General features: G+C 63.2%; 107 protein-coding genes, 3 tRNA genes, 1 other RNA gene and 1 pseudogene (2 of these 112 running past the window's edge). 76 read left to right on the top strand and 36 right to left on the bottom strand.

The annotated features are described in order from the left end of the window. The 3 genes from G9U53_RS01940 to G9U53_RS01950 all read right to left on the bottom strand — a co-directional run. Nucleotides 1-1,167 carry the 5' portion of a multicopper oxidase domain-containing protein gene (locus G9U53_RS01940; RefSeq protein WP_165638264.1) on the bottom strand. The gene continues 372 nt to the left of window position 1, outside the view, so only the first 1,167 of its 1,539 coding nucleotides appear in the window; the start codon lies at nt 1,165-1,167; its stop codon lies beyond the left edge, outside the window. Between the two features lie 137 nt (nt 1,168-1,304). Beyond that, on the bottom strand, nt 1,305-2,087 hold the full coding sequence (gene hisN, locus G9U53_RS01945; protein WP_003942301.1) for a histidinol-phosphatase: 783 nt from the start codon (nt 2,085-2,087) through the stop codon (nt 1,305-1,307). Between the two features lie 19 nt (nt 2,088-2,106). Continuing rightward, nucleotides 2,107-2,601: a carbonic anhydrase gene (locus tag G9U53_RS01950; protein ID WP_165638265.1), complete on the bottom strand. Its 495-nt coding sequence runs from the start codon at nt 2,599-2,601 to the stop codon at nt 2,107-2,109. Between the two features lie 109 nt (nt 2,602-2,710). On the opposite strand from G9U53_RS01950, the gene prfB reads away from it, so the two are divergent. From prfB to G9U53_RS01985, 7 genes are all read left to right on the top strand, one after another. Then, nucleotides 2,711-3,817: a peptide chain release factor 2 gene (gene prfB, locus G9U53_RS01955; RefSeq protein WP_003942364.1), complete on the top strand. Its 1,107-nt coding sequence runs from the start codon at nt 2,711-2,713 to the stop codon at nt 3,815-3,817. Between the two features lie 22 nt (nt 3,818-3,839). After that, nucleotides 3,840-4,724, top strand: a complete 885-nt coding sequence (locus G9U53_RS01960; protein WP_003942304.1) for a mechanosensitive ion channel family protein — start codon at nt 3,840-3,842, stop codon at nt 4,722-4,724. Continuing rightward, nucleotides 4,721-5,206: a hypothetical protein gene (locus G9U53_RS01965; RefSeq protein ID WP_165638266.1), complete on the top strand. Its 486-nt coding sequence runs from the start codon at nt 4,721-4,723 to the stop codon at nt 5,204-5,206. The genes G9U53_RS01960 and G9U53_RS01965 overlap by 4 nt, the downstream gene beginning before the upstream one ends. A 62-nt stretch (nt 5,207-5,268) precedes the next feature. Further along, nucleotides 5,269-5,958 carry a cell division ATP-binding protein FtsE gene (ftsE, locus tag G9U53_RS01970; RefSeq protein ID WP_003942294.1) on the top strand — a complete coding sequence of 230 codons (690 nt, stop codon included), beginning with the start codon at nt 5,269-5,271 and terminating at the stop codon, nt 5,956-5,958. Between the two features lie 81 nt (nt 5,959-6,039). Then, nucleotides 6,040-6,945 carry a permease-like cell division protein FtsX gene (gene ftsX, locus G9U53_RS01975; protein WP_003942367.1) on the top strand — a complete coding sequence of 302 codons (906 nt, stop codon included), beginning with the start codon at nt 6,040-6,042 and terminating at the stop codon, nt 6,943-6,945. A 76-nt stretch (nt 6,946-7,021) separates the two neighbouring features. Next, a complete protein-coding gene (smpB, locus tag G9U53_RS01980; RefSeq protein WP_003942330.1) occupies nt 7,022-7,495 on the top strand; it encodes an SsrA-binding protein SmpB in 474 nt (157 codons plus the stop codon). Between the two features lie 8 nt (nt 7,496-7,503). Continuing rightward, nucleotides 7,504-8,361 carry a DMT family transporter gene (locus G9U53_RS01985; protein ID WP_165638370.1) on the top strand — a complete coding sequence of 286 codons (858 nt, stop codon included), beginning with the start codon at nt 7,504-7,506 and terminating at the stop codon, nt 8,359-8,361. A gap of 36 nt (nt 8,362-8,397) precedes the next feature. On the opposite strand, the gene G9U53_RS01990 is transcribed toward G9U53_RS01985, so the two are convergent. Further along, on the bottom strand, nt 8,398-8,982 hold the full coding sequence (locus G9U53_RS01990; protein WP_165638267.1) for an XRE family transcriptional regulator: 585 nt from the start codon (nt 8,980-8,982) through the stop codon (nt 8,398-8,400). A 65-nt stretch (nt 8,983-9,047) separates the two neighbouring features. On the opposite strand from G9U53_RS01990, the gene G9U53_RS01995 reads away from it, so the two are divergent. The 3 genes from G9U53_RS01995 to ssrA all read left to right on the top strand — a co-directional run bounded on the left by G9U53_RS01995 (nt 9,048) and on the right by ssrA (nt 12,027). Beyond that, nucleotides 9,048-9,995: an NAD(P)/FAD-dependent oxidoreductase gene (locus G9U53_RS01995; RefSeq protein ID WP_165638268.1), complete on the top strand. Its 948-nt coding sequence runs from the start codon at nt 9,048-9,050 to the stop codon at nt 9,993-9,995. A gap of 20 nt (nt 9,996-10,015) precedes the next feature. Next, nucleotides 10,016-11,590, top strand: a complete 1,575-nt coding sequence (locus G9U53_RS02000) for an SDR family oxidoreductase (protein ID WP_075832893.1) — start codon at nt 10,016-10,018, stop codon at nt 11,588-11,590. Between the two features lie 66 nt (nt 11,591-11,656). Beyond that, nucleotides 11,657-12,027: a transfer-messenger RNA gene (ssrA, locus tag G9U53_RS02005) on the top strand. Between the two features lie 104 nt (nt 12,028-12,131). Here the strand turns inward: ssrA and G9U53_RS02010 are convergent. The 3 genes from G9U53_RS02010 to G9U53_RS02020 all read right to left on the bottom strand — a co-directional run bounded on the left by G9U53_RS02010 (nt 12,132) and on the right by G9U53_RS02020 (nt 15,447). Continuing rightward, the gene (locus G9U53_RS02010) at nt 12,132-13,112 is read right to left on the bottom strand and encodes an alkaline phosphatase family protein (RefSeq protein ID WP_064688964.1); all 981 of its coding nucleotides are present in this window, start codon (nt 13,110-13,112) and stop codon (nt 12,132-12,134) included. 101 nt (nt 13,113-13,213) lie between these two features. Next, nucleotides 13,214-14,515, bottom strand: coding sequence for an HNH endonuclease signature motif containing protein (locus tag G9U53_RS02015; protein ID WP_165638269.1), 1,302 nt, complete (start codon nt 14,513-14,515; stop codon nt 13,214-13,216). A 110-nt stretch (nt 14,516-14,625) separates the two neighbouring features. Continuing rightward, nucleotides 14,626-15,447, bottom strand: coding sequence for a GNAT family N-acetyltransferase (locus G9U53_RS02020; protein WP_198174633.1), 822 nt, complete (start codon nt 15,445-15,447; stop codon nt 14,626-14,628). Nucleotides 15,448-15,500: 53 nt separating this feature from the next. Between G9U53_RS02020 and G9U53_RS02025 the strand changes: the two genes are divergently transcribed. The 14 genes from G9U53_RS02025 (at nt 15,501) to G9U53_RS02090 (ending at nt 28,175) form a co-directional block, all read left to right on the top strand. Beyond that, nucleotides 15,501-16,133: an alpha/beta fold hydrolase gene (locus tag G9U53_RS02025; protein ID WP_063316608.1), complete on the top strand. Its 633-nt coding sequence runs from the start codon at nt 15,501-15,503 to the stop codon at nt 16,131-16,133. Next, nucleotides 16,130-17,410 carry an FAD-dependent oxidoreductase gene (locus G9U53_RS02030; protein WP_165638270.1) on the top strand — a complete coding sequence of 427 codons (1,281 nt, stop codon included), beginning with the start codon at nt 16,130-16,132 and terminating at the stop codon, nt 17,408-17,410. The genes G9U53_RS02025 and G9U53_RS02030 overlap by 4 nt, the downstream gene beginning before the upstream one ends. Then, nucleotides 17,401-18,144: a DUF1365 domain-containing protein gene (locus tag G9U53_RS02035; RefSeq protein ID WP_165638271.1), complete on the top strand. Its 744-nt coding sequence runs from the start codon at nt 17,401-17,403 to the stop codon at nt 18,142-18,144. Before G9U53_RS02030 ends, G9U53_RS02035 begins: the two co-directional genes overlap by 10 nt. Then, entirely contained in the window at nt 18,141-19,430 is a 1,290-nt protein-coding gene (locus G9U53_RS02040) for a cyclopropane-fatty-acyl-phospholipid synthase family protein (RefSeq protein WP_007731299.1), read from the top strand. The genes G9U53_RS02035 and G9U53_RS02040 overlap by 4 nt, the downstream gene beginning before the upstream one ends. Then, nucleotides 19,427-20,743 carry a class I SAM-dependent methyltransferase gene (locus G9U53_RS02045; protein ID WP_165638272.1) on the top strand — a complete coding sequence of 439 codons (1,317 nt, stop codon included), beginning with the start codon at nt 19,427-19,429 and terminating at the stop codon, nt 20,741-20,743. Before G9U53_RS02040 ends, G9U53_RS02045 begins: the two co-directional genes overlap by 4 nt. Beyond that, a complete protein-coding gene (locus G9U53_RS02050) occupies nt 20,740-21,543 on the top strand; it encodes a DUF1295 domain-containing protein (protein WP_037130102.1) in 804 nt (267 codons plus the stop codon). The genes G9U53_RS02045 and G9U53_RS02050 overlap by 4 nt, the downstream gene beginning before the upstream one ends. A gap of 23 nt (nt 21,544-21,566) precedes the next feature. Then, a complete protein-coding gene (locus G9U53_RS02055) occupies nt 21,567-21,944 on the top strand; it encodes a CrcB family protein (RefSeq protein ID WP_007731302.1) in 378 nt (125 codons plus the stop codon). Then, nucleotides 21,941-22,285 (top strand): fluoride efflux transporter CrcB, encoded by a 345-nt coding sequence (crcB, locus tag G9U53_RS02060; RefSeq protein WP_165638273.1) that lies wholly within the window; start codon nt 21,941-21,943, stop codon nt 22,283-22,285. Before G9U53_RS02055 ends, crcB begins: the two co-directional genes overlap by 4 nt. 97 nt (nt 22,286-22,382) lie before the next feature. Beyond that, nucleotides 22,383-24,020 (top strand): phosphoglucomutase (alpha-D-glucose-1,6-bisphosphate-dependent), encoded by a 1,638-nt coding sequence (pgm, locus tag G9U53_RS02065; protein ID WP_165638274.1) that lies wholly within the window; start codon nt 22,383-22,385, stop codon nt 24,018-24,020. 42 nt (nt 24,021-24,062) lie between these two features. Further along, entirely contained in the window at nt 24,063-25,316 is a 1,254-nt protein-coding gene (locus G9U53_RS02070; RefSeq protein WP_165638275.1) for an MFS transporter, read from the top strand. Between the two features lie 25 nt (nt 25,317-25,341). After that, nucleotides 25,342-25,830, top strand: coding sequence for a MauE/DoxX family redox-associated membrane protein (locus G9U53_RS02075; protein WP_003942318.1), 489 nt, complete (start codon nt 25,342-25,344; stop codon nt 25,828-25,830). 42 nt (nt 25,831-25,872) lie between these two features. Further along, nucleotides 25,873-26,616 carry a DsbA family protein gene (locus G9U53_RS02080; protein ID WP_007731305.1) on the top strand — a complete coding sequence of 248 codons (744 nt, stop codon included), beginning with the start codon at nt 25,873-25,875 and terminating at the stop codon, nt 26,614-26,616. Nucleotides 26,617-26,761: 145 nt separating this feature from the next. Further along, nucleotides 26,762-26,834 (top strand) — tRNA-Ala (locus G9U53_RS02085). A gap of 225 nt (nt 26,835-27,059) precedes the next feature. Then, a complete protein-coding gene (locus G9U53_RS02090) occupies nt 27,060-28,175 on the top strand; it encodes an FAD-dependent oxidoreductase (RefSeq protein ID WP_165638276.1) in 1,116 nt (371 codons plus the stop codon). 10 nt (nt 28,176-28,185) lie between these two features. Here the strand turns inward: G9U53_RS02090 and G9U53_RS02095 are convergent, their stop codons facing one another. Further along, nucleotides 28,186-30,720, bottom strand: a complete 2,535-nt coding sequence (locus G9U53_RS02095) for an alpha/beta fold hydrolase (protein WP_165638277.1) — start codon at nt 30,718-30,720, stop codon at nt 28,186-28,188. Nucleotides 30,721-30,898: 178 nt separating this feature from the next. Between G9U53_RS02095 and G9U53_RS02100 the strand changes: the two genes are divergently transcribed. From G9U53_RS02100 to bluB, 3 genes are all read left to right on the top strand, one after another. Further along, complete coding sequence (locus tag G9U53_RS02100) at nt 30,899-31,501, top strand: lipocalin family protein (protein WP_165638278.1); 603 nt, start codon at nt 30,899-30,901, stop codon at nt 31,499-31,501. A gap of 81 nt (nt 31,502-31,582) precedes the next feature. Next, complete coding sequence (locus G9U53_RS02105) at nt 31,583-32,635, top strand: GTP-binding protein (protein WP_070162203.1); 1,053 nt, start codon at nt 31,583-31,585, stop codon at nt 32,633-32,635. Next, nucleotides 32,632-33,261 (top strand): 5,6-dimethylbenzimidazole synthase, encoded by a 630-nt coding sequence (bluB, locus tag G9U53_RS02110; protein WP_007731309.1) that lies wholly within the window; start codon nt 32,632-32,634, stop codon nt 33,259-33,261. Before G9U53_RS02105 ends, bluB begins: the two co-directional genes overlap by 4 nt. A 40-nt stretch (nt 33,262-33,301) precedes the next feature. On the opposite strand, the gene G9U53_RS02115 is transcribed toward bluB, so the two are convergent. The 4 genes from G9U53_RS02115 to glp form a co-directional block, all read right to left on the bottom strand. After that, on the bottom strand, nt 33,302-34,741 hold the full coding sequence (locus tag G9U53_RS02115) for a DEAD/DEAH box helicase (protein ID WP_165638279.1): 1,440 nt from the start codon (nt 34,739-34,741) through the stop codon (nt 33,302-33,304). Between the two features lie 228 nt (nt 34,742-34,969). Next, nucleotides 34,970-35,383 carry a molybdenum cofactor biosynthesis protein MoaE gene (locus G9U53_RS02120; RefSeq protein WP_007731311.1) on the bottom strand — a complete coding sequence of 138 codons (414 nt, stop codon included), beginning with the start codon at nt 35,381-35,383 and terminating at the stop codon, nt 34,970-34,972. Further along, nucleotides 35,376-36,362, bottom strand: a complete 987-nt coding sequence (gene moaCB / locus G9U53_RS02125) for a bifunctional molybdenum cofactor biosynthesis protein MoaC/MoaB (protein ID WP_165638280.1) — start codon at nt 36,360-36,362, stop codon at nt 35,376-35,378. Before moaCB ends, G9U53_RS02120 begins: the two co-directional genes overlap by 8 nt. A gap of 28 nt (nt 36,363-36,390) precedes the next feature. Next, a complete protein-coding gene (glp, locus tag G9U53_RS02130; protein ID WP_003944714.1) occupies nt 36,391-37,593 on the bottom strand; it encodes a gephyrin-like molybdotransferase Glp in 1,203 nt (400 codons plus the stop codon). 111 nt (nt 37,594-37,704) lie between these two features. Between glp and moaA the strand changes: the two genes are divergently transcribed. The 3 genes from moaA to G9U53_RS02145 all read left to right on the top strand — a co-directional run bounded on the left by moaA (nt 37,705) and on the right by G9U53_RS02145 (nt 40,083). Further along, nucleotides 37,705-38,763: a GTP 3',8-cyclase MoaA gene (gene moaA / locus G9U53_RS02135; protein WP_047271625.1), complete on the top strand. Its 1,059-nt coding sequence runs from the start codon at nt 37,705-37,707 to the stop codon at nt 38,761-38,763. Then, entirely contained in the window at nt 38,756-39,013 is a 258-nt protein-coding gene (locus G9U53_RS02140; RefSeq protein ID WP_003944706.1) for a MoaD/ThiS family protein, read from the top strand. The genes moaA and G9U53_RS02140 overlap by 8 nt, the downstream gene beginning before the upstream one ends. 314 nt (nt 39,014-39,327) lie before the next feature. After that, nucleotides 39,328-40,083: a hypothetical protein gene (locus G9U53_RS02145; RefSeq protein ID WP_165638281.1), complete on the top strand. Its 756-nt coding sequence runs from the start codon at nt 39,328-39,330 to the stop codon at nt 40,081-40,083. A gap of 25 nt (nt 40,084-40,108) precedes the next feature. Here G9U53_RS02145 and nadE read toward each other — a convergent pair whose 3' ends face one another. Beyond that, nucleotides 40,109-40,933, bottom strand: coding sequence for an ammonia-dependent NAD(+) synthetase (gene nadE / locus G9U53_RS02150; protein ID WP_003944695.1), 825 nt, complete (start codon nt 40,931-40,933; stop codon nt 40,109-40,111). Between the two features lie 68 nt (nt 40,934-41,001). Between nadE and G9U53_RS02155 the strand changes: the two genes are divergently transcribed. Continuing rightward, nucleotides 41,002-41,556, top strand: coding sequence for a nucleosidase (locus tag G9U53_RS02155; protein WP_065352914.1), 555 nt, complete (start codon nt 41,002-41,004; stop codon nt 41,554-41,556). 19 nt (nt 41,557-41,575) lie between these two features. Here the strand turns inward: G9U53_RS02155 and G9U53_RS02160 are convergent, their stop codons facing one another. Then, the gene (locus G9U53_RS02160) at nt 41,576-42,355 is read right to left on the bottom strand and encodes an META domain-containing protein (protein WP_064444376.1); all 780 of its coding nucleotides are present in this window, start codon (nt 42,353-42,355) and stop codon (nt 41,576-41,578) included. A 35-nt stretch (nt 42,356-42,390) separates the two neighbouring features. Then, on the bottom strand, nt 42,391-42,990 hold the full coding sequence (locus tag G9U53_RS02165; RefSeq protein WP_003944690.1) for a TetR/AcrR family transcriptional regulator: 600 nt from the start codon (nt 42,988-42,990) through the stop codon (nt 42,391-42,393). Nucleotides 42,991-43,096: 106 nt separating this feature from the next. On the opposite strand from G9U53_RS02165, the gene G9U53_RS02170 reads away from it, so the two are divergent. After that, nucleotides 43,097-43,663: an NAD(P)H-dependent oxidoreductase gene (locus G9U53_RS02170; protein ID WP_030534957.1), complete on the top strand. Its 567-nt coding sequence runs from the start codon at nt 43,097-43,099 to the stop codon at nt 43,661-43,663. Between the two features lie 55 nt (nt 43,664-43,718). Here G9U53_RS02170 and G9U53_RS02175 read toward each other — a convergent pair whose 3' ends face one another. After that, nucleotides 43,719-44,546: a siderophore-interacting protein gene (locus G9U53_RS02175; protein ID WP_054781819.1), complete on the bottom strand. Its 828-nt coding sequence runs from the start codon at nt 44,544-44,546 to the stop codon at nt 43,719-43,721. Nucleotides 44,547-44,837: 291 nt separating this feature from the next. Here G9U53_RS02175 and nrdH point away from each other — a divergent pair, with 291 nt between their 5' ends. From nrdH to nrdF, 4 genes are all read left to right on the top strand, one after another. Next, complete coding sequence (nrdH, locus tag G9U53_RS02180) at nt 44,838-45,068, top strand: glutaredoxin-like protein NrdH (RefSeq protein ID WP_003944717.1); 231 nt, start codon at nt 44,838-44,840, stop codon at nt 45,066-45,068. 82 nt (nt 45,069-45,150) lie between these two features. Next, entirely contained in the window at nt 45,151-45,630 is a 480-nt protein-coding gene (nrdI, locus tag G9U53_RS02185; protein ID WP_003944767.1) for a class Ib ribonucleoside-diphosphate reductase assembly flavoprotein NrdI, read from the top strand. A gap of 59 nt (nt 45,631-45,689) precedes the next feature. Continuing rightward, nucleotides 45,690-47,771, top strand: a complete 2,082-nt coding sequence (gene nrdE, locus G9U53_RS02190) for a class 1b ribonucleoside-diphosphate reductase subunit alpha (protein WP_007736057.1) — start codon at nt 45,690-45,692, stop codon at nt 47,769-47,771. A 76-nt stretch (nt 47,772-47,847) separates the two neighbouring features. Further along, nucleotides 47,848-48,813, top strand: coding sequence for a class 1b ribonucleoside-diphosphate reductase subunit beta (gene nrdF, locus G9U53_RS02195; RefSeq protein ID WP_003944744.1), 966 nt, complete (start codon nt 47,848-47,850; stop codon nt 48,811-48,813). A 73-nt stretch (nt 48,814-48,886) separates the two neighbouring features. Here nrdF and G9U53_RS02200 read toward each other — a convergent pair whose 3' ends face one another. From G9U53_RS02200 to G9U53_RS02210, 3 genes are all read right to left on the bottom strand, one after another. Continuing rightward, nucleotides 48,887-49,360, bottom strand: coding sequence for an NUDIX domain-containing protein (locus G9U53_RS02200; RefSeq protein WP_081557698.1), 474 nt, complete (start codon nt 49,358-49,360; stop codon nt 48,887-48,889). A 66-nt stretch (nt 49,361-49,426) separates the two neighbouring features. Further along, nucleotides 49,427-50,431: an iron-siderophore ABC transporter substrate-binding protein gene (locus G9U53_RS02205; protein WP_231783550.1), complete on the bottom strand. Its 1,005-nt coding sequence runs from the start codon at nt 50,429-50,431 to the stop codon at nt 49,427-49,429. A gap of 157 nt (nt 50,432-50,588) precedes the next feature. Next, entirely contained in the window at nt 50,589-51,584 is a 996-nt protein-coding gene (locus tag G9U53_RS02210) for an iron-siderophore ABC transporter substrate-binding protein (protein WP_081557699.1), read from the bottom strand. Between the two features lie 349 nt (nt 51,585-51,933). On the opposite strand from G9U53_RS02210, the gene ctaD reads away from it, so the two are divergent. The 4 genes from ctaD to G9U53_RS33415 all read left to right on the top strand — a co-directional run bounded on the left by ctaD (nt 51,934) and on the right by G9U53_RS33415 (nt 56,675). After that, nucleotides 51,934-53,724 (top strand): cytochrome c oxidase subunit I, encoded by a 1,791-nt coding sequence (ctaD, locus tag G9U53_RS02215; RefSeq protein ID WP_020907234.1) that lies wholly within the window; start codon nt 51,934-51,936, stop codon nt 53,722-53,724. A gap of 116 nt (nt 53,725-53,840) precedes the next feature. Further along, nucleotides 53,841-55,061, top strand: a complete 1,221-nt coding sequence (serB, locus tag G9U53_RS02220) for a phosphoserine phosphatase SerB (protein WP_003944761.1) — start codon at nt 53,841-53,843, stop codon at nt 55,059-55,061. Then, entirely contained in the window at nt 55,058-55,843 is a 786-nt protein-coding gene (locus tag G9U53_RS02225; RefSeq protein ID WP_063836273.1) for a peptidyl-tRNA hydrolase, read from the top strand. The genes serB and G9U53_RS02225 overlap by 4 nt, the downstream gene beginning before the upstream one ends. Before the next feature lie 37 nt (nt 55,844-55,880). Beyond that, the gene (locus tag G9U53_RS33415; protein WP_242692410.1) at nt 55,881-56,675 is read left to right on the top strand and encodes a membrane protein; all 795 of its coding nucleotides are present in this window, start codon (nt 55,881-55,883) and stop codon (nt 56,673-56,675) included. On the opposite strand, the pseudogene glgX reads toward G9U53_RS33415, so the two are convergent. Next, nucleotides 56,588-58,630: pseudogene (gene glgX, locus G9U53_RS02235) on the bottom strand (glycogen debranching protein GlgX); the annotation flags it as partial. The gene G9U53_RS33415 and the pseudogene glgX sit on opposite strands and share 88 nt — an antisense overlap. Before the next feature lie 51 nt (nt 58,631-58,681). Between glgX and G9U53_RS02240 the strand changes: the two are divergent. Genes G9U53_RS02240 through G9U53_RS02260 form a run of 5 tightly spaced genes read left to right on the top strand, consistent with a single transcriptional unit; the run spans nt 58,682 to nt 63,397 of the window. Then, nucleotides 58,682-59,503, top strand: a complete 822-nt coding sequence (locus G9U53_RS02240) for an ABC transporter ATP-binding protein (protein WP_165638282.1) — start codon at nt 58,682-58,684, stop codon at nt 59,501-59,503. A gap of 56 nt (nt 59,504-59,559) precedes the next feature. Next, nucleotides 59,560-60,378: an NUDIX domain-containing protein gene (locus tag G9U53_RS02245; protein WP_029255094.1), complete on the top strand. Its 819-nt coding sequence runs from the start codon at nt 59,560-59,562 to the stop codon at nt 60,376-60,378. Between the two features lie 10 nt (nt 60,379-60,388). Then, nucleotides 60,389-61,168, top strand: a complete 780-nt coding sequence (locus G9U53_RS02250; protein ID WP_003944701.1) for an enoyl-CoA hydratase-related protein — start codon at nt 60,389-60,391, stop codon at nt 61,166-61,168. Nucleotides 61,169-61,221: 53 nt separating this feature from the next. Further along, nucleotides 61,222-62,238: a class I SAM-dependent methyltransferase gene (locus G9U53_RS02255; protein WP_003944733.1), complete on the top strand. Its 1,017-nt coding sequence runs from the start codon at nt 61,222-61,224 to the stop codon at nt 62,236-62,238. 1 nt (nt 62,239) lies between these two features. Continuing rightward, nucleotides 62,240-63,397 carry a class I SAM-dependent methyltransferase gene (locus tag G9U53_RS02260; RefSeq protein ID WP_165638283.1) on the top strand — a complete coding sequence of 386 codons (1,158 nt, stop codon included), beginning with the start codon at nt 62,240-62,242 and terminating at the stop codon, nt 63,395-63,397. A 1-nt stretch (nt 63,398) separates the two neighbouring features. Here the strand turns inward: G9U53_RS02260 and G9U53_RS02265 are convergent, their stop codons facing one another. Then, the gene (locus tag G9U53_RS02265; protein ID WP_165638284.1) at nt 63,399-64,706 is read right to left on the bottom strand and encodes a PQQ-binding-like beta-propeller repeat protein; all 1,308 of its coding nucleotides are present in this window, start codon (nt 64,704-64,706) and stop codon (nt 63,399-63,401) included. Between the two features lie 137 nt (nt 64,707-64,843). Between G9U53_RS02265 and G9U53_RS02270 the strand changes: the two genes are divergently transcribed. Beyond that, nucleotides 64,844-65,608, top strand: coding sequence for an acyltransferase (locus G9U53_RS02270; RefSeq protein WP_003944741.1), 765 nt, complete (start codon nt 64,844-64,846; stop codon nt 65,606-65,608). A 97-nt stretch (nt 65,609-65,705) separates the two neighbouring features. Continuing rightward, complete coding sequence (locus tag G9U53_RS02275; RefSeq protein WP_003944749.1) at nt 65,706-66,341, top strand: maleylpyruvate isomerase family mycothiol-dependent enzyme; 636 nt, start codon at nt 65,706-65,708, stop codon at nt 66,339-66,341. Between the two features lie 10 nt (nt 66,342-66,351). On the opposite strand, the gene G9U53_RS02280 is transcribed toward G9U53_RS02275, so the two are convergent. The 3 genes from G9U53_RS02280 to G9U53_RS02290 are packed head-to-tail and all read right to left on the bottom strand — an operon-like array spanning nt 66,352 to nt 69,928. Continuing rightward, nucleotides 66,352-67,596 (bottom strand): glycosyltransferase family 4 protein, encoded by a 1,245-nt coding sequence (locus G9U53_RS02280; RefSeq protein ID WP_003944732.1) that lies wholly within the window; start codon nt 67,594-67,596, stop codon nt 66,352-66,354. Continuing rightward, on the bottom strand, nt 67,593-69,119 hold the full coding sequence (locus G9U53_RS02285; protein WP_037125876.1) for a glycoside hydrolase family 57 protein: 1,527 nt from the start codon (nt 69,117-69,119) through the stop codon (nt 67,593-67,595). The genes G9U53_RS02280 and G9U53_RS02285 overlap by 4 nt, the downstream gene beginning before the upstream one ends. Before the next feature lie 29 nt (nt 69,120-69,148). Continuing rightward, entirely contained in the window at nt 69,149-69,928 is a 780-nt protein-coding gene (locus G9U53_RS02290) for a class I SAM-dependent methyltransferase (RefSeq protein ID WP_051720803.1), read from the bottom strand. 271 nt (nt 69,929-70,199) lie between these two features. On the opposite strand from G9U53_RS02290, the gene G9U53_RS02295 reads away from it, so the two are divergent. The 9 genes from G9U53_RS02295 to G9U53_RS02335 all read left to right on the top strand — a co-directional run bounded on the left by G9U53_RS02295 (nt 70,200) and on the right by G9U53_RS02335 (nt 79,987). Beyond that, nucleotides 70,200-71,000, top strand: a complete 801-nt coding sequence (locus G9U53_RS02295) for an electron transfer flavoprotein subunit beta/FixA family protein (protein ID WP_003944754.1) — start codon at nt 70,200-70,202, stop codon at nt 70,998-71,000. A gap of 48 nt (nt 71,001-71,048) precedes the next feature. After that, complete coding sequence (locus tag G9U53_RS02300; protein ID WP_003944698.1) at nt 71,049-72,005, top strand: electron transfer flavoprotein subunit alpha/FixB family protein; 957 nt, start codon at nt 71,049-71,051, stop codon at nt 72,003-72,005. Between the two features lie 134 nt (nt 72,006-72,139). After that, the gene (locus G9U53_RS02305) at nt 72,140-72,976 is read left to right on the top strand and encodes a GNAT family N-acyltransferase (RefSeq protein ID WP_064075199.1); all 837 of its coding nucleotides are present in this window, start codon (nt 72,140-72,142) and stop codon (nt 72,974-72,976) included. After that, entirely contained in the window at nt 72,976-73,875 is a 900-nt protein-coding gene (locus tag G9U53_RS02310) for a lysophospholipid acyltransferase family protein (RefSeq protein WP_007729400.1), read from the top strand. The genes G9U53_RS02305 and G9U53_RS02310 overlap by 1 nt, the downstream gene beginning before the upstream one ends. 52 nt (nt 73,876-73,927) lie before the next feature. Next, complete coding sequence (locus G9U53_RS02315; protein ID WP_019747909.1) at nt 73,928-75,157, top strand: cysteine desulfurase family protein; 1,230 nt, start codon at nt 73,928-73,930, stop codon at nt 75,155-75,157. Further along, the gene (gene mnmA, locus G9U53_RS02320; RefSeq protein ID WP_042447455.1) at nt 75,157-76,269 is read left to right on the top strand and encodes a tRNA 2-thiouridine(34) synthase MnmA; all 1,113 of its coding nucleotides are present in this window, start codon (nt 75,157-75,159) and stop codon (nt 76,267-76,269) included. The genes G9U53_RS02315 and mnmA overlap by 1 nt, the downstream gene beginning before the upstream one ends. Then, nucleotides 76,266-77,288, top strand: coding sequence for a methionine synthase (locus G9U53_RS02325; protein ID WP_165638285.1), 1,023 nt, complete (start codon nt 76,266-76,268; stop codon nt 77,286-77,288). Before mnmA ends, G9U53_RS02325 begins: the two co-directional genes overlap by 4 nt. Nucleotides 77,289-77,348: 60 nt before the next feature. After that, nucleotides 77,349-79,451: an NAD-dependent DNA ligase LigA gene (gene ligA, locus G9U53_RS02330; RefSeq protein ID WP_165638286.1), complete on the top strand. Its 2,103-nt coding sequence runs from the start codon at nt 77,349-77,351 to the stop codon at nt 79,449-79,451. A gap of 47 nt (nt 79,452-79,498) precedes the next feature. Then, nucleotides 79,499-79,987: a GNAT family N-acetyltransferase gene (locus tag G9U53_RS02335; RefSeq protein WP_003944764.1), complete on the top strand. Its 489-nt coding sequence runs from the start codon at nt 79,499-79,501 to the stop codon at nt 79,985-79,987. A gap of 13 nt (nt 79,988-80,000) precedes the next feature. On the opposite strand, the gene G9U53_RS02340 is transcribed toward G9U53_RS02335, so the two are convergent. Next, nucleotides 80,001-80,651: an amino acid-binding protein gene (locus G9U53_RS02340; protein WP_003944719.1), complete on the bottom strand. Its 651-nt coding sequence runs from the start codon at nt 80,649-80,651 to the stop codon at nt 80,001-80,003. 280 nt (nt 80,652-80,931) lie between these two features. On the opposite strand from G9U53_RS02340, the gene gatC reads away from it, so the two are divergent. Both gatC and gatA read left to right on the top strand, forming a co-directional pair. Continuing rightward, nucleotides 80,932-81,231 (top strand): Asp-tRNA(Asn)/Glu-tRNA(Gln) amidotransferase subunit GatC, encoded by a 300-nt coding sequence (gene gatC, locus G9U53_RS02345; protein ID WP_003944747.1) that lies wholly within the window; start codon nt 80,932-80,934, stop codon nt 81,229-81,231. Then, on the top strand, nt 81,228-82,706 hold the full coding sequence (gene gatA, locus G9U53_RS02350) for an Asp-tRNA(Asn)/Glu-tRNA(Gln) amidotransferase subunit GatA (RefSeq protein WP_007729384.1): 1,479 nt from the start codon (nt 81,228-81,230) through the stop codon (nt 82,704-82,706). Before gatC ends, gatA begins: the two co-directional genes overlap by 4 nt. A gap of 57 nt (nt 82,707-82,763) precedes the next feature. On the opposite strand, the gene G9U53_RS02355 is transcribed toward gatA, so the two are convergent. After that, the gene (locus G9U53_RS02355; protein WP_165638287.1) at nt 82,764-84,152 is read right to left on the bottom strand and encodes an alpha/beta-hydrolase family protein; all 1,389 of its coding nucleotides are present in this window, start codon (nt 84,150-84,152) and stop codon (nt 82,764-82,766) included. Next, nucleotides 84,149-84,823 (bottom strand): membrane protein, encoded by a 675-nt coding sequence (locus tag G9U53_RS02360; RefSeq protein WP_039973090.1) that lies wholly within the window; start codon nt 84,821-84,823, stop codon nt 84,149-84,151. Before G9U53_RS02360 ends, G9U53_RS02355 begins: the two co-directional genes overlap by 4 nt. Before the next feature lie 164 nt (nt 84,824-84,987). Here G9U53_RS02360 and G9U53_RS02365 point away from each other — a divergent pair, with 164 nt between their 5' ends. The 4 genes from G9U53_RS02365 (at nt 84,988) to gatB (ending at nt 89,618) form a co-directional block, all read left to right on the top strand. After that, a complete protein-coding gene (locus G9U53_RS02365) occupies nt 84,988-86,262 on the top strand; it encodes a histidine kinase (RefSeq protein ID WP_054187771.1) in 1,275 nt (424 codons plus the stop codon). 9 nt (nt 86,263-86,271) lie between these two features. Continuing rightward, nucleotides 86,272-86,934 carry a response regulator transcription factor gene (locus G9U53_RS02370; RefSeq protein ID WP_054187770.1) on the top strand — a complete coding sequence of 221 codons (663 nt, stop codon included), beginning with the start codon at nt 86,272-86,274 and terminating at the stop codon, nt 86,932-86,934. A 115-nt stretch (nt 86,935-87,049) separates the two neighbouring features. After that, a complete protein-coding gene (locus G9U53_RS02375; RefSeq protein ID WP_019747919.1) occupies nt 87,050-88,081 on the top strand; it encodes an ATP-dependent 6-phosphofructokinase in 1,032 nt (343 codons plus the stop codon). Between the two features lie 25 nt (nt 88,082-88,106). Next, the gene (gatB, locus tag G9U53_RS02380) at nt 88,107-89,618 is read left to right on the top strand and encodes an Asp-tRNA(Asn)/Glu-tRNA(Gln) amidotransferase subunit GatB (RefSeq protein ID WP_007729370.1); all 1,512 of its coding nucleotides are present in this window, start codon (nt 88,107-88,109) and stop codon (nt 89,616-89,618) included. 88 nt (nt 89,619-89,706) lie between these two features. Here gatB and G9U53_RS02385 read toward each other — a convergent pair whose 3' ends face one another. Together G9U53_RS02385 and G9U53_RS02390 are read right to left on the bottom strand one after the other, a co-directional pair. After that, nucleotides 89,707-90,753: an NAD(P)-dependent alcohol dehydrogenase gene (locus tag G9U53_RS02385; RefSeq protein ID WP_042447438.1), complete on the bottom strand. Its 1,047-nt coding sequence runs from the start codon at nt 90,751-90,753 to the stop codon at nt 89,707-89,709. 127 nt (nt 90,754-90,880) lie between these two features. Then, nucleotides 90,881-92,011, bottom strand: coding sequence for a PQQ-dependent sugar dehydrogenase (locus tag G9U53_RS02390; protein WP_003944688.1), 1,131 nt, complete (start codon nt 92,009-92,011; stop codon nt 90,881-90,883). Nucleotides 92,012-92,101: 90 nt separating this feature from the next. Here G9U53_RS02390 and G9U53_RS02395 point away from each other — a divergent pair, with 90 nt between their 5' ends. Next, nucleotides 92,102-92,929, top strand: coding sequence for a DoxX family protein (locus G9U53_RS02395; RefSeq protein ID WP_003944742.1), 828 nt, complete (start codon nt 92,102-92,104; stop codon nt 92,927-92,929). Between the two features lie 68 nt (nt 92,930-92,997). Here the strand turns inward: G9U53_RS02395 and G9U53_RS02400 are convergent, their stop codons facing one another. The 3 genes from G9U53_RS02400 to G9U53_RS02410 form a co-directional block, all read right to left on the bottom strand. Then, the gene (locus G9U53_RS02400) at nt 92,998-94,533 is read right to left on the bottom strand and encodes an amino acid permease (RefSeq protein ID WP_003944693.1); all 1,536 of its coding nucleotides are present in this window, start codon (nt 94,531-94,533) and stop codon (nt 92,998-93,000) included. Between the two features lie 768 nt (nt 94,534-95,301). Then, nucleotides 95,302-97,143 carry a dihydroxy-acid dehydratase gene (gene ilvD, locus G9U53_RS02405; RefSeq protein ID WP_165638288.1) on the bottom strand — a complete coding sequence of 614 codons (1,842 nt, stop codon included), beginning with the start codon at nt 97,141-97,143 and terminating at the stop codon, nt 95,302-95,304. 72 nt (nt 97,144-97,215) lie between these two features. Further along, nucleotides 97,216-97,737, bottom strand: a complete 522-nt coding sequence (locus tag G9U53_RS02410; RefSeq protein ID WP_039973093.1) for a PH domain-containing protein — start codon at nt 97,735-97,737, stop codon at nt 97,216-97,218. A 266-nt stretch (nt 97,738-98,003) separates the two neighbouring features. On the opposite strand from G9U53_RS02410, the gene G9U53_RS02415 reads away from it, so the two are divergent. From G9U53_RS02415 to G9U53_RS02460, 10 genes are all read left to right on the top strand, one after another. Further along, complete coding sequence (locus G9U53_RS02415) at nt 98,004-99,944, top strand: acetolactate synthase large subunit (RefSeq protein ID WP_030535411.1); 1,941 nt, start codon at nt 98,004-98,006, stop codon at nt 99,942-99,944. Next, on the top strand, nt 99,941-100,444 hold the full coding sequence (gene ilvN, locus G9U53_RS02420) for an acetolactate synthase small subunit (protein ID WP_003944718.1): 504 nt from the start codon (nt 99,941-99,943) through the stop codon (nt 100,442-100,444). Before G9U53_RS02415 ends, ilvN begins: the two co-directional genes overlap by 4 nt. 53 nt (nt 100,445-100,497) lie before the next feature. After that, complete coding sequence (gene ilvC / locus G9U53_RS02425) at nt 100,498-101,499, top strand: ketol-acid reductoisomerase (RefSeq protein ID WP_030535412.1); 1,002 nt, start codon at nt 100,498-100,500, stop codon at nt 101,497-101,499. 250 nt (nt 101,500-101,749) lie between these two features. After that, nucleotides 101,750-103,342 (top strand): phosphoglycerate dehydrogenase, encoded by a 1,593-nt coding sequence (gene serA, locus G9U53_RS02430; RefSeq protein WP_165638289.1) that lies wholly within the window; start codon nt 101,750-101,752, stop codon nt 103,340-103,342. A gap of 74 nt (nt 103,343-103,416) precedes the next feature. Continuing rightward, nucleotides 103,417-104,430: a 3-isopropylmalate dehydrogenase gene (locus G9U53_RS02435; protein WP_003944691.1), complete on the top strand. Its 1,014-nt coding sequence runs from the start codon at nt 103,417-103,419 to the stop codon at nt 104,428-104,430. A gap of 84 nt (nt 104,431-104,514) precedes the next feature. Continuing rightward, a complete protein-coding gene (locus G9U53_RS02440) occupies nt 104,515-105,288 on the top strand; it encodes a fumarylacetoacetate hydrolase family protein (protein ID WP_003944722.1) in 774 nt (257 codons plus the stop codon). Between the two features lie 391 nt (nt 105,289-105,679). Beyond that, the gene (locus tag G9U53_RS02445; protein WP_030535413.1) at nt 105,680-106,840 is read left to right on the top strand and encodes an alkane 1-monooxygenase; all 1,161 of its coding nucleotides are present in this window, start codon (nt 105,680-105,682) and stop codon (nt 106,838-106,840) included. A gap of 73 nt (nt 106,841-106,913) precedes the next feature. Continuing rightward, entirely contained in the window at nt 106,914-108,389 is a 1,476-nt protein-coding gene (gltX, locus tag G9U53_RS02450) for a glutamate--tRNA ligase (RefSeq protein WP_165638290.1), read from the top strand. A 156-nt stretch (nt 108,390-108,545) separates the two neighbouring features. Further along, nucleotides 108,546-108,617: transfer RNA gene (locus tag G9U53_RS02455), tRNA-Gln, on the top strand. 96 nt (nt 108,618-108,713) lie between these two features. Beyond that, nucleotides 108,714-108,786, top strand: a tRNA-Glu gene (locus tag G9U53_RS02460). Nucleotides 108,787-108,925: 139 nt separating this feature from the next. Here G9U53_RS02460 and G9U53_RS02465 read toward each other — a convergent pair. From G9U53_RS02465 to G9U53_RS02475, 3 genes are all read right to left on the bottom strand, one after another. Next, nucleotides 108,926-109,123, bottom strand: a complete 198-nt coding sequence (locus tag G9U53_RS02465; protein WP_007729345.1) for a DUF5302 domain-containing protein — start codon at nt 109,121-109,123, stop codon at nt 108,926-108,928. 83 nt (nt 109,124-109,206) lie between these two features. Next, nucleotides 109,207-109,710 carry a PPOX class F420-dependent oxidoreductase gene (locus G9U53_RS02470; protein ID WP_003944740.1) on the bottom strand — a complete coding sequence of 168 codons (504 nt, stop codon included), beginning with the start codon at nt 109,708-109,710 and terminating at the stop codon, nt 109,207-109,209. Nucleotides 109,711-109,765: 55 nt separating this feature from the next. After that, nucleotides 109,766-110,467 carry an IclR family transcriptional regulator gene (locus tag G9U53_RS02475; RefSeq protein ID WP_007729342.1) on the bottom strand — a complete coding sequence of 234 codons (702 nt, stop codon included), beginning with the start codon at nt 110,465-110,467 and terminating at the stop codon, nt 109,766-109,768. Nucleotides 110,468-110,625: 158 nt separating this feature from the next. Here G9U53_RS02475 and leuC point away from each other — a divergent pair, with 158 nt between their 5' ends. From leuC to G9U53_RS02490, 3 genes are all read left to right on the top strand, one after another. Then, on the top strand, nt 110,626-112,047 hold the full coding sequence (leuC, locus tag G9U53_RS02480; protein WP_003944727.1) for a 3-isopropylmalate dehydratase large subunit: 1,422 nt from the start codon (nt 110,626-110,628) through the stop codon (nt 112,045-112,047). A gap of 28 nt (nt 112,048-112,075) precedes the next feature. Further along, nucleotides 112,076-112,684: a 3-isopropylmalate dehydratase small subunit gene (gene leuD, locus G9U53_RS02485; RefSeq protein WP_003944724.1), complete on the top strand. Its 609-nt coding sequence runs from the start codon at nt 112,076-112,078 to the stop codon at nt 112,682-112,684. Between the two features lie 157 nt (nt 112,685-112,841). Further along, nucleotides 112,842-113,528, top strand: coding sequence for an HU family DNA-binding protein (locus tag G9U53_RS02490; protein WP_047271271.1), 687 nt, complete (start codon nt 112,842-112,844; stop codon nt 113,526-113,528). Between the two features lie 167 nt (nt 113,529-113,695). Here G9U53_RS02490 and G9U53_RS02495 read toward each other — a convergent pair whose 3' ends face one another. Next, nucleotides 113,696-114,549: the 3' portion of an NUDIX hydrolase gene (locus G9U53_RS02495; RefSeq protein WP_007729338.1), read on the bottom strand. It continues 73 nt past the right edge of the window; the window shows 854 of its 927 coding nt (coding positions 74-927); the start codon falls outside the window, past its right edge; it ends in the stop codon at nt 113,696-113,698.

Consider the following 114,549-nt stretch of genomic DNA (forward strand, 5'->3'; position numbering starts at 1 on the left):
GAAGTCGATGCGGTTCATGTCCATTCGTTGCCCGTTGATCATGTACCACTGCAGATCGAAGGTTCGGGAAACGCTTGCCTTCGACGGATCCAGACGCGGCAGTACGGCCAACTGCGCCGGGAGAGTCGACCGTGACGCGCGGCTGGCAACGCCCCGCAGTTCGATGATGTCGAAGCGGTCGTTCATGCCGAAGTTCTCGGCGTCGGAGGAACTCACGCCACCGCCGTCCTCGATCGGGAACGACACCAGTGTGGTCGTCGCACCGGGGTCGACGCGAACCACGATCTCGGCTCGTTCGCCGGGGCTGAGCTGAATCCGCTTGATCGCAATAGGTGATTCGAGCAGTCCGCCGTCGGTGGCAATCAGATCGAACGTGCGGTCGTCGGGGAACCCCAGGTTGTAGAGACGGCCGGAAGAGCCGTTCAGAATGCGTAACCGGACGACCCCGGTGGTGACGTCGAGGTAGGCGTCGGAGATGCCGTTGGTGACGATCGTGTCGCCGAGCAGGCCTATGTCGGTCGGATCCGATTCGTCGAAGCTGCCGTCGGCGAGGAATCGACGATCCTGGATGATCAGCGGAACATCGTCGACACCATAGGTTTTGGGGATGTCCAACGCCCGCGTGTCGGCGTCGTCGACCAGGAACAGTCCGGCGAGACCGCGCTGCACGTGCCGTTCGGTGGATCCGTGCGGGTGTGGGTGATACCAGAGCGTCGACGCCGACTGGCCGATCGTCCACGCCGGTTCCCAGCGTCCGCCGGCTTCGATGGTCTGGTGCGGGCCGCCGTCGTATCGGGCGGGCAGACGCATGCCATGCCAATGGACGGTCGTGGGCTCTGCCAGTGTGTTGTCGATCGTGAATGCGACAGATTCTCCGCGTTCGGCGCGGACGGTGGGTCCCAGAATGGATCCGTTGAAACCCCAAGTGTCGGTGAGTTTTCCCGCGACGATCTCGGTGGTTCCGGCACCGGCACGAAGTGTGAAGTGGCGAACACCGGCGTCGTCGACGGTGGATTCGGCAAGCGGCGGAATCGGTAGCGGACGCGAAGTTCCGGCCACCGCCAGCGTGGCGCTCTTCGCTGCCGGGTCGGCGCCGCAGCCCACCGCGAGCCCGAGGGGCGCTGCGGCCAGACCGAACAGAATCGTGCGCCTGGAAATCCGGTTCATCGTTCTCCTGGAAGTAGTGCGTGATCAACTACTTCCAGTCAACGGGCCGAGATGTCGTGCCGAATCCTGCCGACGGGCCTGTCGGAACTCCTCCCTCGGACCCTTGCGGCGGGTGGGATGTTCTGGTAGTCGGGTGGTTACCGCAGGCGGGCCAGAACGTCTTCGTGCAGCAGTCCGTTGGTGGCGACCGCGCTGCCGCCGTGCGGACCTGCGCCGCCGTCCAGATCGGTGAACGCGCCGCCGGCCTCACGGACCAATACGTCGAGCGCTGCCAGATCCCACAGGGAAACCTCGGGTTCGGCAGCAATGTCGACGGCGCCTTCGGCCACGAGGCAGTAGGAGAAGAAGTCCCCGTAACCGCGCACGCGCCAGACGTGGTCGGTGAGTTCGACGAACTGATCGCGAATTCCGCGGTCCTTCCACCCCGAGAGGCTCGAGAAGCTCAGGCTCGCTGACTCGCTGCGATCGACGGCGGATACCTGGATCGCTCGCGCATCACTGTCTCCGAAGGAAGTATGTGCACCCAAACCTGTTGCAGCCCACCATCGCCGATTCAGTGCAGGTGCGCTCACGACGCCGACGACCGGGACGCCGTCCTCGAGCAAGCTGATCAGCGTGGCCCACACCGGTACGTTGCGGACGAAGTTCTTGGTCCCGTCGATGGGGTCGACCACCCACTGTCTGCCCTCGAAGACTGCGTCGCCGCCGAATTCCTCGCCGAGTACGGAATCCGCAGGACGATGCTCACCGAGCGTCGCGCGCACTGCTCGCTCGACAGCCAGATCGGCGTCGGAGACGGGGGTGAGGTCCGGCTTGTCGTCCACTCGAAGGTCGAGGGCGCCGAAGCGGGCGCGAGTGATCGCGTCAGCCTCGTCGGCGATACGGAGGGCGAGTGCGAGGTCGGATGCGCGATCGGTCACGGGTACACAACCTACCGGCTCAATCGGGGAGGACCTCGTTCAGCTTTCCGGTTGCGACGTCGAAGACGAATCCGCGTAGGGAGGTCGTCGCGGTGACGAACGGACTGTTCTCGATGCGCTTCAACGACTGACGGACGTCCTCGTCGATGTCGGGAAACGATTCGGCAGCCCAATCTGGTTTGATGCCGATCTCGTCCTGGATGGATCGCTTGAAGTCGTCGTCGGTGAACGTCAGCATTCCGCAGTCGGTGTGGTGGATGAGGATGATCTCGGTAGTTCCCAGCAGACGCTGGCTGATGGCCAGGGATCGGATCTCGTCGTCGGTGACGACTCCACCCGCATTGCGGATGACGTGCGATTCGCCTTCCTTGATTCCCAGCACCCGATAGACGTCGATGCGGGCGTCCATGCAGGCGAGTACGGCGACGTGTTTGCTGGGTGGGAGGGGGAGCGGTCCGGTGAACTGCTCGGCGTAGGCGGCGTTGTTCTGCAGGTATTCGTCGGTGACAGTCATCGTTCCAGTAGGTTCCCTCGGAGCGAGGTTGGCAAGGCTTCCAGTCCCGGTGATCCCAATACGTGACGGGCGGCAGGGCCGAGGTCGGCACCCGGTAGCCTTGAGAACCGTGCATCCCGACGTAATTGCAGACCTGAACGCCCTCGACACCACCCTTCGCACCTGCGAATCGGTTGTGGACGTCGAGGAGCTGCGCCGACGCATCGACGAGCTCGAGCACCAGGCAGCCGACCCGGGTCTGTGGAACGACCAGGAACACGCCCAGCAGGTCACGAGCCAGCTCTCCCACGCGCAGGCCGAGCTGCGCCGGATCGTGGCACTACGCGAGCGACTCGACGAGATGCCGATCCTCTACGAACTGGCAGAAGACGAAGGCCCCGACGCGGTGGCCGACGCCGACGCCGAGCGCGCGAGCCTGCGAGACGACATCGCGGCGATGGAAGTCAAGACCATGCTCTCGGGCGAGTACGACGAGCGCGACGCGCTCATCAACATCCGCTCCGGTGCCGGCGGTATCGACGCTGCAGACTGGGCCGAGATGCTCATGCGTATGTACATCCGCTGGGCGGAGAAGCACGACTACGGCGTCGAGGTCTACGACACGTCGTACGCCGAAGAAGCCGGACTCAAGAGCGCGACGTTCGCGATCAAGGGCCCGTATACGTACGGCACGCTGTCTGTCGAGATGGGCACCCACCGGCTCGTTCGCATCAGTCCCTTCGACAACCAGGGGCGTCGTCAGACGTCGTTCGCCGAGGTCGAGGTACTGCCGGTCGTCGAGACGACCGACCACATCGAGATCAACGAGAACGACATCCGCGTCGACGTCTACCGCTCGTCCGGTCCCGGCGGCCAGTCGGTCAACACGACGGACTCCGCCGTTCGACTCACGCACATCCCGACGGGAATCGTCGTCACCTGTCAGAACGAGAAGTCGCAGCTCCAGAACAAGGTGTCGGCGATGCGCGTCCTGCAGGCAAAGCTGCTCGCGGTCAAGCGTCAGGAAGAGCGCGCCGAGATGGATGCGCTCAAGGGCGACAGCGGCAGCTCGTGGGGCAACCAGATGCGCTCCTATGTTCTGCATCCGTACCAGATGGTCAAGGACCTGCGTACCGAGTACGAGGTCAACAACCCGTCGGCAGTGCTCGACGGCGACATCGACGGGTTCCTCGAGGCCGGCATCCGCTGGCGCATGAGCGAGAACCAGTCCGCATAGCGTTCGGATACCGAAAGGCACGATGACTTTACTTCGACCTGGGCAGAACCTGCTCGATTGGCTTCAAACCACCGGTTTGTCCGTCCTCATGACCGTGCTCGGGGCGATGATTCTCGCCCGGTTGGTCAGTTGGGGAGGCAACAAGGTCACCGACCAGATCGACTCCAACTATCAGTTGGGCGATGCGCTGGTTCGTTCCGAGGCGACCAAGCATCGTCACTCGGTCGCGCAGGTCATCACCTGGGTGGTCATCACGTTCATCTACGTGATCGCGACGCTGAAGGTTCTCGACCAACTGAACCTGCCGATCGGAAGTCTCGTCGCGCCGGCGACCGTTCTCGGTGCGGCGCTCGGTTTCGGTGCACAGCGCGTCGTGCAGGACATTCTTGCCGGTTTCTTCATCATCACCGAACGTCAGTACGGCTTCGGTGACACCGTCCGGCTTGCGATCACCGGCTCCTCCGACGACGCCGAAGGTGTCATCGAGGACGTGACCCTGCGCGTGACGCGGATGCGGAACTCCGACGGCGAGGTCATCACCGTTCCCAACGGCCAGATCGTGAAAGCGACCAACCTGTCCAAGGATTGGGCACGCGCCGTCATCGACGTTCCGGTTCCGGCGACCGCCGATCTCACCCGGGTCAACGAGGTGCTTCGCCAGGTCGGAGTCGACGCGATGGCCGACCGCGGACTCAAGAAACTGCTGCTCGACGAGCCCACGGTCATGGGCGTCGAAAGCCTGGAGGTCGATCAGGTCAACGTGCGGATGGTCGCGCGCACACTCCCTGGCAAACAGTTCCAGGTCGGACGCGCTCTTCGCGTCCGCGTCGCCGCAGCACTGCGACGTCAGGGGATCACGGTGTCACCGGATCTACACACCGTACGGACCGAGGAGGCGAGCGAATGACCGATCAGGAACCGCGCCGCGGACTCGACCGACTGTTTCACCTGGACTGGCTCCCGTCCCGGATTTTCGGCGGCCGGATGCGAACCTCTACCTTCATTCTCATCGTGGCGTGGATATTGACGTATCTGTTGCATACGTATCTCAATCCTGAGGACCCGACCGCAGTGACACCACCGCCCAGCGTGGACACGTCGCAGACCGAGCCTTACGTCGCGCCCTCGGTCAAACCGTCGACGACGACCCCCGTGCCGTCCTCGACCGAGCCGACGACTACGTCCGTGACCCAGTCTCCGGAATCGAGCACGGGCAGCTCAGGTTCTCCGACGCCGACTTCGGGTCCCGCGCCTGCGCCGGGCAACGCCGAACAGTCCGCGACCACGGTGCCGACCACTCCGGTGACGACGACCGTTCCCCAACCTGGCGCGGCGATGCAGGCACCGACGTCTGTGCCGCAGTCACCCGCGACCACCGGTACCGGATAAGGACGAGGGTGCTCGCGCGTGGCGCCAAGGTCACCGTTAGATAACGGCTAGACTGGCTAGTTGTGATCAGCATGAAGAATGTGTCGAAGTCCTACAAGGCCTCCACCAGGCCGGCGCTCGACAAGGTCAGTGTGGAGGTGGAGAAGGGGGAGTTCGTCTTCCTCATCGGCCCCTCCGGCTCCGGCAAGTCGACGTTCATGCGGTTACTGCTCAAGATGGAGTCGCCCACGTCCGGCGACATCGAGGTCGCGGATTTCCACGTCAACAAGTTGGCGGCCCGCCGCGTGCCGAAGCTTCGCCAGAGCATGGGCTGCGTTTTCCAGGACTTCCGCTTGCTTCAGCAGAAGACGGTCTCCGAGAACGTGGCCTTTGCGTTGGAAGTCATCGGCAAGCCCCGCAACGTCATCGCGCGCACTGTGCCCGAGGTTCTCGACATGGTCGGTCTGGCCGGCAAAGCCGATCGACTGCCCACCGAACTTTCCGGCGGTGAGCAGCAGCGCGTCGCCATCGCCCGCGCATTCGTGAACCGCCCTCTCGTGCTGCTCGCCGACGAGCCCACCGGCAACCTGGACCCCGAAACGAGCCAGGACATCATGCTGCTGCTCGAGCGGATCAACCGCACCGGCACCACCGTCGTGATGGCGACCCACGATCACCACATCGTCGACTCCATGCGTCGACGCGTCATCGAACTCGATCTCGGCAAGGTGACCAGAGACGAAGCGCGGGGTGTGTACGGCGTCGGCAGGTAGCGCCGACTACGACCACACGTCCCGTACGCCCACCGGTTGTCGTGAAACAACCGGCCTCTCGAGAAGGAATCGGATTCCCCGATGCGCGCCAGCTTTATTTTCAGCGAAGTCCTGACCGGCCTACGCCGCAACATCACGATGACCATCGCCATGATCTTGACGACGGCGATCTCCCTCGGACTCTTCGGCGGCGGTCTGCTGGTCGTGCAGATGGCAGGCAAGACCCAGCAGATCTTCCTCGAACGCGTCGAGGTGCAGATCTTCCTGACCGACGACATCTCTTCGGCCGATCCCGGTTGCGAGCAGGAGATCTGCAGTTCGTTGCGCAAGGAACTCGAGCAGACTCCGTCCGTCGTCGCGGTTCAGTACCTCAACCGCGAAGACGCCGTGAAGGACGCCACCGAGCGCGTGTTCAAGGACCAGCCCGAACTGGCAGCCCTGGTGAGCCCGGACAGCTTCCCGGCGTCGTTCAAGGTCAAGCTCAGTGACCCGGAGCGGTTCGGCGTCATCAACGACACCTTCGGTTCGAGGCCCGGCGTCGAGAGTGTGCTCAATCAGCGCGAGTTGGTGGACCGACTGTTCAGCGTGCTCGGTGGAGTGCGCAACGCAGCGTTCGCGATCGCGATCGTCCAGGCGATAGCGGCCATCCTGCTCATCGCCAACATGGTCCAGATCGCCGCGTTCACGCGTCGTACCGAGGTCAACATCATGCGGTTGGTCGGCGCGACGCGTTGGTACACCCAGCTTCCGTTCCTCCTCGAAGCCGTCGTGGCGGCCTTGATCGGTGCGGTGCTCGCCATTGCCGGACTGTTCACGGCGAAGAACGTCTTCATCGACGGGGTCCTGTCCGACGTCTACGAAGCGAACATCGTGGCGCGGATATCCAACAGTGACGTGCTGTTCGTCTCGCCGATCCTCGTACTTGCCGGTGTCGGAATGGCCGCGGTGACGGCGTACGTGACGCTGCGTCTGTACGTCCGCGAATAATCGGTTTGCACGAGCTTCTATGCTGGAACAGCAAGAACCATTCGACAGCAAGACAGCGGACTGAGAGGCCCGGACAGTGAAGGAAAAGGGCCGCAAGGTCATTGCGACCAATCGCAAAGCACGCCACAACTACACGATCATCGACACCTACGAGGCCGGCATCGCTCTCGTCGGGACCGAGGTCAAGAGTCTGCGTGAAGGCAAGGCGTCGCTCGTCGACGCGTTCGCCACGGTGGACAACGGCGAAGTGTGGTTGCGCTCGTTGCACATTCCGGAGTACACGCAAGGCACGTGGAACAACCATTCGCCACGGCGTACCCGAAAGCTCCTGCTGCACAAGCGTGAGATCGAGCACCTCGTCGGCAAGACCCGCGAGGGAAACCAGACGCTGGTCCCGCTGTCGATGTACTTCAACGACGGCAAGGTCAAGGTCGAACTCGCACTGGCAAAGGGTAAGCAGGACTACGACAAGCGCCAGGACATGGCCAAGCGCACCGCCGAGCGCGAGGTGACCCGCGAGCTCGGTCGTCGTATCAAGGGCATGCGCTGACCTCCATCCTGCTTGCCCTCGTGGCGGCAGTTGCCTACGGAGTCAGCGACTTCGTCGGGGGAGTTGCGTCACGACGAGTTGCCGCACTGCGTGTGGTGATCGTCTCGTATCCACTCTCGCTCGTCATCGTTCTGATCGCAGCACCTTTCGTATCCGGGACGCTGACGCTGAACGGTCTGATCTGGGGTGCGATCGCGGGCGTCACGAGTGGTCTGGCGGTCTGGTGGTTCTATCTCGCGCTGGCAACTGGCCCCATGTCGGTGGTCTCGCCGCTGACAGCTGTTCTGGTGGCGGGTATTCCGGTGCTCGTCGGCTTCGCTTTCGGTGAGCGGCCGGGGTTGATCGCGTACCTGGGTATCGCCGTCGCGCTGGTCGCCGTCGTCCTGGTCAGCCGCGAGTCGCCTGACGATGCGGCGGGTGAGGTTGCCGGCGGAATCACCCTCCGCTTCACCAGGCAAGTGGCGCTTCTGACCGTCGGAAGCGGTAGCGCATTTGCTCTCTCGTTCATCGCACTTCACCAGATCGGCGAGGGCAGCGGGCTGTGGGCGTTGGCCGTATCTCGAGGTGCCGCGACCGTCGTGGTGTGGTTGGTCGCGCTGGCGGCCGGTCACTTCGTTCTCCCACGAGGCGAGCCACTCAAGCTCGCGGTGTATGTCAGCGTCCTCGACGTCGTCGCGAACGGGACGATGATCTATGCCTTCCAAGGCGGAATGCTCTCACTGGTCAGCGTGATCGGTTCGCTGTATCCGGCTGCGACAGTTCTGCTCGCCATGGTGATGCTGGGCGAGCGGGTAAGCCGCGTGCAACAAGCGGGAATGCTGTTGGCGCTGGCGGCAGTCGGCATGATTGCCGTCGCGGGCGCCTAGATTTTTTCGAGTTCCAGCGTTTTCAGTTCCAGCGTTTCAGCCGCGTCTGTCAGCCGGCGCTGCGCGTAGGTGAACCCGCTCGCCTTGTTTTCCGAAGAGGCTGATCGCCTCGGCCGGCCGGCCGTCGGCAGCACTGATTCGGTGCGGGATGTGCGTGTCGAACTCGGCGGCCTCGCCTGCGCCCATGATGAAATCACGATCGCCGAGTTGGAGCCGAATGCGCCCGGACAGAACGTAGACCCACTCGTAGCCCTCGTGGGATCCCGGTTCGCGATCGTCGTCGGTGGGGGAGATGATCATCTTGTAGGCCTGGAGGTTGCCGGGTTGACTGGTCAGCGGAATGACCGTCATGCATCCGACCGTTCGAGGTTCTTCTCGAACGCGGGGGTCCTTGATCTTGCTGTTCACCAGGTCGTCCAACGGGACGCCGTGTGCCTTGGCAATCGGCAGCAGAAGCTCCAAGTTGGCTCGGCGAGTACCGGATTCGAGTCTCGAGAGTGTGCTGACGCTGATGTCGGTGGTCTCCGACAGGTCGGCCAGGGTCATGTCGGACTGCTGGCGCAACGCACGCAGGCGAGGGCCGATGCCGGCTAGAACGGCTTCGAACGATTTTTCGGTCATGGATCTATTTTGCCAAAGTGGCAACAGTGTTTGTCAAGAATGCGATCTCTTGTCATTCTGGATTCATGACGCAGAACTCATTCGACGTAGCAGTAATCGGAGCCGGCGCGGCAGGGCTGAACGCCGCACTCATCCTTGGTCAGGCACGCAGGTCCGTGATCGTCTTCGACAACGGATCACCACGGAACGCGGCCGCCGATCACATGAACGGATTCCTCTCCCGCGACGGCATGAACCCCGCCGAATTGTTGACCATCGGCCGAGGTGAGGTCCGCAAATTCGGCGGCGAGTTCCATGACGGCAACGTTGTCTCCGTGACACGGGACGGCGAGAAGTTCTCGGTAGAACTGGCTGACGGCAGCAAGATTCAGGTGCGCAAGGTCCTCGTTGCAACGGGTCTGACGGACCGCCTGCCGGACGAACTCGAAGTCTTCGGCGAGCGTTGGGGCCGCGACGTGTTGCACTGCCCGTACTGCCACGGGTACAGCGTGCGCGATCAGCCGCTTGGCGTGATCGCCAAGAGCGCGGAATTTGCGATGCACCAGGCCCTCATGGTTCGCCAGTGGTCCGACGACGTGGTTCTCTTCCTCCATCGAATCACCGAACTGAGTTCCGAAGATCGGGAAAAGCTTGCAGCTCGCGATATTTCGATCGTCGAGGGTGAGGTCGCTGGTCCCGTCGTCGAGGATGATCGGTTGGTGGGCGTGCGGTTGGCCGACGGCAGTGTGGTCGCGCGTTCGGCGGTCTTTGTCGGTGGCGCCCTCACGATGGACCCCAACGATGCGATCTTGCGCGCATTCGGTGCGCAGCGCGCCGAGACGATGATGGGCGATTTCGTCACAGTCGACATGATGGGGGCCACAAGCGTGCCCGGCGTGTTCGCCGCGGGCAATGTCGTGGACCCGGGTGCCCAGGTCATCATGGCCGCAGCCGCCGGGGCGAAGGCCGGAGCGGGGATCAACATGATGTTGACCAACGACGACCTCGAGGTTGCACTCGCGCTTCGCAGTTGAATTGTGCGTAGCGTGGGGTGATGGACGCAGTGAGAGTGTTGATCACGGGTGCGACCGGATACATCGGCGGACGTCTTGCCCCTCGCCTGGTCGAAGAGGGTCATCGAGTTCGAGTGGTGGTGCGCAGCCCGGAGAAACTACGCGATGTTCCCTGGCACGATTCCGTGGAGATCAAGCGCGGGGATCTGACCGACAGTGCCACCCTCTCAGGTGTTTTCGACGATATCGACGTGGTCTACTACCTCGTTCACGCCATGGGTGGGGGAGGGTCGTTCTCGGACATCGACAAGCGAAGCGCGGAGAACGTCGCCGCCGCTGCCCGCGATGCGGGGGTGCGACGGATCGTCTACCTGGGCGGGCTTCATCCGTCCGACCGAGAGTTGTCGACTCACTTGCAGTCCCGGCTCGAAGTCGGTCGGATCCTGCTCGACTCCGAGGTTCCGACGGTTGTGTTCCAAGCTGGAGTGGTGATCGGATCGGGTTCGGCGTCCTTCGAAATGGTGCGCCACTTGACCAATCGGCTTCCGGTGATGACCACACCCAAGTGGGTGCACAACAACATTCAGCCGATCGCGGTGCGTGACGTACTCCACTATTTGATTGCCGCCGCGGCGACGACGCCGGAGGTCAACCGCGCCTTCGACATCGGTGGGCCGGATGTCATGCAGTACGGCGAAATGATGAACACCTACGCCGACGTCGCTGGATTGGTACGCCGACGCATCCTCGTCCTGCCCGTCCTCACCCCGCGTCTGGCAGGTCACTGGGTGGGATTGGTCACGCCGATCCCACGAGGTTTGGCGATGCCCCTGATCGAATCCCTGCAGAACGACGCGGTGATGCACAATCACGACATCGACGGCTTCATCCCGCCTCCCGCCGAGGGCCTCACGCCGTATCGAGAAGCGGTGCGACTGGCACTTCGAAAGATCGACACCGGTGAGGTGGAGACGGCGTGGTCCGGTGCAACGATTGCGGGCGCTCCATCCGATCCTCTTCCATCCGACCCGGATTGGGCCGGCGAAGCGGTCTACGTCGATCATCGCGAACGTGACTGCGCGGCGGATCCGAAAACCCTCTGGTCGGTGGTCGAGTCGATCGGCGGCGAGAACGGTTGGTATTCATTCCCTTTGGCGTGGGCCATTCGGGGGTGGATGGACCGCGCGGTCGGTGGTGTCGGACTGCGCCGGGGCAGGCGGGATCCACGCCGGCTCAACACGGGCGAAGCCCTGGACTTTTGGAGGGTCGAAGAAATCGATCGAGGCAAGTTGCTCCGATTGCGCGCCGAGATGAAGGTCCCGGGCGGAGCATGGTTGGAGTTGCGAGTATCAGAAGGCCCAGCCGGTGCCGACGGACGGCCGGTGGGTTCCCACCTCGATCAACGCGCGGTCTTCTTCCCTCGCGGGCTCGCGGGTCGGGCGTACTGGTATTCGATCCTGCCTTTCCACGGAGTCGTCTTCCAGGGGATGATCACCAACATCACCGGTGCCGCCGAGCGTGAGATGGCTGCAGTGCAGGAAACGGGTGCAGTGCAGGAAGCGGGTGCAGTGCACGAAACGGCTGGGGCGAAGGACACGGAAAGTGCCGCCGATTAATTGGTATGACTTCCGAACTTCGGCGCGTTATAGTGAATAGCCCCACGAAAGACGCGGGGCACACACGGGGCTGAACGGTTTCGACTGCGTGTGTTGAGTTAGGGGAAGCGTGTCGGTGCAGGCAAGAGACCACCGTAAGCGTCGCTGCAAACCTATAAGCGCCGATTCCAATCAGCGCGACTACGCTCTCGCTGCCTAAGTAGCGAAGCGTGTCTGTCAGCCCGGGGTTGCCCTCGACCCGGTTCCTGGCATCAGCTAGAGGGCTTTACTGTTCGGCTCGGTCACGGAGTCGGATGGGACATCAAACAGTGACTGGGATCGTCATCCTGGCTTGTTCGCGAGACTGGGAGATCCAAGTAGAGACTTAGCGAACTGCACACGGAGAAGCCCTAGCGATTCAACGTAGGACCCGGGTTCAATTCCCGGCAGCTCCACAACAGGTCGGGCCGGAGAGCACACGCTCTCCGGCCCGACCTTTTTGCTGCCTTTTTGCTGCTGTCTTGCTGCGGCACGCTGCCGTGTGGCCCGGGTCTTCTTGCGATCAGGAGCCGAAGAATCCCAGGTCGACCGAGCCGACGAAGCCGGGAGCTTCCTTGGCCAGCGGCTTGCCGTCCAGATCGGCAGGCAATGCAACGCCCAGGCTCTTGAGGATTGTCGGGGTGATGTCGGCGATCGTGTACGAGTCTCTGTTCTTACCGGCCGCGTATCCCGCGCCGCGTGCTATGACGAATGTCGTTGCTTCCGCGGGTGTCTGACCGCCGTGCCCACCGGCGGGCTTGTGCCCGTGATCCGCAGTGACCAGTACAGTCCACTTCTCGCCGGTCTTTGCTGCGCGCTGATCGACGGCATCGACAATCTTGCCCACCTGAGCATCGACCGAGGCGATGGACTCTTCGTACGCAGCGCCGTTGGTGCCGCCGCTATGTCCCGCGCCGTCCACCTGATCGAGTTGGGTGAAGATCAGGTCAGGTCCCTTGTCTGTGATGTCGCGGGCGACGGCGTCTGCCGTCGCAGCGTCGGTGGCCGCTCCGGAACCTGCATCGGCCGTGGTGACGACAACGTCGGCTTTCGGTGTCCCACTGGAGGCGATGTTGTCGATGCCGCCCCAGGTGGAGATCGATTCGGTGAGGAGGGAGGGCTTTGCTGTTTCCAGTCGGGTGAAGACGCTCGGGTAGAGGTCGAAGCGGGCGCCCGCGTACGTGTTGTCCTTGACTCCGTGCTTGGTATCCCAGACTCCGGTCAGGATGGTCGACCACGACGGTCCGGAGATGGTGGTGTGGCCGAGGATGGAAGATTCTCCGCTGGTTCCTTCGGCGATCAGCTTCTGGAGGCGGGGAGCGTCGGCGGTCTTGATGTGGCTGAGCATAGTGCCGTCGAGGCCGATGACAACTGTCTTCTCGGCGGCCGACGGATTGAGGTCGGACGATCCGGGAATTGCTGCAGCAGTTGCAGTTCCGGCAGCAACAGCGCCGGCGAGGAGGAGTGTGATAGCGGCTGAGGTGCGTGCGATTTTCTTGGTCACGCTAAGCATCTTGCGATAGGACTAGACCAATTGCACTACCAGGATGTGAGGGTTGTCCTGTTGTTCACGGCAGATTCAGATTGGACTAGACCAATGTTTCCTCAGGCGGCCCAACCGTCGAGGATGACGCTGACCGCGTGATCGAGGTGAAGGGGCTCGCCGTCCCATCTTGGGATGATCGCGTCGTCGGGTATGTCTCCGCGCAGTAGGCCATCAGCGAATCCCTCGGTCGGTGGTGCTGGGTCGATGACGTCACCATTGGCGTAAAGGAACTCGAACTTCTGCTCGCCGAGAGCAGTGATCGTGAACTGGCCGTCATGCAGCGCGCGGTGGCAGGTGCCGCACAGCATGATCAGATTGTCCAAGTCCGTATTTCCGCCGCGTCCCCAGAATTTCACGTGATGTGCGTGTAAGAAGCGAGTCCGCCCGCAACCCGGTGTGCGGCAACATCCGTCGCGGTAATTCAATGCCAGCATTTGTTTGGCGCTGACGACGCGGGTCCTTCGGCCCAGATTCAAAACGCATCCCTCCTTTGTCGTTCCCAGGCGAAGTTTCGCGTTGCAGAGCACTTCCTCGGCGGCACTTTGGGGGAGTGCGGGTCCACTCGGTACACGGACGGTGTTCGCTTCGTGGAAGAACACAACTTCGTTCGCGGCGGCCTTGGACGTGCGGTCTGTGACTGCGGCGGTGGCGAGCTCTGCCATCGCGACGAGTCCTGGTCCGATATTTCCGGCCGGGTTCTCTGTAGCCTTCTCGTCGACAGGGCGGATGGCAGCGGTTCGGGTGCGTTCACGTTCCGCCGCCGCCAATGCTGCGAGGATTCGGGCGCCGTCCTGTGCGGGCAGGCGTCCTTTGATGACAAACTCGCCCGTATCCGAGTCCCAATGCCAGCGGACCTGAAGATGTTCGGGCGCTTTGCTTTTGCCGGATTCATTGTCGGTTGCATTACGCAGACCTGCGGCGAGACGATCGATCTGGGCTGCGGGCGCCTCGCATCCGAACCGAACCATCTGCTGTTCGTTTGACGGCGTGGTGACCCGGGTGAGTGCGCGAACCTTCGAGTAGGACAGCCGGCCTTGCTCGAAGGCCTTCCGCATCTCGGGCAAAGGTCGGAGCGCTTTGGCGACGCGAACATATTCCCTGCCGGTGTGCAGGCTCATTCCACATTTCCACGACAGCCAGTGGGCGCATGAATGCAGTCCAGGGCCGGACCAGCCGCGGTCTTCGTCGAACTTCGACAGGAGGGTGAGGAATCGAGCCGTGGCCGCCGCGATCTGGCCGGCGAGAGCGCAGATTTCGGAGCCGAGTTGCTCTACGTCGCTTCGGGTGGAATCCGGCGTTTCTTCATTGATCGGTGCCGCGGTATCGGTCAGTTCTGCGGTATCGGTCAGTGCTGCGTTCATCGTTGCCCCCCGGCGCGTGTCCGACAATGTTTCGAATGTACGTTCGATAATAGATGCCAGTACCGACACACATCCGTGGATGAGGACGGAAAGCGTCCCCGCGGGGACGTCTAACCGCTGCCGATCGAGTACTCGGCGTAGGTACCGACATCCTCGAAGCCGACGTTTCGATAGAGCTGTGCGCCGTCGCTGGACGCTTGAAGTACAGCGGTTCGGGCACCTCGCTCGCGGGCGATGTCGAGTGCGGCAAGGGTGACCGCCGAGCCGAATCCGCGTCGGCGCGCCGTTTCGAGTGTGACGACCCCATACAGTCCGGCGACGTCGGCGGCAAAATGGACCTCGGCTCCGGCGACAGGCTGGGAGTTCGCGTATCCCACGACAAACGAACTCCGCGAGCGCTCATCGAGGATGTCATCGGCGGTGTCTTCGAAGAAACCTATTACTGCGGTTGAGGGCGGCGACCAATTGGCGGCCATCACGGCGGCATAGTCGGCGAGCTGCGAACGAGTCGTCACTCGCTGAACGCACAGTTCTGCGACAGGCGTTGGGCGTGGGACGACGTCCAAGTCTGCCGTCATTGCTCTTTCTTCCTCGGAGCGCACGCAGCCGAGGGCTGACAAGCGAGCGCCGAGGTCAGAGGGCTTGTCGCGCGGACCCGTCCACCAGGAGAACGGACGACCGGTTGCTCGAAGCCACGCGAGTACGTCGAGTAGTCGTCGGTCTTCTTCCGGGCCTTCAGCAGCAGGTACAGCGAAGCGCGCACCAGCGATGATGTTGAAAGTGTCGTCGGTGAGGCCGCTGTCTGCGACGACAACATCTGCAGAGACCGTGACCGATCCCGTCGGCAAGTGTTCATGCAGGTGGCAGGCATGGGATACCAAGTTGGCGTCCATGGCGTCGAGGACATCGCCGACGAGTGCTTCACGATTCACAAAAGAAATTCTACGAACCCCATCCAAATGGTTTTCGGCTCCGAATGCCGTGTATGACGCCCAACCGACGGCAACAGCAGGACGGTGACCAGCACCTGGTGGTGCTAGTGCTGCCTGGAGGAAAGGTATCGAGCCATCGCCCGGCTCGCGCCTGGCATCTGTCCAACCTTCGGATGTGCCCGTTCACCGCTCAGCTTCGCCTCTCCGGTGTGAAAGCGGTGCAGGCTCGCTATCGAGTTCGAGGTTGGAACGGTGCCGAGCGCAGTCCGGTCGCCGACGCCCGCGCCGCACTCGACGCGATAACGAAACGTAATTCACAAGCTCAGGTGATCCTGCTGGGGCACTCGATGGGCGGACGGGTCGCCGCCGAACTGTGTGGCGATCCGGCGGTGGTCGGTGTGGTCGCGCTGGCGCCGTGGTGGCCCGATGGAACGTCGGTGAATCTGCGTTCGGACACACCACTGTCAGTCCTTCACGGCACGGCTGACTCCTGGACCGATCCGGAGGTGTCGCGGCGAAAGGTCGACGAACTGCAGGCGTCGGGTAAGAGCGCTGAATGGATCGGCATCGACGGCGCAGGCCACTTCATGCTCCGTCGGGCGGCGACTTGGCATCGCCTCGTCGCGGATGCAATCGCAGGAATGAGTCGCGGGGTAGCCGCAACAAAGATGGGAGAACGACGATGAGTTCCGACAAGCGCAAGGTGGCCGTCGTCGGTAGTGGTGTCGCAGGTCTGACAGCGGCGTGGGTGCTCAGTAAGGACAGTGACGTCACCCTCTACGAAGCGGATTCACGGCTCGGCGGGCACGCGGACACCCATTCGGTCACCGACCCGGAAGGGCGAAGCCTCGCCATCGACACGGGGTTCATCGTCCACAACGATCGTACCTATCCGACATTGTTGCGATTGTTCGCAGAACTCGATGTGCCTACGCAGGAATCCGATATGAGCATGTCGGTCAGGTGTGGGGGGTGCGGGCTCGAGTACTCGGGAGGCCAAGGGTTGCGCGGCGTTCTCCCGACGCCGGGGCTGCTGGTGAACGGCAGTTTTCTGTCGATGCTGATGGAGGTCAAGCGCTTCCATCGCCGTGCCCGCGCATTGCTCGACAACACGGATCCGTCGGCACCTGACCAGACGCTGGGAGTGTTTCTGCTCAGCGGCCGGTTCTCCGACTACTTCACCGCTCACTTCATGACTCCGCTCGTGTCGGCAGTCTGGTCGTGTGATCCCGGCTCGGCCCTGAAATATCCCGCGCGGTACCTGTTCTCGTTCCTCGATCACCACGGAATGCTGAGCGTCACTGGATCGCCCACCTGGCGAACAGTCACCGGTGGATCGGGCGAATACGTTCGTCTCGTCGCCAAAAGTATCGGGGATATCCGCCTCAACACGCCGGTGCGCGCAATCCACCGGTTCGATGATCGCGTCGACATTCGTGACGGCGACGACCAGATCCAGACCTTCGACGCAGCCGTGGTCGCAACGCATCCGCAGCAAGCGCTGAAGATTTTGGCGGATCCGACGCCTGTCGAATCCCAGGTCCTCGGCGCAATGCCGTACTCCGTCAACCACACCCAGCTTCACACCGACGAGAATGTGCTGCCCGGCAACACCAATGCGCGCGCGTCGTGGAACTACTACATCCCTGAATGCAACGCGAAGCCGGATCACGTTCTGGTCAGCTACGACATGACGAGGTTGCAGCGGCTCCCGGAGACCGGCCGGCGCTACCTGGTGACCTTGGGGGGAGGCGAAATGGTGTCCCCGGACTCGGTGATCGATCAGATGACCTACGAGCATCCGCAGTACACACCCACCTCCGTCGCCGCTCAAGCGCGGCTTCCCGAGTTGGACTCGGACGTGCTCGCGTTTGCCGGTGCGTACCACGGATGGGGCTTCCACGAGGACGGTGCACTCTCTGGCCTGCGCGCCGCCGAACGCGTCGGAGGTCGGTGGCCGTGACCGCACCCATCACGCCGTCCATCGTTCATACGAGCATTCGGCACGTTCGAACGGAGCCGTTGCACAACGAGTTCGAGTACCGAAGCTACAGTTGGCTCGTCGACGTCGACGATTTGCCCGAGCTTCCGAAGGCTTTGCGGCCCTTGGCGAAGTTCGACGCCGGGGATCACCTCGGCGACCCCACTCGATCGATTCGTGCCAACGTCGAGACTTTTCTGGCAACCAACGGATTGGAGTTCGCCGGCGGTCGCATCCTCATGCTTGCGAACGCGCGTGTGTTCGGCCAGGTGTTCAACCCGCTGAGTGTGTTCTGGTGTCTGAACGACGACGGCAGACAGCGGTGCGTCGTTGCCGAGGTTCACAACACCTACGGCGAGCGGCACTGCTACCTGCTCGAAACCGACGAACGTGGCGCGGTTCGCACGTCCAAAGAGTTCTACGTATCTCCGTTCAACGATCTGGACGGCGAGTACCGGATGCGACTTCCGCTACCCGACACCGCGCTCGCGCTCTCGATAGTTCTGGCCCGTGACGGCAAGGCGCCCTTCGTGGCCACGGTCTCCGGTCGTTGTGTGCCGGCGACGACGCGCGAGATCGTGCGCAGTGCGCTCGCCATCCCGCTGGCTCCGCTCCGAGTCGCCGCGCAGATCAGATTTCAAGGAATCCGGCTGTGGGCCAGGCGCTTACCCATCGTTCCCCGACCGCAACATCACCCGCAGGAGGCAGTGCAATGACCACAACCACTCTCGGCACCGAACCTTCCGCTCACACGATCGAAACCGAGCGGTGGCCGGGCGTCGCCACCGTGCCGAGCGGGCTCAAAGTGCGGGTTGCATCACCGGTTGCCCGCGCCCTGTTCCACAAGGCGGTCGCACGTTTGCCGCTGCGTGTCCAGATGCCCAACGGTGAGTTCTCCGGTGGCGGTAGCCCCGATTCGCCGTTGATGGTCATTCACCGCCCAGACGACTTCGCTGCTCGTGTGGGGGACAGTGGTTTGATCGGATTCGGCGAGTCTTACATGGCGGGCGATTGGGAAGCATCCGACCTCACTGCGGTCCTGGAAGTCTTCGCCTCCCGCGTGGCGACGCTCATTCCCGACTTCCTGCAGCGGCTACGAGGCCTCTACATTCCGAAGCAGCCTCGCAGTGAACGGAATTCGACGCAGAACACGCGCTCGAACATCTCCCGGCACTACGACCTCTCGAACGAGATGTTCGAACTGTTCCTCGACGACACCATGACGTATTCCAGTGCCCTCTTCGAGGATCTGTCGGTAGGGGCGACCCCGTCGTGGGACGTGTTCGCAGCGGCGCAGCATCGGAAGATCGATCGACTGCTGGATGGCGCAGGTGTCGGACCCGGTTCGCGAGTGCTCGAAATCGGCACAGGCTGGGGAGAATTGGCGATCCGAGCTGCCCAACGGGGAGCGACGGTGCGCTCGGTGACACTTTCGGTCGAACAGCAGGAATTGGCAGCGAAGCGGATAAGCGCTGCGGGATTGGCAGATCGCGTTCAGGTCGACCTTCTCGACTATCGGCAGGTACAGGGGGAGTACGACGCCGTTGTGTCGGTCGAGATGATCGAGGCCGTCGGCCACCAGTACTGGGGAAGCTACTTCCAGACGATCGACGCCCTGCTGGCGCCGGGTGGGCGCGCGGCGATCCAAGCCATCACGATGCCGCACGATCGAATGCTCGCGACCCGCAACACCTACACCTGGGTGCACAAGTACATCTTCCCCGGCGGATTTCTCCCGTCGGTGCGGGCGATCGAGGACGTCACCGAGCGCATGACAACCCTGCGGGTGCGTGAGCGGATGTCGATGGGCGATCACTACGCGCAGACGTTGCGACTGTGGGACGAGCGATTCAGCGCTCGCACCGACGAGGCGTCCGCGCTCGGGTTCGACGCAGTGTTCGCGCGCATGTGGCATTTCTATCTCTGCTACTCAGAGGCGGGGTTTCGGTCGGGGTATCTCGACGTCCAGCAAATTGTTCTCGATCGGAGGAACCAGCGATGACCGCCACGATGGATCGAACGGCACAAGGTACCGGCGTTGCGGGTCGTCTCTCGGACATCCTCAGTCCACTTGTCGGCGGCGAACTTCCGGTGCGGTTGACTGCATGGGACGGCAGCACAGCAGGTCCGGAAGATGCTCCGAAAGTGACGCTCTACAGCCCGAATGTGCTGCGACGCTTGCTCTGGAATCCCGGCGAGTTGGGGGCTGCGCAGGCGTATGTTCTCGGTGAACTCGACGTCGAGGGCGATCTAGGCGATGCACTCACACACGTGTGGAAGGTGTCTGCCGAGCGGAGGCTCGGGTCGATTACCCCGACACCGTCGCTCGTCTTGGCCGCGGTCAAGGCTGCGCGATCCTTCGGTGCTTTCGGGAGACCTTTGGCTCCGCCGGCGTCGCAGGCTCAGGTGAAGGGGCGCCTGCACAGCCTCGCCCGCGACCGCGAGGCGATCGGGCACCACTACGATTTGTCGAACGATTTCTACCAATTGATCCTCGATGAGAACATGGCGTACTCCTCGGGCTATTGGACTTCCGATGCACCGGACTACACGCTCGAAGACTCACAGACAGACAAGCTGGACCTGGTGTGCCGCAAGGTCGGTCTCGATCGAGCGCGAGGCTTGCGGTTTCTCGATGTCGGCTGTGGTTGGGGCTCGCTCAGCCTGCATGCAGCGCGGGAGTACGGCGCCAGGGTTGTCGGAATCACGATCTCGGCGGAGCAGAAGGCTTTTGTCGACGCGAAGGTCCGCGCGCTCGGTTTGGAAGACTGGGTCGAGATTCGCCTCCAAGATTATCGAGAGATTCCAGACGGTCCCTTCGATGCGGTCGCTTCCATCGAGATGGGTGAGCACGTCGGTGAGGACAACTATCCGACCTACGTGAAAGCGCTCCACGACAATGTTATTGCCGGTGGCCGTGTGCTGATTCAGCAGATGTCCCGCACTGGCCCGCACCCCGGGGGAGGTCCGTTCATCGAGTCGTTCATCGCGCCGGACATGTACATGCGGCCCGTCGGTCGCACTGTTGCGATGATCGAGGAAGGTGGACTCGAAGTGCGGGACGTCCACGCCCTGCGTGAGCACTACGTGCGGACCGTCGACGCGTGGATCGAGACCTTCGAATCGAACTGGGATCGCGTCGTGGATCTCGTGGGTGTCGAAGTCGCCCGGGTGTGGCGTCTCTACCTCGTCGGCGGAGGAATGGCATTTCGGGATGGCAGGATGGGCGTCGATCAGATTCTGTCGGTCCGGCCGCACGGTGATGGTCGATCGGGTATGGAACCGGTACGGCCGCAGTGGGTGTCGCGGCGATGAACGGATTCGACTGGGGCGCGTTCGGAGTGGTCACACTCACGAGTCTGCTGGCGATCGCCGTCGGAATGGCGGTGACAGCCACGATCGGTGTACGGATCGGGCGCCACAACGTTGTCGACGTGTCATGGGGCGCTGGCTTCGTTCTGATCGCGCTCGTGTCCGCGATAGTGGGAACCGGCGACCTCTGGCGCCGGTTGCTGATGCTTGCGCTCGTGGCGATCTGGGGTCTGCGGTTGGCGACGCACATGGCGATTCGATCGCGTGGCAAAGGTGAAGACCCGCGGTACGAAGAAATGCTCGGACGAGCGACGGGTAATCGAACGCTGTATGCGATCCGCAAGATCTATCTCACGCAGGGGATTTCGTTGTGGTTCGTCTCCCTGCCGATCCAGGTCGCAGCAGTGTCGAACGGCAGCTTCGGACTTCTTGTCGTACTCGGAATCGCGCTGTGGATTGTCGGCGTCACGTTCGAGACGGTCGGCGACCGACAGATGGAGGAGTTCAAATCCGATCCGGGCAGCCGTGGCCACATCATGGATCAAGGTTTGTGGGCATGGACGCGGCATCCCAACTATTTCGGCGACGCGTGTGTCTGGTGGGGGATCTTCCTCGTCTCGGCGTCCGTGTGGCCGGGGGTGTTGACCGTCCTCTCACCGATCGCCATGACCTACTTCCTGGTCTTCGCCACCGGAGCGCGGTTGCTCGAGCGACACATGGAACAGCGTCCGGGCTATCGCGAGTATCAGCAGCGGACAAGTTACTTCATTCCTCGCCCGCCGAAAGCCCGCTCCGGGACGTAGGCTCTTTCGGGTGAGGCCAGAGCATGGGTGATCTGAAACTGCCGGCTGCGGTATGCGCGGTTGCCGTCGGCGGAGGGTTGGGCGCGCTCAGCCGCTACGGTCTGGGGGAGCTCTTTCCCCACATCTGGACGACTCTGGTCATCAACGTCGTCGGCTCGTTCGTTCTCGGTGTTCTCGCGGCCTTGCTCGTGCACAACAAGGTTGGGTACCTCTTTCTCGGCACGGGCTTCTGCGGCGGCTTCACCACCTTCTCGTCCTTCGCGGTTCACGCCGTGACGGAGAGTCCGTGGCGATCGATTCTCTATGTTCTCGGGACGTTGATTCCCGCGATCCTCGCTGCAGCACTGGGCAAAGGGCTCGGTGAACGCTGGATCCGCGCGCGGGACGGAGCGTCGGCATGACAGTTCTCCTGGTGGCGCTCGGCGGCGGCGCTGGTGCGAGTGGCCGGTACCTGTTGGCGCGGTATGTGCCCGCGTACAAGGGATTTCCGGCTGCGACGTTCGCCGCGAACGTGATCGGCTGCTTCCTCCTTGGATTGTTCACCGGGGCAGCTTTTTCCACCGAGATGGCCGCACTTCTGGCGACCGGCTTCTGCGGCGGCTTGTCCACCTATTCGACCTTCGCGACCGAGAACGTCGGGATGATCGAGAGGCGCCAGACGGCGCTTTCTCTGATCTACATCGTCCTCAGTCTGATCGTGGGACTGTCCGCTGCGTGGTTGGGAATCCAGATCACGGATTGACGGATCCGGCGCCGAGCGTGCACGCCACGCGGCCAGGGTAGACAATTGTCCACAGTCGCGTCGACACAGTGGTCGACCACCGGGCCGAGGGGGATTCGTGGCGCACGAACGAGCAGGACAAGTGGCTCTGCCAGAGGATCTGATCAATGTTCCTCATCTGGTCACCGCGTATTACACGCGCACTCCGGATCCCGAGAACCCGATGCAGCAGGTACTTTTCGGCACTTCAGGACATCGCGGTTCCAGTCTCGACTCGGCGTTCAACGAAGCTCATATCCTGGCGACAACCCAGGCGATCGTCGAGTACCGCGCTTCGCAGGGAATCGACGGCCCGCTGTTCATCGGCCGGGACACACATGCGCTCTCGGAGCCTGCCTGGCTGTCGGCCTTGGAGGTCCTGGTCGCCAACGACGTCGTCGTCCTCGTCGATTCACGCGACGCCTACACTCCCACCCCGGCTGTCAGTCACGCGATCTTGCGATACAACTCGACGGGCCCGGAGGCAAAGGCCGACGGCATCGTCGTGACACCGTCACACAATCCGCCGCGTGACGGTGGCTTCAAATACAACCCGCCGCACGGTGGGCCCGCGGACACGGATGCGACGTCGGTTATCGCCGATCGAGCGAACGAGCTTCTGCGCAAGGGGCTTTCCGGGGTACGGCGTGTGACGGCGGCACAAGCGCTGGACCGCGTCGAACGCTACGACTTCCTCCGCTACTACGTCGAAGACCTCCCCAGTGTCCTCAACCTCGACGCGATCCGCGATGCCGGAATCAGGATCGGTGCAGACCCCCTCGGCGGGGCAAGCGTCGATTACTGGGGCGCGATCGCCGAAACTCATCGACTGGACCTCGAAGTGGTGAATCCACTCGTCGATCCGACCTGGCGGTTCATGACGCTCGATACGGACGGCAAGATCCGCATGGACTGCTCGTCGCCCGACGCGATGGCGTCGCTGATCGGGATTCGGGATCGCTACGACATCGCGACCGGAAACGATGCGGACTCCGACCGCCACGGCATCGTCACTCCCGACGGCGGTTTGATGAACCCGAATCACTATCTAGCCGTTGCCATCGAGTACCTGTTCGCGAACCGGCCAGGTTGGGGCGCAGACACCAAGGTCGGCAAGACACTCGTGAGTTCCTCGATGATCGACCGTGTCGTGAGCAGCCTGGGCCGCGAATTGCTCGAGGTTCCGGTCGGGTTCAAGTGGTTCGTTCCAGGATTGCTCGACGGGTCCGTGGGATTCGGCGGCGAGGAAAGCGCCGGCGCGTCCTTCCTCCGACACGACGGTTCCGTCTGGACGACGGACAAGGACGGCATCATCCTTGCGTTGCTCGCGTCGGAAATCACCGCGGTGACGGGAAAGTCTCCGTCAGCGCACTACGCCGCGTTGGCCGAAAAGTTCGGGAGCCCGGTGTACGCACGGATCGATGCGCCCGCGACACGCGCACAGAAGGCAGTCTTGGCAAAATTGTCTCCCGACCAGGTGAGTGCGACCGAGCTGGCGGGTGAACCGATCACCGCGACACTGACTGCCGCGCCCGGAAACGGCGCGGCGATCGGTGGTCTCAAGGTGACGACGGAGAACGCGTGGTTTGCAGCGAGGCCGTCCGGCACGGAGGACGTGTACAAGATCTATGCCGAGTCGATGAAGGGCGCCGATCATCTGGCTCAGGTTCAGGCAGCGGCCAAGGACTTGGTGTCCGGCGTCTTGAAGGCGAACTAGCCCGCGGACCGCTCAGGTCGCCCGGCTAGAATTCCGGGCGACATGAAAACTCGTGCAGCCAAGCTGCCACCGGAAATTTGGGTACTGGTCGCCGCCAGCTTCGTCATCGCCCTCGGATTCGGGTTGGTCGCCCCGGCACTACCTCAGTTCGCACGCAGCTTCGACGTATCGGTCACCGCCGCCACGATCGTGATCTCGTCTTTCGCTTTCATGCGGTTGGTGTTCGCGCCGATGAGCGGCACTTTGGTACAGAAACTCGGTGAGCGGCCGGTCTACATCGTCGGCCTTCTCATCGTCGCGGTCTCGACCGGTGCGTGCGCTTTCGCGGGGGAGTACTGGCAACTTCTGCTGTTCCGGTCGTTGGGCGGCATCGGGTCGACCATGTTCACGGTGTCGGCCCTCGGGCTGATCATTCGCATGTCACCGTCGGACAGTCGCGGCCGCGTGTCGGGTCTGTACGCGACAAGCTTTCTCATGGGATCGATCGGCGGCCCGCTGGTCGGCGGAGCGCTGTTGCAGTTCGGTCTGCGGATGCCGTTCATCATCTACGCAATTGCGTTGGTGATCGCCGCGCTCGTTGTCTTCGTGAGCCTGCGTGGATCTCATTTGGCGTCACCGGACAAGGCTGTCGATGTGAAGTCGATGACTCTCACAGAAGGCCTCCAGTCTCCGGTGTACCGGGCAGCGCTCAGATCGAACCTCGCCTTCGGTGGCGTGATCTTCGGAGTTCGCGTTGCCATGGTTCCCCTGTTCGTCGTCGAGTTCCTCGGCCGAGACCCCTCGATTGCGGCCTACGCCCTGACGATCTTCGCCGTCGGCAATGCGTTGGTGTTGATCGTCTCCGGACGACTCTCGGACCGCTTCGGACGCAAGCCCTTTGTCGTGAGCGGCCTACTCATCTGCGGTCTGGGAACCATCGCAATGGGATTCACCGACAACCTCGTGGTGTTCTTCGCCATTGCCGCAGTGACTGGTGTCGGCTCCGGCCTCATGAGTCCGGCCCAGCAGGCCGCGGTTGCCGATGTTGTCGGTTCGACGGCCCGAGGTGGACCCGTTCTGGCGGTATTCCAGATGATGTCCGACATCGGTGGGGTAGTGGCGCCGATTTGTGCCGGGCTGATCGCCCAACATGTTTCGTACTCGGCGGCCTTCGCAGTGATGGGAGCCGTCGTTGTCGTGTCGGCGACGGGGTGGCTGTTCGTCCCGTCGCGAACGAAGCCTGTCGAATCCGTTGTAGAAGATCTGACTGATGTGACGGTGCTAACGGATACTCCTGCGCGGACAAACCTGGACTGACCGGGCATTCTGTACTCTCGATCGGGTGGCAATTCGCATCGTGAGTCTTGTGGCCCGATTGGGTTTGGCGGCCGTCTGGCTGATTTCCGGGGGACTCAAGTTCTTTGATCCCGTTCAGACGAAGATCGCGGTGCGCGCCTATCAGCTGTTGCCCGAGTCGCTGGTGGGTCCGGTGGCGACGGCTCTTCCCCTGGTCGAAATAGTCCTGGGCCTGCTGATCCTCGTCGGGTTGGCGGTGCGAGCATCCGCTGCAGTCTCGGTGGTCATCCTCACGGTTCTCATTGCGGTGATCATTTCGGTGTGGGCCAGGGGATTGTCCATCGACTGCGGATGTTTCGGCGGCGGAGGTGCAGCCGACGTCGGCGCTTGGGACTATTCGAAGGAGATTCTCCGCGACCTGGGCTTCTTGGCACTTGCCGTCTGGCTGCTCGTGTTCCCGCGTTCGCCACTCGCATTGGGGCCCGGATCACGCGCGGCGTTCTCAGTGGATACTCAGTCTTCAGTGGCAAGGTAAGCAATCGGTAAATCGTTTCGACGCACGAAGGACTGCATCAGCGTGAGCACCAAGAGCAGCAAGAACAAATACTCGCCGGAACCGGTCTCGAGCCGCTCCACCTACATCATCGGTGGCCTCGCGGTGCTCGTGATCGCGGCCCTCGTCATCGGCGGTGTCTTGTGGACGAACAGCAAGAACAAGCCCCAGAACGACGGCTACGGCTCCGTGCAGAGTTCCGAAGTTGCCGTCACGGTGCAGGACAACGGAGTGGTGCTGCTCGGCAAGCCCTCTGCCGCGACAACCATTGATCTCTTCGAGGATCCGCTGTGCCCGGCCTGTGCTGCTCTCGAACACCTCAGTGGCCAGGCTCTCGCGGCCGCTGTCGACAACGGTGACGTCGCCGTGCGATACCACATGCTGAACTTCCTCAACCGGGCGTCGGGCAGCGGTGACTACTCCACACGGGCCGGCGCTGCGCTCCTGTGCGTTGCTCAGGGCGGCGACGCGATCGCGTACTCCGCATTCCACAACAAGCTTTTCGCGACCGACACGCAGCCGGCCGAGGGCGGCAGCAGCGACCACACCAACGACGACCTCGCCCAGATCGCTCGTGATGCGGGCGCATCCGAGGACGTGGCAACCTGCATCTCTTCCGGTACCAACGTCGAAGCCGCCGCGGCCAATGCCGCAGCCGCCAGCCAGGCGCTCAAGGATGTCGGGTCGAACGGGACGCCCACGGTTGTGGCGAACGGCAAGATCGTTGACACAGGCAGCAGCGACTGGGTTTCCAAGCTCTCCTCTTGAGCTGGAGCGGCCGCTTCGACAAGGAGCGGCCGCTTCGCTCTGACCAGGCGATTTGTTGCCCACGAGTCAAGTGGTGTAACTTTCTTCCAGCAAGCGGAAAGCAGAACAGCCGCTGCGAGTTCGACTGTTAGAGCGAACTGAATACGGGGCTATGGCGCAGCTGGTAGCGCACCACACTGGCAGTGTGGGGGTCAGGGGTTCGAGTCCCCTTAGCTCCACCCGAACAAATGCTCTGCACCAATCGGTGCAGAGCATTTGTTGTTTTCGAGCCAGTGTTGTGTTGTCGACCCTGTGTTATTCGAGTCTCTATTGCATGCAGCACAGTTCTGCCTAGATGTGTCGACCGCCATAACGCCAGGGCGTCAATGTTCAATAACGTCCGCGATGAGGCCTGATCATCCCGTGCATTCTCAGCATGGGGACCGTTGGCGGAACGGAGAACCATGAGTGCACACGTGGTGATAATCGGGGCAGGATATGCGGGCGTCATGGCAGCGAAGCGACTGCTGAGAACTCGGTCGGACATCACGGTGACCGTCGTGAATCCGCGCCCACACTTCGTGCAAAGAATCAGGCTCCATCAGATGATCGCGGCTGGCTACGACGCGACGGTCTCGTTCGACAGGGCGCTACCGCGTGCGGCACACCGAGTCTTCGGAGAGGTGACGACGATCGAGGCGGGGCTCGGCAGGCTTACCCTCGACGACGGCAGTGTGCTCGACTACGACTATCTGGTCTACGCAGTCGGAAGTGGGCAGTTACCCAGCACTATCGGCGGGGCGGCGGAGCACGGGTTCAGCGTCTCCGAATTCGAGGACGCGGTTCGCCTCGAATCCAGACTGGCGACACTCGACGGGAAGGCTACGGTCTGTGTTGTCGGCGGCGGTCTCACCGGAATCGAGACTGCCGCAGAATTGGCTGAGCAGCGAAGCAGCCGAATCACTTTGGTGACCGGAGGAATCGTGGCCCCGGATCTGTCAGAGCGTGCGCGATCTGCAATTCTCAGAACATTGACCGATCTTGGGGTCGACATCGTCACCGAATCCCGGGTGACGCGGATCGACGGTTCGTCCTGCGAGCTTGCGGGAGGCGCACGGGTGGAGGCAGATTGCACGATTCTCGCGACAGAATTCGGGGTCCCCGATCTGGCGCGCCGAAGTGGCCTTCCCGTCGACGGTCTCGGTCGTCTGAAGGTCGACGACCGACTCGAATGCTCGTCCCACCCCAACATCGTCGGTGCGGGTGATGCGGTCGCAGTCGGTGATCTTTCACTGAGGATGAGTTGTCAGGCCGCGATTCCCTTGGGAGTCCATGCGGCCGAGACGATCCTGCATCGACTCGAAGGTTCCGCGCCGCGCCCGGTGGCTCCGAAGTTCGCAGGCCGGTGCATCAGTCTCGGGAGGCGGCGAGGTGTGTTCCAGCGGACCACTCGTGTCGACAACGCAACGGGCATGTTCGTCGCAGGCAGGGCGGGTGCGTTCGTCAAGGAACGAGTGTGTTCGTCGACGACCGACTGGGCCCTCACTCCGCGCCGCTCTTTCTTCTACAGCTGGACATGAGGAGCGCTGGTCACGCTCGATCACAGACTCGATCGATGATCGCCGCAGTCTTGCGGACGTACGGTTGGCGGACGACGTCTTCGTGGCACGCGTCGACGTCGTCGAAATCCAGTGAGCCCGTGGCAATGAGTGACCAGATCTCGCGTCCACGGTTGTTGGTGGCTCCACGGATCACGGTGACGGGCGCGGCGCATGCTCGTATCCGATGCTTCCGGAGCGCCTGGCCTCCGATGTAGAGGAACACGGTCCACTGGGTGGCCGGCGGGTACTGCAGAATGCCGGCGAACAGCGTGCGGATCCACATGGCCGCGACGGTGCGTCTGGTCGGCTTCCAGCGGGCATTGGTGGATGGTTGTGGTGCAAGGTCGACGATCGACGGATCCAAAGTGATGCCCGCTCGACCAGCCAGTCGTGCGGCAGCCTCGGTGGAGATTCTGGTGTCGAGAACGGTGACGTGTTCGACGGTGTCACCTGACTCGGACAGCTGTGTCGCCATTTCCAGCGCCACGTAGCCGCCGTACGAGTATCCGGCGAGGAGGTATGGCCCGGTGGGCTGAATCTTCTTGATTTCGAAAATGAAACGGCGGGCGCTTGCTTTCACCGACCGGTCGGGTAGTCCGCGAGATTCGAAGCCGTGTGGCTGAAGTGCGTAAACCGGCCGATCGGTGTGAAGCGCTTTCGACAAGGTGGACAGGGTCGTCGATGGGCACCCCGCTCCGTTCATGATGAACAGCGGTCGCCCGGACCCTTCGAGCTTCAACGGAACCATCGTGTTGTGACAGACGCGATCATCGGGATCGATTCTGCGCCGATTTACCAGCGCTGCAAGGTCTTTGACGGTACTGGCGGCCGCGAACTCCGCTGCCGTGATCCGGATCCGGAACATGTCGTGAATCTTTGCCACCACTTCGGTTGAAGCAAGCGAGTCGCCGCCGAGTTCGAAGAAGTCGTCCCCACGGTCGATGGAGTCGATGCCGAGAATCGACTCCCAGATCGAGGACAACCACAATTCGGCGGGCCCGGCGAGAGTCGGTGAAGTGGACCGCACCTCGACGGAGGGCAGCGCTGTTCGATCGACCTTTCCTCTTTCGTTGCGGGGCAACGCCGGCATCAGAACAAAATGTCGGGGGAGCATCCAGGCCGGCAGATATGTCGCCAGTTCGCGCCGCATCTCGGCGCCCGACCGTGCCATCACGGTGTTGGTCAGGACCACGTAGGCGACAATCTCCGGTCGATCGTTCTCGAGGACGACGGCCACGAAAACATCAGCGACGCCGGGAATTCGACGAATATGCGACTCGACTTCCATCGGTTCCACCAGGTAGCCCCGAATCTTGACGGCGTCGTCGACGCGTCCCCGAAGTTGCAGTTCTCCGCGTTCGTCGATGCGGCCCCGGTCACCGGTCCGGTAGATGCTCACTCCGTCGCCCAGGCGCGTGAATCTTGCCGCAGTGCGATCCGGGTCGCCGTGGTATCCGTCGGCAAGATCACTCGAGACAACCTGAATCTCGCCGATCTCTCCGTCGGGGAGAGGCACGCCGTTCACATCGACGATCTGTACGTCCTTGCCGTCGCGAGCACGTCCGGCCGGTACCACTCCGACGGGTAGTTCGGAATGTGGTGGGAACGCGTTGTACGCGACGACACCGGTCTCGGTGGTGGCCAGCCAGTTGACGTACGTGACGCGAGCGAAGCCGTGACTGCGATGGCGCGCGTAGTCCTCGCCGTGAACTGCTTCCCCGTACGTTACGACGACGCGTAGGGAACCGATCGAATCATCATTTGCTGCATCGCAATCGAGATCCGACCACGCCCGCAGAAAGGACGGCGCACAGTGCGTGGTCGTGATCGAATTCTCGATCAGCCAGTCGTCGATTCCCGAGACGCCGTCGATACGTGGATCCCAGCAGAAGACCGTGACTCCGTTCATGAGCCCCATGATCAGGGCCGTGATTCCGGCTCCGAAACTGACGGGCAACAGGTTCCCGATGTGATCATCGGGTCGCAGGTCGATTGCTGCGGCGAGTTCGTCGGCCTTGTTCAGGCACATGGAGTGGCTCAACACGACTCCCTTGGGTGCCCCGCTGGTGCCTGACGTGAACGCGATCATGGCAGGGTCGGAACTCGATGGTTCCAACGCGCTGTCGAATCTGAAGCCCGTCGCAGCAGACTCGTCGAGTATCGACTGCAGCGGGACTGCACCCGAGGTGCTCATGATGTGCGCTCGGCGGGCCTCGGGGAGTTGTGGGTCGATCATGACCAAGGGCCGACCGGAAATCAGAGTGGCGAGGATGGCGGGCACCGACTCGGCCGTTGGTTCGAGATCGACCGCAACCGGGCGTGCCCCGTGTGACCCACGTAGGCGAAGTTCGCGGACCAATGCGTCGGTCCGGAGTTCGAGTTCGGCGAAAGTGATCCGGTCGCGCGGAGTCACGACGGCAACGGCGTCGTGCTGCATAGAGGTGACTCGGCGCCACCTCGACTCGATCGTCTCGTCGATGACTGCATAGCGAGTGCGTTCTAGACCTAAGTCGACAACCTTCATCACAGTAGCTCCGTCCGACTTTCAGCTATCTTTTAGCAAAGACTACATAAGGTTTGTTAAGTAGGTCCATAACAAACCAAAAGTAGTTTTACATACCGCCCCATCCTCCAGTCCGCCAGCTCCGAATGCCTTGAGGAACCAATGCCGATCGAGCGTTGTACAGACGAGGAGCAGTGACATGAAGTGGTCGGGGCGAAGTGCGATTGCGATTGCGGGAGTGTGTGCCGCAGCGACGATGTTTTCGGGAACCGCGCAGGCGAGCCCACTCTGGGTACCCTTGCAGCCGGTGGCGAACCTGGACGTCGCGCGCTACGTAGGGGAATGGAACCAGGTGGCGGCGATTCCTCAGCCCTTCAACCTCGCGTGCGCGAAGGACACCCGGGCGAGTTACGGGATCGTCGATTCGTCGAACGTGAGCGTGAAGAACACGTGTACGACGTGGACCGGTCAAGCCAACGAGATCGTCGGGAATGCCCGAGTTACCGATCCAGCAACGGGTGCCCAGTTGCATGTGAGCTTCCCCGGGGTGCCCTCACAGGAAAGCTTGGACGGCCCACCCAACTACATCGTCACCTACATTGCCGACGACTATTCGTGGGCACTGGTGGGCGATCCGCTCAGGCTTTCCGGGTTCGTGCTCTCACGGTCGGCGGTCATCGACGCGGCAGGCTGGAGTGAGATCCGCCGGGTCGCCGAATCCCGTGGATACAACGCATGCACGATCCTGACGTCACCGACCACCGAGGGCACGTCGGACATCCGTCCGCTCTGCACGGTGTGAGTCTGCTGTCAGCGTGAACCTTCCGGAGCCACACTCCACTACGATCACTGATCGGTACGTGTGGTTTCGGAAGGTTGTGTGGTGGCGAAGAAGCAGATTCCCGTAATAGTCGTCGCAGGCTTTCTCGGTTCGGGCAAGACGACGCTGCTCAACCATCTTCTGCGTAACAACGACGGTGTACGCATCGGCGTGATCGTCAACGACTTCGGATCCGTCAACATCGACTCGATGATGGTCGCCGGTCAGGTCGATTCGATGGTCTCTCTCAGCAACGGCTGTTTGTGCTGCGCTGTCGACGTCTCGGACATGGACGAGATGCTGAACAAGTTGGCGCACCGGCAGTCCGGGATCGACGTGATCGTCATCGAGGCCAGCGGGCTTGCCGAGCCGCGGAACATGATTCGACTCGTCCTCGGAAGTGAGAACCCGTCTGTCGTCTACGGCGGCCTGGTGGTCCTGGTCGACGGAGCCAATTTCTCCACCGTTCGCCGCGAACATCCCGAGCTCGATCAACATGTCCGCCTGGCAGACCTGGTGGTAGTCAACAAGATCGACAGCGTTCCGGTCGCCGAACGCGAGCGATTCACGGCCGAAATTCGTAAGTTGAATCCGCGAGCGCCGATGGTGGAAACCTCGCACTCGCGGATAGACCCCGCTCTGTTGTTCGATACCGGCGAGGTGACCCCTCCGGCTCCGGGCGATCAACTGAGCCTCGACGAGCTCCTGCGCGACGGGCACGACGACGATCACGAGGACGGCTCGTGTCACCACGATCACCTGCACCACCGCTACGAATCGGTTGATTTCGCATCGGAGACGCCTCTCGATGCCAGGGCTCTGACGCACTTTCTCGAGAATCAGCCGTCGGGTGTTTACCGCATCAAGGGCTTCGTGAACTTCGAGATTCCGGGCTACACAGGAAAATTCGAGATCCAATCGGTGGGTGATCATGTCCGGATCACGCCGCTGCGATGGAAGTCGGGCGAACCTCGAACCACGCAACTGGTCGTGATCGGTACCGGGATGGATTCGGGGGCGGTCGGCAGCGCGCTCCGCGCCTGCGTGCGCGAAGAAACGGTCGAACCGCACCCCGACGCCATGCTGGGATTGCACCGCTATACCGTCGGGGCGTGAGTGAATCAGCTGTATCCGTGTACGAAGCGATTCGGCGACGGCGAGACGTTCGCGCCGAGTTCTCGGGAGAGATCGTCCCCGACGAAACTCTGATGCGCATTCTCGACGCCGCCCATCGCGCGCCGAGCGTGGGAAACACGCAGCCGTGGGATTTTGTCGTCGTTCGTAATCCGGAGACGCTCGACACCTTCGCGGCACACGTCGCCGATGCCCGGGTGAAATTCGCGCAGTCCTTGCCCGAGGATCGCCGCTCGACGTTCGACCCCATCAAGATCGAGGGAATCGCCGAGAGTGGTACCGGCATCGTCGTCACTTACGACCCGTCGCGCGGTGGCCCGAACATCCTCGGCCGTCATACCGTCGACGACACCGGGCTGTTCTCGGCGGTGCTGGCAATTCAGAATTTGTGGCTCGCCGCGGTAGCCGAGGAGATCGGCATCGGCTGGGTTTCGTTCTACGACGAGAAGTACCTCACCGAACTCATGGGCATTCCGTCACCCGTTCGCCCCATTGCGTGGCTGTGCGTCGGGAAGGTGACCGAGTTTCAACAGGTTCCGGATCTCGAACGCTTCGGATGGCGACAGCGCCGGCCATTGGCCGACGCTGTCCATTACGAAACCTATTGAGTTGTACCGGGCGGTGTTGCGCGCGGGGCGGCGGTGTGGCCTAGCGTGCGGGACGGCCACCGGTGGAGCCTGCGGTGCGAGCGCCGCCGCCGGTGCGGGGACGGCGAGCGCCACCACCGGCATGTTCCTGACGGGCAGCTCCGCCGGTGCGAGCACCGCGTGACTGACCGCCCTGTCCGGAGCGAGCCTGACCCGAACGTGCTGCGCCGCCGCGTCCACCCTGGCCGGCGGGACGCTGTCCGCGTCCACCGTGGGGCTGGGCAGGAGCCTTCGGAGCCGGCGTGACGTGCGGTGCGATGTCGCCGACCAACTTGACGACGTGCTCGGAGTTGGCAGTCGAACGGACCGGGGTCACCTTGATGGCTGCCTTGCGCATGAGGATCGCAAGATCCTTACGCTGCTCGGGCAGAACCACGGTGACCACGTCGCCGGCGCTGCCTGCGCGAGCGGTGCGACCACTGCGGTGCAGGTAAGCCTTGTGCTCGGCCGGCGGATCGACGTGGACGACCAACTCGACGTCGTCGACGTGGACGCCACGCGCTGCGACGTCGGTGGCGACGAGGACGCGCGCTTCACCGGCGGAGAATGCCGCCAGGTTACGGTCGCGAGCAGCCTGCGAGAGGTTGCCGTGAAGGTCAACGGACGGGATGCCCGACTCGGTGAGCTGGCGAGCCAACTTGCGAGCCTGGTGCTTGGTGCGCATGAACAGGATGCGACGACCGGTACCGGAAGCGAGCTTCTCGACCAGAGCCTTCTTGGCTTCGACGCCGTCGACGTCGAACACGTGGTGCGTCATTGCGGCGACGGGGGAGTTGGCCTCGTCGACCGAATGCATGACCTCGTTCTTGAGGAAACGCTTGACGAGCTTGTCGACGCCGTTGTCCAGCGTTGCCGAGAACAGTAGACGCTGCCCGTCCTGCGGGGTGGACGAGAGGATGCGGGTGACGACGGGCAGGAAGCCGAGGTCGGCCATGTGGTCGGCCTCGTCGAGCACGGTGATCTCGACGGCGTCGAGACTGACGAACTTCTGCTTCATGAGGTCTTCGAGGCGACCGGGGCAGGCGACGACGATGTCGACTCCGGCCTTGAGAGCCTGAACCTGGCGGTGCTGCGAGACACCACCGAAGATCGTGGTCACGCGCAAGTCGTATGCGGCGGCCAACGGTTCGAGGGTTGCGGTGATCTGGGTGGCGAGCTCACGCGTCGGTGCGAGCACCAGGCCGAGCGGTCGACCCGGACGACGCTTTCCTCCGGACAGTTCGCCGGCGAGGCGGGAGACCATGGGGATGGAGAACGCGAGGGTCTTGCCGCTTCCGGTCTTTCCGCGGCCCAGTACGTCGCGCCCCGAGAGAGTGTCGGGGAGGGTGTCGATCTGGATCGGGAACGGAGAAGTGATTCCGCCGTCTTCGAGAGCTTTCACCAGCGGTGCGCGCACACCGAGGGCTGCGAAGGTGGTAGCGGGCGTAGAGATGTCAGACAAGTGTGTTCAGAGCCTTTCGGGCACGTGTTCGTGCCCGGATGCCGACACGGGAATTAACCGGTCGAACAATCAAGCACAGTGGTGGCGGCGCTGCCGGTCGGCAGGCTTCTTCGCCGTAAGAAGAGCGGGTGCATTGAGCACTCAGCAAGAAAATTTGCGTTCTACGACGCTGGATGCCCGATTTCAGGCACCTAGTGATCGCAACTCTACCTTCCCGGAGCGTTCGACCTACAACCCGACCCATTCGGAGACGCCGTTCGCGAAGTGTTGCCGCTTCCAGATCGGTACCTCGTGCTTGATGCGCTCCACCAGTTCGGCGCACGCGGCAAACGCCTCCGCACGATGCGGCGCGGCGACGGCGGCGACCAGTGCGAGGTCGCCGATCTCGAGGTGACCGACGCGATGGATCGCGGCAACCGGCAGGCCGGTCGAGGCCGCAACCTCTTGGCAGCACGTCTGGAGGAAGCGTTCGGCATCCGGATGCGCTTGGTACTCCAACGCCGAAACCGCTTGACCTCCATCGTGATTGCGCACCGTTCCCGTGAACACCACAACAGCGCCGTTCTTCGGACCGGCCACGGCGGCGTCGACGGTGTCTGCGTGAATCGGTTGCTCGGAGATCCGAGCCAATAGCTCACTCATCGTGCGCTCCTCCGCCTGCGACCTGCGCGAGCAGGTGATCGATGATGGGTCCGAGGACGGCGAGACCGTCCTTCACTCCACCGGGAGAACCCGGAAGATTGACGACGACCGTCGTACCTGTGAGACCTGCCACACCACGGCTCAGCGACGCGTGTGGTGTCTTCTCGAGGCCCTTGGTCCGGATCGCTTCTGCGACGCCGGGCAACTCACGGGTCAAGACTGCCCGGGTAGCTTCCGGGGTGGCATCCGTGGGGGAAGCCCCGGTGCCGCCGGTACTGATGACGAGTGACGGGGAGCCCTCCTTGGCGTCAGCGATGCCCGCCGCGATGTCTGCGTCGGCGTACACAAGCGGTCCACGTACCTCGAAGTCCCGTTCACGTAGCCAGGTCGCGATCGTGGGTCCGGTGGTGTCGGGTCTGGTGCCGTTCGCACCGCCGGTGGAAGCCACGAGGACGGTCGCGGACCGTGCCGAGGTGAAGGTGTGCGCCGGAGCTGTCTGTGCGTTCTGAGTGTCGCGGGTCCAATGTCCGCGCTTACCACCGTCTTTGGTGAGCAGACGAACACCGTTCATGGTAGCTCCGGGGTCCACCGCTTTGACCATGTCGTGCAAGGTCAGGCCGGCTACCGCGACGGCGGTGAGTGCTTCCATCTCGACGCCGGTCTGTCCGCGAGTCTTCGCCGTCGCCTCGACGGTGATCGATGTTTCGGTGAACCCGAATTCCACCTTGACCGACGAGAGCGCGAGTTGATGACACAGCGGGATCAGTTCGGAGGTCTTCTTCGCACCGGCGATTCCGGCGATGCGCGCGGTGGTGAGGACATCAGCCTTGGGCATGCCGTCGGCGCGGACGAGGCGAACTACCTCGGCGGTCGTGACGAGTTCGCCGGCAGCGACGGCGATACGCGTCGTCTCGGCCTTGGCGCTGACGTCGACCATGCGCGCTCGGCCCTCGCTGTCGACGTGTGTCAATTCGGTCATCAGTGTCCTTTGAATCAGATCGAGTGAATCAGATCGAGGAAGTCGAGAGCGGGACGACGTCGACGAGATCGCCCGCGCCGAGCTCGGTCACGGCGGCGGGGATGTCGATCAGGACGTCGGCCCACGCCATGGCTGCAACAAGGTGCGATCCGGGTCCGGCAACGAGTTCGATTCCGTCCGCAGTTCTGCGTGCCCGCAGGAACTGCCGCTTGCCGTCCACCGAACGCAGCGGTGCAGTCAACGGGAGTCGCTCGCGCGGGATCTCGGGCAGGCCCGCGGCCCGGCGCAGTTCGCCCCGTGCGAAGACCTCGAAGGAGACCATCGTGCTCACCGGGTTGCCCGGGAAGCTCAGTACCGGCACTTCGTTCACCACTGCAGTGCCTTGCGGACCGCCCGGCTGCATTGCGACGTGGCCGAAGTGTGCTCCCAGAGGCGTGAGAGTTTCCTTCACCACCTCGAAGTCGCCCATGGACACTCCGCCGGAGGTGAACACCAGATCAGCGACCGAGGTTGCGTACGAGAGCAATTCGCGGAACTCGGCGGGGTCGTCGCTGCTTCGGGCGACGGATACGACATCGGCGCCGTTGGCTTCGGCCAATGTTGCCAAAGCTGGACCGTTGGAATCGTAGATCTCACCGGGTTCGAGAGTTGTTCCGGCACTTTTCAGTTCGGCGCCCGTCGTAATTATCGCGACCCGTGGCTTCGTGTAGGTGTCGAGCGAGGCCAGGCCCACAGCACTCAGCGCGGCGATATGGCGAGGTTCCAAGTGCGTTCCGGCCGTGACCAGTAGCATTCCGGCGGTGATGTCGCTGCCACGTTCGCGTACGAATTCGCCTACCGACCTGCCCCGTTCGATCGTGACGACGTGCTCGGTGACACCCGTTGTGTCCTCGACCGGAACAACGGCGTCGGCACCCTCGGGGAGCGGAGCACCGGTCATGATGCGAAATGCCGATCCTGGAAGGTGTTTCGGTGGTTTTCCGCTTCCAGCGGCGATCACGCCTCGAACCGTCAGTGTGGTCGGAACCGAGGCCACAGAAGCAGCATCGACGGCATACCCGTCCATCTGCGAGTTGCGGAAGAGTGGCAGGTCTACCGGCGATGCGATATCCGAGCAAGTTATGCGCCCCAACGCTTCTGCCGTCGGAACTGCCGTCGGAGAGAGGGTGTGCAGGCCGGTGAGCAATCCGGAGATGTGCGACGCGTGTTCCTCGACCGAACGCGCGCTCATGACAGTAACCTCGACAACCTCGACATGTTTTGATCCTAGGCGGTGTGGTCCGTCCGACACACGGAGTACGGCTTTCGGTCATACTGGAGCAATACGGAAGTTGGTGAAGTGATGACAGTGGTCTCGATGGGAATTCCCACCGTGCGGTTCGACGCGGCCTCCCTCGCCGGTCGTCCCGAGACGGATCTCCTGGTCGACAGGTTCGGGCGTGTTGCCAGAGATCTGCGAGTCTCGATCACCGAGAAGTGTTCACTTCGTTGCACGTATTGCATGCCGGAGGAAGGCTTGCCGGCCATCGCTGCGGAAGATCTTCTGAGTGCCGACGAGATCATTCGAGTAGTCGGAATCGGCGTCGAACGAGTCGGTATTCGCGAGGTGAGATTCACCGGCGGCGAACCGCTGATGCGTAGTGACCTCGAAAAGATCATCGGGGGGTGCGCCGCGCGCGTGCCAGGAATTCCACTTTCCATGACTACCAACGCCGTTGGGCTCGAACATCGTGCCGCAAAGCTGGCTGCAGCTGGTTTGACTCGCGTGAATGTTTCCCTGGATTCGGTTGATCGCGCCCATTTCGCTGAATTGACGCGTCGAGACAGGTTGCCGTCCGTTCTCGCGGGAATTCGAGCGGCAGCTGCGGCCGGGCTCGCGCCACTGAAGATCAATGCGGTGCTGATGCGTGAAACGCTCCACGGCGCGGCGGATCTTTTGCAGTGGTGCCTCGAAGCCGGCGTCGAATTGCGCTTTATCGAGCAAATGCCTCTGGACGCAGACCATGCATGGGCACGCGAGAACATGGTGACCGCGGCTGAATTATTGTCCGTTTTGGGAAGCCGTTTCGAATTGGAAGCAATCGGCCGTGAAGATCCGTCGGCTCCTGCCGAAGAATGGCGTGTCGACGGGACCACGATGACGGTAGGGATCATCGCTTCCGTGACCCGCTCGTTCTGCAGTGAATGCGATCGGACGCGAATGACCGCAGAGGGAACAATTCGGTCATGTCTGTTCAGTGACCGTGAAGTTGATCTGCGTGCCGCGCTCAGGGCCGGAGCAAGTGACGACGAACTAGCGGATTTGTGGCGCGGTGCGATGTGGAACAAGTGGGCTGGGCACGGCATCGACGCCGCGGACTTCGTTCCGCCGGAAAGAAGTATGGGAGCGATTGGTGGCTGATCCGCATTCGATCTCGGTTCGTTACTTTGCTGCTGCAGCGGATGTATCCGGTTGCCGTAGCGAGGTAGTCGCCATCTCGCCTGACAACACACTTGCCGAGTTGGTGGCGGTGCTGGTCGGGCGATACGGACCGGAGATGGAGCGAGTGCTGTCGGTCTCGGCTTTCCTCGTCGGTGACGAGTTGACCCGTGACGTCTCTCGAGCCTCCGGTAGCGCTGTCGATATTCTTCCGCCTTTCGCTGGAGGCTAGTCCGAGAATTGCCGGCGTAGCTATTTGTGGGCTGCCGACGTATTATCCTTTTTCGGTTTGCCGGTCCAAATATTCATATCTTGATCACTCCAGCTCAGGTGGCATCTATCTCCGTTTTCTCCATTGTTGGTCAATTGTCCAGCATTGGTCGTTTTGTTTAGTTTCTCCTACTTTTGGGGGAGCGAATGCACTTCGAATTGCCAAGGTGAATTGTCATCTGTTCGGATGACAAAAGAAATACCTTCGCTGTTGGTAATTGTCGACATGTGTTAATTTTGGCGCAATTCCACTCGGGATATGTGAAAGGTATTTCAATGTCGATTAATTCCACGCGCCGTGTCGGAGTCGTCGTAGCACTCCTCGGGGCAGCTGCACTCACCGCTCCGGCAATTGCTACTGCGCTTCCGTCCACCGGTTCTCTCGGCTCTTCTGCGCCGGAAGCCTCCTGCTCGACCCTGTCCACCGAAGCGACGCCGAACGGTTGGGGCATCCCGTTCACCGACGAGAAGGATCAGACCGCGTCGTACTCGGCCGACAACGTTCTCGACAAGGACGGTTCACTGAAGCTGGCCGTCGACGGTACCGGCGATCGTTCGGTTTCCTACCATTCGGCCGGCGGTATCAAGTTGTCCGACGCAGTCGGCAAGGCGATCGGCTTTGCCGAGCGCGCCGCCACGCCGACTGCGGCGTTCCAGCTCCGCCTCACCGGAACGACCGGCGGAAAGTTCGAGAACGGATTCACCACCCTGGTGTGGGTCCCGGGACCCGACGCCACGCCGACGGCTGACGGCGGCGTTCACGCGGATCTCCAGAAGGGCGTGTGGTGGAGCACTCAAAACATCGAGGGCGCCAAGGACCGCGTGTCAGTGCCTTTGGCTGACATCGTCGCCGCGAACCCGAACGCGGTAGTCGACCACTACGGCGTCAGTGTGGGCACCGGTTCCGCTGCCACGTCGACGCTGGTCGATGCAGTGCAGTTCAACGGATGCACCACCAACTTCGCGAAGAAGGATCCGGCTTCGGGAACGGGTTCGCTGGGCGACGTCTTCGGCAGCCTGTTCGGTAGCTAGTCGCTGGTAAGAGCTCTGGTAGGAGTTACTTCCACCAGTCATCGAGGGGTGTGACCGGCACCGTGCGCTTGTGACGAGTGTTGGTGAACATCTTCTCGAGCTTCTCGGCTACCTCGGAGGAAACGTCCTTTCCTTCGAGGTAGTCGTCTATCTGTGAGTACGTGACGCCGAGGGCAACTTCGTCGGGTAGCGCGGGTCGGTCGTCCTCGAGGTCGGCGGTCGGCACCTTGCGCCACGTGCTCTCGGGTGCGCCCAATTCCTGCAGCAATGCAGCGCCCTGGCGTTTGCTCAAGCCGGTGAGCGGCGTGATGTCGACACCGCCGTCACCGAATTTCGTGAAGAAGCCGGTAATCGCTTCTGCGGCGTGGTCGGTACCGATCACGAGGTAGCCGAGCTGACCGGCAATCGCATACTGGATGACCATTCGTTCGCGCGCCTTGATGTTGCCGCGGACGAAGTCGCGTAGTTCGCCGTTTCCCAGCGCCTCGGAGGCCTCACGGGCCGTGGCGTCGGCGCCAGGCTTGACGTTGACCGTGAGAGAGCGGTCCGGCTTGATGAAGCCGAGCGCGATCTGAGCGTCGGATTCGTCGGCCTGAGCGCCATAGGGGAGTCGAACGGCGACGAACTCGGCCTCGTGGCCTTCTTCGCGAAGTTCCGTGACCGCGCGTTGGGCGAGGGCTCCGGCGAGCGTGCTGTCCTGACCGCCGCTGATTCCCAGAACGAACCCTTTGGCGGGGGTCGAGCGCACGTAGTCCTTCAGGAACTGGACTCGCGCGCGAACCTCCGCTGCGGCGTCGATTGTCGGCTTTGTGCCGAGTTCTTCGATGATGCTTTCACGCAGTGTGGCCATGAATGGACTCTAGCGATGTGAGCAGGCGCGTGCAGTGCCACCGTATCCGGGGCGGTACGGTCGCGCACATGAGTGCGAACAACGTTCTGGTGGTCAGTGCGACGAAGTCGGAAGCGGCATACGTGCCGCAAGGATGCGAACTGCTGATCACGGGGATTGGAAAGGTCAGTGCTGCAACAGCAGTCGCCTCTGCTCTCGCGCGGTACGAGCGGGATGATCTGCCGCTGGTCGTCAACATCGGGACAGCCGGTGCGCTGCACGCGCACCACGGCGGCCTCTATGTTCCCGGCGTCGTCATCAATCACGACATCAGCAGCACCGCGATCCGAGCGCTGGGGCACGACGTCGCGGACCGTTTGGTGCTCGCCGGCGGTGACGACTCGGTGTTGGCGACCGGCGACGCATTCATCGCCGACGCTGCAACCCGGGACGCCCTTGCGCAGCGAGCCGATCTGGTCGACATGGAGGGGTTTGCCATCGCATTCGCCGCGCAGGCTGCGGGTGCTACCTGCCGACTCGTCAAACACGTCAGCGATCACGCGGACGACTCGGCCTTGGACTGGCCCGCGATGATCGATGCCAGCGCCCGCGAGTTGGGGCGCTGGCTGCTCGACAACGTCTGATCGAGCCTGCAGCGTCTGGTCAAGCCTGCGCAGTCAGTATCAATCCGGTGTCGTCGGGCTTGCGCAGGGTCAGCGTGTCGGCGTCGACGGTGTAGCTCACTTCGCCGTCGAGCACCGCCAGGATCTGGCGCTCGATGTCCATGTTCTCCTCGGGGCAAGCCATACGCGTGGTTGCCATCGGCGTGAACGTGACTGTGGTGTCGGACGTCTGGGCGCTTCCGGTCATGCGATTGCATCCGGTGCTCCCGCTGACCGAACCGTCTGCGGCAATCGTCAGTTCGGGAGCTGACGTCTCCAGAGCCAGGCTCGTACTGATCGCATCGGGACTGATGAGGGACGTGACAGTCCACGTCGTGCCCTGCAGCGGTCGATCCGGCGTGACGATTTTCTTGTCCTGCAGGGTGACTGTGGCGTCCTTCGATGTCAGGACGAGGGTGTCGCCGTCGAGGCTCCACGCCGGCGCGGCGGTCAGCAATGTTGTTGTCCAGGAGTCGGATTCGGCGATGCCGGGAGGGCAGCCCATCATGGTCGACGCCATGGTGCCGGTGGTCAGCGTGCCGTCGGTGAACTCGACCGAACCGTTTGCCGTGTTGCATCCGGCGCTCGCGGACACTCGACCGGCCTGGCTGAAGTCGAGAGTCAGCGGGCCGCCGCCGGGAATTTGTGTTCCATCCACGGAGGTCGAGATGAACACACGACCGGAGGGATCCGTCTTGTCCTCGGGGGAGTCGGACGAAGCGGAGCAACCGCTTACCGCGGCGATGGTCAGGAGGCCGATGACGGCTGCAGCGATGCGCATGGGCTCACATTAAGTGGTGGGACGGATCGGGGGAGTCAACATCGAGTAACGCGCCGGGCAAGGTCTTCCCAGCCGGCGGCCAGACGCTCGGTGGTCATCCCGAGATCGCGCACCTGATGAAGGACGAGCGACGCTTCGAGTGGTGCCAACAGTGCTGAAGCGAGCAGATCGAGGTCGCCCTCGACGCCGGCTCCTCGAAGAAGCCCGATGACGTGAGCGATGCCGAGAGCCCGGGCCGGACCGCCGAAGCGGTATTCAGGAGCGTTTTCCGCCGCTCGGAGGACTTCGCCCTGTACTTCCACCATGGCAATCCGGGCTCGTCCGAACGCGATGAGGCGCTCGATCGGCGGCGCGCCCGGACCCAACGGTGGGGGGCCGAACATGAATGCCTGTTGCAGTTCTCGCTCGGTGTGATCGAGCAATGCCTGCATCAGTCCCGATCGATTGCCGAAGCGCCGAAAAACTGTGCCCTTGCCCACACCGGCCCGGCACGCGACAGCATCCATCGTCACCGCGTCGACACCTCGCTCGGCAACGAGGAGGGCTGCGGCGTCGAGCAGAAGTACGCGGTTACGTGCTGCGTCACCGCGCTCGACCGGCGCGGCGCCGATCTGGGGGAGGGGGATTGCGCTCACGGGATCAGGTTACAGGGCCGGGGAATGTAAGTGGACCGCGGTCCGTTTAGTTGATATAACTTTCAACCGGAGCCACCAACCGCACCACTCTCGAAGGAAACTCGCTATGTCACAGACCAATGTTCTCGTTCTCGTCGGCAGCCTGCGCGCCGGATCCGTCAACCGCCAGCTTGCCGAGACAGCTGTGTCCGCCGCACCCGAGGGTGCCACGCTGACGGTCTTCGAAGGCCTCGCCGACGTCCCCTTCTACAACGAAGACATCGACGTCGAGGGTGCTTCCATCCCCGCTGTCGACGCACTGCGCTCCGCTGCGAGCGACGCGGACGCGTTCCTGCTCGTCACCCCCGAGTACAACGGCACCATTCCCGCAGTTCTGAAGAACGCCATCGACTGGATCTCGCGTCCGTATGGTGTCGGTGCAGTCAAGGACAAGGCTGTCGCAGTCATCAGCGCTTCGCCCAGCGGCAACGGCGCCAAGTGGGCACACGAAGACACCACCAAGGCGGTCCGTATCGCCGGCGGCAAGGTCGTCGAGGACACTGCACTGAGCATCGGTGGAACCGGCGCACTGTTCGGTGAGCTGCACCCGCGTGAGAACGCAGAGGTGCTCGCTCAGGTCTCCAAGGTCGTCTCCGACCTCGTCGACGCCGGCAAGCAGCTCGTCAACGCGTAATCCGTTTCACGAATGAGGGCCATGCCGGAAGGTGTGGTCCTCACTCGTATGCGCGCTAGAGCCCTTCGCGTTCCATCGCGTCGTCGACCGCGTCGCGAACCGACTCGAAATCCTTGCCGGCCATCATCGCTTCGCCCATCGCAGCATCGATACGGTCGGCGACGGCGGCGTACCGACGCTCCCAGTTCTCCTTGTCCTCCCGCCAGTAACCCATCACGTGCATGCGGTTTGCCGGGATTTCCCATGTTCGACGCAGGTGGGTGCGGATGCGTCTGGCGGCCGCGGCCTCGACTGCACACCAGATGTAGCCCTCGCCGGGGGGCAGGGCAGCGTCGGCCAATTCGGCGAGCAGCGAGTCCGATTCCTCGATCCATCGGTAGTGAGCGTCGGCGCGCGTCGTGAACGTCTGCTGTTCACTCGGCGCGGGTACCTGCGCGATGACGTGGATCGGTAGACCGTCGGGTGCTTCTTCGAGAATTCGCCCGATCGCGGGCAGAGCGGCGTGATCGGCGACCATCAGCAGCCAGTCGCAACCTGCCGGCGGCGTGAACCACCCGCTCGCCGTCGAGAGGTGAACGGTCTCGCCCGGTTGCGCAGTCGCGGCCCAGAGTGCCGCGCCGCCGTGGCCGTGGAGAACGAAGTCGATCTCCAGTTCGTTCTTCGACGGCTGCCAGCGCCGGACCGTGTAACTACGGGCGTGAGGGGGAATGAGGGGGAATCTGACGAGCACCCGTTCGTCCGGGCTACCACTCGTCTCGAAGTCGCTCAGGCCCTCCCCGCCGAAGGTGATTCTGCGCATCAACGGTGTCACCTGCTGTGTTCTCGTCACGGTTGCCTCGTGGCGTGGAGCCTCGTCCTTCGGGGGTGTTTCCACGACGCTCATGGTAGGTCCGTGGCGCGGCTCCCAGAGGCTGGCGAGCACAAAAAGAAACTGTGACGCGCGACACGCCGACGCGCCGGGAAATGAAGGCGCTGAACTGGGGCGACCTGGGAATTCCAACGATGTGACTCACAACATCTCGCGTTATGTGTTTCTGTCGGCCACTAGGTGTAGTGTCTTGAGCACTGAGAGACCACAACGCGGAACGCCTCGAGCGAGACTCCGGCAATCGGTCGTATCGGTGCTGAACATCACTACATCGGCCTTTGTTGGCTAAGCGAAAGAGGGACTCTCATGAGCATCACCGTCTACACCAAGCCCGCTTGCGTTCAGTGCAATGCCACCTACCGCGCCCTGGACAAGGCCGGTCTCGAATACAACGTCATCGACATCACCGAGGATGCCGAAGCCCGCGACTACGTCATGGCTCTCGGGTACCTCCAGGCACCCATCGTGGTTGCCGGTGAAGATCACTGGTCGGGCTTCCGTCCCGATCGCATCAAGACCCTGACCGTCGCTGCTTGAAGCGCCGCAGTGTCGGCGGTGGACACCTCCGCCGACACATCTGAGTAGTTCCGGGCACCGTACAAGAAAATGGTGACAACCGATGACTTCGCTGGTCTATTTTTCCAGCGTGTCGGAGAACACCCACCGATTCGTTCAACGTCTCGGCCTGCCTGCGACACGTATACCTATCCATGACCGTGACGGCTCATTTCGTGTAGACGAGCCCTATGTGCTGATTCTGCCCACCTATGGTGGCGGGGTCACCGTGACAGGGCGCGACACCAGTTATGTACCGAAGCCGGTCATTCGTTTTTTGAACAATCCACACAACAGGTCGTTGATCAGAGCAGTGATCGCGGCGGGAAACACCAATTTCGGTGAGTCCTTTTGCTATGCAGGAAACATCATTTCCCAGAAATGCCACGTTCCTTTTCTGTACCGGTTCGAACTCATGGGCACTGCCGAGGACGTCGACCGGGTACGAGAAGGCTTGGGGGAGTTCTGGAATCATCTCGAAACAGAGAAGGAGCACGGGCAGTGGCGCCAACCATCACTGACACGATCGCGGCAGGAAGCGTAGAGCGTGATGCGCGCGGCGGCGATTCCACCAACGGTCTCGACTACCACGCACTCAACGCCATGCTCAACCTGTACGGCGCCAACGGTGAGATCCAGTTCGAGATGGATGTCGCTGCAGCCCGTCAGTACTTCTTGCAGCACGTCAACCAGAACACCGTGTTCTTCCACAACCTCGACGAGAAGCTGGACTACCTCGTCGAGGAAAACTATTACGAGCCCGAGGTTCTCGATCAGTACTCACGTACTTTCGTGAAGTTCCTGATCGATCACGCGTACGCCAAGAAGTTCCGCTTCCCGACGTTCCTGGGTGCATTCAAGTACTACACCTCCTACACGCTCAAGACCTTCGACGGTAAGCGCTACCTCGAGCGTTTCGAAGATCGTGTCTGCATGGTTGCGCTCACCCTGGCCGCAGGCAACGAAGACCTGGCCGTCGAACTCGTCGACGAGATCATCGCCGGACGCTTCCAGCCCGCCACCCCGACGTTCCTGAACTCGGGCAAGAAGCAGCGCGGTGAGCCCGTGTCCTGCTTCCTGCTTCGTATCGAAGACAACATGGAGTCCATCGGTCGCTCCATCAACTCGGCACTGCAGCTGTCCAAGCGCGGTGGCGGAGTTGCCTTGCTGCTCACCAACGTTCGTGAGCACGGCGCCCCGATCAAGAAGATCGAGAACCAGAGTTCGGGTGTCATCCCGATCATGAAGCTTCTCGAGGACTCGTTCTCCTACGCCAACCAGTTGGGTGCGCGTCAGGGTGCCGGTGCTGTGTACCTGCATGCGCACCACCCCGACATCTACCGGTTCCTCGACACCAAGCGTGAGAACGCCGACGAGAAAATCCGTATCAAGACGCTCTCACTCGGCGTCGTGATCCCGGACATCACGTTCGAACTGGCGAAGAAGAACGAGGACATGTACCTGTTCTCGCCGTACGACGTCGAGCGCATCTACGGAGTTCCGTTCTCCGACATCAACGTCTCCGAGAAGTACTACGAGATGGTCGACGACAAGCGAATTCGCAAGTCCAAGATCAAAGCTCGCGAGTTCTTCCAGACCGTCGCCGAATTGCAGTTCGAATCGGGCTACCCCTACATCATGTTCGAGGACACGGTGAACCGGGCGAACCCGATCGAGGGCAAGATCACGCACTCGAACCTGTGCTCGGAGATCCTGCAGGTTTCGACGCCTTCACTGTTCAACGACGACCTGTCCTACTCGAAGGTCGGCAAGGACATCTCCTGCAACCTGGGTTCTCTGAACATCGCGAAGACCATGGACTCGCCCGACTTCGCCAAGACCATCGAAGTGTCGATCCGCGGATTGACGGCGGTGTCCGACCAGACGCACATCTACTCGGTGCCGTCGATCGAGCAGGGCAACAACGACTCTCACGCCATCGGCCTCGGTCAGATGAACCTGCACGGATACCTCGCTCGTGAGCGGATCTTCTACGGCAGCGAAGAAGGCATCGACTTCACGAACATCTACTTCTACACCGTGCTGTTCCACGCACTGCGTGCGTCGAACAAGATCGCCATCGAGCGCGGCTCGTACTTTAAGGGTTTCCCGGAGTCGAAGTACGCCTCGGGTGAATTCTTCGACAAGTACACCGATCAGGCTTGGGAGCCGGCAACCGACAAGGTTCGCGGACTCTTCGCCGATGCGAAGCTGCACATCCCCACTCAGGACGACTGGCGTGAGCTGAAGGCTTCGGTTCAGAAGCACGGTATCTACAACCAGAACCTTCAGGCCGTCCCGCCGACCGGCTCGATCTCGTACATCAACTACTCCACCAGCTCCATCCACCCGGTGGCGTCGAAGATCGAGATCCGCAAGGAAGGCAAGATCGGCCGCGTCTACTACCCGGCGCCCTACCTGACCAACGACAACCTGGAGTACTACCAGGATGCCTACGAAATCGGGTACGAGAAGATCGTCGACACCTATGCTGCCGCAACGCAACACGTCGACCAGGGCCTGTCGCTGACGCTGTTCTTCAAGGACACCGCAACCACTCGCGACATCAACAAGGCGCAGATCTACGCGTGGCGTAAGGGCATCAAGACGCTGTACTACATCCGTCTGCGTCAGATGGCACTCGAAGGCACCGAGGTCGAGGGCTGCGTTTCCTGCATGCTGTAAAGGGCTCCGCCCCCGTGCGCCTTTTCGGTAGTGGTTACTACCGAAAAGGCGCACAACCGAACGAAGTGAGGAACTAATGGTCAAGCTGGTCAGTCGCGTTTCCGCCATCAACTGGAATCGCGTCCAGGACGAGAAGGACGCCGAGGTATGGGATCGCCTCGTCAGCAACTTCTGGCTGCCCGAAAAGGTGCCGGTCTCCAACGACATCCCGTCCTGGGGAACGCTGACCGCGCAGGAGCAGCAGCTCACCATGCGCGTCTTCACGGGCCTGACGCTGCTCGACACCATCCAGGGAACGGTCGGCGCCGTCAGCCTCATCCCGGACGCGATCACTCCCCACGAAGAAGCGGTGTACACCAACATCGCCTTCATGGAATCGGTGCACGCGAAGAGCTACAGCTCGATCTTCTCGACGCTGTGCTCCACCCCCGACATCGACGACGCGTTCCGCTGGTCGGAGGAGAACCCCAACCTGCAGCGCAAGGCGCAGATCGTTCTCGACTACTACAACGGCGAGTCGCCGCTCAAGCGCAAGGTCGCATCGACGCTCCTCGAGAGCTTCCTCTTCTACTCCGGCTTCTACCTGCCGATGTACTGGTCCTCGCGAGCCAAGCTCACCAACACCGCAGACCTCATCCGCCTCATCATCCGCGACGAGGCCGTGCACGGGTACTACATCGGCTACAAGTACCAGAAGGGCCTCGAACAGCTCACCGAGGCCGAGCGTGAAGAGCTCAAGAACTACACGTTCGAGTTGCTCTTCGAGCTCTACGAGAACGAGGTCGACTACACCCAGGACCTCTACGACGGCGTCGGTCTGACCGAGGATGTCAAGAAGTTCTTGCGCTACAACGCCAACAAGGCGCTCAACAATCTCGGCTACGAAGGCCTCTTCCCGAAGGACGAGACGGACGTCAATCCGGCTATCCTGTCGGCACTTTCACCGAATGCGGACGAGAATCACGACTTCTTCTCCGGCTCGGGTAGCTCCTACGTCATCGGCAAGGCCGTCAACACCGAAGACGACGACTGGGATTTCTAGAGAGCGACCTACACGCCGAAGCCCGACTCCTGCACACGCGGGAATCGGGCTTCGGCCGTGTATTGAGAGCGGGCTAGCGCTGAAACCACGCTTCCGGCTTGTCCAGCAACGCTTTTGCGAGGCGCAGACGCGAGGTTTCCGTCATGTCCGAAGGCAGTGCGCTCGGCGCGAACCACGCGACCTCGAGGTTTTCGTCGTCCGCCACGTGTGCATCTCCGCCGGTCCACCTGGCCAGGAAACACACGTCGAGGTACTGAGTCACGTCGCCGTTGGGGTACGTAATGGGATCTGTGACATCGACACTCGTGATCCGAACCAATTCGGCGTCGACGCCGGTTTCTTCCTTCGCCTCGCGCACCGCCGCCGCCGACGGTTCCTCCCCAGGCTCGAGAACGCCGGACACGACGGCCCACTGACCGTTGTCGGCGCGGCGGGTGAGCAGGACCCGACCGTCGTCGTCGCGGATCACGACGCTCACTCCGGACAGCCAGAGCGGCGCATGACCGACCTTCTCGCGCAAAGCGACAATGAATTCCGGGATCGGCATGATCAGAACCCGACCGTCACAGTTGTGGCGAGCCGCCTCGAATGTGGGAGTTGTGGTTCGTTCCGGTCAGCTCGCATATCCGTTCAAGGTTCCCTTCAAGTCCGCCAATACGGCACGGGCAGCAGTCATCCCGTTTCCGTTCCAGATGTCGTCTTCCGCTACGAACACACGTCGGTCTGTGGCAGCGGCGAGGTCCTGCCACTGGTCGCTCTTCATGATCTCGGTGCCGTAGGTACGGCCGTTCGGCCCGTCGAAGAGGACGTAGATCAAGTCCCCTTCGGCGGCGCTGAGATCGTCGGCCGGAATCGGTGCCGTGGTCGCATCGGTCAATCGCTGCGCCGGTGGGCGCCGGACGCCGACGTCGCTGAGGATCTGTCCGGCGAAGGATGCAGGGCCCTCGATCTGCAGGTCCTTCGAACCGAACCGAACCACTGATGCCTGCGTCTGCGATGCATTCAATGCGTCGCCGAGCTGCACGACGTCCTGCTGGTAGCGGTCCAGCTCCGTCGCAGCCGCGGACGAACGGCCCAGTGCCTGGCCGGCGAGGGCGAACTGCGCTTTCCAGTACACGGGATCCGAGCCCGCGAACACGGTGGGGGCGATGGCGTCGAGTTGCCCGTACAAGCCGTCGGACGCCGGACTGGACCCGAGGATCAAGTCCGGCGCGGCGGCCTTCACTGCGTTGACGTCAGGCGCGCTCACGGGGCCGACACTCGGAATCTCCGAGATGCCGAAACCCAGGTACGACGGTTGAGGCGAGTCGACACCGGTTGCGGCGCCCACTACCCGCTCCCACAGACCGAGGGCGCACACGGCGTCCATCGAGACACTGTCGAGGACCACGATCCGTTGGGGATCGGAAGGAACCTCGGTTTCACCCGCAGTGTGTACGACTCGACGCTTCACCCCGGGGCCCGCTCCCGGGTCGGCTTGCGTCGGCGTCGGGCACGCGGTGGCGGTGTCGCGTTCGATGCCCATCACGCCGGCACCGGCGATCGACGTAGTGGTCCGGACGATGGTGCTCGCCGGATCGTCCGACGAGTCGGACGAGCAACCACCGAGGACGAGCATCGTGGCGGCGATCCCCAGGATCGAGACACGACGAACGGACGTGCAGGCGGTCGTGCGTGAGAGAACAGACGTGCGTGAGAGAACAGACGTGCGTGAGAGAACAGACAAGTCGACGGCTTCCTGTGTGAGCGGGCGCCGTTCAGGTTAGCTGTTCGACTCAGCTGTTCTGCTTGTCCACCTCGAACGTGTCCGAGAGGTCGTCGAGGATCATGTGGGCGCCCTGGATGCTGACCGGCGACATCCAACGTGAATCGTCCACGTCGACCTTGCGTCCTCGAAGCGTCTGCCACAGCGGGCTCTCGAGGAACGGCTTCGCAGCTTCGGCGCTCTTGCCCTCGGCGTCCTGCCAGGTGCTGATGAAGATGACGTCCGCGTCGGCTTCGTTGATCAGCTCGGGGCTGATCTTCATCATGATGTTGCCGGCATCGGCGGGGTCAGGTCCCTGGTTGTCCGGGCGCTTCAATCCGGCGTCCTGAAGAACGATGCCGCTGAACGAGGTGGTGCGGTAGAGACGTGCGGTCGGTTCACCGGCGAACCGGACTACCGAGATGACCGGGTTGTTCGCCTTCTCGTTGATTTCCTTGCCGACGGCAGCCGCGCGTGTTTCGTATTCGGTGATCTTCGCCTCGGCCAGCGATTCCTTGCCCAGCGCTTCACCGACTACGCGGATGTTGTCCTTCCACGTCGGACCGGTCGTCTGGGTGAAGACGGTGGGCGCGATTGCGGAGAGCTGCTCGTAGTTCTTCCCGTCGCGGACCTCGGCGGAGATGATGAGGTCCGGCTGCAGTGCGGCGATCTTCTCGAGGCTTGCACTGCTGACCGTGCCGACCGTGACGGCGTCCGCGGCGAATTCCTCCCGCGAGGATCCGAGGTAGTCGGGCAGACCGGGCTCGCGGTAGTCGACGTAGCCGACGAGCGGGGATTCGAGGAGAAGGACGGCGTCGGTGAAGCTGTTGTCGAGCGCGACGATCCGCTGGGGTGCTGCCGGGATTTCGGTGCTTCCACGGAAGTGTTCGATCGTGCGGGGGAATGCGCCCGACTCGGTCGAGGTGGTGGTTGCAGCGGGCTCGTCGTTACTCGAGCAGGCTGGAACGACCAAGGCGATCGAGGCTGCGACGGCTACCAGCGCGGCGCGGCGGGGAAAGAATTTCACTGAATACTCCTGAGGTGAGTTAGGCGAGGGTGACCTTATCAGTGGAGGAGATGGCCGAAAACGGACACCGACCGAATTCTTCGACGCGCACGACACGCCGATTCGGAAGTGGGTTCGGACTCCCGGGGGAACATAAACCGCAGGTCGTTCGTTCGGTGCCGTGAAAAACGGATGCTCGAGTACGACGCAGAGTAGGACCGGGTCGCGGTGCCTCGGAGTCACGGTCTACGATTCGATGAGCGCAAGCCAGAAGCCGTTGTCCGCAGCCCGGGCGACGGACCCTGCGGGCGCAACCAAGGGCTCTTTGACGGAGTCTGCGGAGCGACCAAAGGCACATTCAGGAGGATCAGTGACTGCCGTAGCGCCCCAGCCAGTCCCCACGATAGCGCCGGCCAGGCCTTACCCGCCGCGGCAGGGACCCAAGGGCTCATTCATTTTCAAGATGATCACGACCACCGATCCCAAGGTGCTCGGAATCATGTACTTGGCGACTTCCATCGCCTTCTTCCTCATCGGTGGCCTCATGGCACTGATGATGCGTGCCGAACTTGCTGTACCCGGCATGCAGTTCCTTTCCAACGAACAGTTCAACCAGCTGTTCACCATGCACGGCACGATCATGCTGCTGCTGTACGCGACCCCGATCGTCTTCGGCTTCGCGAACTACATTCTTCCGCTCCAGATCGGTGCACCCGACGTCGCGTTCCCGCGCCTGAACGCGTTCAGCTACTGGCTGTACCTGTTCGGTGCGATCATCACGACGGCCGGATTCGTCACGCCCGGTGGCGCAGCAGACTTCGGTTGGACGGCATACACGCCGCTGACCAGCGCGCTGCACAGCCCCGGCGTCGGCGCCGACCTGTGGGTCCTGGGTCTGGCCGTCGCCGGCCTCGGCACCATCCTCGGTGGCGTCAACATGGTCACCACCGTGATCTGCCTGCGCGCACCCGGTATGACCATGTTCCGCATGCCGATCTTCACCTGGAACATCTTCATCACCAGCATCCTGATCCTGCTGGCGTTCCCGCTGCTGACCGCTGCATTCATGGGCTTGTTCGTCGACCGCCATCTCGGTGGGCACATCTTCGACCCGGCAACGGGCGGTGTGCTCCTGTGGCAGCACCTGTTCTGGTTCTTCGGTCACCCCGAGGTGTACATCATCGCGCTGCCGTTCTTCGGCATCGTCTCGGAGATCTTCCCGGTCTTCAGCCGTAAGCCGATCTTCGGCTACAGCGGCCTGGTGTACGCAACGTTGGCCATCGCCGCTCTGTCGATCGCAGTGTGGGCCCACCACATGTACGCAACCGGCGCTGTTCTCCTGCCGTACTTCTCGTTCATGACGTTCCTGATCGCTGTGCCGACAGGTGTGAAGATCTTCAACTGGATCGGCACGATGTGGAAGGGGCAGTTGACCTTCGAATCGCCGATGTTGTTCTCGATCGGCTTCCTGATCACCTTCCTTTTCGGTGGTCTGTCGGGTGTCATCCTCGCGAGCCCGCCGCTCGACTTCCACGTCACCGACAGCTACTTCGTCGTCGCCCACTTCCACTACGTGGTCTTCGGCACGGTCGTGTTCGCCACGTACGCCGGTATCTACTTCTGGTTCCCGAAGATGACCGGTCGCATGATGGACGAGCGTCTCGGCAAGTGGCACTTCTGGACCACGTTCGTCGGTTTCCACGGCACGTTCCTCGTTCAGCACTGGCTCGGTGCCGAAGGTATGCCGCGTCGTTACGCCGACTACCTGCCCTCGGACGGGTTCACGGTTCTGAACTCGGTGTCCACGATCTTTGCCTTCGTACTCGGTGCCTCGACGCTTCCGTTCATCTGGAACGTTTTCAAGAGCTACCGCTACGGCGAGGTGGTCACCGTCGACGATCCGTGGGGTTACGGAAACTCGCTGGAGTGGGCAACCACCTGCCCGCCGCCGCGTCACAACTTCACCGAGTTGCCGCGCATCCGTAGCGAGCGTCCGGCGTTCGAGCTGCACTACCCGCACATGGTGGAGCGGATGCGCGCGGAAGCGCACGTCGGCCCCGGCCACGGCGGGAAGAACGCCAGCACCGTGCTCGAAGATGCTCGTCACGAGCCGCTCACGGTCGGGGACGAAGGCGACCCCGGAACCGACAGCCGCTCCTGAGCGAAGTAACACACTGAAGTAATCAGCGAAGGCCCCGCCCGAGTAACGGGTGGGGCCTTTCGCTTGGCACAATAGTGACGATCAAGACGCGAACGAAGAAACGATCGGAGTTTTCGGTGGGTGCCTCTGACACCACTGTTCTGGTGACTGTGACCGGGCCGGACCGCCCTGGCGTCACCTCGGTACTGTTCGCGGCGCTGTCGCGGCACGATGTGCGTCTACTCGACGTGGAGCAGGTGGTGATTCGAGGTCGACTGACACTCGGTGTCATGGTTGCCTGCCCGAACGATCCCGAAGCGCTTCAGGAAGAACTCGAACAGGCGATGGCGACGGTCGGAATGAACGTCGACATCGAAATCGGTGCCGATCCCGGACGGCCCGCGGTGTCCACCCACGCGGTCGTTGTTCTCGGTAGCCCGGTCAATGCTCGCGCAATGCGATCGGTTGCACGCGAACTCGCGAAGCAGGGCGCAAACATCGATTCCATCCGTGGTGTCGCCGACTATCCGGTCACCGGCCTCGAACTCAGCGTCAGCGCGGCCGATACGGCCGACGGCGACGCGAAGCTGCGCACCGGACTCGCCGAGGTCGCCGCTCTCGAAAACGTCGACATCGCGGTCGAGCGCGCAGGTCTCGCTCGCCGGGCCAAGCGTCTGATCGTGTTCGACGTGGACTCGACGCTCGTCCAGGGCGAGGTCATCGAGATGCTCGCCGCGAAGGCCGGCGTCGAGGACGAGGTCCGCGCCGTCACTGAAGCTGCGATGCGCGGCGAGATCGACTTCACCGAATCACTGCACCAGCGTGTGGCGACACTCGCCGGTCTCGACGCCTCCGTCATCGACGAGGTGGCAGAGAGCATCGAACTGACGCCGGGTGCGCGAACCACGATTCGCACCCTGCGCCGTCTCGGATTCCACTGCGGCGTGGTGTCGGGTGGCTTCCGGCAGGTCATCGAAGGCCTCGCACACGAACTCGAACTGGACTTCGTGCACGCCAACACCCTCGAAATCGTCGACGGCAAGCTGACCGGACGTGTGATCGGTGAAATCGTCGACCGCGCCGCGAAGGCCGTTGCGCTGCGCAAGTTCGCCGATCAGGTCGGTGTGCCGATGGAACAGACCGTCGCCGTCGGTGACGGTGCCAACGACATCGACATGCTCAACGCCGCGGGCCTGGGCGTGGCGTTCAACGCCAAGCCTGCGTTGCGGGAGGTCGCGGACGCTGCTTTGTCGCATCCCTTCCTCGATGCTGTGCTGTTCATTCTCGGTGTGACCCGCGACGAGGTCGAGGCTGCGGACGCCGTCGACGGTGGCGTGCGACGCGTACCGATTCCATGAGTTCCGATCCAGCATTCAGTTCCGATCCAGCTGTGATGTCCGGCCCCGATTCGCGCTGGCGCGAGCGCCACGCGGTGCTGGCTGCTGGGTACGGAGGGCGAGACGATCCCGCGGATCCGGCACTGGTGTTGGCGATGCCGATCGTTCTGCACATTCCGAAGGCAGACCCGCCCAAGCGCACCGCACTGCTCGAGGCTGCGGCAACGGCGGCTGTGGCTCTGTGTCTGGACGAACGCGTCGGGTTTACCGAAGACGGGGAACCCGGCCCCTGGCACGAGGACTATTCGGCGTGGGTGGGTGCCCGGATTAGGAAGGTGTCTCGTCGAGCGCGAGGAGCGCAGTGGCTCGCCGCGCAGGAGGTACCGGGAATCACCGTCGATGTGGATGGCGCGCAGGCGCGGGCTCTGGTTCCCGGGCCGGTCGGAGAACTGGACCCGCGAATCAAGAAGTTGCAGATCGGTGGGACCGATCTCGAGCACGACGAGCCTGGCCCGCCGGAGCCTGGTCTTCCGGTGCTGTGGATCGACTCGGCGCTCGAGATGACGGTTGGCAAGGCGTCGGCACAGGTCGGGCATGCCTCGATGTTGTTGGCGGCGGCCATGTCCGAGAAACAGTGCTGGGCCTGGGCGCAGAACGACTTTCGCTGCTCGGTGCGCGACGCGAGCCCGGAACAGTGGGCCGAAGCAGTAGTTCGGCTGAAGAAGTCGGAGGCCGTCGCGGTTCGTGACGCTGGTTTCACGGAAGTGGCACCAGGCTCCATGACAGTCATCGCGGTTCCGTAGAGACGCAACCGACCAGTCCAGTATCGGCAACTTGGCTATGGATGAACAGTCCAGTGGCCATCAAGATGGTCGGGTGTTGATACGGAGATTCGCCTCGCTGTTCGTTGGTCTGTGGTTGTACGGCTTCTCGATGGCCATGATGATCACAGCCGGTCTTGGTCTGGATCCCTGGGATGTGTTCCATCAGGGCGTGGCCGAGCATGTTTCGCTCAGTTTCGGCGTGATCACTGCGATTACCGGTGCGGTGGTATTGCTGCTCTGGATTCCGATCCGTCAGCGGCCGGGATTCGGAACGGTCGCCAATGTCGTTGTAATTGCCATCTCGGTGGATACCTCACTGGCCTTCTTGCCGGTCTTTGATTCCATGCCAGTTCGAGCCATAATCATGGTCGCGGGAATCCTCCTCAACGGACTGGCCAGCGTTCTCTACATCGGCGCGGGCATGGGGCCGGGCCCCCGCGACGGATTGATGACCGGACTGGTCGCTCGCACAGGTCTGTCGGTCAGGCTCGTGCGTACCAGCATCGAGATCGCGGTCCTCACGACCGGATGGCTCCTCGGTGGAACCGTCGGCGTCGGAACAGTGTTGTACGCCTTCGGGATCGGACCGACCATTCAATTCCTCATCAAGGTGCTGCCGGATTCCATGACAGCAGCGGTGACCGGAGGACGTGTCACGGAACGTAAGGCCAAGACCGTGGGGCCGGTCAGCGAAATCTCGGTGCCGACGGGAACTTCGGCCGTGGAGGCAGGTTCTCCGGTGGGTGACGCCGAATCGAACGATGCAGTCAAGGTGCCGTCGAACCATTCCGGAGTGCCGACGGTGACCTGAACCGGTCCACCGGAATGCAGGATCAGGAGCCAACTGTCGTCACCGAGTGGGCGCCCGGTTCGAGTGTGAGACCGAACGTCGGCTCCGTCGATCCAGGCCTGCAGCGTTCGGTGACTCTCGTCGTACCATGCGGTGTCGTCGAACTCGACGCCGGCAGCGTCGAACCAGACGAGGTCCGGGTGCTCCAGTCTTCTTCTGCCTTCGAAGAATTCGGGCTGACGCAACGCCGGTGCCGTTCGGCGTAATCCGAACGCTCGGGAGACGAACTGCACCAACGACTGATCGGCCGCCGTCCAGTCCAGGGCCCACGAATCGGCTGGGGAGGCAAGTGTGGGAACACAATACGCGTTGTTGTTTCCGCCGAGACTGTGGCCGAACTCGTCTCCGGCGGTGAGCATCGGTGTGCCTGTCGACAGCACGAGCGTGGCCAGTAGCGCCCGTACATGACGTGCCCTGGCGTCCTGAATCTCGGGATCGGTGCTCGGGCCTTCGATTCCGTGGTTGAACGAATCGTTGTGATCGGCGCCGTCACGATTGTCTTCACCGTTGGCTTCGTTGTGCTTGTGGTTGTACGCGACCAGATCGGCGGCGGTGAACCCGTCATGCGCTGTGACGAAGTTGATCGACGCCCATGGGCGACGGCCGCTGCCGGCAAAGATGTCCTCGGAACCGGCGAGGCGCGACGCGACCTTCCGGACGCTGGAGCCGCCGTTCCAGAACTGGCGAATGGTGCTGCGGTACTTGTCGTTCCATTCCGACCATTGGAGTCCGAAGTTTCCGACCTGGTAACCGTCGGCAGTGGCATCCCACGGTTCGGCGATGAGCTTGCACCGAGTCAGTACCGGATCGGAGGAGATGGCCGACAAGATGGACGCCCGCTGGTCGAAGCCGCCGCCGCGCGGCCTACCCAACGCGCTCGCGAGATCGAATCGGAAGCCGTCGACACCCATTTCGGTGGCCCAGTAGCGGAGGCTGTCGGTGATCATGCGCACGGCGATGGGGGAGCAGGCGTCGACCGTGTTGCCGCACCCGGTCAGGTCGATGTCGCGGCCGTCGCCGTCGAGAAGGTAGTAGCCGGGGCCGTCCAAACCTCGCCAGCTGACGCTGATTCCGTCGACACTCTGCTCGCAGGTGTGGTTGTAGACGACGTCGAGGACGACCTCGATGCCTGCCGCGTGTAGTGCGTCGACCATGATCCGGAACTCGGTGACTTCGCCGCCCGGAGTTGCCGCGTATCCGGGATGCGGGGCGAAGTACGACGCCGTCGAGTATCCCCAGTGGTTGCGCATCCCTCGCTCGCGGACGCTCTGTTCGGTCAGAAACGCCTGTACGGGAAGCAGTTCCACGGCAGTGACGCCGAGTGAGACGAGGTGATCGATCACGGCCGGTGCCGTCAGGCCGAGGTACGTTCCGCGGTGGGCGGCGGGTACTCCTGGATGACTGGCGGTGTACGCGCCCACATGCAGTTCGTAGATGACGCTTTCCTCCCACGGCGTCTCGAGGCGGGCTCCGGCGGGCGCGAGGCCGGGAGTCACCACGGACAGCGGCACGTGGCCGAGCGAGTCGACCGTCGACGGGTCGCCGAAGGGATCGTCGGCGTACGACAGGAGGGCACGGTGATCACCGAGATCCCCCTCGATGCGGCGCGCCCACGGATCGACGAGCAGCTTGTGTGGATTAAGTCTCAGCCCGGCGCGCGGATTCCACGGGCCGGACGCCCGAATTCCGTAACGCTGCCCCGCACCGATCCCGGAGATGATTCCATGCCAGATTCCGTACGTGTGTTGCCGAAGTTCGACGCGATCTTCGTTTCCGTCCTGGTCGATCAGGCAGATGTGGACGCTCGACGCAGCTGGGGCGTGGACCGCGAACTGGGTTCCGGAGTCCACGATGTTGGCGCCGAGTGGGAACGGAGACCCGGGCGTCGGGGTGTGAGTTTCGATGAGAGGCGACACGCAAGATGATCCTGCCGTGAACGGCCGGAGAATGTGCGGGAAGATGTTCGGGTGCCGCTACCTGATCCAGATCTGCTCATCGATTTCGACAACGTACTCATCCGTCGGGGAGGGTCCACTCTCGTGGGGCCCGTCACCTGGAAAGTGGAGCTGGACGAGCGATGGGTGGTGCTCGGACCCAACGGTGCCGGCAAGACCTCGCTGCTGCGCATCGCGGCCGGTGAGACTTTCCCGACCAGTGGTTCTGCCCACCTCCTTGGCGAAGTTCTCGGCAAGGTCGACGTCAACGAGTTGCGCCCGCGAATCGGTTTGTCCGCGTCGTCGTTGGCGAACCGCGTGCCCGGCGACGAGAAGGTCAGCGACCTCGTCGTGTCGGCGGGCTACGCCGTTCTCGGTCGGTGGCGCGAGGAGTACGAATCCATGGACACCTCGCGCGCTGTGGAGATGCTCGAAAGCCTCGGCGCCGAGCACCTGGCGGATCGGACGTACGGGACGCTTTCCGAAGGCGAGCGCAAGCGCGTCCTCATCGCGCGAGCCTTGATGACCGATCCCGAACTTCTTCTCCTGGACGAGCCCGCCGCCGGGCTCGACCTCGGTGGCCGTGAGGAACTTGTGGCCAGACTCGCGGAACTGGCTGCCGATCCGGACGCCCCGGCAACCGTCCTGATCACCCATCACGTCGAGGAAATCCCGCCGGGATTCACCCACGCACTCCTTCTCAAGGAAGGGGAGGTCGTCTCCCAGGGGCTTCTGGACGACGTCATCACCGCCGAAAATCTGAGCGCGGCATTCAGCCAGTCCATCAGCCTCGACAAGGCGGACGGCCGATACTTCGCGCGCCGCGCGAGACCGTCCGGAGCTCATCGCGCGTGAGCTTCAGTGGGACCTGAAATGCGTCCCAGATCACAGATCGCGTAGGTTCGCGAAGCATGGCTAACGAGAATACAAACGCTGTCCCCGAGCCCAAGGATGCGTCGACCGTCATCTTGGTGCGCGATGCCGAATCCGGGATCGAGATCTTCCTGCTTCAACGAGTACAGGGGATGGCGTTTGCCGGGGGCATGACGGTCTTCCCCGGCGGCGGCGTCGACAAGTCCGATGCGACGGCAGAGGTCGAGTGGGCTGGACCGTCGGTCGAATGGTGGGCCGAGCGGTTCAGCACGGATGTGGCTCGGGCGAAGGCTCTCGTCTTGGCTGCGGTGCGGGAAACTTTCGAGGAGTGCGGCGTCCTACTCGCCGGACCGACCGCGGACACCGTCGTCGCGGACACGGCCGGCTACGCACAGGACCGAGTAGCTCTCGAAAAGCACGAGCTGTCGTTCAGCGATTTCCTGAAGAAGGAGAACCTGGTCCTACGAACGGATCTGCTGCGGCCGTGGGCGAACTGGATCACGCCGGTGGGCGAGACCCGCCGCTACGACACGCGCTTCTTCGTCGCAGCGTCACCGACCGGACAGATCGCGGACGGCGTCACCTCCGAGGCCGCCGAGGTTCGTTGGCAGAGCCCGCAGGACGCGCTGGCGCACTGGCGGGAGGGTGGCAGCATCCTGTTGCCGCCGACGTGGAGTCAGCTGACCGAATTGGCCAAGTTCAGTTCGGTGGCGGAGATACTCGCAGCCGAGCCGGAGATTCCCGTCATCCTGCCTACGTTGATCACCGACGAGGAAACGCTGCGCGTCGAGTTCCCGAACCAGGACGGTTACTACGTCGCCGGGCCGCATCCGTGGTCGGTCAAGGCGGCAAAGTAACCTCTCGACCATGGCTGAATTTGTGACTCTCGAGGTTTCCGAAGGCATCGGCACCATCCGTCTGGCGCGTCCGCCCATGAACGCTCTGAACCGTCAGGTTCAGGACGAGTTGGCTGCTGCCGCACACGCTGCGACCGTCGACAAGGCAGTCAAGGCCGTCATCGTCTACGGCGGCGAGAAAGTCTTCGCAGCAGGTGCCGACGTCAAGGAAATGGCCGAGATGGACTACGGCCAGATCCGTGATGCGATCGGCGGCATGCAGGCCGGACTCGGCGCCGTGGCGTCCATCCCGAAGCCGACCGTTGCCGCGATCACCGGATACGCACTCGGCGGTGGACTCGAAGTTGCACTCTCGGCCGATCGCCGGATCGTCGGAGACAATGCCAAGCTCGGAGTTCCGGAGATTCTGCTCGGAATCATTCCCGGTGGCGGCGGAACGCAGCGTCTGGCTCGTCTGATCGGTCCGGCCAAGGCCAAGGATCTGGTCTTCACCGGCCGTTTCGTCGGGGCTGACGAGGCATTGGCCATAGGTTTGGTCGACGAGGTCGTCGCTCCCGACGACGTGTACACCGCCGCTCGCACGTGGGCCTCGCAGTTCGTCGGGGGAGCGTCACGTGCGTTGGCTGCTGCCAAGGCAGCCATCGACGAGGGTCTGAACACCGACCTGGAATCCGGGCTCAAGATCGAGCAGCATCTGTTCGCCGGATTGTTCGCGACCAAGGATCAGGCGATCGGCATGGAGTCGTTCATCGCGAACGGTCCGGGCAAGGCCGAGTTCACGGGCGAGTAGGCTCCCCTAAACTAGAACTTGTTCATCTCTTACCAGCGAGTAGGATAGCCGCCATGACAGCCAGCCCGAATGACGACGCAACCGTCACGCCGCCCGCCGCTACCGACACCTCGGTAGTCGACCCCGCGCCGCGGCCGCACGCCACGGCCGAAGAGGTCGAGGCCGCTCGTAAGGACACCAAGCTCGCCCAGGTGCTCTACCACGACTGGGAAGCCGAAACCTACGACGACAAGTGGTCCATCTCGTACGACGAGCGCTGCATCGACTACGCACGTGGTCGTTTCGACGCCGTCGCGGGCGATCAGCCGCTCCCGTACGAGCGCGCGCTCGAACTCGGTTGTGGCACCGGATTCTTCCTCCTGAACCTGATGCAGGGTGGAGTCGCCAAGACCGGTTCGGTCACCGACCTCTCGCCCGGCATGGTCAAGGTCGCACTGCGCAATGCCGAAAGCCTCGGCCTTCCGGTCGACGGCCGTGTTGCCGATGCCGAGACCATTCCGTACGAGGACAACACCTTCGACCTGGTGGTCGGCCACGCCGTGCTGCACCACATTCCGGACGTCGAGAAGTCGCTGCGTGAGGTCCTTCGTGTCCTCAAGCCCGGCGGACGTTTCGTCTTCGCCGGTGAGCCCACCACTGTCGGCAACTTCTACGCCCGCTGGCTCGGCCGCGCGACGTGGGAAGCAACCACACGCGTGACCAAGCTGCCGTTCCTCGCAGACTGGCGTCGCCCGCAAGAGGAACTCGACGAGTCTTCTCGTGCAGCAGCTCTCGAAGCTGTCGTCGACATCCACACGTTCGACCCCACCGACCTCGAGAACATGGCGAAGTCTGCGGGCGCCGATCAGGTCCACGCTGCCACCGAGGAATTCGCCGCGGCGCTTCTCGGCTGGCCTGTCCGTACCTTCGAAGCGGCTGTTCCGCCGGAGAAGCTCGGTTGGGGCTGGGGGCGTTTCGCTTTCGGTGGTTGGAAGACACTCAGCTGGGTCGACGAGAAGGTGCTCCGCCACGTCGTTCCTCGCGGATTCTTCTACAACGTCATGATCACCGGCGTGAAGCCCGGCAACTGAATTGGGTTATGACTTCACCCTCGGCGACGTCGACTATCTCGGAAGTGATTCCGGCGTAGCTGCCTTGGCCGAGGTGGATCAGCTCGAACTGTCCACGCGTACGCGTCTGGCCGACATCGGCCGGGCGCGTACGCGTTTCCGTGATCACATGCCTGCGCTCGTGGACACCGTCCTGCTTCGACGTAAAGCCGCCGCCAAACTGCCCGGCAGTGATCAGTGGTTGTTCACGGACGACGCGATGCAACAAGCCACTCCTGGCGTTGTCGCGGCCCACCGTGCGCAGCGTCTGATCGGGCGTGACGTCCACGACGTGACGTGCTCCATCGGCGCCGAACTGCATGCCTTGACCGGAGTTGCGCATCGCGTGATCGGCAGCGACATCGATTCCGTTCGCCTGGCGATGGCACAGCGCAATGTGCCGAGCGCAGCGTTGCTGCGGGCCGACGCGCTCCGCCCGACGACACGCGACACCGTCGTACTGGCAGACCCCGCACGGCGATCGGGCGGTCGCCGCACTCACGATCCGGCAGCGTTGATGCCACCTCTACCGGACCTCATAGAGGCGTACTCCGGCCGTGATCTCGCGGTGAAGTGTGCTCCCGGACTCGATTTCGACAATCTGGGCTGGGACGGGGAAGTCGAGGTCGTCTCGCTCGACGGCGGCGTCAAGGAAGCCTGCCTGTGGTCGACGGGGCTGGCCGAGTCCGGCGTCACGCGTCGAGCTTCGGTGCTTCGCTCCGACGGGAGCGGGTGGGCGATCACCGACGCCGAGGACGACGTGATTCCGGAGCAAGCGCCGGGGGAGTGGATCATCGACCCGGACGGAGCGGTAGTGCGCGCGGGCCTCGTGCGCCACTACGCGGCCAGACACGGCCTCTGGCAGCTCGATCCACGCATCGCTTATCTGACCGGTGACAGCGTCCCTGAGGGAGTTCGCGGATTCCGGATCCTCGAGCAGATCAAGTACTCCGAGAAACTGCTCAAACAGACACTGTCCAAGCAGGACTGCGGTGTGGCCGAAATCCTGGTGCGAGGAGTCGACGTGGACCCGGCAGTGCTGCGTCCACGGCTCAAGCTCAAGGGCTCGCGTGCACTGAGCGTCGTGATCGTGCGGATCGGACGATCGGCGTCGGCCTTCATCTGTGAGGCGTCCCGCTAGCTCACTTGAAGACGAACAGCTCACCGATTGCGCTGGGCGTCAACACTTCGCCCTTGGGGCCGATCGAGGTGCCGACGGTGAAGCCGACTGCTCCCGGCAACGTGTCCTGATCCACCGTCTCACCGGTTTCGGTGTCGAAGGTGATCAGGCTCAGTCCGTTCTCACCCTCGCGGACGACGGTGTATCCGGTGTCGCCGGCGGTCTGCGCCGGAACGCCCAGTTGCAGAAGGTCTTTACGTTCCCAGGCCAGTTCGGCGTGATCTCCCTCGTCGCGCACGGCAAGGAGGTGGCCCTTGTCGCCGCCGGCGGGAATGATCAAACCGTCGTCGGACGTCGAGGCACTACCGGCCGAGTTGAAGCCGATGTCGTAACTCCACCTGGTGCCACCGGTTTCGGCGTTCACTGCCCAGAGAGATCCGTTGTTGTCGGTGGCGTAGACGGTCTTGCCGTCCTTCGACAGGTCCGGGCTCGACGCCGTTCCACCGGGAAGCGCGTCGGTGGACCACTCGCGGGTGATGGACGGATTGTCGCCGCCCGTGTACTTCATGGCCACCAGATCGGCTGCCTGAGAACTGGGTCCGTAGAAGGTGAAGTAGAACTTGCCGGTGCCCAGGTCCACTGCCGGGGTATTGGCCACCGGGCAGCCTGACGTGCCGAGGAAGCACTCGTTCAAACCCTTGTTGTCGGGAATGAGTTCTGCATTCGCGCCCTGGTCGATCGTCGGCGGCGGGATCAGGTCGAACGACGGAACCACTTTTGCGCCGGTCTGCGGGTTGAGCACGTTGATCTGACCCAATTGGGTGATGAACAACAGGTTTCCGTCGCCGGTGAACTGTGACGAGAGAGGAGTGCCCACAACGAGCGTGCGCCAACGCAATTGACCAGTCTCGGTGAAGGACATCATCGCGCCGCTCTCGCCGACGTAGACATTGGTGGCAGTGTCGACGATGGGCGTCGAGGCGACTACTCCGTCGTTGAGTCGAGCGCACCACTTCTTGCGACCCGAATCCATCTGGAACGAGAAGAGATTGCAGCCGTTCTCGGTGCGGGCGGTGACGAAGCTCTGGCCGTTCGCGGCCACCGAGGCGTACGCGGCAACCGGACCGCCGAGAGGGCGTGACCATGCGAACTCGACATCGCGTGATCCGGTGACCGGGCTCGTGTCGCTGTTGCGGGCGTCGGCATGCATGGCCGGCCAACCCGCCGACGCGTACCGGTCCACCTGTCCGTCGTCGCTGCCGCAACCGGCGATCAGGGCCGCAGCGATCGCCGTCGACACCATCACGGACGACCGTAGGACCCGCCGCATCACAATCTCCCTGCCTTCACTTGATCAAGAGCCCTCGGTAACTGCACAAGCCCGGACCAGAGACTATCCCGACCGGGGCAACGTGACGGGGCACACCCCGAGGGTCGGTGAGTCGGCCCCACGTAGGCTGAACACTCATGACGAGCATGTGGGGCGCACCGTTGCGCACTCGATGGCGGGGATCACGCCGAGGCGACAGCGATCAGGCCAAGTTCTTGACGGTCGATTCCCTCAAATGGGTTCTGGCGAACAAGGCGTACACACCCTGGTATCTGGTGCGGTACTACCGTCTGGCCAAGTTCAAGATGGCCAACCCGCACGTGATCCTGCGCGGCATGGTGTTCCTCGGCAAGAACGTCGAAATCCATTCCACCCCCGACCTGTCCCGCCTCGAGATCGGGCGCTGGGTGCACATCGGTGACGGCAACGCGATCCGCTGCCACGAAGGCTCGCTGCGCATCGGCGACAAGGTCGTCTTCGGCAAGGACAACGTCGTCAACACGTACCTCGACATCGAAATCGGTGCGTCGACGCTCGTAGCCGACTGGTGCTACATCTGCGACTTCGACCACCGCATGGACGACATCAACACACCGATCAAGGACCAGGGCATCGTCAAGGGCCCCGTCCGTATCGGCCCGGACACGTGGGTGGCAGCGAAGGTCACCGTGCTGCGAAATACCCGCGTCGGACGCGGTTGTGTCCTCGGTGCGCACGCCGTCGTCAAAGGCGACATCCCGGACTACAGCATCGCGGTCGGCTCGCCCGCGAAGGCGGTCAAGAACCGCAAGTCCGATTGGGAAGCCGGCGCTGCCGATCGTGCAAAGTACATCGCGGCGCTCGAGGACATCGCACGCAAGAAGGCTGCTGCGGACGCTGCCGACGCGTCGTCGACGTCGTAGCTCACTTTTTGGCAGAACCAGCGATTACTTTCGGCGCCGCCACCGGTCTGTATCGGTATCGGCGCCGAAAGTCTGCGCCGGTGAAAGGAGTGCCGACATGAGCGAACAGACACCCGAATGGGTCGTGGCGCAGCGCCGCGAACTGGTGGGATTTCTCGAAGGCCTGAGCACGGAGCAGTGGAACGCGCCGACCCTGTGCGAGGGGTGGCGGGTCCGCGAAGTGATCGCGCACATCACCATGCCCTACCGATACTCGGCGCCGCGATTCGTCGTGGAAATGGTCAAGTCACGCGGAAACTTCAACAAGATGTCGAACCGGCGAGCGCTCGCCGATGCGTCGGAAGTCGGTGAGCGACAACTGCTTGCCTCGCTTCGCGACAACGTTGCACACCCGTGGAAGCCTCCAGGCGGCGGCTTCGAGGGTGCGCTCTCGCACGACGTGATCCACGGTCAGGACATTCGCGTGGCACTCGGCGACGATTACGTGGTGCCCGAAGACCGGCTCACTCGTGTGCTCAGCGGACTCTCGCCCAAAACCGTGAAGTATTTCGGAACTGACCTCGACGGCGCTCGGTTGCGCGCCGACGACCGAGACTGGACGTACGGTGCCGGCGCCGAGGTTCACGGGGCGGCGCAGGATCTCCTGCTCGTGCTGTGCGGCCGGATGCTGCCACCAGGCCATCTGCTCGGGGATGCGAGTTCTCGTTTCACCGCGCCACTCCCGACCCCCTGAGGTCAGCGCGTCAGCGACCAGGGAGCGGCCGCTCGGGAATCTGTGGCCGTGCCAACGGCTGCCGCACCCGACGCTTCGCGCCCGCGTAGACGTGAGCAGTCTCCTCGGCGACCTGATGCCAGTCGAAGTCCGATGTCAGGCGTGCGCGGGCGGCCACTGCCCGTTCCTGTGCCCCGGCGGGATCGTCGAGTACCTCGCGGACAGCCGAGGTGAGCCCGGCGATGTCGCCCGGTTGGAAGGACATCCCCGTCACCCCGTCGACGACGGCTTCGCCCAGTCCGCCTGCGGTGGACGTGATCAGCGGAGTGCCGGCCGCCGCCGCTTCGAGGGCGATGATTCCGAACGGCTCGTAGCGCGACGGCAGGACGATGGCGTCCGCTCCGTGCAGCCAGCTGAGCAGTTCCGTGTGATCGAGGTTGCCGAGAAAGTCCACCGCCCGCGCGACGCGATGCGTGCGTGCCTGTTGGTAGAGCCAGGTGAACTGGGTGCCTTCGCCCGCGATCGCGAGGGTCGTGCCGGGGTGGCTACGACGGATTCGGGGGAGTGCTGCGATGGCGTCCTGCACGCCCTTCTCGTATTCCAGGCGGCCGACGAAGAGGAGTTTCGGCGGTCCGGATCGCGGTCCACGTTCGCGAAAGTTCCACGTGGTCACGTCGATTCCGTTGCGGATGACGGTGATCGGCGGCAGCGTCGGGCCGTAGAGCTCGGTCACTTCTTCCTGCATGGACGCCGAACAAGTTATGAGAGAGTCGGATTCGTTTGCCAGCCACCACTCGACGGAGTGGACCTGGCGGTTGATGCGTCCGGAGATCCAGCCGCTGTGGCGACCCGCCTCGGTGGCGTGAAGTGTGGAAACCAGTGGGACATCATAGAATTCGGCCAGGGCGATCGCCGGATGTGCGACCAGCCAGTCGTGCGCGTGCACGACGTCGGGCTGCCAGCCCTCGCCCACTCCTGGCTTGTGCAGCGCCATCCCGGCACGGACCATCGCGTGACCCATCGCGAGGGTCCACGCGAGCATGTCCTCGCCGAAGACGAAGTGCGCGGGGTCCTCGGCCACTGCGACGACAAGGACGCCTTCGGAAATGTGCGTAATCGTCGGGTGCGTCGACGCATCCGTGCCGGAGGGGCGGCGCGAGAGAACCACGACCTCGTGGCCCGCGGCTGCCAATTCGGTGGCGAGATGGTGGACGTGTCGACCGAGCCCGCCGACGACGACCGGTGGGTACTCCCACGAGACGATGAGAATTTTCACGACGGACTCAGTTCTGTGTCAGGTAGACGGCGAGCATCCAGTCCCGGGAACAACCCGTCGGCGCGATTCCAGCCTTCGGCGAGTCGCTCGGCGACGGCATCGCGGCCGGAAACGAGCGCTTCGGAGATTTCCCTGGTCGCGTGGGCGTGCTTGTGTGCGCGTTCGCGGGCGTACCCCGCGGCCGAATCCTTGCTCACCATGAATGCCCAATCGCTCGAAACTGTCATCAGTGTCTCGCGAAGTACCTGATCGTTGACCCGGTTTCGCAGTTCCGGTCGGCCGGGTGCGTTGTCGCGTCCGCGAGACTTGTCCACGGTGGTGAGCGCGGTATCGACCACCTCGGAGTTCAGTTGCACCAGGTCGGACACCTGATCGCCGGCCCAGACACGCCAGTCCTTACCCGATCCCCAGGACGAATCCTCGAGTTGAACGGGTTCGCCGACGTATCCCGATGCCTTGGCGTCGGCGAGGGTGCCGACGCGAATTCCGGCCTCGGGAAGCGCGCGCAGGAGTTTTTCGAGCCACTGCGGACCCTCGTGCCACCAGTGCCCGAACAGTTCGGTGTCGAAAGCTGCGACCACCAGGGCGTCGCGGCCGATGCGGGTGGATTCACTGCGCAGACGCGCCCGAACGGTTTCGACGAAGTCGGCGACATGCTTGTCGACGGCGGCGGCGGCGAGTTCGGGGTCGTACGGCAACTTGTCGGCGGAGTCGACGGTCCGTCCGGTGACCCGCGACGGCTTGAGGCCCGTCTCGTGGTCGTAGGTGTGGAAGTCGCGGTAGGCGGCGTGTCCCGGATATCCGGATTTGGGGGACCAGACGCGGTAGCTGACCTGCAGGTCGCGGCCGAATGCAACCACGTCGGATTCTCGAACCGGGCGGCCGAGGGACGTGTCGCCGCGCAAGGCGGGGCCGTCGACCATGAAGTGGGTGACGCCCGCTTCGGCGTACCCGCGCTCCATGCCCGGGGTGTACCCGCACTCGGGTCCCCAGATCCCGGTCGGAGTGTGATTCCACCGGGCATGCGCGTCGGCGAGACCTTCGCGGAGGGAGAACGCCCGCAAGCGAGGATCGAGCAGCGGTTGGAACGGGTGGGCCAGCGGCCCGCCGAGAAGCTCGAAGGCCTCGCGATCGATGAGGTCGCGGAACACCGGTGAGGCGCCGTGCTGCCAGTGAGTCTCGAAATCTGCGAGAGCGGCAGCTGAGGCCCGGTGCTCGCGCGCGCCGAGTTCGCGGTGCGCCGCGTCCGGCATGCCGGCAGCCTCGTGGGCGCGGATTTGCCAGTTGCCGAGCCAGTGATGCATCCCGGCGAGGCAGTGGGGATCGTCCAACTGGGCCGCGAGCACCGGCGTGATTCCCAGCGTCAGCAGGTGCGATCGGCCCTCGTCGGCCAGGCGACGTAGCGCGGCGGCGAGCGGAATGTACGACGCAGCCCAGGACTGGTAGATCCATTCCTCGCCGACGGGCCATCTGCCGTGGTTGGCGAGCCACGGCAGATGGGAGTGCAGAACCAGGGCGAACATCCCCGGTTCGGTGACGGGTGTTGCGTTACTCACTCGCCGGATTCCTTCACGGCAATAGCGACGAGGTCGAGGCTGTCGTCGATGTCGGGTTCGCTGATGCTGAAGTCGTCGACGGTGATGCCCTCGACGTCGCGGGTGAGATCTTCCGGCCAGGGCTCGCCGGCCAACGCGCGGTCGATCTGCGCATTGATGAACGATCCGCCGTGCTTGGCGTCGAGTTCCTTCAGACGTGAACCGTGGTGGACGCCGGTCATCAACTGAACGCGGAATCCGGCGTCTTCGAGCAATTCGGTCATTTCGGAGGCGTTGAGCTCACGAGTGTGGAAAGGGTTGAGCGGCGTGTCGCGGCCGGGGGAGAAGGTGATCCGGTTGGGGGTGCTGATGAGAAGTTCACCGCCGGGAGCGAGAACTCGGAAGCATTCGCGTAGGAACTGACCCTGATCCCACAGGTGCTCGATCACCTGGAAATTGACGACGACGTCAACCGAGTTGTCGGCCAGTGGAAGCTCGGCGAGGTTGCCGTGGAGCATCTCGACGCGGGGGTAGCGGGCACGGACGTGCTCGACCGCGGAGATGTCGTAGTCGAGGCCGGTAACCTTTGTTGCGACGTCAGCAATCATGTTGGCGCCGTAGCCTTCTCCGGAACCGGCCTCGAGGACTCGGCGGTTCGTGCAGCGCTCCAGAAGTGCGCGGTACACCACTTCGTGGCGTCGGAACCAGTAGTTCTCCTCGGGGATTCCTGGCACGGTTCGTTCGCCCGTCAAGGGCAGGGGTGCGTCCTCGTGGTTGCTGACACTCGTTTCACTCACCCGTGCGAGATTAGTGCCATCCGAGTAGAACGTGTTCGCCGTGGTCCAGATCACTGCTGTCAATTCCTGTTCGTGCCGTTATGGTGGACGAGGTTCCACGTTAAGTTACCCACCGGTAACTTAACGTGGGGTAATCTAACGCACAGCCGACGTGAACCGAGAAATTCGCCCGTAGGGAGACCTGTCGGACTCTCTTTTCGGACGCTCGGACTGCGCGAGCACCACAGACGATTTATCAGGTGAATTACACACAGGAGGTCGACGAAGACCCATGACGAATATCGTTGTTTTGATCAAGCAGGTCCCCGACACATGGTCCGAGCGCAAGCTGACCGACGGCGACTACACGCTTGACCGTGAAGCCGCCGACGCAGTCCTCGACGAGATCAACGAGCGCTCCGTCGAAGAAGCACTCCTCATCAAGGAAGCTCAGGGCGGTGAGGTTACGGTGCTGTCCGCAGGTCCCGACCGCGCCACCGACGCTATCCGCAAGGCTCTCTCGATGGGCGCCGACAAGGCCGTCCACATCAACGACCCGGCACTGCACGGCTCCGACGCGATCCAGACCGCATGGACGCTCGCTGCTGCTCTCGGACAGATCACCTTCGAGAACGACGAGCCTGCCGACCTGATCATCGCCGGCAACGAGGCCACCGACGGCCGCGTCGGCGCTGTTCCGGCCATCATCGCCGAGTACCTGGGCATCCCGCAGCTCACGCAGCTGCGCAAGGTCGTCGTCGCCGACGGCAAGATCACCGGTGAGCGCGAGACCGACGAGGGCGTCTTCGGCCTCGAGGCTTCGCTGCCCGCGATCGTCTCGGTCACCGAGAAGATCAACGAGCCGCGCTTCCCGTCCTTCAAGGGCATCATGGCCGCGAAGAAGAAGGAAGTTCTCGTCTACACGCTGGCCGACCTCGGAGTCGACCCGGAGACCGTCGGAGTTGCCAACGCCGGCACCACCGTGACGTCCTCCACCCCCAAGCCCCCCCGTACCGCTGGTGAGCGCATCGTCGACGAGGGAGACGGTGGCACCAAGATTGCCGCGTACCTCGTCAGCAACAAGGTCATCTGATCGCGCCCTTCTAGACATCCAGCAGAAGAACTCAGGGAGAGTTAAGTCATGGCAGAAGTACTTGTGCTCGTAGAGCACGCAGAGGGTGCGCTGAAGAAGGTCAGCACCGAACTCATCACCGCTGCACGCGCACTCGGTGAGCCGTCGGCAGTTGTCGCCGGCCCCGCGGGCACCGCAGCAAAGCTCGCCGACGCTCTGGCAGCAGCCGGCGCCGAGAAGATCTACGTCGCCGAGTCCGACGACATCGACGGCTACCTGGTCACCCCCAAGGTCGACGTTCTCGCCGCTCTGGTCGAGTCCACCAGCCCGGCAGCAGTCATCACCGCAGCCGGCACCGAGGGCAAAGAGGTTGCCGGTCGTCTGGCCGCACGTCTGGGCTCCGGATTGCTGACCGACGTCATCGAGATCAAGGCTGACGGCACCGGCGTCCACTCCATCTTCGGTGGCGCGTTCACCGTCGAGGCCAAGGCCAACGGCGACGTTCCGGTCTACTCGGTTCGTCCGGGCGCAGTCGAGGCTGCTCCGCAGGCCGGCGCAGGCGAGCAGATCACCGTCGAGGTTCCGGCCCAGGACGAGAGTGCCGTCAAGGTCACCTCGCGTGAGCCCATTGTCGGCGGCGACCGCCCGGAGCTCACCGAGGCGTCGGTTGTCGTCTCCGGTGGACGTGGTGTCGGCAGCGCGGACAAGTTCTCCGTCGTCGAAGAGCTGGCCGACTCCCTCGGCGCTGCAGTCGGTGCTTCGCGTGCCGCTGTGGACTCGGGTTACTACCCCGGACAGTTCCAGGTCGGTCAGACCGGTAAGACGGTCTCGCCGCAGCTGTACATCGCGCTCGGCATTTCCGGTGCCATCCAGCACCGTGCCGGCATGCAGACGTCCAAGACCATCGTCGCGGTCAACAAGGACGAAGAGGCACCCATCTTCGAGATCGCCGACTTCGGCATCGTGGGCGACCTGTTCAACGTCGCACCGCAGCTCACCGAAGCTGTGAAGTCCCACAAGGGCTGAAAAGCACAAACTGCTGTGCGCCTTTATCAACCCCCGCGGTTGATAAAGGCGCACAGTGCTTTATTCACCCGGCCTGCATCGGCATGTCACTTCGTCGATACCGAGACGCCGTTCGCGCTCGATAAACCTTGCGCATGACAATTACGTCAGTCCTTCGCTCCGCGAGTGACAATCTCGGCCGTGAGGTCGCCCAGCCGAGATATTCCCTGATCGTCTCCTCCGACCGCGAGCATCGTGTCGCTGCGCAGCGCCTTCGATACCGAGTGTTCGCCTCCGAGCCAGGCTTCTCCCTCCCCGCTTCGGCCGGGGTGTTCGAACTCGACGCCGACGCCTTCGACGAATTCTGTGATCATCTACTCGTTCGTGACAACATCACCGAGGAGTACGTCGGCTGCTACCGAATGCTGCCGCCGGATTCCGCCGCGGCGGCGGGTGGGTATTACACCGCAACCGAATTCGACATCTCCGCGCTCGATCCGGTGTCGAACAGGATCGTCGAAATGGGTCGTGCGTGCGTCGATCCCGCGCACCGCACCGGATCCGTCCTGAGCCTGATGTGGTCGGGCATCCTGCACTATCTCGAATTGACCGGATACGAGTGGGTGATGGGCTGCGTCTCCGTGCCCGTCTTGCCGAGCCCCGATTCAATCGCCGGCGCCGATGTCCGCGGCGTCCGTGACTTCGTGATGAACAAGCACGCCAGTCCGGGGTCGCGGCGGGTGATCCCACGAAACCCGGTGGTCCTCGGGGGTCTGACGCTCGACGAGATCGCCGCACCGGAACGCGTGACGATGCCACCGTTGCTCCGTGGTTACTTGCGGATGGGCGCGATGATCTGCGGGGAACCTGCTCACGATCCCGAGTTCGGTGTGGCCGATTTTGTTGCGCTGCAGGGCCTTCACTCCGCCAACAAGCGCTATCTGGAACGGCTGCGATCGGCGGCCGCCGCACACGAGTCGGGGATCGGCTGATGACCGCGGCGGTGCCGTACTGGGTGCCGACGAGCCCCTGCGGCGACGGGTGCCTACCCGCGGACGCACCCGGTGTGTCGAGTATCACCGTGATGGCCCGCGGGGTCATGGTCGGTGCCGCACTGTTGACTGCGCCTGTGCTTTCGGCCGGCTGGCTGCTCCCGCGCACCTGGCGTACTGAGATGCAACGCGGATACTCGCGCGCGTTGCTTCGTTGTCTGGGGATGAAGCTGACGGTCGACGATCAGCGGTTGGGGCGCGCGGAACCTGACGGGGTCATGGTTGTCGCCGGTCACGTGTCCTGGACCGATGTCCTCGTCGCGAGCGCCGTTGCTCCGGCCAACTTCGTCGCCCGCGCCGACCTGCTCGACTGGGCAGTGCTCGGCGGTCTCGCGCGCCGGATGCGCGTCGTCCCCATCGACCGCGCTCGCCTGCGTGAACTCCCCGGAACCGTCGACGTCGTTCGCGAACGCCTGCAGCGAGGTGTCCGGGTGATGGTGTTCCCCGAGGGAACGACCTGGTGCGGGCGGGCGTACGGCGGTTTTCGTCCGGCGATGTTCCAAGCAGCCGTCGACGCCGAATGCCCGGTTCAGCCGATGGCGATCCGCTACGAGAACGCCGACGGTTCCCTGTGCACCGGACCCTGCTTTGTCGGCACCGAAACGATCGGTCAGTCCATCCGTCGGATCCTGCGTCAGAAGAACGTCGAGGTGAAGGTCAGGCTGGCTCCGCTCGAGGAGGCAGGGGAGTGTCGAGCCGATCTCGCGCAGCGATGCGAGAGAGCCGTACGCGGCGTCGACATCATCGATCTGGCAGCTCACGACATCTTCGACCCCGCACCGGAACTCGTGACACAAGCCGTGGGACAAATCGATCCTTCCCCGGCGATGAGCGCTTAGCCTGCTGAGCGAGGCTGGTCGAACTCTCGTGCTGGGCTATCCTTGTCAAGCCATGACTCTGCCTGCACACAGTGCCCACGCCGGATTTCCGGTGTACCTCGATCATGCCGCCACGACTCCGATGTCGGCAGCCGCTATCGAGGCGATGACCGATACCTTCAAAACCGTGGGTAACGCGTCCTCGCTGCACGGCTCCGGCCGTGCGGCCCGGCGCCGCGTCGAGGAATCGCGGGAATCGATCGCCGCCAGCCTGGGTGCGCGGCCGTCGGAGGTCATCTTCACCTCCGGAGGCACCGAGAGCGACAATCTCGCGGTCAAGGGCATCTACTGGGCTCGCCGTGACGCAGACCCGCGACGCACTCGCATCCTGGCCAGCTCCGTCGAGCATCATGCGGTGCTCGACGCCGTCGAGTGGCTCGAGCAGCACGAGGGCGCGCGCGTGACGTGGTTGCCGGTCGACGAGAACGGTGTCGTCGACCCGCAGACCTTGCGCGACGAGCTTTCCGTCCACGCCGACGAGGTAGCACTCGTGACGGTGATGTGGGCCAACAACGAGGTCGGCTCCATCATGCCGATCGTGGAGTTGGCGGAGATTTCGGCTGAGTTCGAGATTCCGATGCACAGCGACGCGGTTCAGGCCGTTGCGCAATTGCCGGTCGATTTCGCGGCGAGCAAGTTGTCCGCGCTGAGCATCGCGGCACACAAGTTCGGTGGTCCGCACGGCGTCGGCGCACTGCTGCTCGGACGCCAGGTTCCGTGTGTGCCGCTCCTCCACGGCGGCGGACACGAACGTGATCTGCGTTCGGGCACTCCGGATACTGCGGGCGTTGTCGGGATGGCTGCGGCGCTGCGCGCAAACGTCGAGAACTTCGATTCCAGCACAAGGGAATTGGCGCAGTTGCGTGACCGTTTGATCGACGGAGTCCTGGAGATTCTTCCCGAGTCGGTGCTCAACGGCCCGACCGGATCCGATCGGCTTCCCGGTAACGCGCACTTCACCTTCCCTGGCTGCGAGGGCGATTCGTTGCTGATGCTGCTCGACGCCGCCGGTATCGAATGTTCCACCGGTTCGGCCTGCACCGCCGGTGTGGCCAGAGCCAGCCATGTCTTGATCGCGATGGGCGTCGAATCGCCCGTCGCGCGTGGCTCACTGAGATTTTCGCTCGGACATACGTCGAGTGTCACCGATGTGGACGCGCTCATCGCTGCGCTTCCACAAGTAGTAGAGCGCGCTCGGGCCGCCGGTCTTGCCGGTGCCGGTTCGCGTGGAGGGGATCGCTGATGCGAGTACTCGCAGCCATGAGCGGAGGTGTCGACTCCGCTGTCGCCGCCGCCCGCGCTGTCGCCGCCGGACACGACGTCGTCGGCGTTCATCTTGCTTTGTCCACGGCGCCGGGCGCATTGCGGACGGGTTCGCGTGGATGCTGCTCGAAGGAAGATGCCGGCGACGCCAGGCGCGCCGCCGACGTTCTCGGAATACCCTTCTACGTCTGGGATTTCGCCGATCGCTTCAAGGAAGACGTGATCGACGACTTCGTGGCGTCGTACGCAGCGGGTGAGACCCCCAATCCGTGCCTGCGCTGCAACGAGAAGATCAAGTTCACCGCACTCGCCGACCGTGCAGTCGCTCTCGGCTTCGACGCCGTGGCGACCGGTCACTACGCGCGCCTCGAAGACGGCGTCCTGCGCCGGGCGGTCGACGCTGACAAGGACCAGTCGTACGTCCTCGGTGTGCTGACGGCTGAGCAGCTTTCGCGAGCGATGTTCCCGATCGGTGACACACCGAAAGAACAGATCCGCGAGGAAGCCGCCGAGCGCGGTCTGGCTGTGGCGAACAAGCCTGACAGCCATGACATCTGCTTCATCCCGACCGGCGATACCCGAGCATTCCTGGGTGCGCGCATCGGCGTTCGTCCGGGAAGCGTCGTCGACGCCGATTCGGGTGAAGTCCTCGCTGCGCACGACGGCGTACACGGCTTCACGATCGGACAGCGCAAGGGTCTCGGCGTCGAAGGTCCGGCGGGTGACGGCCGTCCGCGGTACGTGACCGCGATCGAGCCCGAAACCGGAACGGTCCGAGTGGGTTCGGCCAAGAATCTCGACGTCTGGGCCATCTCGGCGCAGCGTGCGATCTGGACCTCGGGCCAGGCGCCGGAGGGCCCCGTCGAATGCATGGTGCAGGTTCGTGCGCACGGTGGACTGGCGCAGGCCGTTGCGGAGGCCGTCGACGACGGTACTTCAAGCGGCGGTATCTCGATCTCGTTGCGCGAACCACTGACCGGCGTCGCAAAGGGACAGGCCGTCGTGTTGTATCGCCCCGACCGCGAACTGGGTGACCAGGTCCTCGGCAGTGGCACCATCTCGGGTACCGAATCCGAGCCGAACACACTGTGACGCAGCAGGTTTCCATCGGTGGTCTCGTCACTGGAATCGGGTCCTGGCCGGGCGCGGATGCCCGCGAAAGTGCCGCAACCATCCTCGGCGAGCTGGGTGGTTTCCCGCATCTGGTGGAGTTGCCGAGCCGCGGACTCGGCGCTGACATGGTCGGCCGGGCGGGGGCAATTCTGGTCGATATCAACCTCGACGCCTCGACCCGTGCCTATCGAGTCGTGCCTCGGAGGGGCAATGTCGCGAAGCGAGCCGAGGACTTTCTGAATCAGGATCTCGACGCGCTCGAGGAAGCCTGGGAGTCAGCGCGCTTGGTCGGCGAAGACCACGTCGTCAAGCTCCAAGTCGCCGGCCCGCTGACACTCGGCGCCGAGATCGAAGTCGCAAACGGTTCGCGAGTTCTCGTCGACCGCGGTGCGCTCCGCGACGTCGCAGAATCACTCGGTGAGGGTCTCGCGCGTCATGCGGCCGAGGTCACTCGCCGCACCGGCGCCGCAGTGGTGATTCAGTTGGACGAGCCGCAGATCGCGGCAGTTCTGGCCGGTTCGCTGCCTGGGCGCACCAAGATGGAGAGCGTTCCGGCACTGCCGGAACCCGAGGCACTCGCCGTACTCGACTCGACGATCAGCGGTTGCGGACTGCCCACAATCGTCCACAGTTGCGGCACAGACATGCCGTGGGATCTACTGAGGCGAAGCCAGGCGTTCGGCGTGAGCTTCGACATGTCGCTCATCGGCTCACGCGATCTCGACGGTATCGGCCAGTTGTTCGACGCCGGCAAGGAATTGGCGCTCGGTCTGGTTCCGTCCGTGGAGCCGGAAAAGCCGGTGACGTGGAAAGAGTGTGCGATGCCCGCCGTCACACTGGTAGATCGTCTCGGCTTCTCTCGTGAACTCCTGCAGACCCAGGTCGCGGTCACTCCGCGTTGCGGTCTTTCGGGTGCGAACCTCGACTGGGCTCGTGCCGCCCTTCGGCTGTGTACAGACGTCGGCAAGGCATTGGTGGACGATCCGTCGGCGTTCTAGTGTGTGCGTTCCGATGTGGAGTCGTGTGGTGTGTCGGTGTGAACCGATAATCTTCTAGCTGTGACTGAAACCGCGGATGCAATGCAGCCAGCGCCCAACGAGGCGCGCGAGCAGTGGACGGAGCTGGCCGAAGAGGTACGCCAGCATCAGTTCCGCTACTACGTTCGTGATGCGCCCGTCATTTCGGACGGTGCATTCGACACATTGCTCGGGCAGCTCAATGCTCTCGAAGAGCAGTACCCGGATCTGCGAACTCCCGACTCTCCGACGCAACTCGTCGGTGGCGGATTCGCGACGGACTTCACGTCCGTCGACCACCTCGAGCGGATGCTCAGCCTCGACAACGTCTTCGACGAGTCGGAGCTCCGAGCATGGATCGCCAAGGTAGAGCAGGAAACCGGGCCGGAACTGCACTATCTCTGTGAAGTGAAAATCGATGGTGTCGCCCTCAATCTCGTCTACGAGAACGGCAAACTCGTTCGTGCCGCAACCCGCGGTGACGGTCGTACGGGCGAGCTGGTCACGCTCAACGCTCTGACGATCAACGACATCCCGGAGCGCCTTACCGCCACGGACGAGTACCCGATTCCGAGCCTGCTCGAGGTGCGTGGCGAGGTGTTCTTCCGCCTCGAGGACTTCGCAGCACTCAATGCCTCCCTGGTGGAGGAGGGGAAGGCGCCGTTCGCCAATCCGCGCAACTCCGCGGCGGGCTCCCTGCGTCAGAAGAATCCTGCCGTCACCGCGCGTCGCCGCCTCGGAATGATCTGCCACGGGTTCGGGCGCATGGAAGGTTTCGAGCCGGCCTCGCAGTACGACGCCTACGTGGCCCTCGCCGCCTGGGGTCTGCCGGTGTCCACGCACACCTCACGGGTGGTCGGCGCCGACGCCGTGGTCGAGAAGATGAAGTACTGGGGAGAACACCGCCACGACGTCGAGCACGAGATCGACGGGTTGGTGGTCAAGGTCGACGAGATGTCGTTACATCGACGTCTGGGCACCACGTCGCGCGCACCACGGTGGGCTATCGCGTACAAGTACCCGCCGGAAGAGGTCACGACCAAGCTCCTCGACATCCGGGTCAGTGTCGGACGTACGGGTCGTGTGACGCCGTTCGCGTACATGGAACCCGTCACGGTGGCGGGTTCCACTGTGTCCTTGGCCACGCTGCACAACGGCTCGGAGGTCAAGCGCAAGGGTGTGCTGATCGGCGACACCGTGGTGTTGCGCAAGGCCGGAGACGTCATCCCCGAGGTTCTCGGTCCCGTGGCAGACGTTCGTGACGGTACCGAGCGCGAGTTCGTCATGCCGACACATTGTCCCGAGTGCGGCACGTCGTTGGCACCCGCGAAAGAGGGCGACGTCGACGTGCGATGCCCCAATCAGCAGTACTGCCCGGCGCAGTTGCGCGAGCGCGTGTTCCACGTCTCGGGGCGCGGTGCATTCGACATCGAGGTGCTCGGTTACGAGGCCGCGACCGGGCTGTTGGAGGCGAAGGTCATCGGCGACGAGGGCGATCTCTTCTCACTCGACGCCGAGAAACTGATCGAAGTTCCGATCTTCCGCACCAATGCGGGATCCCTGTCCGCCAACGGAAAACGCTTGCTGGCCAACCTGGATTCGGCCAAGGACAAGCCGCTGTGGAGAGTGCTTGTGGCACTGTCGATTCGGCACGTCGGCCCCACTGCCGCGAGGGCGTTGGCCGGCGAATTCGGCTCGCTGCAACGCATTCGGGAAGCCTCGGTCGACGAGTTGGCTGCAGTGGACGGCGTCGGATCGACTATCGCCGCCGCCGTCGTGGAGTGGTTCTCCGTCGACTGGCATCAGCAGATCGTCGACAAGTGGGCGTCGGCCGGAGTACGCATGGAGGACGAACGCGACAATTCGATTCCGCGCAATCTCGAGGGCCTCTCGATCGTCGTCACCGGTTCGCTCGAGACCTACTCACGTGATCAGGCGAAGGAAGCGATTCTGGTGCGCGGCGGCAAGGCGGCAGGGTCGGTCTCGAAGAAGACTGCGTTTGTCGTCGTCGGTGAAGCACCCGGTTCCAAGCACGACAAGGCGGTCGAATTGGGTGTGCCGGTGCTCGACGAAGACGGCTTTCGGCGGTTGCTCGAAGATGGCCCGGATGCGGTCGCTCCCACCGATTTGGACGAACCAGAGTGACTTTGTCCGATTTCTGAGATTGGTGTGCTGGGTGCGATAGTGACGCCATGATCGAGATTCGTGAAGTTCTACCGGCTGAGTTCGAGACCGTCGGGGAGCTGACTGTGCAGTCGTACGTGGGTGGCGGATTTGTCGCCGGCGGATCGCCGTACGCGGAGCGCCTGCGAGACACCGCAACTCGGGTGGAGCAGGGCCGGGTGCTGGTTGCGGTTCTCGGTGACGAAGTCGTGGGCTCGTTGACGATCGCAGAACCCGGCACGCCCTTCGCGGATGTTGCGCAGAAGGGCGAACTCGAGTTCCGCATGCTCGCAGTCTCGCCGCAAGCTCGGGGATCGGGCGCCGGAACCGCATTGGTTCGCGCAGTGATCGCCGAAGCCTACGACCGCGGCGATCACTCGGTGGTCATCTCGACGCAGCCCGAGATGGTCGATGCCCGTCGTATCTACGACCGCAACGGTTTCGTCCCCGATCCCGAGCGGGCGTGGGAGCCGATTCGCGGTATGGAACTGACCGTCATGGTTCGCGGCCTGGCCTGATCAGCCAGCCTGGTCAACCCAGTACCGTCGCCACGATTCCTGCGAGGTAGCCGAGGCGGGCTATCTCCGAAGGGCGGAATTCGGGCCCACCGGGACGACCGAGCATGAGGACTCGATTGCCGGAGCCGAGAGGTGCGGCAGCGAGGCTGGTGTTCATGTCGCGCCATACGTCCGGAACCCAGTCGGCCTCGCCGTCGAGGGCGGTGGGCTTGTCCAGTGGCATCCACGGAATGTCGGTGGCGTGGGTTTCCGGCGCGCCGGCGCTACCGACGACGCGGTACGCACCGTGCTTGCCGATGTCCGCGACGACGCACCAGCCGACTCGCAGTACACGCGGCGCGCCGTCGACGAGGACCTGTAGTCGATCGTTTCGGGCCGTCGCAACGGAATCTATGAGTTCGAGCTCACGGTGAGTGTCGAGAATCCCGGCGTAGGGGCGGATCGAATCGACCAGCACGTCCGGTAGATGCTCGGCAGCGGTGATCAAGGTGTCGGGCAGCGCGCCCGGTTCGACGTCGACCACGAGGTCGTCGATGGCAAAACCGTCACCTCGTTCCACGACGTCGAGGGAGAGGATGTCTGCGCCCACGGATCCGAGAGCTACGGCGAGCGCGCCGAGGCTGCCTGGTCGATCGGGCAGTTGGACGCGAAGCAGGTACGACACGTGCGTGCCTTTCGCTGATCGGTTCTCGCCCGGATCACGTCGACCCGGGCCTGACTCATCTTTGCACTTGCCCAACCTGCGATGGTGGGCGCCGCGGCGGCGTCACGCCAGATGCACATGCTTGTCACACGAGCGAAACACACTGCGGGCTTTCGGCGTGGCGATCGACACAGTGAGCGTGCTCGTCGTTCGATACAGCGGGCGTGCTTACAGGTCTGTCGCGGCGAGCAACTAGGCTGGACCGGCAATGTTCACGTCCTCTTCCGAAAGGGGCCCCGCGGTGCCTGCCATCTCCCGTGACGAGGTCGCGCACCTCGCGCGGCTGTCCAGACTCGCCCTGTCCGATGCCGAACTCGACGAGTTCGCCGGTCAGTTGGATTCGATTCTCAACCACGTCAAGGTGGTCACCGAGGTTGCGGCCGACGACGTCCCGCCCATGGCGAATCCCAATGCCGTCACCAACGTGACGCGCCCCGACGTGATCGTGCCCGGGTTGACCCCCGAGCAGGCATTGTCCGGAGCACCCGCAGTCGAACAGGATCGCTTTGCGGTTCCGCAGATCCTTGGAGAGGGCGAATGACCGATCTGACCACGCTGGACGCCGCTGAGCTTGCCGGCAAGATCCACTCGCGTGAGGTGTCCTCCGTAGAGGTCACGCAGGCGCATCTCGACCGCATCGCGGCCGTCGACACCGAGTACCACGCCTTCCTGCACGTTGCAGGCGAACAGGCTCTCGAAGCCGCCGCAGCAGTGGACAACTCGCTCGCAGGCGGAAACGAACCAGCTTCGGCACTCGCCGGCGTTCCGATCGCGTTGAAGGACATCTTCACCACGACGGACATGCCGACCACCTGTGCGTCGAAAATTCTCGAAGGCTGGGTCGCGCCGTACGACGCGACTCTGACCTCCAAGCTGCGCGCTGCCGGCATCCCGATCCTCGGCAAGACGAACCTCGACGAGTTCGCGATGGGCTCTTCGACCGAGAACTCGGCCTTCGGCCCGACGCGTAACCCGTGGGACGTCACCCGCATCCCCGGTGGCTCGGGCGGCGGTAGCGCAGCGGCGCTCGCGTCCCGTCAGGCCCCGCTGGCCATCGGCACTGACACCGGCGGTTCGATCCGTCAGCCCGCTGCGGTCACCGCGACGGTCGGAACCAAGCCGACGTACGGAACTGTCTCACGCTTCGGACTCGTCGCGTGCGCGTCCTCGCTCGATCAGGGCGGTCCCTGTGGCCGCACCGTGCTCGACACCGCTCTGCTGCACGAGGTCATCGCCGGGCACGATCCGCGTGACTCCACGTCCATCGACGCCCCCGTGCGTCCGGTGGTCGCTGCGGCACGTGAAGGTGCAGCCGGCGACCTGCGCGGCGTCAAAGTCGGTGTGGTCAAGGAACTTCACTCCGACAGCTACCAGCCCGGCGTCATCGCTTCCTTCGACGCTGCTGTCGAGCAACTCAAGGCTTTGGGCGCCGAAGTTGTCGAGGTTTCGTGCCCGAGCTTCGAGCATGCGCTCGCGTCGTACTACCTGGTGCTGCCCAGTGAGGTCTCGTCCAACCTGGCTCGCTTCGACGCCATGCGCTACGGACTGCGTGTCGACGACGGCAACATGAGTGCCGACCAGGTCATGGCGGCAACCCGCGCTGCCGGTTTCGGTCCGGAGGTCAAGCGCCGCATCATGATCGGCACCTACGCACTGTCCTCGGGCTACTACGACGCCTACTACGGTTCGGCGCTCAAGGTTCGTACGCTCATCGCGCGCGATTTCGACAAGGCCTACGAGAAGGTGGACGTACTGGTCTCGCCGACCAGCCCGTTCACGCCGTGGAAGTTGGGGGAGAAGGTCGGCGATCCGTTGGCCATGTACCTCTCGGACCTGTGCACGTTGCCGACCAACCTGGCCGGACACTGCGCGATGTCGGTGCCCTCGGGCCTGTCCGCGGACGACAACCTGCCGGTGGGCTTGCAGATCATGGCGCCCGCCATGGCTGACGAGCGCCTCTACCGTGTCGGTGCGGCCTACGAAGCAGCTCGCGGCCCGATCGCGACTGCAGTCTGACCTGTTTGCTGTGCGCCTTTATCAACCCCCCGCGGTTAATAAAGGCGCACAGCAGTTTCAGGAGCAAGTTCTCAGGGCCGTCCCCTGATCGGTTCCGTAGCGATGGCCGTGACCGGCGGGGACACCGAGCGAACCGAGCATGTCGACGGTGGTCTGCAAGAACGTGACACCCGGGATCCACTGCGGGATCGGTGCATCTTGCACGGCACGGCTCAGATCCGGCTTCTGCGTCGCGAGGGCGGGGGACCACCACACCACCGGGTCGGACGTGTTCGCTAGGACGGTTGCGCCGTCCGTCCGTGTCGCGCCGGCCGGGGGACCTGCCCACAACACGTCGCACGGGACGATGGGACTGCCCTCGGACAGTGCGGCGCTGCCGCCGACGGCGCCGAGGCTCTGTCCGTAGAGGAACAGGTCCGGTCGATCCTCGGCGGGCATGGCGGCAATGTGGCTGCCGACGGCGGTGAACAGAGCGGTTGCCGATTCTTCGGCGTCGTCGCGGCTGAACAGGAATGTCGCCCAACTGGGTGCGTCGGAGTATTGCTGCCCGACTATTGCGACGTCGCCGCCGAACCGTTGCTCGATACCGTCGACTGCATGCGTGTCGATCCACCCCGATCCGGTCGGAACGGCCACTACGACGCTGTTGCGGGCAAAGCCGCCGACGCGATCGAGTTCGCTCACCGCGAGAGCGGCACGTGATGCAGTGTCGGGTGCCGAATCCAAACCGGCGTAGACACGCACCGAGTCTTCGCCTGCTGCGACGAATTTGCGTCCCTCCGCCCCCATCGACGTCCACGAGATGAGAGATTCGGGGCTGCCTGACACAGAGGCCGAAAGTGGCTGTGTCAGAGCAGTGTCGATGTACGCGTTGGACTTGTCGAACGAATCGGCGAGGCCGTTCCACACGACGGGACCGACTACCAACTGCACCCCGAGAACACCCATGACCAGTGCGCCGACGCTCCGCGCGAAACCCATCCACCGCAGCGCCTTCGAAATTCCGATCCCGAGGCCCCAGAGACCAAGTGCGGTCAGTGCTGCAATGCAACCCGCCTCCGCCCAGTGGAGAAGTCCGGCAGACGGTGCGCCCATCGCCGCTCGCAACGAGTTCTGCCAACCGGCGGCGGCGAACATCGCAACTGCGGTGCCGGCAGTCGACAACCCGAACGCGGTGATGCGCCAATGACGTTCGTCGAATCGGGCCTTGACCCGGTCGGGGACGAGCCGACGGGCTACCGCGGAGAACGCCCACATCGCCAGTAGTCCGGCCGCGACGAGCAGACCGCTGAACACCCCTTGTAGTACGGCTGATCGCGGCAGGAGTCCGGGAGCCAGCGAGATGGCGGACATCGCTGCCACGGCGACGCTCGTGGACACGCGGGGGAGTGCGAGCGCCCCGACTCGGGCGAGGACGGGGGTCCGTGACGCATTCAGAACGCTCATGCTGCAATCGCTTTCGGGGAGTAGGAGAACTCGTTCGACGGGTCGAGGCGCCGCGATCGCATCAGGGTGAAGCCGAAGGCGGAGACTGCCAGAACACCGGCCGTGCCGTAACCGAATCCCGATTCCGCGACCGGCGTCAGATAGCTTTGGCGCCAGGAGTTTCCGTTCACAGCCGTGACGGCTACATCGGCCATCGCGAAGCAATACCCTCGTGAGAGAAAGGACGTGCGGTCTTCACACGCGGCATGCATTCGCTGGTCGAGCTGACCGTCGAGGACCTGACGTGCCCACGGCCCCAGTTCCGTTCCGTGCGAATGCGCGTAGCGGAGTAGGTCGTAGCCGAGATCGTGCGCTTTGCAGGCCGAGTCGAATTCGTCGGGAAGTGGGACCGGCGACGAGCAGTCGCCGTGGGGATTGGCGAGGTATCCGTCGACGACGGCGGGGGTGTAACCGGCGAATGCCGCAAAGTCCGCCGGGATGGTGGTCGCAGCGTCAGCGGCATCCGCAGTAGTCACGGTGGCGATGGCCCTGGATGCGTTCGAATTCTCGGTGCGCGGCGACTGGGCTCCGCTCGCTCCGGCGGTGACCGTGATCGCTGCCGTTGCAGCCAGCGCCAGGGCCGCCCAGGTGCCGGCGCTTCGAGAGATGTCTTTCACCCGTGTGATCCGCATGCCGTTCACGCTATGAACGGACAATCCTGGCGGTCATCGCTCTGTGGAGGGGTTCTCCGACGCGCATTCGGGTGAGAATTCCCTCCCCTGTGATACCTCGGAGGTAGGGGGATCTCACTCTGCAGTATGAGGACTTTCGGGGTTCGCCTTCATAGGCTTGACGAGTGATCAAGGTCCGTAGGAAGAACAAGGGTGCACCGGATGTGCCCGCGCCGACATACGCCACCGCCGGGTCGATGCTGTCCGGCCTCGACGGGGCGGTCGTTCATTCGGAGAAAGTGCGTCGGGCAACCAGTTTCGTGGCCCGCGGTCAGTTCTGGAACATCGTCATCGTAGCGATCACCCTGATCCTCTATTCGATTGCCTGGCCGACACTGCAACTGACGCATCATGTTTCGCCGCCGATCATGCCCTTCGTCGCCGCGTTGGCTGCATTTCCGTTCGTCCTGATCCGGATCAACGCTCCGTTGGGGTGGGCGGTGTCGGCGGTCTCGGCGTTGATCATCCCGTTGGTGTTCGACAACACTCCCGGTTACGACTACCCGTGGCAGGTCGTCCACATCATCGTGCTGATGTCGTTGCTGGCCGCAGTGAGTCTGCGGGCGCCCATTCAGGTTGTCGGTGTCGCCTGGATCGCCACGGTGCTGCTCTTTCTCGGCAACGCCCCGGGAAGCGACGGCGCCGGTTGGGCTGTCGGGCTGAGTGCCCTGGTCGTCTTCTGCCTGTTGATCCGCTGGTTGGTCCTCTCGCGCCGCCAGTTGGCCAAGCAGGAGGAAGTCAGCGAACTCGAACGCACTCGACGCACGATCCTCGAGGAGAAGGCGCGGATCGCGCGCGACTTGCACGACATCGTGGCCCACCACATGTCGATGGTGGTCGTGCAAGCTCAGAGTGCGCCGTACAGACTCGATGCAGTCACTCCGGAGATCCGAACCGAATTCGAATCGATAAGTGAGACAGGGCGAGCAGCGCTCAACGAGATTCGTGGTCTCCTCGGAGTACTGCGCAGCGACGGGGACCACATGGTGACAGCTCCGCAACCGGGCGTCGACCAGTTGGACGAACTGTTGCTCGGCAGTACCCGTGCCGGTTTGCCGGTATCGTGGCGAGTCGACGGCGATCGAGCGTCGGTCTCGGAATCCACGGGCCTTGCGCTCTACCGGATCATTCAGGAGTCGATCACCAACGCGGCCAGGCATTCGCCAGGCGGACCCATTGAGGTCGCCGTGGCCTTCGGTCCGCAATCGGTGAGCGCGCTCGTGAACAACGGACCTTCGCCATTGGGTGGCAATCAGCACTCGGCGTCGGAAACCACTGGTGGCAACGGAATCCGCGGAATGCGTGAGCGGGCTTCGGCGGTGGGCGGCATGCTGTTGGCAAACCGGCGCGAGGACGGAGGGTTCGAGGTCCGGGCCGAGTTGCCGTCGGTGCCCGCCTAGGCTGTCCGAGTGCCCATCACAGTATTCATCGCAGACGACCAGGCGATGGTTCGACAAGGGTTCGGAGCCCTACTCTCCGCCCAGCCCGACATCAGCGTGATCGGCGATGCGCCGGACGGCAAGATCGCCGTCGCCGAGGTCGCGCGATTGCGTCCGGATGTGGTCTTGATGGATGTTCGCATGCCCGAGATGAACGGACTCGACGCTGCCCGCCAGATTCTGTCCGCCGGATGGGAACCGCCGGTGCGAGTCCTCATGCTCACCACTTTCGACATCGACGACTACGTCTACGAGGCCCTGAGCGTCGGAGCGAGCGGTTTCATGCTCAAGGACGCACCGGCTGAGGAGCTGATTCGGGCGGTACGCGTCGTTGCCGAAGGGCAGGCTTTGCTGGCGCCGACGGTGACTCGGCGTCTGATTGCCGATGTGACCAGCCGGCGGGCGGCCCCGCGCGCACGGCCCGAAGCGCTGGACGCCCTGACCCCGCGTGAGCGCGAGGTCCTCGAACTGATCGCCCGCGGATTGTCCAACGTCGAGATCGCCGAGCGGCTGTTCGTCGCCGAGCAGACCGTCAAGACCCATGTCGGAAAGGTGCTGTCGAAGCTCGATCTGCGCGATCGCGCCCAGGCAGTCGTGTTGGCGTACGAAAGCGGGCTCGTCACGCCGGGTTAGGGGTCCCGTGCGGCGCGGCGTTGCGGCTCGGCAACGCCGCTATCCTGCGGCAATACCGTGACTGGGGGAAGATGGACACCAAGATCCACAATCCGGTCACGAGAGGTGCTGCACTATGCGAATCGGAATCCTCACGGGCGGCGGCGACTGCCCGGGCTTGAACGCGGTCATCCGCGCCGTCGTACGTACGTCGGCCGGTCGTTACGGCAGTACCGTGGTCGGATTCCGGGACGGCTGGCGAGGATTGCTCGAGGACCGCAAGGTCCCGCTCGACTCCGATGACCGCATCAACCGCATCCTCACCCGCGGCGGCACGATCCTCGGCACCGCTCGCGTGAACCCCGACAAACTCCGTGCGGGCCTCGATCAGATCAAGCAGACTCTCGACGACAACGGGATCGACGTCCTGATCCCAATCGGCGGCGAAGGCACTCTCACCGCGGCCAGTTGGCTTTCCGAGAGCGGCGTACCCGTGATCGGTGTGCCCAAGACGATCGACAACGACATCGACTGCACGGACGTGACTTTCGGTTTCGACACCGCCTTGGCTGTCGCCACCGACGCCATTGACAGGCTCCACACCACGGCCGAATCGCACCAGCGCGTCATGCTCGTCGAGGTCATGGGCCGGCATGCGGGCTGGATCGCGCTGCAGGCCGGACTGGCGTCGGGGGCACACCTGACTCTGGTTCCGGAACAGCCGTTCGACGTCGACGAGGTGTGCGCGATGGTCAAGAAGCGCTTCCAGCGTGGCGACTCCCACTTCATCTGCGTCGTGGCTGAAGGTGCGATGCCCGATCCCGCGTCGATGACCCTGCGCGAAGGTGGCATAGACGAGTTCGGCCACAAGATCTTCACCGGTGTCGCGCAGCAGCTCGGAAACGAGATCGAGCGCCGCATCGGCAAGGAAGTTCGCACCACCGTCCTCGGGCACATTCAGCGCGGTGGCACCCCGACGCCGCACGACCGCATCCTCGCCACTCGCTTCGGCGTTCATGCCACCGACGCAGCTCACCGCGGAGATTTCGGTCAGATGGTCGCGTTGCACGGAACGTCCATCGACCTCGTTCCGCTCGCCGAGGCGACCCGCAAACTCAAGACGGTGCCCAAGGAGCGCTACGAGGAGGCAGCCGCATTCTTCGGCTGAGCCGCAGACGCATAAACTGATCACCATGACTGCTGTCGATGCGCCCGACATCCTCGATTACGACGAAGTACTGACCAAGTACGAGCCTGTGATGGGTATGGAGGTGCACGTAGAACTCGGCACCGCGACCAAGATGTTCTGCCCGTGCCCCACCGAGTTCGGTGCCGAACCCAATACCCAGGTGTGCCCGGTCTGTCTGGGCATGCCCGGTTCGTTGCCGGTGGTGAACGCAGCCGCTGTCGAGTCCGCGATCCGGATCGGCCTTGCGCTCAACTGCTCCATCACGCCGTGGGGCCGATTCGCACGCAAGAACTACTTCTACCCGGATCAGCCGAAGAACTACCAGATCTCCCAGTACGACGAGCCGATCGCAACCGAGGGTTACCTCGACGTGATCCTCGACGACGGCACGACGTGGCGCGTCGAGATCGAGCGCGCCCACATGGAGGAGGACACCGGTAAGTCCCTCCACGTGGGTGGCGCTACCGGTCGTATCCACGGTGCCAGCCATTCGCTGCTCGACTACAACCGTGCGGGCGTTCCCTTGGTGGAGATCGTCACCAAGACCATCCACGGTGCCGGTGAGCGCGCCCCCGAGGTTGCTCGCGCGTACGTCACGGCGCTTCGTGATCTGCTGAAGTCCCTCGACGTCTCTGACGTCCGCATGGATCAGGGATCGATGCGCTGCGACGCCAACATCTCCCTCATGCCGATCGGTTCCACCGAACTGGGGACCCGCACCGAGACCAAGAACGTCAACTCCCTCAAGAGCGTCGAGGTCGCAGTTCGCTACGAAATGCGCCGTCAGGCAGCAGTTCTCGACGCCGGCGGTGAGGTCATCCAGGAGACCCGCCATTTCCAGGAAGGCGACGGCACCACCGCAGCGGGACGCCGGAAGGAAACGGCCGAGGACTACCGCTACTTCCCGGAACCGGATCTCGAGCCCGTCGCTCCGAGCGCCGAGTGGGTCGAAGAACTGCGCGGTACCTTGCCGGAGCTTCCCTGGATTCGCCGTGCGCGGATCCAGAAGGACTGGGGAATCTCCGACGAGGTCATGCGCGACCTCGTCAACGCCGGTGCCATCGATCTGGTGATCGCGACCACCGAGGCCGGTGCTTCGCCCGAGGCAGCGCGCTCCTGGTGGCTGTCCTACCTGTCACAGCAGGCGAACACCCGTGGCGTCGAACTCGGCGCTCTGCCGATCACCCCGGCGCAGGTTGCCCAGGTCGTAGCTCTCATCGACAGCGGCAAGCTCAACAACAAAGTGGCTCGCCAGGTCGTCGATCACGTCCTCGACGGCGAGGGTGACCCGGAGCAGGTTGTCGCGGCCCACCCGGAGTTGGTCGTCGAACGTGACGAAACCAAGCTCAAGGCAGCCGTCGACGAAGCGCTCGCAGCGAACCCCGACATCGCGGACAAGATTCGCAGTGGCAAGGTGCAGGCCGCCGGAAAGATCGTCGGCGACGTCATGAAGGCCACTCGTGGACAGGCAGACGCGGCTCGTGTGAAGGAACTTGTCATCGAGGCGTGCAGCTAGCGCACACTGAATTTCTGACACTGATGCCCGGCCGAATCGAATTCGGCCGGGCATCAGTGTTTTTCGCTGTCGTTTTGCCGCTGTCGGTCTACAGACCAGGGACCACAACCGCGCGGCCGCTGAGCGTTCCGGCGGCCAGTCGTCGATACGCTTCGGCGCCGTTGTCGAGACTGAAGGTCTCCACCGCGATGTCGAAGATGCCGGCGTGCGCCAGGTCGATCAATTCGATCAGCTCGTTGCGGGCACCCCAGTACGGAACTGTCACCGAAGCCTCGTAAGGACTTTGGAAGAACCCGACTTTGGCATGGGCCTGCCCGTCGCCGATCCCGACGATCGTGACGTCCGATCCGACGCCGGCGACAGCCATCGCGGTGTCGATGGTGGGCTGATAGCCGACGAAGTCGAGAACCAGTGCGGCGCCCTGACTTCCGGTGATCCTGCGGACGTTCTCGGCCGCGTCCTTGTCGGACAGAACCACTTCGTGAGCGCCTACCTTGGTTGCCAGTTCGAGCTTGTCCGCGCTCACGTCGAGTGCGATGACGGTTGCTGCCGAGAGGTGGCGGAGGAGTTGGATGGCGACATGGCCGAGACCGCCGGTACCGATGACGACGGCGTACGAGCCACCGCGAAGTTTCGGCAGTGAACGCTTGATCGCGTGATACGGAGTCAGACCGGCGTCGGTCAGCGGCACCGTCTTGACCGGATCGAGGTCGCCGATCGGGACGAGGTGGCGAGGTGAATCGACGATCATGAATTCGGCCAACGCGCCGGGTGCACCGAGACCAGGAGGATTGATGCCGAGTTCTTTTGCTCGAGAACAGTAGTTTTCGAGTCCTTGCGAGCAGTGCCAACAGCTGCCACAGCCCCAGGGTCCGTAGACGACGACATTGGTTCCGATGTCGAGCCCTTCGACGCCCTCGCCGACGGCGGCGACCCGGCCGGCGCCCTCGTGGCCGAGCGTGAGAGGAAGGCCGTAGGTGTACTGCTCCTCGGGCAGGCTCATGATGAAGTCGTCCGAGTGGCAGACGCCGGCAGCGGTGACTTCCAGGAGCACTTCACCTGGACCGGGCTCGGGTTTGGGAATCTCCGTGAGTTCGGGTTCTGCGCCGATTCTCGTGTACTGGATTGCCTTCATACCGACTCCTTTGTCGTGGTTGGGCCAACCGGTCCTGGCAAATGCGTGGTGTTTAGCCCCGCTAACAAAAGAGTACGCATCTGTGCATGTTCGGTCACGGGATCCGTGACCGAACAGACATGGCGGCTCAGTCGATCCCGCCGCTGCCACTCGGCATCGGGATCTTGACCACCTTGTCGTCGTTCGGACCCGGCTCGCCCGCGGTTTTGTTTATCGTGCTCGCCCACATCAAACCGTCGGATCCGAGTGCCAAACCGCCCAGCTGGCCGTACGTGTCTTTCGCCACTGCCGACGGCGCGGTCGTGACGGCACCTGTTCCTGGATCTGCGGCCAGCGCCGAGATCGCTTTGCCGGCCCCCAGCGCGACAGCTACCACTCCCTGCGCCGCGATGCACCCGCCGACTCCGGGTCGGTCGGGCCACGTCCACGCGGGGGATGTCACCGTGCCGTCGGCGCCGACGCGTTGGAGGCGATCCTCGAGAGTGGTTCGGTCCGTGACCCACGTCGCGATTCCCGGATCGACGCACACGCCGCCGCCGTTTCCGATTCCGGACAGAACAACTTCCGGGCGAGGCGGCGCAGCGTTGGGTGTCAGCGATCGGACCCGCAAGAGTTTCCCCGCCAACGAGGCGGGATCCTGAGCAACCGCGGGGTTTCCGGTATCGCCTGTCAGAACCATGAGCTGGTCCGGGGCCGCGAACTCCAGTGACCCGCCGTTGCCGCTCGCGCCGCGCGGGATTCCACCGAGTACTTCCTTGGCGGTGTCACCCGGAGCGATGCGGACCACCCGGTTGTCCGTTCCGGTGGTGACGTAGGCATAGATCAGGTTGTCTTCGACAAACGTGGGGGAGAGTGCGATGTCGAGCAGGCCGCCGTCACCGCTGCCGTCGACGTCGATCTTGGCTACCTCGACCGGTGTCGTGTTGGGAGCTACCTGCATGATCCGGCCGGTCCGCCGTTCGGCAACCAGACCGGAGTTCCCGTCCGGGAGTGTGACGAGCCCACCCGTGGTGTCGAGACAGGTTGCGATCACGGCGGTGTCGGCATCCTGACACGGTCCGAGGGGGCCGGTCCGCGGCGCCGGCGGCGTGGTCGACGGCGGCGGGTTCTCCGGCTGCACTTCCGCGCTGGCCTGGTTGGTCGGTTCGGGTGTGAACGGCGAGGCAGTCGATTCGTCGAAGTCGGCGCAACCTGCGAGCAACGATGTCCCGAGCACCAGCGCCAGTGCGCCCAGCGCTGCATGCCTACCCGTAGTCATGCCCAAGACGTTACGTAATGCACGGCAGATGCCGCCACGCCGGACCAAGGTTCCCCGTCGAGTTCGTGAATCGGTCATAGGCTCACCTACGTGACTGACGAGCGAAAAGATCCCAGCGAGTTGTCGGATGCGGACAAGCCGACGGGCAATGTGTCCAGTCCGTATGATTCGCCCACCGAACAATTTCCGACGGTGAGCGCCAAGAATCCGTTGCCGCGGACCGACGACGATCTCGATTTCGGTTCCACGAACGCCAACTCCCTGACCGAACAGATACCGACATACCGAGCACCTGGCGCGGATCAGCCGACCGTGGCTCTCGAGCGTGAGACGGCGTACGACGCTCCGATCGCCGCCGTTCCCACCGCCGAAGCCGTGGCAGGTACAACTGAGTCTCCGCGGGGCCGAGGCACTCTCGACCTCGGGTTGCTTGCACTGCGATTGGCCGTCGGTGGAACTGCGTTGGTGCACGGTCTGCAGAAGTTGACCGGTATCTGGAACGGGCCGGGGCTGAACGGGTTCGAGTCGATGCTGGCGGACGCCGGGTTCCAGCAGGCGAAGTGGATGGCGATACTCGGCGCCGTCGGTGAAGTCGCAGGTGGCGCCCTCCTGATCCTCGGGTTGCTGACTCCCGTTGCGGCAGCGTCGGTTCTGGCGGTGATGATCAATGCGTGGGCGCTGCGTCAGGCGAGCGCACCCGGCCTGGAGTACTTCGCCCCGGCCGGGACCGAGTACGAGATGCTGCTCGGAATCTGTGCGGGCGTCATCATTTTGACGGGACCAGGTCGTATTGCGCTCGACGGTCGTCGTGGCTGGGCAACTCGTCCGTTTATCGGATCGCTCGTGGTTTTGATCCTCGGTATCGCTGCCGGCGTCTGCACCTGGATCTTCCTGAACGGTGCCAATCCGCTCATCTGAAACTCGCGCCGTCGAACCAACGAACCGCCGCTCTCCGAATCGGAGAGCGGCGGTTCGTTTGTGAAGGATCAGTCCTTGACGAGTACCGGGTCGGCGTTCGCGGACGGGATGGCCGTTCCGTCCTTGAGCTTGCGACCGAGGACCGACTTGCGGTGACCGTAGGCGAAGTACACGAGCACACCGATGGCCATCCAGACGAGGAACCGGATCCAGGTCTCGACCGAGAGGTTGAGCATCAGCCAACCGCAGGCGAGCACGGCGACGATCGGAACGAACGGCACCAGCGGGACGCGGAATCCGCGCGGCAGGTCGGGGCGGGTGCGGCGAAGGACGATGACACCGACACAAACCAGGACGAAGGCGAACAGCGTTCCGATGTTGACCATCTCTTCGAGCGTGCCCATGGGGAAGAACGCTGCCAGGACGGCAACGATGCCACCGACGATCAACGTGATGCGCATCGGGATGCCCTTGGCGTTGGTCTTGGCCAGGCTGCGCGGCATGAGGCCGTCACGGGACATGGCGAAGAGGACGCGGGTCTGGCCGAGCATCATGACCATGACAACTGTCGTGAGGCCGGCCAGGCCACCGAAGTTGATGGCGGTTTGTGCCCAACCGATTCCGTTGGCCTCGAATGCGGTTGCGAGGGTGGCGCTGGAATCGCCGACCAGCGGACTGCCGTCCTTGAGTTCGGTGTACTTGACCATGCCGGTCAGTACGAGCGTGACGGCAACGTAGAGAACCGTGACGATGGCGAGCGAGCCGAAGATTCCTCGCGGCAACGACTTCTGCGGGTTCTTGGTTTCCTCGGCGGTGGTGGCGACGACGTCGAAACCGATGAAGGCAAAGAACACGAGGCTGGCGGCTGCGAGCAATCCGTAAGCGCCGTAGCTGCTTCCGCCTGCGCCGGTCAGCCAGGAGAACAAGGTCTGATGGATTCCGCTTGCAGAACTCTCGGTTCCTTCGGACGGCGGGATGAAGGGGGAGTAGTTCTCCTTCTTGATGTAGAACGCGCCCACGACGATGACGAGCAGGACTACTGCGATCTTGATCGCGGTGATGATTGCGGAGACTCGCGAGGAAACCTTGGTGCCGATCGCGAGGATCAGCGTGATCGCGCCGATGATGAGCAGAGCGCCCCAGTCGAAGCTGATCGAACCGATGTGGGCGGTGGTGCTTCCGCTGGCCCCGATGACGTTGCCGAGGTACAGCGACCAGCCCTTGCCGACGACGGCGGACGCGAGAGCGAACTCGAGAATGAGGTCCCAGCCGATGATCCAGGCGGCGAACTCCCCGAACGTGGCGTAGGAGAACGTGTATGCGCTGCCTGCGACGGGGACGGTGGAGGCGAACTCCGCGTAACACAGCGCGGCGAGGCCACAGGCGATGGCAGCGAGAACGAATGCCAGTGAAATGGAGGGTCCTGCGACATTGCCTGCGGTTCGAGCAGTCAGCGTGAAGATGCCTGCGCCGATGACGACGGCGACTCCGAATACCGTGAGGTCCTTCGCGGTCAGTTCCTTCTTGAGCTTTGTCTCAGGCTCGTCGGTGTCCGCGATCGATTGCTCGACGGATTTGGTGCGCCATATGCCGACTCCGGGCATGTATTGCTCCTTGGTTGTTTCCCGTCGACCTTGTGGGTGACGGGCGGTGGCTGACTGTCGTCGTTGTGATGTGCGTCTCAGCGACCTGATGAGGGAACCACTGGTGAGCGCCGTGTGCAAGTCGGCTCGCTCGAACTGACCGAAATGATCACCTGACTGAAAGTCATCCCCCCTCATGTATCTGAATTGATCAGCTGGTGTCTGAAACCCTACGTCCAAGTGAATTCGCTCACGAGCCGGACGCGCGATTCGGTCTGAAATGTCTGATAGCTCATATCGTTCCGTTGGTGCTCCGCGTGTCGCCCGACTATTCGGTACCTGTCGGTCGGTCTTGCTGTCGATGAGTTGCACTGTCGCTGTACCAGCACGTCCCATTTCACCCGTATCGGGGCGACAGGCGAGAGGACCACCGCGTACCTGGATCCGGTCGAGCGTCCATCACGCGTCGTGGCAGAGTGTGTCGGCGACGGGATGATCGGATTGGGTTGTGGTTCAAGCTCATACAACACCGGAGGAAGTACGGCGTGTTCGGACGCAGTCGGTCCCGCGTTCTTCTCCAAAGTGACATGAACCCGACTCTGTCGACCCTCTGCCGTGGCCCGTTGGCGAGCATTCTCGTGGAGCTGAGTTGGTTGCCGCACGTCCGACTGCCCGAAAACCTTGTGTGACTGTCACATCGGCTACGCGCGTCTCGAGCCGCACGCACGCTTACAGAAAAGATCCCCGGCCGAAAGGCGGCCGGGGATCTTTTTCGATTCGTGGCAGAACTTACGGAACGTAGCGAACCGCGCCCTTGTCGGCGGACGTTGCCAGAGCGGCGTAGGCGCGCAGTGCTGTCGTCACGGTGCGCTGACGATCGACCGGCTGCCACGGGCGCTCCGAGGCCTCCATCTTCACGCGTCGCTCGGCGAGGACGTCGTCGTCGACCAGGATCTCGAGCGTGCGCGAGGCGACGTCGATGCGAACCTGATCGCCGTTCTGGACGAGACCGATGATTCCGCCTGCGGCAGCCTCGGGGGAGATGTGACCGATGGACAGCCCGGAGGTTCCGCCCGAGAAACGACCGTCGGTGATCAGCGCGCATTCCTTACCGAGGCCTGCGCCCTTGAGGAAGGCAGTGGGGTGCAGCATTTCCTGCATGCCGGGGCCACCCTTGGGGCCTTCGTAGCGCACGACGAGAACGTCGCCGGCCTTGATCTTCTTCTGCAAGATGACCGAGACGGCTTCTTCTTGGGATTCGACGACGAGCGCCGGGCCCTGGAAGGAAAACAGTTCCTCGTCGATGCCGGCCGTCTTGAGGATTGCGCCGTCGAGTGCGATGTTGCCGCGCAGGACAACCAAGCCGCCTTCGACGGTGTAGGCGTTCTCGACGTCGCGGATACAGCCGCCGGCCGCATCGGTGTCGAGGGCAGACCAACGGTTGTCCGTGGAGAACGGTTCGATGGTGCGCACGCCGCCGGGAGCCGCGTGGAAGAGTTCGATTGCCTCGTCGGTTGCCTTGCCGGAGCGGATGTCCCAGTCGTCGAGCCACTGGTCGAAGCTCTTGGTGTGCACGGTGGACACGTCGGTTTCGAGGAGTCCGCCGCGGCGAAGCTCACCGAGCAGGGCGGGGATTCCGCCGGCGCGGTGGACGTCTTCCATGTGGTAGTCCGAGTTGGGAGAGACCTTGGACAGGCACGGAACCTTTCGGCTGATCGCGTCGATGGTGTCGAGGTCGAAGTCGACCTCGCCTTCCTGCGCCGCAGCCAGCGTGTGCAAGACGGTGTTGGTGGAACCGCCCATGGCGACGTCGAGAGCCATCGCGTTGCGGAACGCTGCCGGGGTCGCGATGTTGCGTGGCAGCACCGACTCGTCGCCGTCGCGGTAGTACTTGAGGGCCGCCTCGACCACGGTGGTGCCCGCACGAGAGAAGAGTGCGTGACGAGCCTTGTGAGTTGCCAGCGTGGAGCCGTTGCCCGGCAATGCGAGGCCGAGGGCCTCGGTCAGGCAGTTCATGGAATTGGCGGTGAACATTCCGGAGCAGGACCCGCATGTCGGGCACGCGCTGCGCTCGACCTCGTCGAGGCCTTCGTCGGACACGGCATCGTTGGCAGAGGCGGAGATCGCGGTGATGAGGTCGGTGGGGGCTTGGGCCACGCCGCCGACGACCACTGCCTTACCGGCCTCCATCGGACCGCCGGAGACGAAGACGGTCGGGATGTTGAGACGCATTGCAGCGTTGAGCATGCCGGGAGTGATCTTGTCGCAGTTGGAGATACACACCAGTGCGTCGGCTGTGTGGGCGTTTGCCATGTACTCGACCGAGTCGGCGATGATCTCGCGGCTCGGGAGCGAGTAGAGCATTCCGCCGTGGCCCATTGCGATGCCGTCGTCGACTGCGATGGTGTGGAACTCACGAGCGACGCCGCCGGCCGCACTGATGGCCTCGGCAACGATCTCGCCCACGTTCTTGAGATGCACGTGGCCGGGTACGAACTGGGTGTACGAGTTCGCTACGGCGACGATCGGCTTTCCGAAGTCGGAATCCGTCATTCCTGTGGCGCGCCACAGGGATCGGGCTCCGGCAGCATTACGTCCGATGGTGGTGGTGCGTGACCTCAACGGGGGCATGGGCGTGTTCCTTATGTGATCGTTGCTGGTCCACTCAAATAGAAGCGAGGGCCTTTCAACGCTACTCGCGTGCTACGGGCGCTTCTCTTCGGGCTGGTCCTGTGTGTTCTCGACGAGCTCGGATTCTGCTTCTGCTTCTGCAGCTGCTTCTTCCTCTTCGGCTTCCTTGGCGGCGAAGGCTTCTGCGGCGGATGCGTAGGGATCGGTGATGCGGCCGCCGCTGGCGATCGCGATCTCGGGAAGCCTGACGAAGCTGACCGCAGGCAGGGTCACCTCGGTTCCGTCGGTGAGTTCCGCGCGCGCCCAACTCCGCTTCGGGAAGCGGAAACCCTTGACGTCGTCCCAGGCGAGGGTGCGCTTGGAGAACGTCGAGCGGACCTCGAGGCCGTCAGGGCTGACGGTGGTGCGCAGTCGCGCGACGAGATAGACGGCGATGATCGGAAGGATCAGCAACCAGCTGAAGGCGACGGGCCACCCGAAGATCGGGAAGCTGACCGCGAACAGAAGGAACGCGCACGCCATGTAAGCGAGCTGCGAAATGCGGATGACGTGCCGAAGTGGTTTCGGCGTGTGGGATGATTGAGCCGGTGGCACGGGCTGCTGCGAAGTTGACACCTCTACATCTTCGCATTGCAGCCGATGTATCTCAGATTCTGGGACGGTCGACTCACCAAGTTTGCCGTTCGCGACTAGCGCCTCTACTGTCGAGTGCGTGAAACAGAATGAGTTGCTCGTAATCGGCCGGCGCGTCGTCGCCTGAGTCGATTTTTCAACTCACCAGATAACGACGCGCCACCCTCGCTCAGCAGATGCTGACGGGGGTTTTTTGTTGCCCGGAGCCAGAATCAGAGGATTTCCCAGTGAGCGCACCAACAGCACGGCCTCAACCCACGCCGCGCAAGTCAGGGACACCGAGCCCGACAACCGCGGCTGCCGCAACCCAGACGGCCAACCGTCGCCAGCTCCCGCCTGAGCGGGTAACCGGCGCGCAGTCTGTGGTTCGAGCCCTCGAAGAGCTCGAGGTCGACACGGTATTCGGCATTCCCGGCGGTGCCGTGCTCCCGGTTTACGACCCACTCTTCGATTCGGTCAAGGTCCGCCACGTGCTCGTGCGCCACGAGCAGGGTGCAGGCCACGCTGCCACCGGTTACGCCCAGGCGACCGGCAAGGTCGGCGTCTGCATGGCCACCTCGGGTCCCGGTGCGACCAACCTGGTCACGCCGCTGGCCGACGCGCAGATGGACTCCGTTCCGATCGTCGCGATCACCGGGCAGGTGGCGCGCTCGCTGATCGGTACCGACGGCTTCCAGGAAGCCGACATCTCAGGCATCACGATGCCGGTCACCAAGCACAACTTCCTGATCACCGACGCGATCGACATCCCGCGCATCATGGCCGAGGCCTTCTACCTCGCGGCCAGCGGTCGCCCCGGCGCCGTCCTGGTCGATATCCCCAAGGACATCCTGCAGTCGCAGACCACGTTCTCGTGGCCGCCGGAGATGCGTCTGCCGGGCTACCGCCCGGTCACCAAGCCGCACGGCAAGCAGGTTCGTGAAGCTGCACGTCTGATCGCCGACGCCAAGTCGCCGGTTCTGTACGTCGGTGGCGGCGTCATCAAGTCCGACTCCTCGCCGGAGCTGCTCGAATTGGCCGAGCTGACCGGTATCCCCGTCGTCACCACACTGATGGCCCGCGGCGCGTTCCCGGACAGCCACGACCTCAACTGCGGTATGCCGGGAATGCACGGCACCGTTGCCGCAGTCGCCGCTCTGCAGCGTAGCGATCTACTGATCACCCTCGGTGCGCGTTTCGACGACCGCGTGACCGGTCAGCTGAATTCCTTCGCGCCCGACGCCAAGGTCATCCATGCCGACATCGACCCGGCCGAGATCGGCAAGAACCGCTACGCGGACGTCCCGATCGTGGGCGACTGCAAAGAGGTCATCACCGAACTCATCGAGGCGATCCGTGCCGACATGGCCACGGGCACCACGTTCGACCTCACCGAGTGGTGGGCGTACCTGAACGACATCCGTCGTACGTACCCGCTGAGCTACGACCGTCCCACCGACGGTCAGCTGAGCCCGGAGTACGTGATCCAGACCGTCGGCAAGCTCGCCGGACCGGATGCCATCTACTGCGCCGGCGTCGGTCAGCACCAGATGTGGGCCGCGCAGTTCGTCGGCTACGAGAAGCCGCGCACGTGGCTCAACTCGGGCGGGCTCGGCACCATGGGGTACGCGGTTCCCGCAGCCATGGGCGCCAAGATGGGTATGCCCGACACCGAGGTGTGGGCGATCGACGGCGACGGCTGCTTCCAGATGACCAATCAGGAACTCGCAACCTGCGCACTCGAAGGTATTCCGATCAAGGTTGCCCTCATCAACAACGGCAACCTCGGCATGGTGCGCCAGTGGCAGACACTCTTCTACGAAGAGCGCTACTCCAACACCAACCTCGGAACGCACGGCGCCATCCGCATCCCGGACTTCGTGAAGCTCGCAGAAGCATTGGGCTGCCACGGAATTCGTGTCGAGCGTGAAGAAGATGTCGAAGCTGCGATCCGTGAGGCGCAGTCCATCAACGACAAGCCTGTCGTGATCGACTTCATCGTCACCGCCGACGCACAGGTGTGGCCGATGGTCGCTGCCGGAACGAGCAACGACGAAATCATGGCGGCCCGGGGCATCCGGCCGCTGTTCGACGACGACGAGGCAGTTGCCGAGCCCGCCGTCATCCACGAAGCCATGTCACGCGAGCAAGCCGGACCCGCCGCGGGCACAGGGGAGGATCAGAAGTGAGCACCAGTCACACCCTCAGTGTTCTCGTCGAGGACAAGCCAGGCGTGCTGGCTCGCGTCTCCGCACTTTTCTCCCGCCGCGGATTCAACATCGAATCCCTTGCGGTGGGCGGAACCGAGATCCCCGAGATCTCACGTATGACCATCGTCGTCACGGTCGACGAGTTCCCTCTCGAGCAGGTGACGAAGCAGCTCAACAAGCTGATCAACGTCATCAAGATCGTCGAGCAGGACGGTGAAGCATCCGTCGCTCGCGAGCTCGTGCTCATCAAGGTGCGCGCTGATGCAAGCGTGCGCACGCAGGTCATCGAAACGGTGAACCTGTTCCGCGCCAAGGTGATCGACGTCTCTCCGGAGTCCGTCACCATCGAGGCGACCGGTACTCGGTCCAAGCTGGATGCACTGCTGCGGATGCTTGATCCGTACGGTATCCGGGAGATCGTTCAGTCCGGGGTCGTGGCAGTCGGTCGAGGGCCGAAGTCGATCACGGCCACCCGCTAGTACTTTTAGACACGTAAAAATCCAAGGAGAGGTTGAGAACTGTGGCAGTCGAGATGTTCTACGACGACGATGCCGATCTGTCGATCATTCAGGGCCGCAAGGTTGCTGTGATCGGCTACGGAAGCCAGGGCCACGCCCATTCGCTGAGCCTGCGTGACTCGGGCGTCGATGTGCGCATCGGCCTCAAGGAAGGCTCGAAGTCGCGTGAGAAGGCTGAAGAGCAGGGGCTGACGGTCGGTACGCCGGCAGAGGTTTCCGAGTGGGCCGACGTCATCATGGTGCTCGCACCTGACACCGCGCAGGCGAGCATTTTCACCAATGACATCGAGCCGAACCTCAAGGACGGCGACGCGCTGTTCTTCGGTCACGGCCTGAACATTCACTTCGACCTGATCAAGGCTCCGGAGTTCGTCACCGTCGGCATGGTCGCCCCCAAGGGCCCCGGCCACCTGGTGCGTCGTCAGTTCGTCGACGGCAAGGGCGTTCCCGCGCTCATCGCCATCGACCAGGATCCCAAGGGTGAAGGCCAGGCTCTTGCTCTGTCCTACGCCAAGGGCATCGGCGGAACCCGCGCAGGCGTCATCAAGACCACGTTCAAGGAAGAGACCGAGACGGACCTCTTCGGCGAGCAGGCCGTGCTCTGCGGCGGCACCGAGGAACTGGTCAAGACCGGTTTCGAGGTCATGGTCGAGGCCGGCTACGCACCCGAGATGGCGTACTTCGAGGTTCTGCACGAGCTCAAGCTCATCGTCGACCTCATGTACGAGGGTGGCATCGCCCGCATGAACTACTCGGTGTCCGACACCGCTGAGTTCGGTGGATACCTCTCCGGCCCGCGCGTCATCGACGCCGACACCAAGGAGCGCATGAAGGCGATCCTGGCCGACATCCAGTCCGGCGAGTTCACCCGTCGTCTGGTTGCCAACGTCGAGAACGGCAACACCGAGCTCGAGGGCCTGCGCAAGGCCAACGCCGAGCACCCCATCGAGGTCACCGGCAAGAAGCTGCGCGACCTGATGAGCTGGGTCGATCGTCCGATCACCGAAACCGCGTAATTCGCAGTTTCACGCTCCACGTCTCCACTGGCCTGATGCCGCGCCGGTTCAATTACGTTGAACCAGCGCGGCATTGGGCCGGAGTCGTTTTCCGGGTCGTCTGAGTCCGGATTCATATTCCGTCGAGAATTTGCCCGCGAATGTGTCCACTATGTGGTATTGCCTACCGCGTTGTGGATTCCAAGTGAGCGCGCACTAAACTATCGGTGGTTAAACCACCTTCACACCCACCTAATCAGGGAGTTTGCACGTGAGCCAGCCTGGCCGTCCCGTTGTTCTGATCGCCGACAAGCTCGCGCCGTCCACAGTCGAGGCGCTCGGTGACGGTGTGGAGGTGCGTTGGGTCGACGGACCCGACCGCCCGGCGCTGCTCGCCGCGGTACCCGAGGCCGACGCGATTCTCGTCCGTTCCGCCACTACCGTCGACGCCGAGGTTCTGGCTGCCGGCACCAAGCTGAAGATCATCGGCCGCGCCGGTGTCGGCCTGGACAACGTCGAGATCCCCGCAGCCACTGAGCGCGGCGTGATGGTCGTCAACGCACCGACCTCCAACATTCACTCCGCTGCCGAGCACGCTGTCGCGCTCCTCATGTCGACCGCTCGCCAGATTCCCGCAGCAGACAAGACTCTGCGTGAGAACACCTGGAAGCGAAGCAAGTTCAACGGTGTCGAGATCCTCGGCAAGACTGTCGGCGTTGTCGGACTCGGCCGCATCGGCCAGCTCTTCGCGCAGCGTCTCGCTGCGTTCGAGACCACGATCATCGCGTACGACCCCTACCTGCCCGCAGCGCGCGCAGCGCAGCTCGGCATCGAACTGGTCACCATCGACGAGCTCGTCGAGCGCGCCGACTTCATCTCCGTGCACCTGCCCAAGACCAAGGAAACGGCCGGCCTGATCAACGCCGAGCGCCTCGCCAAGGCCAAGGACGGCGTCATCATCGTCAACGCCGCTCGCGGTGGTCTGATCGACGAAGATGCGCTCTACGACGCACTCGTCTCCGGCAAGGTCCGAGGCGCCGGTCTCGACGTGTTCAGCACCGAGCCGTGCACCGATTCCAAGCTTTTCGAGCTCGACAACGTCGTTGTCACCCCGCACCTCGGAGCATCGACGTCCGAGGCTCAGGACCGCGCAGGTATCGACGTGGCCAAGAGTGTTCTCCTCGCTCTGGCAGGCGAATTCGTTCCCGAGGCTGTCAACGTCTCCGGCGGCCCCGTGGGCGAAGAAGTTGCTCCGTGGCTCGAGCTCGTCCGCAAGCTCGGTCTCCTCGCTGCGACGTTGTCGCCCGAAGCTGTGCAGACCGTGCAGGTTGTTGCCACCGGCGAGCTGTCTGCCGAAACCGTCGACATCCTCGGCCTGGCTGCACTGCGCGGCGTGTTCTCCGCCAGCAGCGATGAGGCTGTCACGTTCGTCAACGCTCCGGCACTGGCCGAGCAGCGCGGCGTGACCGTGTCGGTCGAGAAGCACTCCGAGGCTCTTGCTCACCGCAGCGCGGTCGAGGTGCGTGCAGTTGCCGCCGACGGCACGGTCACGTCGGTCACGGGCGCACTCACCGGTCTGCAGCAGGTCGAGAAGATCGTCAACATCAACGGACGCAGCTTCGACCTGCGCGCCGAGGGCCACAACATCGTCGTTCACTACGGCGATCGCCCGGGCGTTCTCGGTGTCCTCGGCACCGTCCTCGGAAACGCGGGCGTCGACATCCTCGCAGCAGCACTGAGCCAGGATGCCGAAGGCGAAGGCGCAACTGTCATCTTGCGCGTCGATCGCGTCGTCGGTGACGCCGAGGTCGAGGCAATCGTCTCGCAGCTCGACGCTCGCGTCGCCCAGGTCGACCTTTCCTGATTGTTTTTGCTGTGCGCCTTTATCAACCGCCCGCGGTTGATAAAGGCGCACAGTTCTACTGAGATGAGGACTCCATGAAGCTTGCGGTCATTCCGGGTGACGGAATCGGCGTCGAGGTCACTGCCGAGGCGCTCAAGGTGCTCGGCAAGTTGGTTCCGGATCTGGAAACCACCGAATACGATCTCGGTGCCCGTCGCTACAACGCCACCGGCGAGTTGCTCCCGGCGGACGAGCTGGACCAGATTCGTCAGCACGACGCAATTCTGTTGGGCGCCATCGGTGATCCGCGGATCGTCGCACCCGGCATCCTCGAGCGTGGTCTGCTGCTGAACATGCGCTTCCAGCTCGATCATCACGTGAATCTTCGCCCCGCACAGCTGTATCCGGGTGCGCTGTCGCCGTTGGCGGCCCAGCCGGAGATCGACTTCGTCGTGGTTCGTGAAGGCACCGAGGGTCCGTACACCGGAAACGGTGGAGCGATCCGCGTCGGCACCGATCACGAGATCGCAACCGAGGTGTCGATCAATACCTGGTTCGGTGCCGAGCGCGTGGTGCGTTACGCATTTGCCTTGGCGCAGACCCGGTCCAAGCACCTCACCTTGATTCACAAGACCAACGTGCTCTCCAACGCGGGCGCAATCTGGACGCGTGCAATCGAGACCGTCGGTGCCGAGTTCCCGGACGTCGAAACCGCGTACTGCCACATCGACGCGGCCACGATCTACATGGTCACCGACCCGTCGCGCTTCGACGTGATCGTCACGGACAACCTCTTCGGTGACATCATCACCGACCTCGCCGGCGCCGTAACCGGTGGCATCGGTTTGGCCGCAAGCGGAAACATCGATGCCTCGGGTACCAACCCGTCGATGTTCGAGCCCGTTCACGGCAGTGCTCCGGACATCGCCGGCAAGGGAATCGCTGATCCCACCGCCGCGATCCTCTCGGCCGCACTGCTTCTTCGCCATCTCGGACGCGAGGACGACGCCGCTCGGGTCGAGGCTGTGGTCGCTGCCGACCTGGCTACCCGCGGCGAAGGTCCCATCTCCACAACGGAGATCGGCGACCGGATCACTGCAGCGCTGTAAGGAATTCTTTCACGAGACTGACGCGCGTAAGCCTTTCGGCTTGCGCGCGTCAGTCGTTTCCGGCACCCCGATAGACTGGCCGGCATGCGTCTTGGTCGAATTGCCAGTCCCGATGGTGTTGCGTTCGTCAGTATCGAAGGTGAAGAGGATGCCCTCGTCGCCAAGGAAATTGCGGAGCACCCGTTCGGGAACCCCACATTTACCGGCCGAAGTTGGCCGCTCGCCGATGTTCGTCTGCTGGCTCCGATTCTCGCCAGCAAGGTGATCTGCATCGGCAAGAATTATGCAGATCACATCGCGGAGATGGGCGGAGAGGCTCCCGCGGACCCCGTGATCTTCCTCAAGCCGAACACGTCCATAGTTGGCCCGGGTGCCCCGATCGTCTTGCCTCCCACCTCGAACGAGGTGCACTTCGAGGGTGAACTCGCGGTCGTCATCGGTCAACCGTGCAAGGACGTTCCGGCGGCGAAGGCGTTGAGCGTGGTCCTCGGTTACACGATCGCCAACGACGTGTCGGCGCGAGATCATCAGCGTCACGACGGGCAGTGGACGCGCGCGAAGGGCCACGACACTTTCTGCCCACTCGGCCCCTGGATCGAAACCAGTCTGGATGCGTCCGACGTCGATATCAAGACCGAGGTGAACGGCCAGGTCAAGCAGGACAGCAGCACGGCTTTTCTCCTCCACGACATTCCGAAGATCATCGAGTGGATCTCGGCGGTGATGACTCTCTTGCCTGGCGACGTCATCCTCACCGGCACCCCCGCCGGAGTAGGCCCGATCGTCGACGGCGATTCCGTGTCGGTCACGGTCTCGGGGATCGGCACTCTCACGAACCCGGTGACCGCCAAGAGCTGATCCTGACCCGGTTCGTTCAGTCACGCGACTACGGAGGCCCCATCCAACCGGATGGGGCCTCCGTCGTGGTGTGAGGTCGAGAGGTGTCTGTCGCAGAAAAGTTGCAAGATGGTAACTATCGCCAGTGGGGTGATCGGGATTGCCTACCGACTCGAAGAAATCAGGCTCTGGGACTGACCTGCGGGTTTCATGACCCAGGCGAAGCTTCGCTTCTGATCCTCCTGGCGTTATGTCGGATTTGGCCAGGTTGGGAGAGTTCGCCCCACGGTTTGCTGTCGCGGCCCGTAACAGACCAAATTCCCTGAAATGTAACGCTGAGCAGTAGGGTGACCGATAACTGGATAGAAGCCGATGGGGCAATCGAGTGGATTGCGCAGAAACGTGGTGATACATGACGACCTTCGCGGAAGCCTCCCGGACAGCGGCAGGGCAAGCGCGGAACGGGCAGCGGCCGGTGTGGCGAGACAAGAAGCGCTACCTGTGGCCACTGGGTTTGCTGGTTCCTCTCAGCCCGTTCGCTGCGTGGTTCCTGGTCGACAAATTCAGTCTCGGGCTCTTCTGGGCCATCGGGGCGTGGCTGATCGTCATCGTCATTCCCCTGATCGATCTCCTGGCGGGCGAGGACGGCAACAGCCCACCGGACGAAGCGATCCCTGAATTGCAAGAGGATCGTTTCTACCGCTGGTGCACGTACTTGTTCCTGCCCCTCCAATACGTCGGGCTGGTGTTCGTCGCGTGGTGCTGGGTGAACGCTCCGATGGCGGCGGGGGAGAAGTTCGCGCTCGCGATGACTGCCGGCGTGGTTGCCGGTGTGGGGATCAACGCGGCGCATGAATTGGGGCACAAGAGTGAGAAGCTCGAGAAGTGGCTCGCGAAAGTAGCGCTCGCGCAGTCCTTCTACGGCCATTTCTACGTCGAACACAACCATGGTCATCACGTCCGCGTCGCGACGCCGGAGGATCCGGCCAGCTCGCGGTACAAGGAAAACTTCTGGTTCTTCTTGCCTCGCAGCGTCATCGGCGGCCTGCGCTCGGGATGGCGGATCGAAAGCGCTCGTCTGAGGCGTCAGGGGAGACGGACGTGGAGTTACCGCAACAACATCCTGAACGCGTGGGCGATGAGTGTGGTTCTGTTCGGCAGTCTGATCGCCGCGTTCGGCTGGGAAATTGCGCCGTGGCTCGCCGTTCAGGCAATTGCAGGCTTCACGTTCCTCGAGACCGCCAACTATCTCGAGCACTACGGCTTGCTACGTGCGAAGCGGCCTGACGGCTCGTACGTCCGGTGCTCGCCCGAGGACAGCTGGAACAGCGACCACGTCGTCAGCAATCTGTTCCTCTATCAACTTCAGCGTCACAGCGACCATCACGCGAATCCGCGTCTGCGGTACCAGAGCCTGCGAAGTGCGGCCGAAGCGCCGCAACTTCCAGCGGGTTACGCAGTCATGATCGTCTGCGCGTGGGTGCCGCCGCTGTGGCGAAAGGTCATGGACAAGCGACTGCTGGCCTACTACGACGGCGACATGACACGCATCAACGTCCTGCCGGGTAAGTGATCGGCCGGATGGAGGAAGGGCTGCCGGACTAACCTGTAGTACGACCATCCATCATCGCCGAGCCAAGTGAGCCATGACCAACAGCGAAGTACGCGTCCGTTTCTGTCCGTCACCCACCGGAACCCCGCACGTGGGTTTGGTGCGCACCGCCTTGTTCAACTGGGCATTCGCACGACACCACGGCGGCACATTCGTGTTCCGTATCGAAGACACCGATGCGCAGCGCGACAGTGAAGAGTCCTACCAGGCCATCCTCGACGCCCTCCGCTGGTTGGGGCTCAATTGGGACGAAGGCCCGGAGGTCGGTGGGCCGCACGCACCGTATCGCCAGTCCGAGCGTCGCGACCTGCATCTCGACGTTGTTGCCAAGTTGCTGGCCGCGGGCGAGGCCTACGAGTCCTACTCGACCAACGAGGAGGTCGAAGCGCGACACAAGACGGCCGGACGCGATCCGAAGCTCGGATACGACAACTTCGATCGCGAGCTCAGCGACGAGCAGCGCGCTGCCTACATCGCCGAGGGGCGCAAGCCCGTCGTCCGCCTCCGGATGCCCGATCACGATCTGACCTGGAACGACCTGGTGCGGGGCGAGACCACGTTCAAGGCAGGCACCGTTCCGGACTTCGCGCTGACTCGCGGCAACGGCATTCCGCTGTACACCTTGGTCAACCCGGTCGACGACGCGTTGATGAAGATCACCCATGTACTGCGCGGCGAAGATCTGCTGTCCTCGACTCCGCGTCAGCTCGCGTTGTACGAGGCATTGATTCGTATCGGTGTCGCCGATTTCACACCGTCGTTCGGGCACTTGCCTTTCGTGATGGGTCAGGGCAACAAGAAGCTTTCCAAGCGCGATCCCGAGTCCAACCTCTTCATCCACCGCGATCGGGGCTTCATTCCCGAGGGATTGCTGAACTACCTGGCTCTGCTCGGGTGGAGCATCGCCGACGATCACGATGTCTTCTCGCTCGACGAGATGGTTGCGGCCTTCGACGTCTCCAAGGTCAACTCCAATCCTGCCCGCTTCGACCAGAAGAAGGCCGACGCGATCAATGCCGAGCACATTCGTCTGCTCGAGCCGGCCGACTTCGCCGGTCGTCTGAAGTCGTTCCTGGTGGAGCACGGACACATCGGCGCCGACGTCGACGAAGCGACGTTCACTGTTGCGGCGGACCTCGTGCAGACGCGCATCGTCGTCCTGTCCGACGCGTGGGATCTGCTGAAATTCCTGTTCGTCGACGAGGCGTCGTTTGCTCTCGATCCGGCCGCGGCGGCAAAGAACTTGAAGGAAGATGCCGGTCCGGTTCTGGACGCGTCTCTTGCGGCGCTCGATGCCATCTCAGAGTGGTCGGCGGCCAGTATCGAGGAAGCACTCAAGAAGGCCCTCATCGAGGATCTGGAGCTCAAACCGCGTAAGGCCTTCGCTCCGGTTCGGGTCGCGATCACGGGCTCTCACATCAGCCCTCCGCTGTACGAGTCGATGGAATTGCTCGGTCGTGAGGTCTCGCTCGCTCGGTTGCGCGCCGGTAGGGCAGCGGTAACCGCCTAGATCGGACGGTCTTCCGGCCGAAAATGAAGCAAAAACCTCCTGTGACCATACGATTTGGTATTTGGGGCAGGGGTACTGGTAATCTTCTTTTCGGCCGGAGACGAGCCGCCGAGCACAACAGCGAAGCGGATCGAGCAAGGCTGGTGAGCAAGACCTTGGGGTATGGTGTAATTGGCAACACAGCGGTTTCTGGTACCGCCATTCTAGGTTCGAGTCCTGGTACCCCAGCGGAAATCCGGTCGATTTTGTGGCCGGACTCAGACAAGCTAAGCTTGCTGAGCATCCAACAGCAAGACTGAAATACCACGTTTAAAAGCGTGTCCTGGCCCCGTCGTCTAGCGGCCTAGGACGCCGCCCTCTCAAGGCGGTAGCGCGGGTTCGAATCCCGTCGGGGCTACAAAGGAAAGACCCTCCGATCATTGGTCGGGGGGTCTTTTCGTATGTGCGGGAAATGTTTCCGGCGATGCGAAAAACGATCACCCCCAGTCGAATTCGACTGGGGGTGATCGTCATCTCACTCTGTTGTCCGCGACCGGTTATCCGCTCTTGCGGCGGAACTCTCGCTTGTGATCGGCCGGGCCATGCGTGTTGTGGACCTTGGACTGTCCGTCGCGATGGTCGGTCGATTTGGCGTTCTGATGATTCTTCCGTTCGAGGGCCTCACGGAACTTTCGTTTGGTTTCCTCCGATTGGGATTCGGGTTCGGACGGGGTGTTGCTGTCGAGATCGCTCATATGCTCACTCCTTGTTGTTGGGCCTGTTGGTGAAACTACGCCGGCCCGAATTCGATTGCTCGTGATTTTTCCGCTCACGAATCTCAGGGCTGCGGCGGCGGTGCGGTAGAGCCGGAAAGAGGCATCGCAGGCATCCCGAGCTTGCGGTGATCCCACGAACGAGTTCGATCGGGAACGAACCGTACCGCGACGCGCTTGTGGAGCATCGCGTCGACGGCCGGGCGGAGATCGTCGGTGTACGGGCCCGTGTATCGCTCCCAGACGCTGATTCCCACAGCGAAGAGGGCTTCCGGATCTTCGACGATGACCCCGGTACCCTCCATCGAGACTCCTCGGAGCGTGTCGTACGTCTGACCGTCTTCGATCAGGACGGACATTCGGGCGTCCCGGCGAAGATTGACGGCCTTCTGCGACTTGGCTTTGGTCTCGAACCAGATTTCGCCGTCGACTATCGCGAACCACATCGCGATCAGGTGAGGCATTCCGTCGGCGCTCAACGTCGCCATCGTTGCCGTACGGCTCTTTTCGACGAAGCTCGAGATTTCGGCCTCGGTCATCGTGATCTGACTACGCTGCTTTCCTGCCATGGTCGCGTCGCACTCCTACGTGCTCGAGGATCTGAAGGCCTTACTGTGTCACGAATTACAGACGCTTGTGGAGCGCTTCGGCAGCTGCGAGAAGGTCCGCCGCCCAGCGAGCTCCCGGTCGTCTACCCATCCGATCGATGGGGCCGGAGACCGAAATCGCGGCAATGACAGCGCCTGCCGAGTCGCGGACGGGAGCCGCGACGCTGGCGACACCGGGCTCACGTTCGGCCGCGCTCTGTGCCCAGCCGCGCCGGCGAACCTCGAGCAGCACTCGTTCGCCGAAGGATGCATCGGCGAGGACGGTCCGTTGGGTTTGTGGATCTGCCCATGCGAGAAGGACCTTGGCGCCGGATCCGGCGTTCATCGGCAGTCGGGCTCCGACGAGCACCGTGTCACGCAGGCCGGTCGGTGGTTCCATCGACGCGACGCAGATGCGTTGTGTGCCTTCGCGACGGTACAGCTGGACGCTTTCGCCGGTGATTTCGCGAAGGCGGGGGAGGATGAGTCCGGCCGCAGCAATGAGTGGATCATTAGCGGTGGCAGCGAGTTCGGCGAGTCCGGGCCCTGGGCACCACTGACCGTCCGAGTCGCGAGTGAGGAGTCGATGGACTTCGAGACCGACGGCGAGTCTATGGGCGGTCGCGCGCGGCAAACCGGTTCGTGCACAGAGTTCGGTGAGGCTGCACGGTTCCTCAGCTACTGCATGAAGCACGCCCATTGCTTTGTCCAGGACGCCGATGCCGCTATGCTGTCTCATAGGTCGATACCAGTTTCTCGCATAGTGGGATGCTACCGCATTTCCTGGAGGGATAGCGCATTTCCTCGGGACAGTCTGCATCTGCTGTGAAGGCTGGGGACCTACTTCACGCGCGGCGGGCCAGCCCGTAGTCCGCCGACGCGAGGCTACGTACAGAGGTGGAAGACATGGCACAGAAAGCACGCACTCTCGCCGAGAAGGTGTGGGACGACCACGTTGTCGTGAAAGGGGAGGGGCAGGATCCCGACCTCATCTACATCGATCTCCACCTCGTTCACGAAGTGACGAGCCCCCAGGCATTCGACGGACTTCGCCTGGCGGGACGCCAGTTGCGCCGTCCCGACCTGACGATCGCCACCGAGGACCACAACGTTCCGACGATCGACATCGACAAGCCGATCGCAGATCCTGTGTCCAAGACTCAGGTCGACACCTTGCGCCGAAATTGCGAGGAGTTCGGAGTTCGCTTGCACCGCATGGGCGATCTCGACCAAGGCATCGTGCATGTGGTCGGACCGCAGCTCGGCCTGACGCAGCCCGGAACCACCGTGGTGTGCGGCGACAGTCATACGTCGACGCACGGCGCATTCGGTGCGCTCGCAATGGGAATCGGCACCAGCGAGGTCGAGCATGTGATGGCAACGCAGACATTGTCGTTGCGCCCCTTCAAGACCATGGCGATCACGGTCGACGGCGAGCTGCCTCCCGGCGTCACGAGCAAGGACTTGATCCTCGCAGTCATCGCCAAGATCGGCACCGGCGGCGGCCAGGGCTACGTACTGGAGTACCGCGGCGAGGCCATTCGCAAACTGTCGATGGAAGCTCGTATGACCATCTGCAACATGTCGATCGAGGCCGGAGCCCGCGCGGGCATGATCGCACCGGACGAGACCACTTACGAGTTCATCAAGGGCCGTCCGCATGCACCGTCCGGCGCAGAGTGGGACGAAGCCGTCGCCGCGTGGGAGTTGCTCAAGACCGACGAGGGCGCGGAATTCGACAACGAGGTTCACATCGACGCAAGCGCATTGACGCCTTTCGTCACGTGGGGAACCAATCCGGGACAGGGTGCGCCGCTCGGCGACCGTGTGCCTGATCCCGAACTGATCGTCGACGAGAGCGAGCGTCAGGCAGCCGAGAAGGCGCTCACCTACATGGGTCTCGACGCCGGTATGCCGCTTCGGGATGTTTCTGTCGACACCGTGTTCGTCGGTTCGTGCACCAACGGACGCATCGAAGACCTGCGCGCAGTGGCGGAGGTGCTCGAGGGTCGCCATGTGGCAGAGGGCGTTCGGATGCTCATCGTTCCCGGCTCGATGCGGGTGCGGGCTCAAGCCGAAAGCGAAGGTCTCGGTGAAATCTTCACAGCGGCAGGGGCTGAATGGCGCCAGGCCGGTTGCTCGATGTGCTTGGGAATGAACCCTGACCAGCTTGCTCCCGGCGAGCGTTCGGCATCGACGTCCAACCGGAATTTCGAAGGCCGACAGGGTAAAGGCGGCCGGACTCATCTGGTTTCCCCGCTCGTCGCGGCTGCCACGGCGGTCCGCGGAACGCTCTCGGCACCGGCCGATCTGGTCTGACCCACTTACCATCTCGAGGAGAATTTCGATGGAATCCTTTACCACGCACAAGGGTATCGGCGTCCCGCTGCGACGCTCGAATGTCGATACCGACCAGATCATCCCTGCCGTGTACCTGAAACGGGTGACGCGCACCGGATTCGAGGACGGGCTGTTTGCAGGCTGGCGTACCGACCCCAACTTCATTCTGAATCTGGCTCCGTACGACAAGGGAAGCGTCCTCGTGGCCGGTCCCGATTTCGGCACGGGCTCTTCGCGTGAGCATGCCGTGTGGGCTCTCTCCGACTTCGGATTTCGGGTCGTCATTGCTTCCCGGTTCGCCGACATCTTCCGCGGAAACGCCGGAAAAGCCGGTCTCGTAGCGGCACAGGTCGAGCAGAGCGACGTCGAATTGCTCTGGAAGTTGCTCGAAGAGCAGCCCGGACTGGAATTGACAGTAGATCTCGAGAATCGGACCGTCAGCGCCGGAACTACGGTGGTGCCGTTCAATATTGACGACTACACACGGTGGCGTCTGCTGGAGGGTCTCGACGACATCGGACTGACATTGCGGCAGGTAGACGCGATTTCCGAGTTCGAAAAGTCAAGGCCTTCATGGAAACCGACTACCCTTCCAGCCCGAATTTCGCAGGGCTGAACCGAAATCCGCAACTCCGCGCGGGAAGAGAAATAGGTCACCATTTCGCAGTCACGTTGAATGAGAATTGGCGTGGCACATAGACTCTTGCCGTTATCAGGTTTACCGTGGTTCTCAGTCGGTCCGACGGTGGACCACAATTAGCGGAGGAATTTCAATGAACAAGGCAGAGCTCATCGATGTTCTGACTGAAAAGCTGGGTTCGGACAGGCGCACAGCGACCGACGCAGTGGAGCACGTCGTGGACACCATCGTCCGCGCCGTCCACCGTGGCGAGAGCGTGACCATCACCGGCTTCGGAGTCTTCGAGCAGCGTCGTCGTGCAGCACGTGTTGCACGCAACCCGCGTACGGGCGAGACCGTCAAGGTCAAGCCGACGTCGGTTCCGGCTTTCCGTCCGGGTGCGCAGTTCAAGGCTGTTATCGCTGGTGGACAGAAGCTTCCGGCCACCGGCCCGGCAGTCAAGCGTGGCGTAGCAGCACCGGCCACCAAGGCTGCAGCCAAGAAGGCTGCTGCCAAGAAGACCGCAGCCAAGAAGGCTCCGGCCAAGAAGGCTCCGGCCAAGACCGCAGCCAAGAAGACGGTTGCCGCGAAGGCTCCCGCCAAGAAGGCTCCGGCCAAGACCGCAGCCAAGAAGACGGTTGCCACCAAGGCTCCCGCCAAGAAGGCTCCGGCCAAGACCGCAGCCAAGAAGACGGTTGCCACCAAGGCTCCCGCCAAGAAGGCTCCGGCCAAGACCGCAGCCAAGGCTCCGGCCAAGAAGGCTCCGGCCAAGAAGGCTCCCGCCAAGACCGCAGCCAAGAAGGCTCCGGCCAAGAAGGCTCCGGCCAAGCGCGCAAAGTAGTCGCGTTCGGGTGAAAAACCCGATGCCGTAAGACAAAGAGGTGCAGCCGCGGATCAGATCCGCGGCTGCACCTCTTTTTTGCTGTCTGGGAGAAGTGTGAATTCTCCTGTGTTTCAGTGCTTTGCAAAACTACCGAATCGAGCTGAGTGTCGGTTGGTCCAAATCCCTCAGGAGTTGGCGACTTTGGGGAGCGGGCTGTCGAGGTGATCCGCGGCTACCAGACGGCCGTCGAGGAACGAGAGCACCCAAGTGCTCGCCTTACGGTTGCGCGCCGAGGGCAGTGTTACACCGGCCGTATCAGCCCACCAGCGCATCAAATCGGGGATGACGCCTCCTTGGCTGCAGATTACGGGAGTGCCCTCCAGTGCGGCGATCTGCAGCGCACGCGCCCTGGCGGCGTCGGGATCGGCCTCGTAACCTTCTTCGGTCAGAAGAGGTTCCGTCGAAATCTCTACACCCAATGCCTCCGCCAATGGCATCACAGTGTCGATGCAGCGCGTACGGTCAGCCGCGAAAACCGAATCGGCTCCGAAGATTTTCAGCTGTTCGACCAAGGCGGCGGATTGCTCTTTGCCCTTGGCGTCGAGTGGACGCACGTTGTCGTCGCCCTTGTATCGCTTACGGCTTCCAGCTTTTGCGTGGCGGACGAGTAATACCGTTTTCGTGTCAGGCCGAAGGGAAACGAAGCGGCGAAGAATCATTCGATCCATCGGGTAGGAAAGATGATCGGCGACCTCGGTGACCGGAAGCCAATAGAGAACATCCACTTCGCTATTCGGCCCGAAATCTCCGTCCACTGCTTCGGCCGACCAGTATTCGACCCGTTTGAGTTTGCGATGTCCCGGGATCGGGTACGTCACGCCACCGAGGTGCCTTCCGAAACGTCCGGTGATCGAGGTCTCTTCGCGGACCTCGCGAACTGCTGCGGTCAAGAAGGTCTCGCCGGGATCGAGCTTTCCTTTGGGGAATGACCAGTCGTCGTACTTCGGTCGATGTACGACGGCGATCTCGATGGCGGAAG

This window comes from Rhodococcus sp. D-46 (assembly GCF_011290655.1).
GTDB lineage: Bacteria > Actinomycetota > Actinomycetes > Mycobacteriales > Mycobacteriaceae > Rhodococcus_F > Rhodococcus_F qingshengii.

What these genes read in the sequence shown, in the direction of transcription:
- G9U53_RS01950 (WP_165638265.1), bottom strand. Translation starts at nt 2,601, where the DNA reads ATGACTGTCACCGACGAATACCTGCAGAACAACGCCGCCTACGCCGAG.
- G9U53_RS01960 (WP_003942304.1), top strand. Translation starts at nt 3,840, where the DNA reads ATGACTTTACTTCGACCTGGGCAGAACCTGCTCGATTGGCTTCAAACC.
- G9U53_RS01965 (WP_165638266.1), top strand. Translation starts at nt 4,721, where the DNA reads ATGACCGATCAGGAACCGCGCCGCGGACTCGACCGACTGTTTCACCTG.
- ftsX (WP_003942367.1), top strand. Translation starts at nt 6,040, where the DNA reads ATGCGCGCCAGCTTTATTTTCAGCGAAGTCCTGACCGGCCTACGCCGC.
- G9U53_RS01990 (WP_165638267.1), bottom strand. Translation starts at nt 8,982, where the DNA reads ATGACCGAAAAATCGTTCGAAGCCGTTCTAGCCGGCATCGGCCCTCGC.
- G9U53_RS01995 (WP_165638268.1), top strand. Translation starts at nt 9,048, where the DNA reads ATGACGCAGAACTCATTCGACGTAGCAGTAATCGGAGCCGGCGCGGCA.
- G9U53_RS02000 (WP_075832893.1), top strand. Translation starts at nt 10,016, where the DNA reads ATGGACGCAGTGAGAGTGTTGATCACGGGTGCGACCGGATACATCGGC.
- G9U53_RS02015 (WP_165638269.1), bottom strand. Translation starts at nt 14,515, where the DNA reads ATGAACGCAGCACTGACCGATACCGCAGAACTGACCGATACCGCGGCA.
- G9U53_RS02025 (WP_063316608.1), top strand. Translation starts at nt 15,501, where the DNA reads ATGACGCCCAACCGACGGCAACAGCAGGACGGTGACCAGCACCTGGTG.
- G9U53_RS02030 (WP_165638270.1), top strand. Translation starts at nt 16,130, where the DNA reads ATGAGTTCCGACAAGCGCAAGGTGGCCGTCGTCGGTAGTGGTGTCGCA.
- G9U53_RS02040 (WP_007731299.1), top strand. Translation starts at nt 18,141, where the DNA reads ATGACCACAACCACTCTCGGCACCGAACCTTCCGCTCACACGATCGAA.
- G9U53_RS02045 (WP_165638272.1), top strand. Translation starts at nt 19,427, where the DNA reads ATGACCGCCACGATGGATCGAACGGCACAAGGTACCGGCGTTGCGGGT.
- G9U53_RS02050 (WP_037130102.1), top strand. Translation starts at nt 20,740, where the DNA reads ATGAACGGATTCGACTGGGGCGCGTTCGGAGTGGTCACACTCACGAGT.
- G9U53_RS02055 (WP_007731302.1), top strand. Translation starts at nt 21,567, where the DNA reads ATGGGTGATCTGAAACTGCCGGCTGCGGTATGCGCGGTTGCCGTCGGC.
- crcB (WP_165638273.1), top strand. Translation starts at nt 21,941, where the DNA reads ATGACAGTTCTCCTGGTGGCGCTCGGCGGCGGCGCTGGTGCGAGTGGC.
- G9U53_RS02070 (WP_165638275.1), top strand. Translation starts at nt 24,063, where the DNA reads ATGAAAACTCGTGCAGCCAAGCTGCCACCGGAAATTTGGGTACTGGTC.
- G9U53_RS02090 (WP_165638276.1), top strand. Translation starts at nt 27,060, where the DNA reads ATGAGTGCACACGTGGTGATAATCGGGGCAGGATATGCGGGCGTCATG.
- G9U53_RS02095 (WP_165638277.1), bottom strand. Translation starts at nt 30,720, where the DNA reads ATGAAGGTTGTCGACTTAGGTCTAGAACGCACTCGCTATGCAGTCATC.
- G9U53_RS02100 (WP_165638278.1), top strand. Translation starts at nt 30,899, where the DNA reads ATGAAGTGGTCGGGGCGAAGTGCGATTGCGATTGCGGGAGTGTGTGCC.
- G9U53_RS02120 (WP_007731311.1), bottom strand. Translation starts at nt 35,383, where the DNA reads ATGAGTGAGCTATTGGCTCGGATCTCCGAGCAACCGATTCACGCAGAC.
- moaCB (WP_165638280.1), bottom strand. Translation starts at nt 36,362, where the DNA reads ATGACCGAATTGACACACGTCGACAGCGAGGGCCGAGCGCGCATGGTC.
- glp (WP_003944714.1), bottom strand. Translation starts at nt 37,593, where the DNA reads ATGAGCGCGCGTTCGGTCGAGGAACACGCGTCGCACATCTCCGGATTG.
- moaA (WP_047271625.1), top strand. Translation starts at nt 37,705, where the DNA reads ATGACAGTGGTCTCGATGGGAATTCCCACCGTGCGGTTCGACGCGGCC.
- G9U53_RS02145 (WP_165638281.1), top strand. Translation starts at nt 39,328, where the DNA reads ATGTCGATTAATTCCACGCGCCGTGTCGGAGTCGTCGTAGCACTCCTC.
- nadE (WP_003944695.1), bottom strand. Translation starts at nt 40,933, where the DNA reads ATGGCCACACTGCGTGAAAGCATCATCGAAGAACTCGGCACAAAGCCG.
- G9U53_RS02155 (WP_065352914.1), top strand. Translation starts at nt 41,002, where the DNA reads ATGAGTGCGAACAACGTTCTGGTGGTCAGTGCGACGAAGTCGGAAGCG.
- G9U53_RS02160 (WP_064444376.1), bottom strand. Translation starts at nt 42,355, where the DNA reads ATGCGCATCGCTGCAGCCGTCATCGGCCTCCTGACCATCGCCGCGGTA.
- G9U53_RS02170 (WP_030534957.1), top strand. Translation starts at nt 43,097, where the DNA reads ATGTCACAGACCAATGTTCTCGTTCTCGTCGGCAGCCTGCGCGCCGGA.
- G9U53_RS02175 (WP_054781819.1), bottom strand. Translation starts at nt 44,546, where the DNA reads ATGAGCGTCGTGGAAACACCCCCGAAGGACGAGGCTCCACGCCACGAG.
- nrdH (WP_003944717.1), top strand. Translation starts at nt 44,838, where the DNA reads ATGAGCATCACCGTCTACACCAAGCCCGCTTGCGTTCAGTGCAATGCC.
- nrdI (WP_003944767.1), top strand. Translation starts at nt 45,151, where the DNA reads ATGACTTCGCTGGTCTATTTTTCCAGCGTGTCGGAGAACACCCACCGA.
- nrdE (WP_007736057.1), top strand. Translation starts at nt 45,690, where the DNA reads ATGCTCAACCTGTACGGCGCCAACGGTGAGATCCAGTTCGAGATGGAT.
- nrdF (WP_003944744.1), top strand. Translation starts at nt 47,848, where the DNA reads ATGGTCAAGCTGGTCAGTCGCGTTTCCGCCATCAACTGGAATCGCGTC.
- G9U53_RS02200 (WP_081557698.1), bottom strand. Translation starts at nt 49,360, where the DNA reads ATGCCGATCCCGGAATTCATTGTCGCTTTGCGCGAGAAGGTCGGTCAT.
- G9U53_RS02205 (WP_231783550.1), bottom strand. Translation starts at nt 50,431, where the DNA reads ATGCTCGTCCTCGGTGGTTGCTCGTCCGACTCGTCGGACGATCCGGCG.
- G9U53_RS02225 (WP_063836273.1), top strand. Translation starts at nt 55,058, where the DNA reads ATGAGTTCCGATCCAGCATTCAGTTCCGATCCAGCTGTGATGTCCGGC.
- G9U53_RS33415 (WP_242692410.1), top strand. Translation starts at nt 55,881, where the DNA reads ATGGATGAACAGTCCAGTGGCCATCAAGATGGTCGGGTGTTGATACGG.
- G9U53_RS02245 (WP_029255094.1), top strand. Translation starts at nt 59,560, where the DNA reads ATGGCTAACGAGAATACAAACGCTGTCCCCGAGCCCAAGGATGCGTCG.
- G9U53_RS02250 (WP_003944701.1), top strand. Translation starts at nt 60,389, where the DNA reads ATGGCTGAATTTGTGACTCTCGAGGTTTCCGAAGGCATCGGCACCATC.
- G9U53_RS02255 (WP_003944733.1), top strand. Translation starts at nt 61,222, where the DNA reads ATGACAGCCAGCCCGAATGACGACGCAACCGTCACGCCGCCCGCCGCT.
- G9U53_RS02265 (WP_165638284.1), bottom strand. Translation starts at nt 64,706, where the DNA reads ATGCGGCGGGTCCTACGGTCGTCCGTGATGGTGTCGACGGCGATCGCT.
- G9U53_RS02270 (WP_003944741.1), top strand. Translation starts at nt 64,844, where the DNA reads ATGACGAGCATGTGGGGCGCACCGTTGCGCACTCGATGGCGGGGATCA.
- G9U53_RS02275 (WP_003944749.1), top strand. Translation starts at nt 65,706, where the DNA reads ATGAGCGAACAGACACCCGAATGGGTCGTGGCGCAGCGCCGCGAACTG.
- G9U53_RS02285 (WP_037125876.1), bottom strand. Translation starts at nt 69,119, where the DNA reads ATGTTCGCCCTGGTTCTGCACTCCCATCTGCCGTGGCTCGCCAACCAC.
- G9U53_RS02295 (WP_003944754.1), top strand. Translation starts at nt 70,200, where the DNA reads ATGACGAATATCGTTGTTTTGATCAAGCAGGTCCCCGACACATGGTCC.
- G9U53_RS02300 (WP_003944698.1), top strand. Translation starts at nt 71,049, where the DNA reads ATGGCAGAAGTACTTGTGCTCGTAGAGCACGCAGAGGGTGCGCTGAAG.
- G9U53_RS02305 (WP_064075199.1), top strand. Translation starts at nt 72,140, where the DNA reads ATGACAATTACGTCAGTCCTTCGCTCCGCGAGTGACAATCTCGGCCGT.
- G9U53_RS02310 (WP_007729400.1), top strand. Translation starts at nt 72,976, where the DNA reads ATGACCGCGGCGGTGCCGTACTGGGTGCCGACGAGCCCCTGCGGCGAC.
- G9U53_RS02315 (WP_019747909.1), top strand. Translation starts at nt 73,928, where the DNA reads ATGACTCTGCCTGCACACAGTGCCCACGCCGGATTTCCGGTGTACCTC.
- mnmA (WP_042447455.1), top strand. Translation starts at nt 75,157, where the DNA reads ATGCGAGTACTCGCAGCCATGAGCGGAGGTGTCGACTCCGCTGTCGCC.
- G9U53_RS02335 (WP_003944764.1), top strand. Translation starts at nt 79,499, where the DNA reads ATGATCGAGATTCGTGAAGTTCTACCGGCTGAGTTCGAGACCGTCGGG.
- gatA (WP_007729384.1), top strand. Translation starts at nt 81,228, where the DNA reads ATGACCGATCTGACCACGCTGGACGCCGCTGAGCTTGCCGGCAAGATC.
- G9U53_RS02355 (WP_165638287.1), bottom strand. Translation starts at nt 84,152, where the DNA reads ATGAGCGTTCTGAATGCGTCACGGACCCCCGTCCTCGCCCGAGTCGGG.
- G9U53_RS02360 (WP_039973090.1), bottom strand. Translation starts at nt 84,823, where the DNA reads ATGCGGATCACACGGGTGAAAGACATCTCTCGAAGCGCCGGCACCTGG.
- G9U53_RS02375 (WP_019747919.1), top strand. Translation starts at nt 87,050, where the DNA reads ATGCGAATCGGAATCCTCACGGGCGGCGGCGACTGCCCGGGCTTGAAC.
- gatB (WP_007729370.1), top strand. Translation starts at nt 88,107, where the DNA reads ATGACTGCTGTCGATGCGCCCGACATCCTCGATTACGACGAAGTACTG.
- G9U53_RS02385 (WP_042447438.1), bottom strand. Translation starts at nt 90,753, where the DNA reads ATGAAGGCAATCCAGTACACGAGAATCGGCGCAGAACCCGAACTCACG.
- G9U53_RS02390 (WP_003944688.1), bottom strand. Translation starts at nt 92,011, where the DNA reads ATGACTACGGGTAGGCATGCAGCGCTGGGCGCACTGGCGCTGGTGCTC.
- G9U53_RS02400 (WP_003944693.1), bottom strand. Translation starts at nt 94,533, where the DNA reads ATGCCCGGAGTCGGCATATGGCGCACCAAATCCGTCGAGCAATCGATC.
- ilvD (WP_165638288.1), bottom strand. Translation starts at nt 97,143, where the DNA reads ATGCCCCCGTTGAGGTCACGCACCACCACCATCGGACGTAATGCTGCC.
- ilvC (WP_030535412.1), top strand. Translation starts at nt 100,498, where the DNA reads ATGTTCTACGACGACGATGCCGATCTGTCGATCATTCAGGGCCGCAAG.
- G9U53_RS02435 (WP_003944691.1), top strand. Translation starts at nt 103,417, where the DNA reads ATGAAGCTTGCGGTCATTCCGGGTGACGGAATCGGCGTCGAGGTCACT.
- G9U53_RS02440 (WP_003944722.1), top strand. Translation starts at nt 104,515, where the DNA reads ATGCGTCTTGGTCGAATTGCCAGTCCCGATGGTGTTGCGTTCGTCAGT.
- G9U53_RS02445 (WP_030535413.1), top strand. Translation starts at nt 105,680, where the DNA reads ATGACGACCTTCGCGGAAGCCTCCCGGACAGCGGCAGGGCAAGCGCGG.
- gltX (WP_165638290.1), top strand. Translation starts at nt 106,914, where the DNA reads ATGACCAACAGCGAAGTACGCGTCCGTTTCTGTCCGTCACCCACCGGA.
- G9U53_RS02465 (WP_007729345.1), bottom strand. Translation starts at nt 109,123, where the DNA reads ATGAGCGATCTCGACAGCAACACCCCGTCCGAACCCGAATCCCAATCG.
- G9U53_RS02470 (WP_003944740.1), bottom strand. Translation starts at nt 109,710, where the DNA reads ATGGCAGGAAAGCAGCGTAGTCAGATCACGATGACCGAGGCCGAAATC.
- G9U53_RS02475 (WP_007729342.1), bottom strand. Translation starts at nt 110,467, where the DNA reads ATGAGACAGCATAGCGGCATCGGCGTCCTGGACAAAGCAATGGGCGTG.
- leuD (WP_003944724.1), top strand. Translation starts at nt 112,076, where the DNA reads ATGGAATCCTTTACCACGCACAAGGGTATCGGCGTCCCGCTGCGACGC.
- G9U53_RS02490 (WP_047271271.1), top strand. Translation starts at nt 112,842, where the DNA reads ATGAACAAGGCAGAGCTCATCGATGTTCTGACTGAAAAGCTGGGTTCG.